Below are 109,736 nucleotides of genomic sequence, written 5' to 3' on the forward strand. Positions count from 1 at the left end.
CATTTCGACGATTCCGCTTGTCGGATTGACACCTATGCGCTCGTCCTTCGGCAACGGCCGTCGCGCGGAGGATCGCCAGCATGAAATACATGATGTTCGTTGCGACCGATGCGGAGCCCGATGCGACCGGTGAAAAGCCCGGCGATATCGAACGATGGCTGGCGGAGACAGAGAAGCAACGGATCACAGGCGACCGGCTGCGCCCCTCCCGAGACGCCAGAACCGTGCGTGTGCGCAACGGCAAAGTTCACATCATTGATGGACCGTTCACTGCATCCAAAGATGTGATTGTCGGGTTCGACATCCTCGAATGCGAGAGCATGGAAGATGCTATCGCGATTGCGGCCAAGCATCCGATGGCACGCGCGGGACGCCTTGAACTCAGGCCATTCTGGCCTTTCGAATAGGCGGGATAAGAAGCGGCGACCCGGGTTTCCGGGCCGCCTCATCTTGATCAGGTATTCATCGACTGGAAGAACTCGCCATTGGTTTTGGTCGAGCGAAGCTTGTCGATGAGGAACTCGATGCCGTCCATCGTACCCATCGGATTGAGGATGCGGCGGAGGACGTAGACCTTCTTGAGCTGGTCCTTCGGAACCAGCAGGTCTTCCTTGCGGGTGCCCGAGCGGGACACGTCGATTGCCGGGAAGACGCGCTTGTCGGAGACCTTGCGGTCGAGGATGATTTCCGAGTTGCCGGTACCCTTGAACTCTTCGAAGATGACCTCGTCCATGCGGGAGCCGGTGTCGATGAGCGCCGTCGCGATGATGGTCAGTGAGCCGCCTTCCTCGATGTTGCGCGCCGCACCGAAGAAGCGCTTCGGCCGCTGCAACGCATTCGAGTCGACGCCGCCGGTCAGAACCTTGCCGGATGACGGAACAACCGTGTTGTAGGCACGACCCAAGCGCGTGATCGAGTCGAGGAGGATGACGACATCCCTCTTATGCTCAACAAGACGCTTAGCCTTTTCGATGACCATCTCGGAAACCTGGACATGCCGCGACGGCGGTTCGTCGAAGGTCGAGGAGATCACCTCGCCTTTGACGTTGCGCTGCATGTCCGTCACTTCTTCCGGGCGCTCATCAATCAGCAGAACGATCAGGTAGCACTCAGGATGATTGGCGGTGATCGAGTGGGCGATATTCTGGAGCAGGACGGTCTTGCCGGTCCGCGGCGGCGCGACGATCAGAGCGCGCTGGCCTTTGCCTAGGGGAGCGACGATATCGATGACGCGCGAGGAAAAATCCTTGATCGTCGGGTCTTCGATTTCGAGCTTCAGCCACTGGGTCGGGTATAGCGGCGTCAGGTTGTCGAAGTGGCTCTTATGCTTGGTCATCTCCGGGTCTTCGAAGTTGATGTTCGAGACCTTGAGGAGAGCGAAGTAACGCTCGCCGTCTTTCGGGGAGCGGATCTGGCCTTCGACGGTGTCGCCGGTGCGAAGTGCAAAGCGCCGGATCTGCGAGGGCGAGACATAAATATCGTCGGGGCCGGGAAGATAGTTCGCTTCCGGCGACCTGAGGAAGCCGAAGCCGTCCTGCAGGACTTCGACGACGCCTGTCGCCGTAATTTCTGTCTCTTGGGTCGCGAGCTGCTTGAGCGTCGCGAACATCAATTCCTGCTTGCGCAGGGTCGAGGCGTTCTCGACACCCGCCTCTTCGGCGAAGGTGACGAGTTCAGCGGGAGATTTCCGCTTCAAATCCTCGAGCTTCATTTGCTTCATTGAAAAAGAACTCCACGGAGCGCCGCATCGCGGCGGTATCGGGTGGTGGGGTGGGGTGAATGGGCTTGGCACGACAGCGACGAGGCGGGCGCCTCGTCATAAACCAGCGAACGTTGACGCATCAAAACGTCGAAACGTGCCGTCTGCCAAAATCCTATGAGGACGTTACTGGTATAGCAGATCGGCGACGGCCTGCAAAGTGGTCAAAACGGCTTTACAATCACAAGGATGACGATGCCGATCATCAGCACCGTCGGTATTTCATTGATCATGCGCCAGTGCCGCGCCGATTTCGTATTGCGATCTTCCCTGAAGGCACGCGTTGCAGCTGAGAGGTAGCCATGCAACCCGGAAAGCGCAAGGACAAGCGCGAATTTCGCGTGCAGCCAGGGCGCCGACCAGAAACCGCTCTGCCATGCCAGCCATAGCCCTAGCACCCACGCCACGGCCATCGCGGGCGTCGTGATGATGTTGAGGAGGCGTCCCTCCATGACTTTGAAAGTCTCGGATTGAGGCGAACCGACCGGCGTATCGGCGTGATAGACGAAGAGGCGCGGCAGATACAGCATGCCCGACATCCAGGCGATCACGGCGATGACGTGAAACGCTTTGACCCAAGGATACGCCGCCGAACCGAAAACCACGATCAACGCCGCGGCGGCAAATGCCGTAATGCCAAGGGCGATCCCAGCGCGTTTCGCGGCCAAACTTTTTTGAGCGGTTTCCGGCATGATCTCACTTCCCGGCTAAGCGAACGCGCGCGACGAGTCGCGCAACGTTATCTGGCGGCGTTTCAGGAACGATGCCATGTCCGAGATTGAAAACGAAGGGTAGACCGGTCATGGCGCGGCAGATGGTGTCTACGCGATCGTCGAGAGCATCGCCGCCGGTGACGAGCAGCAACGGATCGAGATTTCCCTGCACGGCGGTGCCTGTTCGGCCGATCGTCTGCATCACGCTCAATGGGCAGGAGGTATCGCAGCTGACGCCGTCGACGCCGGTTCCTGCGATGTAGGTTTGCAATGACGCCGCGGCGCCGCGTGGAAAGCCTATGACAGGGACGTCCGGGTGGCGCTTGCGGATTTCGCTGACAATGCGAGCGGTTGGCTCGACGACCCAGCGAGTAAATTCATTTTCGGCGAGACTTCCAGCCCAGCTGTCGAAGATCTGGATGGCGTCGACACCAGCTTCAATCTGCCCAGAGAGATAAACGATCGACGCTTCGGTCAGAATGTCGATGAGGGCGGCGAAGCCTGCAGGATCGCGATACGCCCAGCTGCGCGCGGCCGCCTGATCGGACGAGCCCTTGCCTTCGGCCATGTATGTCGCGACGGTCCACGGTGCCCCACAAAATCCGATCAAAGCTGTTTCGCGCGGCAGTTCGTTCGAGAGCCGCGCGACCGTTTCGCAAACGAGCGCAAACTTGTCGTGGGTGTTCGATAGGGCGAGTCGGGAGAGGCCTGCAATGGATTTGATCGGATCGAGACGGGGGCCTTCGCCTTCCGCAAAACGAACGCTTTGGCCGAGTGCATCGGGCACGACGAGGATGTCGGAAAACAGGATCGCGGCGTCGAAACCGTAACGGCGGATCGGCTGCAGCGTCACTTCGGCGGCAAGTTTCGGGGAATAGCACAAATCGAGGAAGCTGCCGGCCTCGGCGCGGAGTTTGCGGTATTCCGGAAGATAGCGGCCAGCTTGGCGCATCAGCCAGACGGGAGGTGGCGCCACAGCTTTGCCCGAAAACGGTTGCAGGAAGCGCTTGTCGAGCCGTTCGGGTTTCAGATCGCGCACCGTCGTTCTTCCCTTCACTTCAAATCAGATAAGTTTTCTTGAATCTTATTTTTAAGACTCTTACCCCTGGGGGGAGTGGGGATCCGCCGATCATCCACGCTCAATCCACAGGGTGTCCGGCTGCCGGACCGTGTAGCACGAGGCGTAGCGCTTGTGGCGCGTGGCGCGCAATAGGGGCTTAACGCTCTCGTTAATCAATGAGTTGCGAGCGATGTGCTACTCCAACTCGGTTGGGCGTCTTGTTGAGAAGGGTTCGACAACGGCGGGAGAGGCGGGTTGTTCCTCGGGACAGGCATTCGTCGAACAACATCTTTCCCTTTTGCCCGGATGTGGGTATCGCGGTGGGTAGGTCGATGGTTGTTCTCTCAACTCATGGCCGGTCCACGGCGTCGGGTGATAACTATAGAGTTTTGAACATGCCGCCGCGCGTCCTTCTCAAGAGATGATCGCCATGACGTTGCCTAGTCTCTTTCACATGCACCTCGTGTCCGATGCCACGGGCGAAACGTTGGCGGCGATCGCGAAAGCCGCGATCGTGCAATATCAAAATATCCGCGCAATCGAGCACGTGCATCCGCTCGTGCGGACGCAGCGGCAGTTGAAGCGCGTGCTTGCCGATATCGAGAATGAGCCCGGTATCGTTCTATATACCGTCGTCAATACCACCCTGGTGGCGGAGCTTGAGGCGCACTGTCAGCGACTCAAAATTCCGTGCCTCGCGGTGTTGCGGCCGATCATGCAGGTTTTCGAAAGCTATCTTGGCGCGCCGCAGACGCCGACTGTTGCTGGCCAACATGTGCTCGACGCCGATTACTTCCGGCGAATCGACGCGATGAATTTCACGATGGCGCACGATGACGGACGGCTGCCCGATAATCTCAGCGACGCCGATATCATTCTGCTTGGCATCTCGCGGACGTCGAAAACGCCGACAAGTCTTTATCTCGCCCAGCGCGGATACAAGACGACCAATCTTCCGCTTGTGCCGCAGGTGCCCCTGCCGGAACAATTGTTCGAACCGCATACGGCGTTTGTCGTTTGTCTCATTGCGAATGTCGATCGCATCGCGGACGTGCGCCGCAACCGCGCGATCCTGATGGCCGACCGCGATCTTGAAACGTATGTCGACCGCGATACGATCTCGGCGGAAATCGCCTATACCCGGAAGATTGCCGCACAGCACGGCTGGCCGATCATCGACGTGACGCGGCGCTCAATCGAAGAATCCGCGACGATGATTCTGAAACTTCTGCAAGACCGCAAGTCGGGAACACGCTCGGAGGCGGAACCGACCAATGCCTGAAACAACGCGTCTGGTGCTCGCTTCGGGAAGTGCGGCGCGCAGAACTTTGCTCAAAGCTGCGGGACTGTCGTTCGACGTCATACCGGCCGATATCGATGAAGTGGCTATACGGACCCACATCCTCGAAAACACATACGGTTCGGAAGCCAGCGACATTGCGAGCGTGCTTGCGGCCGAAAAAGCGCGGGTCGTTTCGGTATTGCATCCGGATGCTCTCGTCATCGGCGCCGATCAGGTGCTGGTGCTCGGTGGCAAAATTTTCTCGAAGGCCGCGAGCCTCGCTGAAGCACGCGAGCATCTCGTGATGCTGCGGGGGCGTACGCACGATCTCGTTTCGGCGGTCGCGCTGGCGCGGAACGGCAATGTTCATTGGCAAATGACCGCGACAGCGGGCATGTCGGTGCGCGACTTCTCCGACGAGTTTCTCGGTTCCTACCTGGAGCGTGTGGGCGAGCGCGCTTTGATGAGCGTCGGATGTTATGAACTTGAAGGTGCGGGCGTGCAGCTTTTCGAGCGGATCGACGGCGATTATTTCACGATCCTTGGGATACCGCTTTTGCCGCTGCTTGCGCGCCTTCGCGAGGAAGAGATGATCACGGCATGAAACGCGCTTGTGTCGTCGGCTGGCCGATCGCGCATTCGCGATCGCCGCTCATTCATGGATATTGGCTTCGAAAATACGGCATCGACGGTTCGTATACCAAGGAACCGGTGCAGCCCGGCGAGCTTGCGCAATGTCTTGCGACGCTGAAAGCGCGCGGCTTTGTCGGATGCAACGTGACGGTTCCCCATAAGGAAGCGGCTTTCGCTACCGCCAAGATCCGTGAACCTTCGGCCGTCGCGGTTGGCGCGGCGAATACGCTCTGGTTCGAGGGCGACGCGCTCGCGTGCGCGAATACCGACACCTACGGGTTCATGGCTAATCTCGATCAGGCGGGGCCGAATTGGCGGAGCATTCCGGGGCCGGTCATGGTGCTTGGCGCCGGGGGATCGGCGCGCGCGGTCGTCTACGGACTGTTGGAGAGCGGGCGGCGCGATATTCGCGTCTTCAACCGGACGGTCGAGCGGGCCGACGAGATTGCGCGGCACTTCGGCGCAGCGGTGTCGGCGTGGCCGTGGAATACGCGCAACGATCACGTCAAAGACGCCTCTCTTATCGTTAATACGACGACGCTTGGCATGAATGGCGCCGGAAATCCGGACATCAATTTCCAAGCTGCGAAAAAGGACGTCGTCGTCGCAGATCTTGTTTACGTCCCGTTGGAGACTTCGCTCCTAAGGTCTGCGCGCAAGCATGGATTGGTGGGGGTCGGCGGTCTCGGCATGCTGCTACATCAGGCTGTTCCCGGATTCGAAAAGTGGTTCGGTGTCCGGCCTGAGGTTTCTTCCGAGCTTTATGCCCTCGTTGCTGAGAACATTCGCGAGGCATGATGCTTGTCGTTGGATTGACCGGGTCGATCGGTATGGGAAAATCGACCGCAGCGGCGCGGTTTCGCGCGCGCGGCATCAGCGTTTTTGACGCCGATGCCGAAGTTCACCGCCTTTATGCCGGTCCGCTGGCAGAAGAAATCGAGCGGGCGTTTCCGGGATCGCTGACGGACGGAACGGTCGATCGCGCCAAGCTCACGGAGCATCTCATCGTCGCGCCGCACCGGTTCAGAGAGCTTGAAGCGATCGTGCACCCGCGCGTGCACGAGGCAGAGCGGAAATTCCTGCAGGCCGAGCACAGCGACGGTGCGGCGCTCGCGGTTCTCGAAGTTCCGTTGTTTCTTGAAGCCAGCCGCGACGAGCATGTCGATGCCATCGTCGTGGTTACGGCATCGGACGACGTTCAGCGGCAGCGCGTTCTTGCGCGTGCCGGCATGACGGATGCAAAATTCGAGGCCATCGTCGGGCGCCAACTTCCCGAAGCGGAAAAGCAGGCGCGTGCGGATTTCGTTGTGGACACGAGCGGATCCGTCGAAAACTGCAACAGCCAAATCGACATTATCATCACTAAACTACCCGCACTTAGCGCCACGGCCTATGAGCAGTTCTGGCGCGACTGACGCCAGACCTTAAGGACTGCAATGCGCGAAATCGTTCTCGATACCGAAACAACGGGCCTCGATCCGAAGAAGGGTCATCGGCTGATTGAAGTCGGCGCTATCGAAATGATCAACCGCATTCCGACCGGCCGCGAGTTCCATCGCTTCATCAATCCGCTGCGCGATGTGCCGAAGGAAGCGCAAGAGATCCACGGTATCGCGACGGAATTTCTGTTCGATAAGCCGGTCTTCAAGGACGTGGCGAAAGAGCTGTTGGCATTCGTGGGTAATGACGTTCTTGTCATTCACAACGCGCAGTTTGACATCACGTTTCTCAATCATGAGCTGGGGCTCGTCGGCGAGAAACCCTTAAGCTTCGATCGCGTCGTCGATACGCTGGCGATCGCACGGCGGCGGCATCCTGCGGGACCGAATAACCTCGATGCGCTCTGCAAACGCTATTCGATCGATAACTCCCAGCGCACGAAGCATGGCGCTCTGGTCGATAGTTTGCTTCTCGCGGAAGTTTACGTCGAACTGCTCGGGGAGCGGCAGGCAACCTTCGGCTTGCAAACGGTAGGCGGAAATTCCGCCGCTGGCCGGCGGAACGGCGCGCGCGGCGTCGCTGCTGTGCCGCGTCCGGAGCCCTTGGCGCCGCGCGTCTCCGAGGCGGACATCGAAGCGCATCGAAGCTTCGTCGAAAAAATGAAGACCACGACGTTGTGGCTTCGATTTTGGGGTGAGACGCCGGCTTGAGCTTGTCTTAAGCGAGCTGTGTGTTCGCGGTTTGGCTTCGTTGCCGCTGGCGCTGAACGTAAAGGCCGCCGAAATCGATCGGATCGAGCAGAAGCGGCGGAAAACCTCCTTCGCGCGTGATGTCGGCCACCAGGCGGCGCAGGAATGGGAAAATCATCGCGGGGCCGGAGACGAGCAGGAACGGCTCAAGGGCTGCTTCCGGAATGCTCTCGATCTTCAACAGGCCCGCATAGACGATTTCGAGCACATAGATGGTGCCGAGATTGTTGGTTGCGGTCGACTTGAATTCGATCGACGTTTCAAACAAGTCACCCTCGATGCGCTGGGCACCAACGTTGACTTCAACCTGAATGTTCGGCTGGTCGCCCGCACCTGAAATCAGCTTTTGGATGTTCGGATTCTCGAACGATAGATCCTTGATGTACTGGTTGACCATCTTGGCCTGGATCGGAACCTGGCCCTCGGAACGCGGGCCTACCGCCGCGCCGTTTCCATTGCTTCCCTGCTCGGCCATGACTTCCTCTTTAGGTATTTCAAAGTTTGGGGCTTTTGACGCGGCTCGCTAGCACGTCGATCCGGCTGGTGCAATGGAGAGGGCTTCGGCGCCGCTCGTAGGGTCGCGGATTTATGAGCGCCAGCGGCGCGGTTGGACTGCCTTGCCCGGGCGCAACGGGCGTTCGCTGACGCGCTCGTATTCGCCCTCGATGACAATGCCGTCACCGTCGCTGGGCGGGACGTCGTCCTTGGCACGGAACGTCTCGCGGCTGACTTCGGCCTGATAATGAAACAGCGTCACAAGCTTCAATAGGCCTGTGCGAATGACGACGTTGCGGACCTGGGGCACGAGGAGCACAAGTCCGAACATATCGGAAATGACGCCGGGAAAGATCAGAAGCAGTCCGGCCAAGACTTGCAAAAATCCGTCGAAGAGGGGGGAGAAGCCTTCCCGGTCGGAGCCGAGGCGCGAGAGCGCCTTCTCGAAGACGGACAGCCCGACTTGGCGGATAACGTAAGTGCCGAGAATGGCCGTTCCGATGATAATCGTCGCGAGCCACCAGATGCCGATCAACTGGCCGAGGCGGATTAGCAACCCGATTTCCAGCAATGGGAGGGCCGAGAACGCGAGGATGAGGGCAATTTTCAAGGGTTGAGACATAAGCTCTTGCCAAACTGTCGCGCTACCTTAGCGCGGTTGCGTGTCAGCGACCACTGACCTTGTCGACACTGGGTCAGGCGTTTCAACACTATCCACATTGCGCTCGGGCAACTTCCGGGCTCAATAGGCTGGAAGATGGGCGGCAGACGCGGCAACCTTAAGGTGCTATAAGTTCCACCTTCAAATCGTCGGTCCGCAGCCCTAGATACGATGTTAGTATGGCTGCTATCGACGCGGATGCCCATTCGGCATCGTGTCCCCACCAGAGGCGCTGACCTTTAGAATGAACGGCCAATTCGATCTCATAACACTGATTGCCCTTGTCGTCGCTGTTGCCGCGATCATCAAGCTGAGAAGCGTGCTTGGCCATCGCACCGACGACGATGAGCAGCGCGTCGAGCGGCTTAAGACGCGAGAGCGGGAAGCCGCGCAGCGCGCCGCCGCGGATTCCACATCGGGGGATGTTATTCAGATGCCGCGGCGCGATCGCGAGCCGATGCCTTCGGCGCCAGCGCCGGAAGTTACGGGTCCGAGCACGGAAACGCGGATCAGGGCGTATCCAGTTCAGGATCCGGCCGTTACCGCAGGTTTGCTCGACATCGCGCATCTCGATCCGTCTCTCGATCCGGACTCGTTCCTGGCTGGCGCCGGCCGTGCCTATGAGACGATCGTTTCGGCCTTCGCCGAAGGCAATCGCCGCGGCTTGAAAGATCTGCTGGGCAAAGAAGTCTATGACGGATTTACCACCGCCATCGCCGATCGGGAGGCTCGCGGCGAGACCATCGAACAGCAGTTCGTGGGCATCAAGAAAGCCGAGATCGTCGAGGCGGAAGTCAAGAATGGCGTCGCGTCTGTGGCGGTTCGCTTCGTAAGCGAGCTCATCTCGTCAACGATCGATAAGGCCGGTCAGGTTATCGCGGGTGACGCTCAAAAGATCAAAGACGTGACGGATATTTGGACGTTCAGCCGCGATATCTCGACGGAGAGAGCGCGCAGCGACCCGAATTGGCGTCTGGTCGCGACGCAGGCGCCGAATTAAGTTACGATTAAGCGGCGCGTGGTCTTCTGAGGGGCGGTGAACGCCGCGAAAAGATCGACGGACCGTCGAGTATAGTGTGGGTCGGGCACCGGGGGGCGCCTTTTGACCAAGTATGCGTATCACCCGAGATATTGGAGAGTCAGCCGTATTTTGGTGCTGGCCCTGCCGCTGCTTCTGTCGCAAAATTTCCTGCTTGAGTGCGGAGGCGCTCTCGCCGCGACAACCTCCAAGACGTCAACCTCCAAGGTTTCTCAGAGCAAAGCTCCGCCCGCCATGACGCCGAGCGCACCGACATTCGAGCCGATGGCGTTCAGCGATCTTCCGGGCTGGGGCGAAGACGATCATCTGGCCGCGTGGAAGGCGTTTCTGGCGTCGTGCAAGCCGGTGCTGAAATCCGGCGCGCGCGCGAGCAATCCTGGCAATGCGGGGTCGCCTCAAGCACTTCTCGATATCTGCGCGCGCGCGACCGCTCTATCGAAATCGAAGTCGGTTCGGACGCGAAGCGAAGCCCGGCAGTTCTTTGAAACGAATTTTCGTCCGCACCGGATTTCCGGCGGCGACCCGCAAGGCTTGCTAACGGGCTATTACGAGCCGCTGATCAAAGGTTCGCGAACGCCAGACGCGATTTATAAAGTTCCGGTCTATCGGCGGCCGTCCGATCTGGTGAATGTCGTCGCGGAAAGTGAACGCGGAGCTAAGTCGGGGTCGTTCACGCATCAGCGCAAGACTGAGAAAGGGCTTGAGCCCTACTTGACGCGGGCCGAGATCGAGGGCGGCGGTCTTGCGGGTCACGGTCTCGAGCTTTTGTATCTCAAGGACCAAGTCGACGTCTTCTTCATGCAAGTGCAAGGCTCCGGTCGCATCCAGCTACCGAGCGGCGAAAAAGTGCGCGTGACCTACGACGGCAAGAACGGTTATCCTTACACCTCGATCGGCAGGGTCCTCATCGACGACGGACAATTGACCGCCCAAGAGATGTCGCTCAAGTCGTTGAAGGGTTGGCTCAAGGCGGACAAAGAGCGCGCGAAACCCGTGATGTGGAAGAACCAGTCGTACGTCTTCTTCAAGGAGCTTTCGGGAGAGGAAGCGAAGTCGCCGATGGGTGTCATGGGCATTCCTCTTCAAACCGGGCGGAGCCTTGCGGTCGATACGACGTACTATGCAATCGGGACGCCGATCTACGTCGATGCGCCGGAAATCAAACATGCGACGAAGGCTGGCGTTTTTCGCCGCTTGATGGTGGCGCACGACGTCGGTTCAGCGATCAAAGGGACCGAGCGCGGCGATATTTATTTCGGCTCCGGCGACGAGGCCGGGCGGCTTGCTGGTGTCACAAAGCAGCCGGGGCATCTTTATGCGCTACTGCCGGTCGAAGATGAGCGCGCTTCAGTTCCCGATCCGAAAACGGCGAGCAACGGACCGTGAAAAAGCCGCAAGGCCGGGGTGGCGCCAAAAAAGGCGGAGCGGCCGGGGAAGATGATCATGACATTTGGCAATATACAGCGGCGACCATCGAACCGCTGAAGCGCGCCAAGGGGCGGTTCCATCCGGCAAGCGATGCCGTGAAGTCAGGGCTTCCAAAGCCGAAACCGGCGACGGCAGCCGAGCGAGCGGTTGTGAAACCTCGTGTGGCGTCGGCGCATCCAGACGTTCCGGCTGTAAAGCCGCCGCGCGCTACCGCACCCGATCTTGCGTTGTTCGACCGCAACAGCGTCCGGAAAATTCGCGGAGGCCGTCTCGAGATCGATGCGCGGGTCGACCTTCACGGCATGCGCCAGGATGAAGCCCATGCGGAACTCAGGCGGTTTCTAATGAGCTGCCAGAGTCGCGGTTTGCGTTATGTTCTGATCATCACCGGCAAGGGCAAGGCGACGGGAGCGCAAGCGTCTCATATCGGCGAAGGCGATCGCGAGCGCGGGGTGTTGAAGCGCAACGTGCCGCGTTGGCTCGAAGAACCGGACCTGCGGGCCGTGGTCGTCAGCTTCGCGACGGCGGCCGCTCAACACGGTGGCGAGGGCGCCATCTATGTGCATCTTCGCTCAAAGAGCCGGGTCTAAGCTCAGAAACACGTTTCCTGGAGCTTTTGAAGCGCCTGCCGGAGGCCGTTCAACGAATAGGTATCGGTGACGGTCGCGCCGCTATCCGGGGTGGCTGCGACCGTCATCGCACTGCCCTTGCGCATGGCCTCGACGAGCTTTAGTTCGCGCGTCGAATCCGATACGTAGGCGCGGTCGCCGGAGCCAAAGAGCCTGAAACCCGACGGGCTGATCGTCGCGAGCCCCGGCGTGTTTTTCTTGATCCGGAAGCCCATGCGGAAACTGATTTCAGCGCGAATGCCGTCCTTGGGCCACGCGGAGATATAAGCCCGTGGCGGCTGACGCTCGGCGTCGGCCGATTGGCTCGACTTCGGCTCGCTGGTCACAAAACAAAAGAGGTGCGGGTTGTTGCTGTCGGTCATCAGCGCCCAATCGCCGTAGGTGCTGGCGCGCGTCATCTGCTCGGCGTCCGCCGCCTTAGCGGGCGTGGCGGCCCCGGCCATGAACAACAGAATGGCCAAGATCTTTCGCGAAATCTGCATTCAAGGCCCCCCTTCCCCGATCGGCCGATCGGCGAACCGCGCCAGCGACTTGATGCGGTCATACATCACGATGGCGCCAGCCATCGCGACATTGACGCAAAAGGCTGTCGGGATCTTGACGACATAGTCGCAGCGTTCCAGCAACGGCTCGGAAAGCGAGCCTAGCTCGGGCCCAAGAACGTAGGCTGCCCGGAGCGGATGGCGGAAGCTCGGTAGGTCGATCGCGTCGTCGATAAGCTCGATGCCGACCAGTTTACAACCGCCGGGCAGGTCCATGTCGTCGAGCATCGCCCAATTGTAATGCGGCAAATGCAATTGGCTTTTCGAGGTGTCGGCGTGGGCTTCGATGGCTTTATAGGTCGCGCCGACGGTAAACGTGAAGCTCGCGCCGAAGGCGTGCGCGGACCGCATCAGATTGCCAAGGTTGAGCGACTTCGACATGCGTTCGGCGCCGATGGCGAAATAGCCTTTCGGATGCGGCGGCCACGTGGTCGCTTTTCTTGACATTGGGTTCCGCTCGTGTGTGTCAAAGGGATATGCAGCGAGTGGGACGTCACATATGAAGGCAGCTCTTTGCAAGAGCCTTGACGGGCCGAAGGGCTTGGTTATCGAAACGCGACCAGAGCCGATCGCGAGGGCGGGCGAGGCGATCGTACGGGTCGCGGCGGTTGGTCTCAACTTCGCCGATACGCTGATTACGCGCGGAAAGTATCAGTTCAAGCCGGATTTACCGTTTTCGCCAGGGGCGGAAATTGCGGGCGTGGTCGAATCCGTGGCCGCGAACGAGCTCGGGATTCACGTGGAACAGCCGGTCATGGCCTATGTGAATTGGGGCGGGGCGGCTGAGAAGGTCGCGGTCGATGTCGGCAAGCTTGTTCCTATTCCGGATGGTGTCGCGATGCCGGTCGCGGCTGGTCTCTCAGTGACCTACGGGACGGCGTTCCATGGTCTTGCCGACCGCGGCAAACTCAAAGCTGGTGAGACGGTTGTCGTCACTGGCGCAGCGGGGGGCGCCGGGCAGGCGGCCGTCGAAATCTCCAAGCTGATGGGGGGGCGCGTCATCGCGGTCGTGTCGTCGGAAGAAAAGGCCGCTATCGCGAGGGCGGCTGGGGCGCATGAGGTGATCCTTTTTCCCGGCTCGGATCTTAAATCCGAGGTTCGTAACCTCACCGGCGGGTCCGGCGCGGACGTCGTCTATGATTGCGTGGGCGGGGACGCGTCGGAGCTTTTGGTTCGCGCACTTGCCTGGCAAGGGCGCTTTCTCGTCGTCGGATTTGCGGCGGGTGAGATACCGAAAATTCCGCTCAATTTACTTTTGCTGAAAGGCGCCGAGATCGTCGGCGTGTTCTGGGGGGAGGCGGTGAAACGCGATCCGGCCGGGCATCGCGCCAACATGCAACGCGTCTTGGACTGGGTGCGCGACGGGCTGATCGTGCCGCGCGTTCATGCAACCTATCCGCTCGAAGATATCGTCGAAGCCCTAGGCGTTCTCGACCGCCGTGAGGCGACGGGTAAGATCGTGGTGACGATGCGTTGAGGCGCTGCGAGCGACGCTGCGTGCTACCAGTTCGCGTCGCCCTCGCCTTCATCAGTGAGGAAGCCCATGCCGCGCATCGGGAAGCGGTCCTCGATGCCATAGGGTCCGCCGCCGACGCCCGGCCTCGACGACATCAGCAGAGTCTGCGCGACAAAGAACGGTTCCGAACGGTAGCCGCCGTTGCGCGACAAGAAACGGGCGATGGCATCGACATTTGCGTGCCGCAACCGCGCGAGGGTGACGTGCGGTTTGAATGCGCGCGTGTCGGGAGCAAGTCCGGCATTGCGCGCGGCTTTCTCGTGCGCCCGTGCGAGTTCCTCCAGTTCGGGTTTCGGTTCGACGGCGGCCCAAATCGAATGCGGGTCATCGCCGCCGAATACGCCGAGGCCTGACAGTTTCAGTTCAAAGCCGTCGGGCTCGATGCGTGCAAGATTGGCGATGAACTCGCGGGCTTCGACGTTGCCGATATCGCCCGCGAACCGCAGCGTGATGTGGTAGTTCTCGGGCCTGATCCAGCGGGCGCCGGGCAATGGCAGGCGCAACCGGTAAAGTTCGTCGCAAATTTCGTCGGGGAGCTCGATGGCCGTAAACAAGCGGGGCATGTTCGATGTCCTTGCTCGTGGGCGACGCTACGGAGTGGCTTCTTTTGCGGTCGCCTGATTTTGCTCGACGCGAGCGACGAGGGCTTCGACGGCGGGCATGATGCGTTTCACGATCTCAGCGACGCCCTTGCCGGTCGGATGCAGTCCGTCGGGCTGCGTAAACGAGGGATCGAGTGCGACGCCGTCAAGAAAGAACGGATACAGCGGAACGGCGTATTTTGCGGCCAGTTCCGGGAAAATGGCGTCAAAATTTTTGACGTATTCGTCGCCCCAATTGCTCGGCGATTTCATGCCGGTCAGAAGTACGGGGATGCCTTTTGCTCGCAAGTCGGCGAGCATTTTGTCGAGATTGGCGCGTGGCACCTTCGGATCGATGCCTCGGAGGGCGTCGTTGGCGCCGAGTTCGAGGATGACTGCATCGGGCTTGGGGTCGAGCGCCCAATCGAGGCGTTCCAATCCACCGGACGTCGTATCGCCGGAAACACCGGCATTGATGATGGTGACCTTGTGTCCCTTGGCTTCAAGCGCCATCTGAAGCTGCACTGGAAACGATTCACTGGTTTTGACGCCGTATCCGGCGGTCAGGCTATCCCCGAAGGCGACAATCGTCGTCGGACGCAACGAAGCTGCGGACGCGGAGGTTACGAGTGCTGAAGTTACGAGCGAAGCCATCATCCCGGCGTAGATCATAAGGTGAAGTGCGACCTTCGCAATCCAGCCTGGGGCAAGGGAAACTGTTACGTTCATCTTTCGGCCCCACACATCACACAATTCATGAGCTGACGTAGAGGCTCAATGTGGACGGCACAAGTCCGATACGACAACGCGGGGCATCTAAGCTTGAGCGAACCAATCATCAAACTCGACAATGTGCGACTGACCTTGACGAGCCGAGCCGGGCCGGTGGACATCCTGCGCGGTGTGTCGCTCGCTATTCCGCGCGGGCAATCGGCGGCGATCGTCGGGCCGTCCGGGTCCGGCAAGACCTCGCTGCTGATGACGATGGCAGGCCTGGAGCGGATAACGAGCGGCCGGATCACGGTTTCCGGCCGGGAACTTGGGCCGCTGTCGGAAGACGAACTCGCGGTTTTGCGCGGCGCCGAGATGGGCATCGTTTTTCAGTCCTTTCACCTCGTTCCGACGATGACAGCGCTGGAAAACGTCGCGTTGCCGATGGAGCTCGCGGGCGACGCGGCGGCATTCGAGACGGCGCGAGGCCTTTTGGCGGAAGTGGGACTGGCGGCGCGGGTCGATCATTTTCCGGCTGAGCTTTCGGGCGGCGAGCAGCAGCGCGTCGCCATCGCGCGGGCCTTGAGTCGTTCGCCAAACATTCTGTTTGCCGATGAACCAACCGGCAATCTCGACGGCCGGACCGGCAAGCAAATCATCGATCTGCTGTTCGGCCTTCGCGCCCGGCGCAACGCCACGCTCGTGATCGTTACGCACGACAATAAGCTCGCGGCGATGACCGATCGTGTGATCCGCATGTCCGATGGCGTGATCGCGGCCGACGAAGGTACGAGTTCGGTCAAGCAGGCGGTCTCGTCGTGACGGCGTTGGCGGGTTTGGATCCGGCCTTTCCGCCGCGTCGCGCAGGTGCGTTGACAATCGCGCGGCTGGGCTTGCGCGAGTTGCGTAATGGATTCGACGGTTTTCGGATTTTCATCGCCTGCCTGGCGCTGGGCGTAATGGTGATCGCTGCCGTCGGGGCGCTTGCTGATGCCCTGCGGGGTGGCCTTGAGAAACAGGGCGAGACGCTTCTCAGCGGTGACGTCGTGTTCGCCCGGTCGCATGTGCGCGGTACGTCTCAGGATCTGGAGGTTTTTCGCGGCCTCGGACAGGTCAGTGAAACGGCGACGATGCGGACCATGGCGCGTCGCGTCGATGGATCGGATCAGGCACTTGCTGAGCTTAAGGGTGTCGACGATGCTTATCCGCTCGCTGGTGCTGCAACACTTCAGGGCGGAGGTTCGTTTGCCGACGCTCTTTCGGGCGACGGCGCCATCGCCGACGCAATGTTGCTCGATCGTCTTGGGCTCAAAGTCGGCGATACAATGCGTATCGGCGCGGCGGATGTGGTGATCAGGGGCATCCTCGACACCGAACCCGACGCCATCGTCGATCGCATGACCTATGGCCCTCGCGTTTTCCTGTCCCTGGCGACGCTCGATAAGACCGATCTCGTCAAGCCGGGAACGCTGATCCGCTGGCGCTATGCGATCAAGCTTCCAAGGAGTGCCGCCGACGACCGGCAGGCGCTCGCGGATTTGCGCAAGAGCGTCAGCGAAAAGCTTCCGGCAGGCGGCTATACGAGCGCCGACCGCTATGATCCGTCGCCGCAAATCAGCCGTGCGCTCGACCGGTTGCGGCAGTTCCTGATTCTCATCGGGCTGGCGTCGCTTCTCGTCGGCGGTGTCGGCATCGCGAACGCGGTCTCGACGTTCATCGACAAGCGCATGAAGGTGATCGCGACGCTCAGAAGCGTCGGCGCTTCGGGCTCTCAGATCATGGGGATTTTTCTCGTCCAGCTCGTGGTGATGACCGCGATCGGCATTGCCATTGGGCTGGCGCTGGGCGTTGCGGTGCCGTCGATCATCGATCGGTTTTACGGCGATCTCTTGCCGGTGCGCATCAACGTCGAAGTGTCGCCGCAGAGCCTTGGGCTGGCGGCGCTTTACGGTGCGCTCGTCGCTTTGCTGTTTGCGCTTTGGCCGTTGGGGCGAGCGGAAAATGTTCCGGCGACCGTGCTCTTTCGCGACAGCATCAACGCGCCGGGCGGGGCGGCTGGCGGGCGGCCACGTAAGGCGCTTATCGCGCTCATGGCCGTTCTCGGCGCCGCGCTGGTCGCGATTGCCGTGCTGACATCCGAACCGCGTTCCATCGCGCTTTATGTGCTGGCGGGACTCGTCGTCATGCTGGCGGTGTTCGGCTGGCTTGGCGGCTTTCTTTCCCGGCTGGCGCGACGTCTGCCGCGACCGTCACGGCCCGAACTCGGGTTAGCGTTGCGAAACATCGCTTCGCCCGATGGTCTAACAAGATCTGTCGTTCTGTCGCTTGGAACGGGGCTGTCGCTGCTGGTCGTGGTCGCGCTCGCGAACGCGTCGCTCGTCGCCGATCTTCAGGACCATCTACCGGCGGAAGCTCCCGATTATTTTCTTCTCGATATTCCGCCGGGTGATCTCGACGGTTTGAAAACCCGCATTTCCCAGGATGCGCCGGGCACGACGCTGGTCGATGCGCCAATGCTACGCGGCCGAATCGTGGCGATAAAGGGCACGCCGGTTGAAGATCTGAAGTTTCCGGCGGATACGCAGTGGGTGCTCAACGGCGATCGCGGCTTAAGCTACGCCGACACGGTGCCTGAGGGTTCGACGGTCACCGGCGGGTCGTGGTGGGCCAAGGATTACGCGGGGCCGCCGCTCGTTTCGTTCGAGGGCGAGATCGCGAAGAAGCTCGGTCTCAAGCTTGGCGACGACGTAACCGTCAACGTGCTCGGGCGGAATATCGATGCCAAGGTCGCGAGCCTGCGTGACGTCAAGTGGGAGAGCATCGCGCTCAACTTCATTATGGTGTTCTCGCCAAATACGCTGCGAGGTGCGCCGCATAATCTGCTCGCAACCGTCCGGTTGCCGAAAGGAGTTGCTGCCGCCGTTGAAACCAAGATGGTTCGCGATATCGGGCGGTCTTACCCATCGGTGAGCGCAATTCGCGTCCGCGATGCCATCGACCAGTTCAGCAAGATTTTCGCAAAGGTGATGGTGGCGGTGCAAGTCGCGGGGAGCGTCACGCTGACGGCGGGCGCGCTGGTTCTGGCGGGCGCTCTGGTGACGGCGCAGCGCCGCCGCATCCTGGAAGCGGTGATCCTGAAGACGATCGGCGCGCGGCGGCGGCAGATCCTCAAGGCGCACGCGTGGGAATACGCCTTGCTCGCGACTATCGCGGCGCTCGTTGCGATCGTGCTCGGGAGCGCTATTGCTTGGGTGGCCGTTACCCGCGTCATGGAACTGGACTTTGTTTTCTCTCTGAACGCCGTTTTTGTGACGCTTGTCGTCGCGGCGGCGATGATCGCGGTGTTCGGCGGTTTGGGAACGTGGAGCATCCTGAGAGCGCCCGCGGTATCTGTCCTGCGTTCAGAATAAAAGCATTCCGCTTTGTGTTTCCGGACCTTGAAAGCTATTGAAGTCGGGATCATATCTTACGCAGAACCGGCGGTTTGCCGGGTAACACGAGGATTCGAGGACCATGGCTGAAGTTTTTACGCGACCGAATAGCCCGTACGGCGGCGCACGGACATCTGGCGCGATCGACCAGGGGCTGCGCTCGTTCATGCTCGGCACCTACAACTACATGGCTCTCGGCGTCGCCGGTACGGCAGTCGTGGTCATGCTTCTTTTGGCCAATCCGCAGGTGTTGGCAGCGATCGCTCTCGGCCCGATGAAGTGGGTCGTGTTCGCAGCCGTCCTCGGACTCGGCTGGTTCGCGCAGCGTCTTATCATGGGCGGCAGCGCGGTCGTAGCGCATGGCGCTTACTGGCTATACTGCGCGCTCTGGGGCGCTTTGATCGCGCCGATGATTTCGCTTTACGTCTCGACCGGCATGGCCGGTTTGGTCGGACAGGCTTTCTTCATCGCCGCCGCGATGTTCGCGGTTACGAGCCTGATCGGCTACACGACGAAGAAGGACATGACGGGCTGGAGCGGTTTTCTGTCCATGGCGTCGATCGGTCTGATCGTTGTCATGCTGGGCAGCTTCTTCTTCGTCACGGATCCGGGCACGAGCAAGGTCGTGAGCATGGGTATCTCGGCTGTCGTCGTGGTGCTGTTCTCGATCGTCACGGCTTATGAGACGCAGGCGATCAAGTCGATGTACATCGAGAACGTCCAGTACGGCGGCGAAGCTCAGCTGAAGCGTTCTTCGATCTTCGGCGCCTTTATGCTCTATGGCTCGTTCATCACGCTCTTCATCCACATCCTGAACTTGCTGGGATTGGCTAACTCGAACAGCAACTAAGGTCGATGGACCGATCGTTCAGAAAGGCCCCGGTTTTCGGGGCCTTTTTTGTTTGCCGCTTACGACACACGTTCCGTCGCCCCGTCGTCGTAGGAGGCCGGAAAGTGTTCAGAAGCTGACGACGCCAGGGCGGTCTTCGAGGACGCTCAACACGCGTTTTAAGTCATGGCCGCGCTTCATGATCAGGCCCCCGGCGGCAATGACGCTGTACGCGCCCTGCTTGCGCGCCAAGCGCAGATCTTTCTCGATGCGGTAGAGAGCGTATTCACTGGCTTTGCGATAAACCGAGAACACGGCCTTGTCGCGTAGCAAGTCGATAGCGTAGTCGCGCCAAGCGCCGGAGGCGACCTTGCGGCCGTAAAGATCAAGAATGGCTGTGAGTTCGTAGCGATCGAAAGTGGTTCGACGGCTTGGCTCCGAGCTGAGATCGGCAGATCCAAGTGTGCCCGCTGGGCGCGGGCGCAGAACTATCGGGTCGGTTGTCTCGCTCAAATGGCGCCGTCCAATCTTTATGCTTAAAGATTGCGCCAACGACTGAGGAAAGCAAGAGAGCTTGCGAAAATCTTCTGGCCGTCGGCCGGATGAACGACCGGTGCAACGAAGCACGGAAATACCTCGGCCCTGACAAATTCAGGACTCCGCTGCGGCCCCAATCTGCCGCATTAAACCGCGATAGAGATAACCGTTGCCTTTGGATCTGACTTCAAAGGACCGGCTCTGGATACATAGCCCCCCAGCCCCCCGGGGCCATAGTTTCGAGGCCGGGTTCTCAGGCAACGCCCCGATTTCGTTTTGGTCCCCATCCAAGACGACCCTCCTCCCTGGACGTATGTTGTCCCGGCAGGGCCGGCTCCGCAAAGCCGGTCCTGCCGGCATTTGCGCATTGCGAGGGTTTCATTTGAGCCGAGACCGCATTCTGTGCGTATATAATGTTACAGTGCGGGGAATTCGGATATTGATCTCAAAATGATAGCAAAGCGCAAGGCGGTCTCGAAGCCGCGTCCAAAACCGACGACCAATCCGCTGATGGCGAAGTGGAATGGCGAGTTCGCCATGGCGCCCTTCGAAAAGATCGAAGCGCGCCATTTCAAGCCTGCACTCGAAGCGGCATTTCGCGAGCACAAAGCCGAAATCGAAAAGATCGCGCGCAATCCGGCGAGGCCGACATTCGCGAATACCATCTTGCCGCTGGAAAAGAGCGGCTGGCAGCTCTCTCGAGTCGCATCGATTTTCTGGAATCTCGAAGGCTCGGACTCGACGCCCGAGCAGCAGGAAATCGCGCGGGATATGGCGCCTCGTTTTGCGGCGCACGAAACTCAGATCCTGCTCGACAAGCGCCTGTTCAAGCGCGTTGACGATCTTTATGAGCGGCGCGAGGCGCTGAAGCTCGACGAGGAAAGTCTTCGCGTGCTCGAACGCCATCATCTCGAATTCGTTCGGGCCGGTGCGAGGCTGTCATCAGCCGAGAAATCACGTGTCAGGGAAATCAACGCGCGGCTTGCGACGCTCGTCACGCAGTTCATGCAGAACGTGCTGAAGGACGAGCAGTCGTGGCGGCTGGTGCTCGACGGCGAAAACGATCTCGCGGGCCTTCCAGATACGTTCAGGGAAAGCGCCGAACGTGCGGCCGCCGATGCCGGACTTCCCGGTAAGGCGCTGGTGACGCTCGCGCGATCGAGCGTTGAAGGCTTTCTTACGTATTCGGCTCGCCGCGATCTGCGCGAGCAGGCGTTCAATGCTTGGATCAGCCGCGGCGCGCACGATGGCGAGACGGATAACCGGCAGATCGTTTCGGAAGCGGTGGCGCTGCGTGGGGAATACGCCCGTTTGATGGGCTTTAAATCGTTCGCGGAATTCAGTCTGCAAGACACGATGGCGAAGACACCGGCCGCAGTCGATGACTTGCTTCGCGCGGTCTGGGAAAAAGCCGTCGATCGGGCGCGTGACGAACGCGATCAGCTCGGGGCGGAAGCGCAACGCACGGGCGACAATTCCGAAATCATGCCGTGGGATTGGCGCTACTACTCGGAGAAGGTGCGCAAGGCGAAGTACGATTTCGACGAGTCGAAGCTTCAGCCATACCTCGAACTCGATCACATGATCCGCGCGGCGTTCGATTGCGCGACGCGCCTATTCGGGTTGAAGTTCAAGGAACGCAAGGATCTGCCGCGCTACCACGCGGACGTGCGCGTTTGGGAAGTGCTCGACAAGAAGGGTCAGCACGTCGGCCTCTTCATGGGCGATTACTTCGCGCGTTCGACGAAGCGGTCCGGCGCGTGGATGTCGTCGTTCCGGTCGCAGCACAAGCTCGGCAAGGGACAGACGCCGATCATCGTCAACGTCTTGAACTTCACGAAGGGCGGCGACGGCGAGCCGCCTCTGCTGTCGTTCGATGACGCGCGCACGCTGTTCCACGAATTCGGGCACGGGCTGCACGGGCTGTTGTCGAACGTTACGTATCCGTCGATTTCGGGAACGTCGGTGACGCGTGATTTCGTCGAGCTGCCGTCGCAGCTTTACGAGCACTGGCTGTCGACGCCGGAAGTGCTCGAAAAGCACGCGCTGCATTACAAGACCGGAAAGCCGATGCCGAAGGTTTTACGGCAACGGTTGGCGGCTGCGCGGAATTTCAATCAGGGCTTCGCGACCATTGAATATACGTCGTCGGCGCTTGTCGATATTGCGCTCTATTCCGCCGATTTATCGGAGATCGGCGACGTAGAGCGGTTCGAGCGCGAGGCTCTCGCCAGCATCGACATGCCGAAAGAAATCGTCATGCGCCACCGGCTGCCGCACTTCATGCACATCATGTCGGGATATGCGTCCGGCTATTACAGCTATCTCTGGTCGGAAGTGATGGACGCAGATGCGTTTGCCGCGTTCGAGGAAACCGGCAACGTGTTTCATCCGGCGACGGCGAAGAAGCTGCACGAGTTCATCTATTCCGCCGGCAACAGGCGCGATCCACATGCCGCGTACGTAGCGTTCCGCGGGCGGCCGCCGAAGATCAACGGCTTGCTCAAAAAGCGCGGGTTGGCGGCCTGATCGTTTGCCCCGGCGACTCCCCTGTGGGGAGCCGGCCGCCGGGGGCTATTACCAAAGGCCTGCCATCGTCGCGCCGATGATAGGACCGCTGCGTCCCTCCTGCATGAGCACAACGACCTTCTGGACGTCGGCCTGCATCATCGCGGCGCGAGGCAATTGCACCCGCATCGCTTGGCCCTTCCAAATGCCGACCGGTGTCAACTCGCGCACGATGTTCGTATAGGTGACGTTCTGGCCTGCGTTTTCGCCGGCCTTGATTTGCACCTCGCCGGACATTTGTACGACGCCAAGCCAGATCGTTGCTTCACGCGGCGCGTGTTCCGGCAGCTCCTGGCCCAACGCGAAGTTCAAGGTATTGCGCTCTTGCCAGAAGCGAACGGAAATCTGTTGGGGGCCAACGGTTTTCGACGTCTCAGCGATTGCGTGCTCGATTTCGCTTTTCGAAGCGCCGTTGACGGGAATGAGGCCGTTGACGACCACCTGGGGCGTGTAGATCGCGCCGTCGCCCCGGGCGCGAGCATAATTTCTCTGACGATCCGAGTTGCGCGGCGACGCGAAGGTGTCTTTCCAGCCGAGGTAATTCCAATAATCGACGGGCAGCGAAAGCGCGATAATCGAGGGGTCCTCGGACAGGGTTTTCAAGACTGCGTCCGCCGGCGGGCAAGACGAGCATCCCTGACTGGTGAAGAGTTCGATTACGGCTTTGAAAGGCTGGTCCGCCGGTTCGCCGACGGAGACCTCCTGGGCCGAAGCGGAGAACGAGCAGGCAACGATGGCAAGACATGTCAGCAGGGGTTTACGAAAACGCATCGAAAATTCAGCCTCGCAGCCAATGTGGCGATTGCCACGACATCCTTTTAGCGCCCTGGCGCAAAAGCCTAAAGTGAAAGGCGCGAAAGCCTTGTCACGAACGGGTGAGCCACTCGGTCATTCGCTGGAATAAGGTAAATCGTTACACGGCGTTCCTTCTCCCCTTGGGAGAAGAGCCTACCTCGGATTCGATCCGGAGTGGTCGGGAGTTGGATGAGGGGTGAACCATTTCCCTCACCCTGACCCTCTCCCCAAAGGGGAGAGGGAAAAGCGGGTTAAGCCGCCAAGTTTCTCAGAACGTAATGCAGGATGCCGCCGTTCTTGAAGTACTCGATCTCGTCGAGGGTATCGATGCGGCAGAGGACGGGCACCGGAAGTGTCGAGCCGTCGGCGCGGGTGATGGTGATGGTCATGACCTCGCGCGGTTTGACGCTGGCTAGTCCGGGGATCGTGACGCGTTCGTCGCCTTTGAGGCCCAGCGATTGCCAGGAGGCGCCTTCGGTGAAGACGAACGGGACCACACCCATGCCAACGAGGTTCGAGCGGTGAATGCGTTCGAACGATTGCGCAATGACGGCGCGGACGCCGAGTAGAGTGGTGCCCTTGGCCGCCCAGTCGCGTGACGAGCCGTTGCCGTACTCGATGCCCGCGAAGACGACCAGCGGCACGCCTTCGGCTTCATACTGCATCGCGGCGTCGTAGATCGGCGTTTCCTTGCCCGACGGGTAATGGATCGTCAGGCCGCCTTCTTTCACGTTGCCGTTTTCGTCTTTCACCATGTGGTTCTTGATGCGGATGTTGGCGAACGTGCCGCGCATCATGACTTCATGGTTGCCGCGACGCGTGCCGTATTGGTTGAAGTCAACCGGCTGCACACCGTGGTCGAGCAAATATTTGCCGGCCGGGCTCGCGGTCTTGATCGAGCCCGCAGGCGAGATGTGGTCGGTCGTGATCTTGTCGCCGAACAGGCCGAGGACGCGGGCGTTGACGATGTCGGTGATCGGCTTCGCGTCGCGGGCGATGGTCTGGAAGTAGGGCGGGTTCTGAACGTAGGTCGAGGAGCCGTTCCAGCCGTAGGTTAGGCCGCCGCTCGTCGCGATGCCCTGCCAATTGCCGTCGCCCTTGAAGACGTCGGCGTAGCGCGACATGTACATATCGCGCGTTACGTTCTCGGCGATGAACTTCTGGATTTCCTGCGTCGTCGGCCAGATGTCTTTCAGGAAGACGGGCTTGCCGTCGCTGCCTTCGCCTAAGGGTTCTGTCGTCAGATCCTTTTGCACAGAGCCGGCGAGCGCATAGGCGACGACGAGCGGGGGCGAAGCCAGATAGTTCGCCTGCACGTCGGGGCTGACGCGGCCTTCGAAGTTTCGGTTGCCGGAAAGAACGGCGGCGGCGACGATGCCGTTACCGTTGATGGCTTTCGAAATCTCCGGTGCCAGGGGCCCGGAGTTTCCGATGCAGGTGGTGCAGCCGAAGCCAACCAGATTGAAGCCGATCTGATCGAGATAGGGCTGCAGGCCCGCCTCCGCGAGATAAGCGGCAACGACCTGAGATCCAGGCGCGAGAGAGGTTTTGACCCACGGCTTGCTTGTCAGCCCAAGTTTCGCCGCGTTGCGCGCGAGGAGGCCTGCCGCGATCAGAACGCTCGGGTTTGACGTGTTGGTGCAGCTCGTGATTGCCGCAATGACGACGTCGCCGTGGCCGATGTCGAACGGCTTACCTTCGACGGGCGCGCGCTTCGAAAGTTCGTCGGGCTTCTTGTACTCGCCTGCAAGCGCCGTTTCGAAACCGCTTTTGATGTCGGTCAGCGCGATGCGGCCTTCGGGACGCTTCGGACCGGCCATCGACGGAACGACGTCGCCCATATCGAGAGACAGCGTGTCGGTGAAGACGGGGTCGACGGAACTTGCATCGCGATAGAGGCCCTGGGCTTTGCAATAGGCTTCCACAAGGGCGATGCGGTGTGAATCCCGGCCCGACATCGTCAGATAGTTGACGGTTTCCTTGTCGACCGGGAAGAAGCCGCAGGTCGCGCCGTATTCAGGCGCCATGTTGGCGATCGTCGCGCGGTCGGCGAGCGTCATGGAGTCGAGGCCGGGACCGTAGAATTCGACGAATTTTCCGACCACGCCCTTTTTGCGCAGCATCTGCGTGACCGTCAGCACAAGGTCGGTTGCCGTCACGCCTTCGGTCAGCTTGCCGGTCAGGCGGAAGCCGATGACTTCCGGGATGAGCATCGATTGCGGCTGGCCGAGCATGGCAGCTTCGGCTTCGATGCCGCCAACTCCCCAGCCGAGAACGGCGAGGCCGTTGACCATCGTCGTGTGGCTGTCGGTGCCGACGAGTGTATCGGGGTAGGCGACCGTCGATCCGTCGGCCATCTCGTTGGTCCAGACGGTCTGGGAAAGATATTCGAGGTTGACCTGATGGCAGATGCCGGTGCCGGGCGGCACGACGCGGAAATTCTGAAAGGCGCCTTGGCCCCATTTCAGGAAATTATAGCGCTCGCCGTTGCGGGCGTATTCGAGCGCGACGTTATCGGCCAAGGCTTTCGGCGTGCCAAACTCATCGACGATGACGGAATGGTCGATGACGAGATCGACGGGCACGAGCGGGTTGATCTTCGTCGGATCTCCGCCGAGCCTTGTCATGCCGTCGCGCATAGCTGCGAGATCGACGACGGCCGGAACGCCGGTGAAGTCCTGCATCAGGACGCGCGCGGGGCGAAAGCCGATTTCCTTCTCGGTCTTGCCCTTGTTATCGAGCCATTCGGCCATGGCCACGATGTCGGCCTTGGTGACGGAGCGGTTATCTTCGTGGCGCAAAAGGTTTTCGAGGAGAACGCGCATCGAGTAAGGAAGACGCGAGATGCCTTTGAGGCCGTTGGCCTCGGCGTCGGGCAACGAATAATAAACGTAAGGCTTGCCCTCGACGGTGAGGGTTTTCTTACAGTTGAAGCTGTCGACGGAAACGGGTGTGAGTGCGCTCAAGGTCAGGCCTCCGAAAAATTAAGACGAAGGGCTGCGCCGCCGGAGTGCCGGCGGATCGAGGACGCCCCGCGACACAAATGGATTGGGCCGCGCGACCCCCTCGCTTTTGCGCTAGCGAAGGATACAACGTGCCTTTTATATAATCACTCAAAGAAAGAAACACCAATGCTAATGGCGGTGAAATTGCGCGCAATTGCCACCGCCATTGCTTAATCCGAAGTCACGGAATCCGATCGCTGTGCAGCTCATTGCCGAAGACTTGGTCATAGATCGCGGATCGCGCCGGGTCATCGAGGGGCTGTCGTTCGCCGTGAGGCAGGGCGAGGCGCTGGTGCTGACGGGTGCAAACGGCATCGGCAAGACGACATTGCTGCGAGCGCTCGCCGGATTCATCCGTCCGTTTCGCGGCACGATCCGGCTCGATGGCGGCGACCCGGAACTGTCGGTCGGCGAGCAGGCGCACGCCGTCGGCCATACGAATGCAGTGAAGTCGAGTTTGACGGTGATCGAGAATGCGACGTTCTGGAACGCTTATCTGGAAACCGGCGATCATGCGGTGAACAGAGTCGACGCCGCGCTTCGCCATTTCGGATTGGATGAGCTGGGAGAATTTCCTGCGGCTTATCTCTCGGCGGGGCAGAAACGCCGGCTCGGATTATCCCGGCTTCTCGTCGCGCATCGGCCGCTCTGGCTGCTGGACGAGCCGACGGCCTCTCTCGATACGGCGTCGTCGGAGAGATTGGTGGCAGCCGTGAATACCCATACCAGGACCGGAGGCCTCGCCGTCATCGCGACGCATTTGCCGTTGGCCCTCGAACGGGCGCGGACTCTTGATCTGGCGGCGCAAAGGATAATGGCGTGACGAGCTTCTGGGCTCTCCTTCACCGCGACTTGCGGCTCGCGGTTCGCGAAGGCGGCGCGATCGGGACGGCGCTCGGATTTTTTCTCGTCGTCGTGTCGATGATGCCGCTCGGGCTTGGTCCCGATCTCAATCTTTTGGCGCGGATCGCGGCGGGTGTTTTGTGGATCGCGCTGCTGCTCGCGGCGCTCCTGTCGCTCAATAGGATTTTTGAAGCCGATTACGAAGACGGCACGCTCGACGTGCTGGCGACGGGGCCGTTGCCGCTCGAACTCGTCAGCGCCGCTAAAGCGCTCGCGCATTGGATCACAACGGGCATACCGCTCGCCATCATGGCGCCGGTGCTCGGCATTTTGTTGAACCTCGACCTGAGCGCCTATCCGGTTCTGGTGGCGACAACCTTGATCGGTACGCCCGCGGTTAGTTTTCTCGGCGCCATCGGGGCGGCGTTGACCATGAAAACGCGGCGCGGCGGCCTGCTATTGGCCGTCATCGTGCTGCCATTCTACGTTCCCACGCTGATCTTCGGCATATCGGCTGTGAGCGCCGGCGCGGGACCCGGGGGCGTCGGGGCGTCGTTTCTCATCCTGGCGGCGATTTCGCTCGTTACGATTGTGCTCGGTCCCGTGGCTGCCGCCGCTGCACTCCGGGTTCAGCTTCAATAAATGTTAACCCGAAGCTTCATTGCGCCGTTTGGTTTAAAGGCTTAAATCCCGCCCATGCAGACGATTATGCAACGCCTCGCCAACCCAACGCGCTTCATGGAGCTCTCCGCCCGGCTGCTGCCGTGGATGACGGCTGTATCGGCTATCCTATTGGTTTGGGGGCTTTATTTGGTCTTCTTTGATTCTCCAGCAGACTATCAGCAGGGGGAGACGGTGCGGATCATGTACATCCATGTGCCGTGCGCATGGCTGTCGATGATGATTTACGGTCTTATCGCGCTGTCGAGCTTTGGGTTGCTCGTGTTCCGACATCCGCTGGCGGACGTTTCGGCCAAAGCCGCAGCCCCGCTGGGAGCGGCATTCACGTTCCTCGCCCTCGTGACCGGGTCGCTCTGGGGCAAGCCGATGTGGGGCACATACTGGGTTTGGGATGCGCGGCTGACGTCGGTGCTGCTTCTTTTCTTCCTTTACCTCGGACTGATCGCGCTCAGATCGGCGCTTGAGGAAGAAGGCGCGGCCGCGAAGCTGACCGCGGTGCTGGCGCTTGTCGGGGTCACGCTGCTGCCCATCATCAAGTTCTCGGTCAATTGGTGGAACACGCTGCATCAGCCTTCCACGGATTTCACGTCGACCATCGATCCGAGCATGCGGCTGCCGCTGCTCGTCATGGCAGTGGCATTCACGCTCATGTTCTTTGCGATGCATCTCAAGGCCATGCGGAACGAGATATTGCGCAGACGGGTGAAGGCGCTCCGGACGCAGGCGGTTGCCGGCCGCGACAGGTTCGCAACAGACGGCGCGACCCAAGGCGCGGCGGAGTAACAGCCATGGATCTTGGGCCGCACGCCGCCTTCATTTGGATTTCCTACGCTGCCGTGACTGTGACGGTGATCGGGCTCATCCTTTGGCTTCTGGCCGACGGCTGGAAGCAGCGGGCCGATCTCGCGGCGCTCGAGCGCCAGGGCATCAAGCGCCGAGCCTCGAACTCATAGAGAGAGATGACCGTGGCCCAAGGTCGACCCAATTATCTGCGCCTTCTCCCGGTGGTGGTTTTTGCTGTGGTTGCCGGATTTTTCGCAATGGCGCTTCGGTCTGGCGACCCGTCGCTGTTGCCGTCGACGCTTGTCGGCCGGCCGGTGCCGACGACGACGTTTCCGCCGGTCGAGGGTCTCGAAACACAGGGCAAGCCGGAGCCGGGGTTCACGTCCGCCGATCTGGCAAAGGGCAAGATTTCAGTCGTCAACTATTGGGCGTCCTGGTGCGTACCGTGCATCGACGAGCATCCGATGCTCGAACGGCTCAAAGATGAGTCGGGCGTTGATATCTACGGCATCAATTATAAAGACCAGGCTTCCGCAGCCCGCCGCTTTCTCGGACGGTTCGGCAATCCGTTTACGGCGGTCGGGACCGACGCGAGCGGGCGTGCTGCGATCGACTGGGGCGTCTACGGCACGCCGGAAACATTCGTCGTCAACGGCAAGGGCGACGTGATCTACAAGCACGTCGGGCCGATCACGGAAGAGTCGCTCGCGACGAAGCTTCTGCCGATCGTCGCGAAAGCGAAGGCCGAGGCGGCGGCAGGTCCATCGTCCTAGAGAGGACGTCCTGGAGCCGGTGTCTTAAATCAGCGGTACGAACTGTCCGCGCGAGTGATTGAGGACGGTCAGCGTTCCGGTCTTGATGTCGAAGTGCGCGCCGTGAAGCGCCAAGCGGCCTTTGTCTTCCTGCTCCTTGACGAACGGGAACGTGCGCAGATTGGCGATCGATTGCTTGATCGCTTCCTTTTCGAGAGCTTCCTGACGCACGGGGCTGCTGCTCATCTGATGGGAGGAGAGGACGTTGAGCCGGGCATCGTCAAGCATCGACATCCACTTCGAAATGAAGTGTGCGTCGGTCTGAATCGCGGCACCCTGATCGAGAGCGGCTTTGATACCGCCGCAGCCCGAATGACCCATGACGATCATGTTTTTCACGCGCAGGTTCAGCACCGCGAACTCCATGGCAGCGCTGACGCCGTGATATTTGCCGCTGACTTCGTAAGGCGGCACGAGGTTGGCGACGTTGCGGACGATGAAAAGCTCGCCCGGCATGGCGCTGAAGATCGTTTCCGGATCCACGCGGCTATCCGAGCATGAAACGATCATCGTCTCGGGATTTTGGCCGTAGGTCGCCAGCTCTTCATAGTGGTCGGCGTTGGGCACAAAATGGCGATGCCGGAAGCGGCGATAGCGGTCGGTCAAAGACTCAGGAAAGCTGCTCATTGATGTTTTCCACTTTCGGCCGTAGGGGCTCCCCGGCTCTTGACTAAAACGATGTAGCCGACAACCGCAGACAGTAGCGAGCCGACCATCACGCCAAGACGAACCTCGGCGCTCGTATCGGGATCCGGGAACGCCAGCAGGCCGATGAACAAGCTCATCGTGAAGCCGATGCCTCCCAGAACGGCGGTGCCGAAGAGTTGCGTTTGAGAAGCTCCGTGCGGCATCTCCCCAAGGCCGGTGGCAAGTACGACCCTTACTGCGGCGTATATGCCGAGAGCCTTGCCGAGGAAAAGGCCTAAGGCGATTCCGATGGGGATTTGCGACAGCATGTCGTTCGTCGATAGGCCGCCAAGCGATAGGCCGGCGTTGGCAAACGCAAAAATCGGCATGATCAGGAAACTGACCCACGGGCTCAGCGCGTGCTCAAGAGCGGTCAACGGCCCGTCGACCCCCTTTTTCGGGCTGGAGAGGGGGATCGTCAGCGCGGTCACGACACCGGCGATGGTCGCGTGGACGCCGGATTTCAGAACGCAAACCCAGACGAAAGCTCCAATAATGAGATACGGCCAGACGCGCATCACGCCCATACGGTTGAAAAGAATTAGGATCGCGACGCCAACCGCCGCGAGCGAGAGAGCCGCCATCGAAAGTTCGGACGTATAGAAGAAGGCGATGATTAGAATGGCTCCGAGGTCGTCCATGATGGCGAGAGCGAGTAGAAAGACCTTCAATGTTGGCGGCACGCGCTTTCCAAGGAGAGCCATGACGCCAACCGCAAACGCGATGTCGGTCGCCGCCGGAATGGCCCAGCCGCGAAGCGCTTCGGCGTTATCCCAATTGATGCTGGCGTAGATCACCGCCGGGGCGACCATGCCGCCCAAGGCTCCGGCGATCGGAAGCATCGCGGCTTTAGGATTGGAAAGCGCACCACGGATGGCTTCGCGTTTGATCTCGAGGCCTACGACTAGGAAGAAGATGACCATCAGGCCATCGTTGATCCAGTGGAGCACTTCCTTCGACAGTGCGAACGGCGCCACGCCAAGCTGGACGTGGGTGGCAAGGAGGCGCGCGTAAAAGCCTTGAAGCGGTGAATTTGCGAAGATCAGCGCCAGAATTGCGGCCGCGAGCAAGACCAAGCTTGCCGCAACTTCTCTGCTGATGCCTTCGGCACTCGATTCGGGCTTCATCTCCGAGCATTCCCCCCGTCAAAAAATCCTGCCGGAGCAGGGTATGCCGTCTTGTGGGATTTGTCGCAAGCTCAGACGGGATCGTGCGGATTTGGCTCAAGAATTTGCGTCTGTTACGGCTTCGATGGCGACGGGCGATATGCCGTTCGCCCAGTCGACGAGGTAGGGCCGCAAGTGATCGGCGCCTCGGCTGACTTCGATGGCGCGGCGAACCCCTCCGAGCGCGTATCCAAGGGCTTGCTCGGGTTTTTGGCCAAGCATCAGCTTCGCGGTCAAACAACCTGCGAAGACGTCGCCTGTGCCGTGGGGCACGTCGTTCCATTTTTCGACCCGGCCGACGAACGTGCGACCTTCAACAACAAGTACGGTCGCGAGCGAAGACGGTCCGTCGGGAATCGAGGTGCCCGCGACAATGGGACGGCCAAGGCTTGAGATCGCCGCGACGGCGTCGGATGGCGATTTGACGTCGCGGCCGGAGAGCCACGACAACTCGAACCGGTTGGGGGTCAGGACGTCGGCGAGCGGCAGCAGCCGATCGCGAATGCCATGGGCGGCGCGTTCGTCGATGTAAAGGCCGGCTGGGTCATCGCCGAAAATCGGATCGCATACGAACGTGATAGCGGGTTTCAAAGCGCGAAGGCGCGTCACGGCCTCGGCGACAACTTCAACGTGTTGGCTGGACGGCAGATATCCGGAAAAGATCGCGTCGAACGTTCCGAGCCAACCGTTGTCGGCAAGCGCCCCGACCATATCGTTCAGCAGCCGGGGGTCGAGCGTGATTCCGGCGATGTGGGCGCGGATCGGATGGTTCGAAAGCACGACTGTCGGCAGTCCGACGACTTCGATGCCGGCGCCGAGCAGGGGCGGGGCGGCTGCCGTCAGGCCGACGGGGTCGTGCGCGACGTAGGACGAAATCATCAAAATACGGGGCATGAGATCGATGTTCTGACGGTGAGACGACTGCCAAACGATTTCGACCTCCGTCAGACTTTACGATTTATTCGAAAGTTTAGTCGCGGTCGATATTGCAAACATGCATGGTGCGATGCACAATCCAACTGATCTGCATGGGAGTCGATGCGATGGCCATGAGACCCAGACGCAGCGTGCTCTATTTGCCGGGCGACAACGACCGTGCGCTCGAAAAGGCGAAAACGCTGCCCGCGGATTCGATTATCATCGATCTTGAGGATTCCGTCGCGCCGACCAACAAGGAAAAGGCGCGATCGCAGGCGACGGCTGCCATTCATGAGCGGGGCTTCGGCTCACGCGAGGTCATATTGCGCGTCAATCCGATCGAGACGCCGTGGGGTATGGCCGACCTTCATGCCGCGATGGCGGCCGTGCCGGATGCCATTCTTATTCCAAAGGTTTCGAATTCGGGCGACATCACCGGCACCGCAAAGGTCATCAAAGCGGCGGACGCCGATCCGCGAATCCGGCTCTGGGCGATGATTGAGACGCCGATGGGCATCATCAACGCTAAGGAAATAGCGGCATGCGGCCCGGACCCCGACAACCGGCTGGTCTGCTTCGTTCTCGGCACGAACGATCTCCTGAAAGAGAGCCGGGCGCTCGCGAGCCGCAACCGATTCGCCGTCGTGCCGTGGCTCTCCATGACCCTGGTCGCGGCGCGCGCCTATGGAATTGACGTCATCGATGGCGTCTACAACGATTTCAAGGACGAATCGGGATTTCGCGCCGAGTGCGAACATGGCCGGACGCTCGGCATGGACGGCAAGACGCTCATCCATCCGTCGCAGGTCATTCCTTGCAACGAGGTCTTCTCGCCGACGGTCGAGGAAATTGCCTGGGCGCTTAAAATCATCAAGACCTTCGAAGAGCCGGAAAACGCGCGCAAGGGCGTCATCACGGTCGAAGGCCGCATGGTCGAGCGGCTGCACCTCGTCATGGCGCGGCGCGTGGCGGCGATCGCGGAAGCCATCAACGCGCGCTCAAAGGTCGAAGAGCCCTGGTTTTAGCAAACGCGCGCTCGGGGCCTGGTTTGGGGCCTCGTGCGGCCCTTGATCGCGTCCCGGTCTTTTCGAAAACTATTGCGGTCGGGTGCCGACATCCCGAAAAGAACAAGAAAAGCTGAAGCTCGGCTATATGGGCTTCTCGAAACATAAGGCGGGGATAATGGCCGGAACAAAGACGAACGCTGGTAATTTCTTCGAAGATTTCACCTACGGCCAGATCCTTCATCACGCGACGCCCCGTACCGTAACCGATGGCGACGTCGCGATTTATACCGCGCTCTACGGTTCGCGGTTCGCGGTTCAGTCGGCTGACACGTTTGCAACGGCCATCGGCTATCCGAAAGCGCCGCTCGACGACCTTTTGACGTTTCACGTCGTCTTCGGAAAGACGACGCCGGAAATCTCGCTGAATGCCATCGCCAACCTCGGCTACGCCGATTGCCGCTTTCTGAAGGCGGTCTATCCGGGCGATACGTTGACGGCCACGTCGGAGGTTATCGGGCTCAAGGAAAATTCGAACGGCGAGACCGGCACGGTCTATGTGCGTTCGACGGGACGCAATCAGGACGGCGACATCGTGCTGGAGTATTGCCGCTGGGTGATGGTCCGCAAGCGTTCGAAGGGGTCTCCTGCGCCGGAGGCCGTCGTGCCGAAACTTCCCGAGCGCGTCGATCCGGCTGATCTGGCGGTGGCGGTGCCGCCGCTCGACATCAGCAAGTACGATTTCGATCTTTCCGGCTCGCCGCATCGTTGGGGCGATTATGAGCCCGGAGAGAAAATCGACCATGTCGACGGCATGACGCTGGAAGAAGCCGAACATCAGATCGCGACGCGACTTTATCAGAACACCGCGAAGGTCCACTTCAACCTGCACACGGAATCGAAGGGCCGCTTCGGCAAGCGGATCGTTTATGGCGGTGTCGTCATTTCGCTCGTGCGGGGTCTCTCCTACAACGGACTTGGAAACGCTTTTCATCTCGCGGCCATCAATGGCGGGCGGCATGTGGCGCCGACGTTCGCGGGCGACACGATCTACGCTTGGTCGGAAGTGCTGGAAAAGGCCGAGATCCCGAACCGGAAGGATGTCGGAGCGCTCCGCGTTCGCCTCGTCGGCGTTAAAAACCAGGATTGCTCGTCCCTGCCGCTCAAGACCCCGACGGGCGAATACGCGGAAGGGGTTGTCCTGGACCTCGATACGTGGCTTGTGCTCCCCCGCTGAGATCGTATGGGCCCCGCCGGGCCGGTAAGCAGGGGAGCGCGTAGCATGAACGTCGGGGTGATCGGAAGCGCGGCGCTTGGACTGCTTGTTCTCGTGGCGGCCGATACGGCTGGAGCTGCCGGTGAGGCAGCGGTCGCCGAGATCAAGCTCGCGGATGGGGCCAGTGCCGGAACCGTCACGCTGACGGAAGTGGCGGCCGGCGTCCTTCTGACGTTCGATCTCAAGGGCTTGCCGCCCGGCGCGCACGGCTTTCACGTCCATGAAGCCGGGAAATGCGACGGCGATTTCTCGTCGGCGGGCGCCATCTACAATCCGCTCGGAGCCAAGCACGGTTTCCTCAATGAGGAAGGTCCTATGGCGGGGGATCTTCCGAATATCGTCGCCGGTCCCGACGGCGCCGCGCGGGCCGAAATGGTCAGCCCTTATCTGCATTTGAACAGGGATACCGACGATACCCTCTTTGGCACGGACGGGACGGCGCTCGTTGTCTACGAAAAAGCCGACGATTATCAGACCGATCCCGAGGGCGGCGGTGAGAAGCGAATCGCCTGCGGCGTGATCAAGGCGAAGTGACGCCAGCCGCTCCGGCAATCTTGTACGGTGACCAAAGACGTTTCGCGCTCTTTCCGGACGCGCCGAATCCCCGATTCCTGTAAACCTTTTTGCAGTATCGATTCGATTGTATGTATGCGTCGTAATCGATGCACTTGGGACGTCCGAAGCGAGATCCGGTGACACATAGGGTCGCGATCATTGGCGCCGGTTTGGCGGGTCTGTCGTGCGCGCGCGCGCTGCGGCGCGTGGGTATTTCCGTCAACGTGTTCGAGGAGGATCACAACGTCGGAGGGCGCATCGCAACGACGTGCGTCGGGAGCGACCGGTTCGATCACGGGGCGCAGTATCTGTGTGCGCAATCGGGCGAGTTTCAAAGCTATTTGACGGAAACCGCTAGCCTTGGCTACGCGGAGCGATGGGTTCCGCGCGTCGCGTCGGGCACTGGCGTGGGGGCGGCGTCCCGCGATCCGTGGATCGTCGGATGGCCCGGAATGTCAGCGATCGTTCGACCGCTTGCCGACGGCGTGCATGTTACGCTCGGCCGGCGCGTTCAATCGCTGGAGCGACGTGAGAAGGGATGGCACCTGTGGCTCGATAACGAGACGTTGGTGGGGCCGTTCGAAGCGGTCGCCATCGCCGTCCCGGCGGCACAGGCGCTTCGGCTTCTGAGCCGGGTCGGCACGTTCGCTGCGCCGTTGCAACAGGTCCGGATATTGCCATGCTGGGCGCTGATGGTCCGCATCGACGAGAAAAATTTCCCGGAGCAGGACGTCTTTACGAATGTTTCGGAGATCGTGCGCTGGATCGCGCGCGACAACACAAAACCCGGACGCATTCCCGACGGCGAGACGCTGGTTGTCCATGCGTCCCCGATCTGGAGCCTTGCGGCGGAGCAGGCCGATGCCGAAGACGTGGCGGAGGAGCTTTGGGGGGAGGTTGGCGAGGTTCTCGATCTGCCGCCGATCAGACCGTCGCGAATGACGGCGTATCTCTGGCGTGAGGGGATTGTCGATCGGGCGCTGGGCCAGACGCACCTTTACTGTCCGGACTCCCACGTCGGAGTCGCGGGCGACTGGTGCCTGGGCGGATTCGCCGAGCACGCCTTCGAAAGCGGCGGCCGCCTTGGGCAGGCCATCGCCGTCTCGCTCGGCTAACGGGACCAGCGCCAATCTAATGTGGCATTTGGCGAATTGCCGCGCTCGCTTCGAGACGCTACACATTCGCTTCAAACAAAAAGAAGGATGTCAGATGGCAGTAACATCCGGCCGGCCCGAACGGCCGCTTTCGCCACACCTTCAAATCTATACTCCGCTCGTCAACATGGTGATGTCGATCGTGCATCGCATCACGGGGGCGGCGCTTTATGCCGGTTCGCTGCTGCTGGCCTGGTGGCTGGTCGCGGCCGCGACCGGACCGGACTCCTACAACTATTTCCTGAGCTGGTGCGATACGTGGCTCGGAAAGCTCGTGCTGCTCGGATACACGTGGGCTCTGATGCATCACATGATTGGCGGCCTCCGGCATTTCATCTGGGATAGCGGCTACGGCTACGACCTTAAGACGGTCGATATTCTGTCGTGGGGATCGCTTGCTGCCTCGCTCGTTCTAACGGCCGCTATTTGGATCTGCGTCGCGATGGGAGTGGCCTGATGACGTCGATGCGAACACCGCTGAAGAACGTCCGCTATCTCGGCTCGGCGAAAGAGGGCGCGGATCACTTCTGGAAGCAACGCGTGACGGCGGTCGCCAACGTCTTCCTCGGAATTTTCCTGGTTTGGCTGATCGTTTCGCTGCTCGGAGCCGACTATGCGACCGTAAAGCAGAAGCTCGCGCATCCGTTGATCGCGTTGCCTTTGCTCGGGCTCGTGCTCTCCGGCACGATCCATATGCGGCTCGGAATGCAAACGATCGTCGAAGATTACGTGCATAGCGAAGGGATCAAGATCGTGGTGCTGATGCTCAACACGTTCTTCGCTATCGCCGTCGCGCTTGCGAGCGTGTTCTCGATTTTGAAACTGAGCTTTGGAGCCTGAGCCAGATGTCGGCAGTGAATGGCAAGGCCAACGGCGCGAGCGCCGCGCCGTCGCAAATCGGCAAGGCGTATCCGTTGCACGATCACGTCTATGACGTCGTCGTCGTAGGGGCGGGCGGCGCCGGTCTGCGGGCAACGCTCGGATGCGCGGAAGCCGGTCTTAAGACGGCGTGCGTCAGCAAGGTTTTTCCGACGCGTTCGCATACGGTCGCGGCGCAGGGCGGAGTTGCGGCGGCGCTGGGCAATATGGGTCGCGACGACTGGCGCTGGCATATGTACGACACCGTCAAGGGCTCCGACTGGCTCGGAGATCAAGACGCTATCGAGTATCTGTGCCGGAACGCACCCGCAGCGGTCTATGAGCTTGAGCATTACGGCGTGCCGTTTTCGCGCACGGACGACGGCAAGATCTATCAGCGGCCGTTCGGCGGCATGACGACCGATTACGGCGAAGGCCCCCCAGCGCAGCGTACTTGCGCCGCCGCCGACCGCACCGGCCATGCGATGCTGCACACGCTTTACGGCCAGTCGTTGCGCCACTCGGCGGAATTCTTCATCGAATATTTCGCGCTCGATCTCATCATGGATCAGGACGGCGCGTGCAGAGGCGTCATCGCGCTCAATCTCGATGACGGCACGCTGCACCGGTTCCGCGCGAAAAAGACCATTCTCGCGACAGGCGGATACGGGCGCGCGTATTTCTCATGTACGTCGGCGCATACCTGCACGGGTGACGGCAATGCCATGGTGCTTCGCGCCGGATTGCCGCTTCAAGACATGGAATTCGTGCAGTTCCATCCGACGGGAATCTACGGCGCGGGCGTGCTCATCACGGAAGGTGCGCGCGGCGAAGGCGGATATCTGACGAATGCCAAAGGTGAGCGCTTCATGGAGCGCTATGCCCCGCATGCCAAGGACCTGGCGTCGCGCGATGTCGTCTCGCGTTCGATGACCATTGAAATTCGCGAAGGCCGAGGCGTCGGTCCGGATGCCGACCATATCTATCTGCATCTCGATCATCTCGACCCGAAAATTCTCGCCGAGCGTCTTCCGGGCATTACGGAAAGCGCGAAAGTGTTCGCGGGTGTCGACCTTCGGCGCCAGCCAATTCCGGTGCTGCCGACGGTTCACTACAACATGGGCGGCATTCCGACGAATTATCACGGCGAGGTGCTGACGAAGAAGAACGGCGATCCGGATCACATCGTGCCGGGCCTGCTGGCGATCGGCGAGGCGGCGTGTGTTTCGGTGCATGGGGCCAATCGTTTGGGTTCGAATTCGCTTGTCGATCTTGTTGTCTTCGGGCGCGCGGCCGGTCTTCGCTGCGCCGAGACGATCGAGCAGGGCGTCATGCAGCCGGATCTGCCGAAGGACGCGCACGAACCGGCGCTCAATCGCCTCGATCGTTTCCGCAACGCCAAGGGCTCAACGCCAACGGCCGCTTTGCGTCTGCGGATGCAGAAGATCATGCAATCGAATTGCGCCGTTTTCCGCGACGGGCCGGTGCTGAAGGAAGGTGTCGAAAAGATCGCGACCGTCTGGCGCGATGCGGCGGATATTTCCGTGACGGATCGTTCGATGGTGTGGAATTCGGATCTCGTCGAGACGCTGGAATTCGACAATCTGATTGCGCAAGCGGCGGTGACCGTCGTCGGCGCGGAGAATCGCCAGGAGAGCCGTGGTGCGCATGCGCGCGAGGACTTCCCCAAGCGCGACGACGTCAACTGGATGAAGCACACGCTCGCCTGGGTGGACTATGCGACGCACTCCGTGAAGCTCGACGACCGGCCGGTGCACACCAAGACCATGACCAACGAAGTCAAGTACATCGAGCCCAAAGCGCGCGTTTATTGAGCCGTTCTGGCTTTTTGTTTGGTCGCGTTTTTTATCGGAAAACCGGGGCCAACTTTTCCGGAAGCGCTCCGGGCGAGTAGAAATAGCACTGTCACCGGAAGTCGCTTATGGTGCGGCCGCTATCGACGAGGGCGCACCAGCACGTGACCAAGAACAACACCGAAGACGGCGACGATACCGATACGCGGATGCCGCCCGACCCGTTCGCGGCGGTGTTGCCGGCGTTGGCGGCGCTCGGGGCCATCACGTCGATCGCAGCCGTCAACTGGGCGGGCCAGGAAAAGGTGGCGTCGCGCACGCGGACCAAGCGCAAGACCAGCGCATCGCTTCGCGATCTCGAAACCTGTTGCATGGGGCTTGCCGAGATTTTCCGGCGTTTCCAGAAGCACCCGCGCGTGTTTGCTGGTGGTGGCGGCCAGGCGTCGGCGCCGCTCAAATTCGGAGTGCATGGCCAGCGCATTCGCGCCGACGCGCAACGGCTTTATCTGCAACTGATGAACGATATCGCATCCATGCTGGTGTTGGCGACGCAGAACGCCTTCGATGTCATGACGGCCGTCGAGGACAGAGATATCGATGCTCCGGAGGAAATCTTCATCGGGTTCGGAGAGCAGCAGGAGCGGCTCAACGAGATCATTCAGTCGCGCGTGCCGCTTGGGGTCGCGGTTGAGACGGGGGGTGACGTCGCCGACAACCTCGTTACGCTCGTCCGGGAGCTGAAGAAGCACCAGAAGGCCGGTTAAGGCCAAAGAACCGCAGATGCCCGGCCGTCATGCCGTTGACAGGGGGGCACGTTCAAGCTTCTGTCATCGGCATTGGAATTTCATGCTGGGGACACCTGTAGTCTCATGGTTCAACTTACACTTCCGAAGAACTCGAAAATCTCCGAAGGCAAGACCTGGAACCGGCCGGATCGCGAGGGAGATTGGAAAGAATTCCGCGTTTATCGCTGGAATCCGGACGACGCTCGGAACCCGCACGTCGACACCTATCATATCGATCAGAAGCAGTGCGGGCCGATGGTGCTCGACGCTCTGATCAAGATCAAAAACGAAATCGACCCGACGCTGACGTTCCGGCGTTCGTGCCGCGAAGGCATCTGTGGTTCGTGTGCGATGAACATCGATGGGACGAACACGCTCGCGTGCTTGAAGGGCATCGAGGACGTCAAGGGCACGGTGAAGATTTACCCGCTGCCCCATATGGAGGTCGTGAAGGACCTCGTGCCAGATCTCACGAACTTTTATGCGCAACATCGTTCGATCGAGCCGTGGCTTAAAACGGATACGCCGACGCCGCCGAAGGAATGGAAGCAGTCGCGCGAGGACCGCGAAAAGCTCGACGGTCTTTACGAATGCATTCTGTGCGCGTGCTGCTCATCGTCGTGCCCGAGCTATTGGTGGAATTCGGATCGCTATCTCGGTCCGGCGATTTTGCTGCAGGCCTACCGTTGGATCAACGACAGCCGCGATGAAGCGACCGGCGACCGGCTCGATAACCTTGAGGATCCGTTCCGCCTCTATCGCTGCCACACGATTATGAACTGCGCCAAGGCCTGCCCGAAAGGCTTGTCGCCCGCGAAAGCCATCGCTGAACTGAAGAAACTGATGGTCGAGCGCCGCGTCTAGGCGGCCGGTTCGATCGCGTCACTACAAAAGGAGCGACTGTGCTGGACATCCTCGATCACATTGGCTTTCCGGTGACGGATTACGGCCGGTCACTCACATTCTATACCAAGGCACTGGCGCCGCTCGGCATCGCTTTGCTTAAGGAAATGAAGTTTTCCGAAGACGATAACGACGGTTATGCAGGGTTCGGGCGCGAGCGGCCGCAGTTCTGGATCGGGACGGGCTCGTCGCTGAAAGGCCGGCTGCACGTCGCTTTCGCGGCGCAGAACCGGCAGGAAGTTCAAGCGTTTTACGACGCTGCGATTGCGGCAGGCGGCAAGGACAACGGACCGCCGGGACTTCGACCGCATTATCACGCCAACTATTATGGCGGCTTCGTTATCGATCCCGATGGTCACAATATCGAGGCGGTGACGCATCTTCCGGAATAGCGCCTGAAGATTTGGTCATAGGTTCAGCTGGTAGGAATGTGCGAGCCAGTGATAGCTCGCAGGCGTGGTTCTTTCGACGTATCCGATCGAAGGAAAGGGCATATGATAGCCGATGATGGGCAGGCGGTCCGTCGCCGCCATGTCGTAGATGCGGCGGCGCGTGGCGACCCCCTGCGGCTTGTCGATATCGAAGACGCAATGCCACTCGGGATGCGCGAGCGAGGCCACTTGATGGTGCGCACAGTCACCCCAAAACAGCAGCGACTTGCCGCCGCTTTCAATCATAAAGGCGAGATGTCCCGGCGTGTGGCCGTACGCTTCGATGGCGCGGATACCGGTCACGACGTCGTCGCCGGGCTTGATGAATGTGAACTTGTCGGCGACGGGATGCGCATTGGCACGGAAGACGCTTGCGAGCTTTTCGAGGTCGTCGGAGAATTTGCCTTCGGGCGCCCAAAAGTCATACTCGATTCCGCTGATGACGTAGCGCGCGTTTGGAAATAGTGGTTTGCCGCTCTCGATGATGCCTGCGACATGGTCGGGGTGGCCGTGACTCAATAGGACAACGTCGATGTCTTCCGATCTGAAGCCTGCGGGACCGAGCTGAGCAGAAAGCCAACCGCCGTTGGGACGCGGGATGAAGCCGTTCGAGCCATTCCCGGTGTCGATCAGGATGATTTCCTTGCCGGTGTTGACAAGGGTTGGAGAAAATCCCGGCTGATATTTTTTCTCGGGTAAGAGGTTGTCGCGCATCAAGTTCTGGACGTCGGCTTCGTTCGCGTTCGCGCCGATGATCGGGAAAGGTCCGTCGATGAAGGCTTCGGAATCGGAAATGGTTGTGATCTCGAACGCGCCGAATTTGAAGCGGTAGAATTTCGGTTGCCAGCCGCCGAGCATTGCGGCCGATGCCGCGGCTGGCGAGGTCGCCGCAAAGTTCAGAGCAGGCATGGCTGCAAGGCCGAGACCCGCCGAAAGCAGCTTGCGGCGATCGACGTTGAGCGGCGATTTTTCGATCGGTGTTGTCTTTGTCATGGCGGCGCCCTAGTCAGGATGTTCGGATTCGAAACGAGGTTAAGCGTGAGAAAAAGCGCGCGCTTGTACGAACCTGCTACGTTGCAACGCCCCGACCTCAAGCCCCTTTGGCATGTCGGCAGGGGACGGATGTTGTTCGCCGGTTGCCTGCAGCGTAACGCCCTTCACAGCCACAGCGCGCCGGTGCTCATCGCTGGGCTCTATGAAAACTTCCGCTTTCGGACTGGCGGTAGCGATTGGGCGTCGTGCCGTGCGGCGGTCGTGCGCGCGGGGACGGCATATGAATTCGATGCCGGCGGCCGGCCGTTGGCGGTTCTTTACGTCGAGCCCAACGTCGCTTCGGCGGAGGCACTTGCGACGCTCGTTGGGCAATCCCGGGAGGAGGGGGGCGCGCTCGTTGCAAAGAGTTGCGATATCGCGACGATCCGAGCCCTCTACGAAGATCCGGATAGTCCTCGGTGGGCAGATGACGCGACGGCCGATCTCGTCAAATTTTCGAATGCAAGGGCCTGCGGGGTCGTCGACGCGCGGGTCAGGAGAGCGCTCGATGTCATCGTAATTGACGAAGGCCGCGAGGAGCGAACCGTAGACCAACGACCGATGCCGGTTACGTTTGCTGCGCGGGCCGCCGGGCTTTCGACCTCGCGTTTTCAGCATCTTTTCAAGCAAGAGGTCGGCGTTTCGTACAGTCGCTATGCAGCGTGGGTGAGAATGCGAGCCGCCGTTTCCGAGGTCGTGGACGGCGGTAACCTCACGAGCGCGGCACACGCGGCCGGCTTTTACGATCAGCCGCACTTCGCGCGAGAATTTCGCCGGATCTTCGGGGCGCCCGCGTCGAGAAGCCTCGCGAACGTCCGGTGAGGCGTCAGCGCTGCAAATGCTTTCCAGAATATTCCCGGCATGTCATAGCGGCGTAGATGTAGAACCGATTGCTCAGGCATGACTCACTTGCTTTCCTCTCTCACGTCCGGCGCGATTTCGTCGCCCTTCACCCAACTTCGCAAGCTTCTTGCGGGGATCGCGCCGGGGCATGAGAGGCCCATCGAGCTGACGATCGGCGAGCCGCGCGAAGCCATGCCGGATTTCATCGCGGCGAAGCTCGACGAGGCGACGGCGCTCTACGGCAAGTATCCGCCGATCCGCGGCGCCGACGAAGCCCGTAAGGCCATCTCGGAATGGCTGTCACGACGCTATTCGCTACCCGGTGGCGTCGATCCGGAGCGGGACGTGCTGATGCTCAGCGGCTCGCGGGAAGGCTTGTTCTTCGCCTGTCTTCCGGCTGTCGGGCGCAAGGCCGTCACGGGACAGCCCGCCATCCTGATGTGCAACCCGTATTATTCTGCTTACGTCGCGGGCGCGATCGCGGTCGGCGCGGAACCCGTCTATCTCAATGCGACGAGGGCGACCGGCTTTCTGCCGGATCTCGATGCAATTGCGGGGGATGAAGCCTTGCTCGCCCGGACGGTCGCGCTCTTCATCAATTCGCCGTCCAATCCGCAGGGGACCGTCGCGGATCGTAGCTACATCCTGAAGGCGCTCGAACTCGCACGCGCTTACGATTTTATGCTGTTCCTCGACGAGTGCTATTCGGAGATTTACACGGAGGCCGCGCCAATCGGCGGTCTCGAAGTGGCGGCGGAGACGCCCGAGCGGTTTCGCAATCTCGTCGTCTTCAATTCGCTATCCAAGCGGTCGAACCTGCCCGGTCTAAGGTCTGGCTTCTGCGCGGGCGATCCGCAGTTCATCGAAATCTACGGCGAAGTCCGGAACATGTGTGCGCCGACGGTGCCGTTGCCGCTTCAACATGCGTCGGCTGCGATCTGGCGCGACGAAGCCCATGTTGAGCGTTCGCGAGACGCCTATCGCGAAAAATTTCTCATTGCGGACAATGTGTTAGAGGGGCGGTACGGCTACAAGCGACCGGCCGGCGGGTTCTGCCTCTGGCTCGATATGAGTCGGTTCGGCGGCGGCGCTGACGCGGCGGTAACCTTATGGCAACGCGCAGGCGTCAAAGTCATTCCCGGTAGCTTTCTGGCTCAGACGGCAAGGGACGGGACCAACCCCGGCGCGGACTATGTGCGCGTCGCGATGGTGCAGGACTCCGAGACGATCCGGGAAGCGCTCGAACGCACGAGTTCCGTGCTGCGTTAAAGAGTACGTTCGCCGAGATGTCGCTGGATACGCGAGGAATCGATCCTCAGCGGCTGTTGCCGCAATCAGTAGAGGACCGGCTGTTAAGCTGGCTAGGCCGTTTTGGCGGAGTGGTTCTGCTCGGCCTGACGCTGCTTATCTGGGCGAGCCTCGTCTCCTGGTCGGTGCTCGATCCCAGCCTGACCCACACGACGACAGCGCCCGCGAATAATTTCGCAGGGCCGGTCGGAGCGGTCATTTCAGATCTTCTGTTCCAGATGCTCGGTTTCGGCGCGGTGCTCGCGCTGGTCGCGCCGGTCGTTTGGGGCATCGAAATGCTTAGATCCGAGCGTGTCACCGATGGCCGCATCAAGCTTACGTTCTATCCGCTTTCCATCCTGGCGCTGACGGGTGCGATTTCAGCCCTGCCCGTCTTCGGCGGCTGGCCCTTGCGTCATGGCTACGGCGGCCTTTTGGGCGACGGCGTCTACCATCTCGCGCTCAAACTCTTTTCAATGCTGAACGACGAGCGGGCGCCTGTTGCGGCTGGCCTTGTGCTGCTGGCGGCTGCTGTTCAGACGTGCGGAAAGGCGGTCGGCTTCGAGGCTGAGGCGGTGATGAAGGCTTTGCTGCGGTCCCTGGGATCCGGTCTTCGCTACGCATCGAGCAAGCGACGACTCGACGACGCGGTGGCGGTTGGCTCGACACTGGTGGGTGGGGCGGAGCGCGTACGAAATAGCTGGTTCAAAAAGCGCGCGCCCGCTGGCGCTGCCGACGCTCAAACGACGTATCGGTCACTCGACGCGTTCGCCGGAGAGTCGACGCCGACCCTCGATCTCAATCCTGAGCGCACCGCGCGTCCGCGACATGCGGAACCTGATCAGTCTCCGGAGCCGCGGCACAGAACGCGCGAAGTCCGGCATGCTGCTTCGGAATTCGATCCCCACGTGGCGCACGATTTTCCGGACGAAGATGGACCTGAGACTTCCGCCACCGACTACATCGGTCACGGATTGGATTTCGATGAGTCGACCGAAGATTCGAGTCGCGCGATCGCCGCGCGTTTTGCCCCGGCCTCCGTGACCGCAGCCTTAGCGCGTGAGGCCGGTCCCGATCTCAAGATGCCGCCACCACCACCACTTCCGGCGCCGCCAAGAGTCGACGTCACCAAGACCTCTATTCCGAAATCAACCGTCGCGAATGCCTTGCTCTCCGGCATTGCTCGAACGCGCGCGCAGCCCGTTTGGAAGCGGCCGTCGCTCAATATGCTGAAGCGGCCGGGCGCGCAGAAGCCACACCCCGAGCTGTCGCAGACTGTCATGCGCGGCAACGCGCGGTTGCTCGAAGACGTGCTCGCGGATTTCGGCATCAAAGGCGAAGTAAAAGATATCCGGCCGGGTCCGGTCGTCACTCTCTATGAGTTGGAACCGTCGCGGGGGACCAAATCTTCGCGGGTCATCGGGCTCGCGGAAGACATCGCGCGCTCCATGAGCGTCGCGAGCGTGCGTGCCGCCATCGTCCCCGGACGTAACGCCATCGGTCTCGAATTGCCGAACGTGCGGCGCGAAACCGTGCTTCTCCGCGAAATTCTCGAAGCCGACGCTTTCAAATCGGACGCGACCGGTCTGCCTCTTGGGCTCGGTAAGTCGATCAGCGGCGATCCGGTTGTCGCCGACCTCGCGCGGATGCCGCATCTTCTTGTTGCGGGCACCACGGGCTCGGGCAAGTCGGTCGGCATCAATGCGATGGTGCTGTCGCTGCTTTACCGGCATTCGCCGGAAGATTGCCGCATGATCATGATTGATCCGAAGATGCTGGAGCTGTCGGTCTACAACGACATTCCGCATTTGCTGACACCAGTCGTCACCGATCCGCATAAAGCAGTCGCTGCGCTCAATTGGGCCGTGCGCGAAATGGAAGAGCGCTATAAGCGCATGGCCGCGCTATCGGTTCGCAACATCGACGTCTTCAACAATCGGGTACGCAACGCCAAGAAGCGTGGCGAGATGCTGTCGCGCACCGTGCAAACGGGTTTCGATAAGACTGGCGCGGCGCGGTTTGAAACGCAGAGTATGGATCTTGAGCCGCTGCCGCGGATCGTCATCATCGTCGATGAGTTCGCCGACCTTATGATCGTCGCGGGGCGCGAGGTGGAAGCTTCGGTGCAGCGTTTGGCACAGATGGCGCGAGCCGCCGGCATTCATCTCATCATGGCGACGCAGCGGCCTTCGGTTGACATCATCACGGGCACGATCAAGGCGAACTTCCCGACACGCATCTCGTTCAAGGTGACGTCGAAGATCGATAGCCGCACCATTCTCAACGAACAGGGCGCGGAGCAGCTGCTTGGTCAGGGCGACATGCTCTATTCGACGGGTGCGGGACAATTGGTCCGCGTTCATGGCGCGTACGTGTCGGACGAAGAGGTCGTGGCGTTTGCCGACGCTCTGAGGCGCGAAGCATCGCCGAAATATGTCGATGGTATTACGGACACCCCGCAGCCATCCGACGTCGCCACGGGCATTCGTGAAGCAAGTGACGACGATCTCTACGATCGCGCCGTTGCCATCGTTCTGAGGGATGGCAAAGCATCGACGAGCTACATCCAGCGCCGTCTTTCGATCGGCTACAACCGCGCGGCGGATCTGATCGAGCGGATGGAGCGCGAAGGGTTGATCTCAGCCGCAAACTCCGTCGGAAAGCGTGACATTCTGATCGCGCGCGGCGGCAATGCGGATGCTGCAGCCTGATCGCCACAGGTGGCCGTGAAGCTGAGGATAACCGCAGGTGAAATCCCTCCGGTTGCTTGCCTGTGACAAGCGATTGGCTTTACGCAACACAGAGCAACGACGTTCTGCCTAGTTCTGGACGCAATCTTTGTTGAAACGGTACTCAGCGTGAAAGGCCCCTTTCTCGGGCTTCGGGGCTGTGGGGGCCACGAATGGGACAAATCATGAGGCAATTTTTGCGTGGAGCCGCCATCGCGACGGCCTTTACGGTCGCGTTTTCAGGCGTCGCCACGGCTCAAGATCCTGACGGTCCGACGAACACCATCGTCAATCCGCCGGCGACCAAGCCTGCCGTCAACGGCTGGGCTGGACAAGTTGCTCCGGCAAACACTGATCAAGGCATTACGCTCGATCAGCATCAGACGCAGCTCGTAGATCAAGTCAGCGCGTATTTCGAATCTCTGCAGAATCTGAAGGGTTCGTTCGTTCAGACGGACGCCGAGAACAAGCGGATGAAGGGGAAGTTTTTCGTCAAGCGTCCCGGCCGGTTCCGCTTCGATTACGCTTTGCCATCGAAGCAGGTGATCGTTTCAGATGGCCAGAATCTTGCGATCCAAGATCTCGATCTCAACAACGAGGACCGCGTCTCGCTCGATCAGACGCCTTTCCGGCTTCTCCTTCGCAACGACGTCAATCTTATACGCGATGCGAAGATCTTGGAAGTTCAGCAATCGTCGGATCTCATCGTGCTGACGCTTGAGGACAAGGACCCGAATTCGCCGGGTCGCATCAAACTGTTCCTGGCGACCAAGCCGAACATCGAATTGAAAGAATGGGTGACGACGGACGCCCAGGGGCAGGACACCCGAATCCAGCTCTCGCAGCTCGTCAAAGCCGACGAACTCGATGGAAATTTGTTTAAAATTCAACCACTTTGGCCGAAGGGCGCCACACCTTAGGGAGTTTTTGCCGCCAAATCAGTCTGTTGCGCATTTGACGCGATGCAATACCCAACCTGTGGATAAGTTTGGTTAACTCTTCACGTTTTCGTGAGGAGGCTGCGCGGGGTCTATTGAATTTTCCCGGCTTGCGCTTAACTCATACACATGCAGGCGGCGTCACCCTGTATTCGGTAGTGCCCCCCGTCTAGCCGAAGACGCCGCCTCTGGTACCGGCTTCCCTCCCGGTGCCGAGCGCGACAAGCGCATAGCGCCCAGTTCCTCCCCCCGGAACTGGGCGCCCTCGTTTCTGGCCCCCAAAATCCGAAAAGATGATTCAGCTCTGCTTTGTCTTGCGACTCTCGTCAGCTTGCTTGCGCTGCGGCAGCCTGATCGGCGCGCGTCGGCGGAAGTTGCGGCGCAATCGTAGCGTCATCCACGCGCGTATCAATAGCTTTCAAATCTTTCGCCAACAGTTTTAAGCGCGAGATGATGCAGGCGCTAAAGTGTTGCGCCAATGCGGGATCGGATTCCATCAACTCGAGGATTCTTTGTCGCGTGAGACGCAAAGCTTTTACAGGTCCCTGGGCGATAATCGTCGTGGTGTGAATAAGCTCGATGAGCATCGCCAACTCAGCAATGAGCGCGCCTTCGGGAACAACCTCGCCGCGCGATTTCTGTGAGGTGTCGCCGTTATCATCGATGCGAACACAGTTGCCGGAGATGATGATGATCGCGGCGTCGCTCCGCTGATTTTCCGTGATGAGGGCATCGCCTGGCCGGTAGATGATGCGTTCCGCGCGGCGGACGATCTCCGTCAATTGCAGCGGAGTGAGGCCGCGAAAAAGCGGGAGTGCTAAAAGAGGTTTGACGAGGGCATCAATAGCCATCGTTTCGGACTCCAGATGACGGACGGCGTAAGAGTGCAGCCATTTATCGGCGATCTCGCGCAGCGCGTATGCGACTGCAAATTAGGTATCTGAATCGGTGCGTTCGTTGATACACGCGCGAAGACGCACGACAAAACGCGCTGTGGATGCTTTTTGAACAACTCTCAGAGTCGAAAGATTCACGTGAAAACGCGGACGATCCGTCGTGATCAGGGAGCGAGCTTGTAGCCGCCACTTTCGGTTATGAGGAGTTCGGCGTTGGAGGGGTCTTTCTCGATCTTCTGGCGCAAACGATAGATGTGGGTTTCGAGCGTGTGTGTCGTCACGCCGGCATTGTAACCCCAGACCTCATGCAACAGGACATCGCGCGAGACGACCTTGTCGCCGGAGCGATAGAGGTACTTGAGGATCGAGGTTTCCTTTTCCGTGAGCCGGATCTTGCTGCCGCTGTCATCGATCAAAAGTTTCGAGGCTGGCTTGAAGGTGTAATTGCCGATGGCGAAGACGGCGTCCTCGCTTTGCTCATGTTGTCGCAATTGCGCGCGAATGCGAGCGAGAAGGACTGCAAACTTGAAAGGCTTCAAGACGTAATCGTTGGCGCCGGCGTCAAGACCCAGAATCTGGTCGGCATCCGACGTATTACCGGTCAACATGACGATCGGAGTCTTGAACCCCGACTTTCGCAACATTTTCACCGCTTCGCGGCCGTCCATGTCGGGAAGGCCGACATCGAAGACGACCAAGTCGAAACGACCCGTCTTTGCGGCTTCCATGCCCTTGCTTGCAGTACCGGCTTCGGAAACTTCAAATTCATCGTGCAGGACGAGTTGATCTTTCAACGACGTACGCAGATCTTCATCGTCGTCGACGAGGAGGACCTTTCGGGCCGTGCTCATGGACGGGGACTCCAGTTTATTGCTCTTTTATCGTCGGACACTAGCATCGCCTGCGGCGGCAACATAGGGTTTCGAGCAAACGGACAAAAGGGAATGGCGGTTCGTTGGATGATGCGTCGATGAACCGACCCCGAAAGCCGGTGCTGATATTTGTCAGGGCGCTTTCTCAGGCGGCGCGGCGTGGCCGTTTGCAGGTTGGGGCATGGTCGGTGCCCTGTGCCCTCGGGCGCTCCGGAACCAAGGCTTTGAAGCGCGAAGGCGATGGCGCGACGCCGCGTGGCCGGTTTCCGGTGCGCTATGTCCTCTATCGGCCGGAGGCGGCGCGGCCGCGGTCGGTTTTGCCGGTGCGTCCCATACGCCGCGACGACGGGTGGTGCGATAGCTCACCGGACCGCAATTACAATCGTCCGGTTAAGCTGGCCTATCCGGCGAGCGCGGAGCACTTATGGCGCGCCGATGGGCTTTACGACGTCGTCGTCGTGCTCGGTTATAACGACGTGCCGCGCGTGCGGGGTCGAGGCAGCGCGATTTTTCTGCATATTGCGCGGAGAAATTTCGAACCAACAGAAGGATGCGTGGCGCTCCGTGCACGCGACCTGCGGCGGCTCGTTACGCATTTGCGGCCCCACAGCGAAATCATCATTCAAATTTGAGAAATAAAAAGGGCCCGAACGCTTTAAGCGCCGGGCCCAAGTGGAGCACGTCTAGGTGGAGACGCGTGCTCGGGAGATGAAAGTTGATCCCGCGGCCCTTGATCGAGCCGCGGGAAATTCGTGTCCTAGTAGTGGTAGGCGCTCTCGCCGTGATCGGTGATGTCGAGGCCTTCCCGCTCTTTCTCTTCCGACGGACGAAGACCGATGACGATATCGACCAGCTTGAAGAGGATTGCCGAGCCGATGCCGCTCCAGAGCAGCGTCGTGCCGACCATCTTGGCCTGTGCCGTCATCTGAGCGACCATGTCGTAAGTACCGGCAACCATCTCGCCCGGCTTCGAGGTGTAGTCGGCGATGCCCGCGCCACCCCATTCCGGGTTGACGAGGAGACCGGTGCCGAGCGCGCCGACGATGCCGCCGACGCAGTGGACGCCGAAGACGTCGAGGCTGTCGTCGTAGCCGAGAGCGCCCTTGATCGCCGAGCAGAAGAAGAAGCAGATCGGGCTGACGACGAGACCAAGGACGATAGAGCCCATGACACCGGCGAAGCCGCAAGCCGGCGTGATGGCAACGAGGCCAGCAACGACGCCTGAAGCAAGACCGAGAGCCGACGGCTTACCCTTGATGATCCACTCAACGATCATCCACGACAGAGCCGCAGCGCAGGTCGCGATGAAGGTGTTGATGAAGACCTGACCAGAGAACTGGTTGGCTTCGAGGCCCGAACCGACGTTGAAGCCGAACCAGCCCACCCACAGAAGGGCCGCGCCGATCATGCAGTTCACGAGCGAGTGCGGAGGCATCGCCTCTTTGCCATAGCCGAGGCGCGGTCCGAGGATCAGCGCGCCGACGAGGCCAGCGATACCAGCGTTGATGTGAACGACGGTGCCGCCTGCGAAGTCGAGAGCGCCCCATTTGAAGCCCATCCCGGCATCGGCCATGACGGCGTCGTATGCGGCCTGAGCGGCAGCCTTGCCATCGCCCGTTGCCGCAGCAAGCGCCTTAGCAGCGTTGCCGAAAGCGTCCGGACCACCCCAGTACCAAACCATGTGGGCGATCGGGAAGTAGATCAACGTAACCCAGAGGGCCATGAACACCAGCATCGCAGAAAACTTCAAACGCTCGGCGACGGCGCCGAGGATGAGGCCTGGCGTGATGCAAGCGAACGTCATCTGGAAGACGATGTACACGTATTCAGGAATGTACACGCCGTTCGAGAAGGTTGCCGCAAGGGTTGTCGAGTCGACGCCCTTCAGGAATACCTTCGAGAAGCCGCCGACGTAATCGTTCAGCGCGCCGCCGTTGGTGAACGCCATCGAGTAGCCGTAGAGTACCCAGATGATGCCGACGAGGCAGAGTGTTGCGAAAACCTGCATGAACATCGACAGCATGTTCTTGGTGCGGACGAGGCCGCCGTAGAACAGTGCAAGGCCCGGAACGGTCATCAGAAGAACCAGGACCGAAGCGATGTACATGAATGTGGTGTCGGCTTTATTGGGTACCGGCGGCGGCGGTGCCGCCGTTTGGGCGAGCGCCGGATCAACAATAAGCGCAACGGCGCCGAGGGCCCCCACGACCCCTGCGTACTGCGCTATCTTTCGAAACTCCATTTGGACTGCTCCCTGATTGACTTACGAAAAGCGAAACGTGTGTGCTTAGAGCGCGTCGTCGTCCGACTCGCCGGTGCGGATGCGGACGGTGTGCTCGATCGAGGAAACGAAAATCTTGCCGTCGCCGATCTGGCCGGTTTTCGCGGCGCGCTGAATGGCGGCGAGTGCCTTATCGACCTGGGCTCCAGGAACGACGACTTCGATCTTGATCTTGGGCAGAAAGCTCACGGCGTATTCAGCGCCACGGTAGATTTCCGTGTGGCCCTTCTGACGGCCGTAGCCTTTGACTTCCGTGACGGTCATGCCTTGAAGGCCGAGGTCGGTCAGCGCTGAGCGAACCTCCTCGAGCTTGAAAGGCTTGATTACCGCGGTAATGAGCTTCATGGGGCCCCCTTTTCTCTTTTGACCGGTTGTGACCGGGTGCTCGACAAAACAGTCTCCACCCCCAACGCCGGGACGCAGACTTCGCGTATCAGGAGTCAAGACGCGTGCCAGTTTGGAATCGCGTGCTCAACACCTTGATTAGACAACGGAAAGTTTACACCTGACCGATATTTATGCGGTTCCAGCCTACAAAATAAGCACGAAAATTGTGCATTTTGGAAATTTTGACCGCTATTTGAGCAGGAATGCGGTTTCTCTGGGGCGCATGAGGCCTTCCTGCACCGTCGAGGCCACAAGGCGTCCCTGGCGATCGAACACCGCTCCACGGCAGTAGGCGCGCGCTGCCGACGCGCTGGGGCTGTCCTGGGTGTAGAGCAGCCAGTCGTCAGCCCGGAATGGACGGTGGAACCACATGGCGTGGTCCAGGCTCGCAAGCTGGACATCGGCGTCGAACAGCAGCTTGCCGTGGGCGATGAGCGCGGTATCGAGAAGGGTGAAGTCCGAGGCATAAGCCAGGACGGCTTGGTGGATATACGGCTGGTCGCCCAGGGGGCCATTCGACTTGAGCCAAATCGACTGCTTCGGCGCCCTCGGCTCCCGGCTCATGTAGCGGGATGCGTCGACAATACGGACGTCGATCGGCCGCTCCCGGCGCCAGTACGCGCGCATGCTCTCCGGAAGATCGGTCGTGGCGGCGCTCAGGAGGTCGCTGACGCCCGGAAGCGCTTCGGGCGGCGGGACGTCAGGCATCTCCGATTGGTGCTCGTAGCCCGCCTCCTGCTTTTGAAACGAGGCGCTCATTGCGAAGATGGGGCGCCCGTGCTGGACGGCTCGGACGCGACGGGTCGTGAAGCTGCCGCCGTCACGAAGGCGTTCGACGTCGTAGACGATCTCGTGCTCAGGATCGCCCGCGAGCAGGAAGTAAGCGTGCAGCGAATGGATCGGACGACTCTCGTCGACGGTTAACGCCGCCGCGACCACCGCCTGTCCAAGTACAAGGCCGCCGTAAACACGTTGCCAGCCTTCGCTTGCCCGAGGGCCGCGGAACAGGTTGTCTTCGAGCCGCTCCAAAGTCAGGGTCTGGAGAAGCTTTTCGAGGGCTGCATGCGGCTGGGGCGAAGCTGTCATGGGCAAACTTTCAGGCTATAAGGGGATGGAAAGCCCGACCTTTTTAGGCTGTCGCGATGGGCGGGCAAAGCAAATCAGAGCAGCGGCGGGTAGCAGTCGATCGATGCCGAAAATGAACTTCGATGTGGCGATTGTCGGCGGAAGCTTTGCGGGGCTTGCGGTGGCGCGCGGGCTGACGCAGGCGCTTGGTCCTGATATTCGGCTCGCGGTGATCGACCGCGCCGTGCCGGCGATCGAGCACGGCCAGGACAGCCGCGCCTTTGCGATCTGGGCCGGGACCCAGAAAATTCTCGACGGTCTCGGGGCGTGGGACGCGATCCGCGACGACGCCGAGACCGTCACGGCGATTGAAATTTCGGATTCGAGGCTCGACGATGCCTTCCGGCCCGCGCTCGTCACCTATGACGCGCGGACGGATGACGGCTCTCCGGCTGCTTACATCGTGCCGGCGGCGTCGCTCGCGGCTGCGCTTTACCGGTCGGTCGCGGACGATCCGGCGGTGACGTGGTTCGCTCCGGCGGAGATCGAAAGCCCGCGTTGGGACGAAACCGCAAGCGAGCTGACGCTGCGTGACGGCAGGACAGTCACAGCGGCACTGACGATCGCCGCCGACGGGCGACAGTCGAAATTGAGGGACGCCGTTGGCATCAAGACTGTCGGTTGGTCCTATCCGCAGACGGGCATCGTCGCGCGGGTGAAATTCGATCAGCCGCACGGGGGCGTCGCGATCCAGCATTTCCTGCCAGGCGGGCCGTTCGCGATCCTGCCGCTCGCGCATGATCGCGCCTGCATCACTTGGAGCGCCGACAACGAAGAAGCGGCGCGCATGATTGCGCTCGATGATGAAAGCTTTCTCGGTGAACTCGATCGCCGGATCGGCGGCCGCTTCGGGGCGATCACGCTCGACGGGCCTCGGCAATCGTGGCCGCTCGATTTGCGTTTGCCGCGCCGGTTGATCGCGCCGAGGTTCGCGTTGGTCGGGGACGCGGCGCATGGCGTGCACCCGATCGCGGGACAGGGCGTCAATCTGGCGCTTCGCGACGCGGCCGCGATGATCGAGATTTTGGCGGATGCCGGACGCATCGGGCTCGACTTCGGCAACGGTACGCATCTTGAGAACTATCAGCGGTGGCGCCGGTTCGACTCGATGATGTCTGCAACGCTGTACGACGGCCTCAATCGCACCTTCGCCGTCGATAGCATGGTTATGCGTGCGGGCCGGGGCGTTGCGCTCGGCATGCTCGACCGTCTCCCGAGCCTAAAGGAAATGATCATCGCCGAAGCGGCGGGCGTCACTGGCGATTTGCCGAAGCTCGCGCGTGGCCTCCCGGTCTAACTAGCTTTCGGCCCCATCTTCATCCTCTTCCGGTGGTGCGTCGTCATCACCGTCGACGGTTACGATCGGCCGGTTGATGACGAGCAAGCCAGCTTCGACATCGACGCTCGGCACGAAGCGGTCTTCGAAGGGAATGAATTCCGTCTCGCCTTCGAGCGGCTTCAGTTCGAGAAGATCTCCGGCGCCGAAGTTGCGCACGGCGATGATCTTTCCCAAGGCGCTGCCGTCGCCCGCCACCGCGCGAAGACCGATAAGATCGGCGTGGTAGAATTCGGCTTCGCCGGTCGCGGGAAGTTTGGCGCGGTCGATGTAAAGCCTCGTACCGCGCATCGGTTCGGCGCCGTTGCGGTCTTCGATGCCGGCGACACGCGCGACGACGCCTTTGCTGGTTACGCGCACGATCCGAAGCCGGAAGCTTTTTTGGCCGCTCGCATCGGTCAGCGGTCCGTAAGCGGCGATGGCCTCGGGCGTTTCGGTGTAAGTGCGAACAAGCAGATCCCCGCGGATGCCGTGAGCGCCGGTTATTTCGCCGACGAGGATACGGTGCGGCTTTTCAGGAGATGGGTTTTCATTTGACATGGACGACTTGATGGCTCGCATCGGTCACGGGGGCAAGGGGCCTAGATAGGTAATTGCTATGTCGATCGGCCTGCCGCCGACGCAAACCGTCACGTTTTGAGATCGCGCCAGGGGGTCGACCTCGCCGGTGATGGGAACGCGGATGCTTGGATCTCTTATCGTGGCGCAGCGCCACGAAAGGTGTTTGAGCGGGATTTCGTAAGTGCCTTTCAGGACAGACATGAGAACTGTGCGCTTCCGCTGCGTCCAAAGCCGGCCGGTGTAGACGCGCCCCTCGGGGTCGGCGCCGAACAGACGGCCGCCGCGGCATACCAAAATGAGTCGGTTGGTTGCAGTTGCAGGTCGCCTCGATTTGACCCGTGTGATCTCAAAAAGGCCGTCGACGGTCACTTTCTCGTACAATTTCGCACCCTCGATCCAATCCACGCTTAAGGGTCGAAAGCGCTCCAAGACTTGGGCCAGTCGGATCTGCAACAAAAAAACCTCTCAGGGCGGCTGCGCCCTGAGAGGTTTTGTTTTCGTGCGGTCGCGATGAAGCTTACGCCTGCTCGCCCTGGGCGGCGGCTTCGGCAGCCTTGGCAGCCTTCTCGGCAGCGGCGGCGGTGCGCTCCTGAGCCTTTTTCTTCGGCTTCGCCTTTTCCGGATTGTTGCCGGGCGTGCGCTTCGCAAGGCCCGTGATGTCAAGCAAGCGGAGGACGCGGTCGGTTGGCTGGGCGCCGACGCCGAGCCAGTGCTTCACGCGATCCTCGCTGAGCTTCACGCGGTTCGGATCGTCCTTCTTGAGCATCGGATCGAAGGTGCCGATCTGCTCGATGTAGCGGCCGTCGCGGGGGCTCGTGCCGTGGGCAACGACGACGTAGTAATACGGACGCTTCTTCGCGCCACCGCGCGACAAACGAATTTTTACCGACATGTTCTTTTTCTCCTGTTCAAATCGAATGGTGTGTTGAGGGGGGTTATCTTTTCTTTCCTGGGAGTCCGGGGAATTTCGGCATTCCGCCTCCGAGACCCGGCAAGCCTTTTGGAGGTCCACCGCCGAGTCCGGGAAGACCGCGGGTAAATCCCGGCGGCAATGAAGGTGTGCCGCCAGCAGGTGCGGACGCACCTTTGATGAGTTGTTCCTTGAGATCGTCGGGAAGTTGTTCGAGGGCTTTTGGATCGAGTTTCGCAAGCTCGGCCTGCATCGACTGAATTTCGGCTTCGGAAGGGCCCGCGCCGGTGCGGCCGAGGAATTTGTTCAACATGCCACCGTTGCGGCCCATCGACTTCATCATGTCCGCCATCTGGCGGTGCATCTTGAGAAGCTTGTTGATCTCCTCGACCTTGGCGCCGGCGCCGGATGCGATACGGCGCTTTCGTCTGGCGTCCAGGATCTTCGGGTTGCGTCGCTCTTTCGGTGTCATCGACGAGATGATTGCACGCTGATGCACGAGACTCTTGTCGAGACCGGCTTCGTTGATCTGGCCTTTGATTTTGGCGACGCCCGGAAGCATGCCAAGCACTCCGCCCATGCCACCGAGCTTCTGCATCTGCTGAAGCTGATCGGACAAGTCTTCGAGGTCGAACGACCCCTTCTTCATCTTCTCGGCGATCTTCGTCGCTTTTTCGACGTCGATCGTCTGCGCGGCCTTCTCGACGAGTGAGACGACGTCGCCCATGCCGAGAATGCGGGACGCAATCCGTTGAGGATGGAAATCTTCGAGGGCGTCCCACTTTTCGCCGACGCCGATGAGCTTGATCGGTTTGCCGGTTACGGCGCGCATCGAGAGCGCGGCGCCGCCACGGCCGTCGCCGTCGGCGCGGGTCAGCACGATGCCCGTGACGCCGATGTGGCCGTCAAAAGCTTTCGCGGTGTTGACCGCGTCCTGGCCGGTCAGCGCGTCGGCGACGAGCAAAACTTCATGGGGATGGATCGCGGCTTTGACGTCGCGGACTTCATCCATCAATTCTTCGTCGATCGTGACGCGGCCGGCGGTATCGTAGATGACGACGTCGTAGCCGCCGAGCTTGCCGGCATCTTCCGCGCGGCGCGCGATCTGTAGCGGCGTCTGTCCGGCGATGATCGGCAGCGTTGCGACACCGGTCTGTTCGCCGAGGACGCGAAGCTGCTCTTGCGCGGCTGGGCGGCGGGTGTCGAGCGACGCCATCAGCACTTTTTTGCGGTCGCGGTTCGTCAGGCGGTAGGCGATCTTGGCCGTCGTCGTCGTCTTGCCCGAACCTTGGAGGCCGACCATCAGGATGCCGACGGGCGGGGCGGCGTGCAGGTCGATCGGCTGGGCGTCGGATCCCAGCATCGCGGTGAGTTCGTCGTTGACGATCTTGACGACCATCTGGCCGGGCGTGACGGAGCGGAGGACCTCGGCGCCGACGGCCTTGGCTTTGACCTTCTCGGTGAAGTCTTTGACGACATCGAGCGCGACGTCGGCTTCGAGCAGCGCGCGGCGAACTTCGCGCATCGCCTCGACGACGTCGCTTTCGGTCAGCGCGCCGCGACGGGTGAGCTTGTCGAGGACGCCGGAGAGGCGTTCTGTGAGACTTTGAAACATCCCGACCGTTCGTTTGCCGGATCACCGGCGCCAATCCTAAATTCCTTCACCCCGGCGCAGGCCGGGGCCCAGTCAAACTTGCGTCGGGTTTGCTTTGTCTGGATCCCGGCCTTCGCCGGGATGACGAAGACATGGGGTCGGCAGCGCAAAGCACAAACGCACCCGGGAGCGCCACGCGCTGCCGGATGTTAACCCCCCTGCCTCCCGGTCTTTTCGCGAAAAGAGGCCATGTGCAGGGCGGCGGCTCTGAGGTCAGGGCCGTCGGAATGGCGTGGGTATGGGGGAAAGGGGCGGGAAAGTCAACTTTGATGGCTGCGGCTACTCCGCTGCGCGGAGTCGGGCGCATGCGCTTGAGGACGACGGAAATGGTTTGCTAAAACCGGTAGCCGTAGCGGACGCCGATGCGGTCCATGCCTTCGTTGTATTTCTGGGTGTAGGCGTTCGACATGTGCTCGAAGTAGACGGAGACGTCGTTGTGCTCGTCGAGGTGGTATCCGACTTCCATCGGGATATGAAAGAGCACTCTGGAACCCAGCCATTTCCTGTCGGGATCGGAGCCTTCGCCGCCGATTTCGCCGTCATGGATGGCCGCGCCCAGGCCTAGGCCGAAAAACAGTCCGGACGGGCAATCGCCCTGCCAGCGGGCGTCGATATAGCCGTCGCTCGTTTGTCCGCGGGTGTTGATCGAGCCGCCGATAACGGGGCGGATAACTCCCCAGGGGAGCGCCCAGGCAGCCTTGAACTGGGCTTCGATGTTGATGTCGACGGCGTTGTGCTCGACCTGGAAGCCGCTCCAGAGATCGGGAACGTCGTGAGCCAGGGCGCCGATTTTCAGGGCGTACAGCATATCGTCGGCGGACGCGCCGGAACTCGCGGCACCAAGCGCAATGAGGGCGGCAAAGCCAGCCACAGCAACGGCGCGCGCGAAACTCGTCATTCGGAAAGCTGCCCCCGGGCCTGGAAGCGCAAGCTGTGCGCCGATTTTCGACCTACGGCAAGGCAGGGCAACGGAATTTCCGGCGGGCTTGCGCGCTCGTCACACCGGCCGATCAGCCTAGTTGGCGGTCTCGTTAACGAAAGGGCGGCTTTATCGGGCGCCGGAGTTTTTCGTTTGCCGGCCCCAGGCGCGGGCCATTCGGAACACACGGCGCTCGTAAGCTCGTTCGTCCGGGGTCAAGCAGATGCAACCATAGCAGTAACAGGGGCGGGCGCGGGCGAAGGCAAGGCGGAAAAGCAAAGGAGTCGACGGACTTTGCGCCATTGAAATCTCTTCGGGATGGGAACGATGCCTGCCAAAAAATGCGAGACGAAGCCAATCGCCGATCTTAACGGCCGATCAAGGACGTTTGTTCCGTATAGAGGACAAGTTGAGGACATGGATTGAGCGCTGTCAAAGGCGTCTTACGGGCGTCATAGGGAAGCTCGGACGCGTTCGGAATTGTCATTTTTCCCGGTTCTCGCCATATAGCGATCATGGATACGGCGACCTCTCTCCCATTTCTGAAGATGAACGGCCTCGGCAACGAGATCGTCGTTGTTGATTTGCGGAACAGTTCCAAGACGTTCACGCCGGAAGAGGTAACGGCCATCGCGGCCGATCGGATGTCCCGGTTCGATCAGATGATGGTCTTGCATGCGCCACGGACCGGCGGCACGGAGTCTTATGTCCGGATTTATAACGCCGATGGCTCGGAAGCTGGGGCCTGCGGCAACGGTATGCGCTGTGTCGGCTGGTTTTTGTCGGAGGGCGGCGCCCGCACCCGCTTCCTGGTCGAGACGCGGGCCGGCGTGCTCGATACGGTTGTTCGCGATCAGACGTCGATCACGGTCGATATGGGGGAACCCAAGTTCGGCTGGCAGGATATCCCGCTCTCGGAGGAGTTTCGCGATACGCGGGCCATCGAATTGCAGGTCGGCCCGATCGATGAGCCGGTTCTGCATTCGCCGTCGGTCGTCAATGTCGGCAATCCGCATGCGGTGTTCTGGGTCGATGACATCGAGGCCTATGATCTCGGCCGGTTCGGGCCGCTGCTTGAAAATCATCCGATTTTTCCCGAGCGCGCGAACATCTCGCTGGCGCAGGTGACGTCGGATGCTTCGATCCTTCTGCGAACCTGGGAACGCGGAGCGGGCTTGACGCTCGCCTGCGGATCGGCGGCATGCGCTGCGGCTGTCTGCGCGGCGCGCAAGAAGCTGACGGGGCGCAAGGTTGAAGTGACGCTGCCGGGTGGTGTCCTCGGGATCGAGTGGGCCGAGAACAATCACATTCTCATGACAGGCCCCGTCGAGTTCGAATACGAGGGTGCCATCGATTTTTCCAAGCTAGCGACAGTGTCTGTCTAGTGCGGTCGGCCAAAGGCGGCTAAGTGGACGCTTTTCGAGAAAAGAAGACGATCGCGTTCATGTCCGAACCTCAGGTGATCACGCTTGGTTGCAGGCTCAATACGTATGAGTCCGAGGTTATGCGCCGTCATGCGCGCGAAGCGGGACTCGACGATGCGATCATCGTCAATACGTGCGCGGTTACGGGCGAAGCTGTTCGCCAGGCGGCGCAGATGGTTCGCCGGCTTCGGCGCGAGAGGCCCGATGCGCGCATCATCGTGACAGGATGCGCGGCGCAGATCGAGCCCGAGCGCTTCGCCGACATGCCCGAGGTCGATCATGTCATCGGCAATGCCGAGAAGATGAAGGCCGAGACGTTCGCCGGGCTATCGATCGCGGACGTCGAGCGCGTGCAAGTCAATGACATCATGAGCGTTCGCGAAACCGCGTCGCATATGCTCGACGGATTTGAATCGCATACGCGCGCGTATCTGCAGATTCAAAATGGTTGCGATCACCGCTGCACGTTTTGCGTCATTCCCTATGGACGCGGTCCGTCGCGGTCGGTCGCGGCGGGTGAGATCGTCACGCAGGTTCGGACGCTCGTCGAGAAAGGCTATGCAGAGGCCGTGCTGACGGGCGTCGACATCACGTCGTACGGCCGCGATCTACCCGGCGGGGCGACGCTTGGAAAGCTCGTGCGGCAAGTGCTGAAGCATGTCCCTGAGCTCAAGCGCTTGCGGCTGTCGTCGATCGATCAGGTCGAGGCCGATGAAGATTTGATGATCGCGCTGCGGGACGAGGAACGTCTGATGCCGCATTTGCATTTGTCGTTGCAGGCGGGAGACGATCTGACGTTGAAGCGTATGAAGCGGCGGCATTTGCGTTCTGACGCCATCGCGTTTTGCGAGACGGCGCGCGCGCTTCGGCCGGATGTGGTGTTCGGCGCCGATTTGATCGCGGGATTTCCGACCGAAACCGACGACATGTTCGAGAGTTCCTATCGTATCGTCGATGAGTGCGGTCTCACGTATCTCCATGTTTTTCCATTTTCAGCGCGGCGCGGGACGCCGGCTGCGCGCATGCCGCAAGTCGGCGGGACGATCATCAAGGAACGCGCTGCAAGATTGCGCGAAAAAGGAACCACAGTGCTCGCTTCGTATCTCGAGTCTCAATGCGGCAGGGCCGTCGACGTTCTGGTCGAGAACGGCGGTAAGGGACGAACGCCGCAGTTTGCCGAAGTCGTGTTTCAGGGGATGATCTCGCACGTCAGGGGTGACGTGGTGCGGACGCACATCACGAGCGCGGATTCGCAGCGTCTCGTCGGCGAGGCTTGCGCGTGAGCGAGCCCAAGGAAAAAAGCAAAGGGTTGTTCGGCCGCTTGTTCAAGGGCGGCGCTGCAACGCCCGCCGCAGCAGAAGAACCGCAGGCCGAGACGAGCGTTCCTGATTCAGCGCACGTTCCTATGCCGGTCGAAGCGGCGAAAGCCGAGCCCGTCAAGCTGAGCTGGTTTCAGCGGCTGAAGTCGGGACTCGGCAAGACCTCGTCGAAGCTGACGTCGGGAATCAGCGATCTCTTTTCGAAGCGCAAGCTCGATGCCGATACGATCGATGATCTTGAAGATCTTTTGATCCAGTCCGATCTTGGTTTGGAAACCACCGGCCGCATTACGGCCGCCATCGGGAAGGGGCGATTTGAAAAAGGCATTTCCGCCGATGAGGTTCGCACGATCTTGGCCACCGAGGTCGAACGCGTGTTGGCGCCGGTCGCGAAGCCACTCGTCATCGATCCGTCGCACAAGCCGCACGTCATCATGATGGTGGGCGTTAACGGTACTGGCAAGACGACGACGATCGGTAAACTTGCGACCAAATTCAAAGCCGAAGGCAAATCGGTTTTGCTTGCGGCGGGCGATACGTTTCGCGCCGCAGCGATCGATCAATTGAAGGTTTGGGGCGAACGCGCGGGGTGTCCGGTTGTCGCGCGCGAAATTGGCGGCGATTCATCAGGGTTGGCGTTCGACGCCTTAAAAGAGGCGCAAGCATCAGGCGCGGATGTCCTTTTGCTCGATACCGCCGGACGCTTGCAAAATAAGCAGGTGTTGATGGAAGAACTCGAAAAAGTTACACGCGTTCTAAAGAAACTGGACCCGAGCGCTCCGCATGACGTCGTGCTTGTGCTCGATGCGACAACCGGCCAGAACGCCTTGCAGCAAGTCGAGGTTTTTCGTGATCGCGCCGGAGTGACAGGATTGGTCATGACGAAACTCGACGGGACGGCGCGGGGCGGTATCCTCGTCGCGATTGCAGCCAAGTTCGGGTTGCCCGTCCACGCCATCGGCATTGGGGAAGGTGCTGACGATCTGCAGCCGTTTTCCGCTGCGGATTTCGCCCACGCCATTGCCGGAATATAAAGCCGCGGAGACGGATCACGAAATGACGCAAGACATAAACATTCGCAATGCTTCGGCGACGCCAGCGCGCAAGAGCTGGTTTCCGTTCAACGCCGAGCAGGTCATCAATATTATGAGCGAGTTCGGGCCGCTGGTGACGATGTTCGTCGTCAATGCGGCTCTTGGCATCGAGGCCGGAACCTGGGCTCTGATCATCACGACGCTGATGGCGATTGGCGTGATGTTCTACATGTTTCATCGCCCTCCCATCTTTCCGTTGATCGCGTCGAGCGTGACCGTGGTTTTTGGAGTGCTGACGCTGATCACCGGCGATCCGATGTGGGTTCAGATCAAAGTCACGATCTTCAATGCGCTGTTCGCGCTGTTCCTGATCGGCGGCCTGTATGTGAAACATAATTTCTTCCAGTACGTCTTTGAGAAAACATTCCGTTATACGGATGAAGGCTGGAACAAATTCACGTGGAGCTTTGCGCTCTTCTTTATACTCACCGCCGTTGCCAACGAATACGTGCGCAGGGTCTACGTGGAAGATCATCTCTACGCGATCTTGGGCCACGAAATGAGCGGCGTGAACGTCTGGATCCTATTCAAGGTTGCCATTGTGCTGCCGGTGTCAGGCATCTACGCTTGGATACTCACGCGGTTCATGCAGAAGTATCGCCTGCCTGATCCGGTTCACGAATAAGGACCGAGACAATGTCGGAGCCGGATAAAATTACCGATGCGAGCGCGGGTCCGCAGCTCGACCGCAAGCAGATCATCAAGCTCGTCGTCGAGCTTGGGCCGCTTTTGATCTTCTTCTTCGCGAACAGCCACTATGGCATTTTCGCGGGCACGGCGGCGTTCATGGTGGCGACGGTCATCGCGCTCGTGGCGTCGCAGATCTTTCTTGGCCGCATCGCCACCATGCCGCTCGTCACCAGCGTTTTCGTTCTGATATTCGGCAGTTTGACGCTTTATCTGCAGGATGACCATTTCATCAAAATGAAGCCGACGATCGTGAACGGATTGTTCGCGGCCATTCTGCTGGGCGGACTGTACTTCGGGCGGCTGTTCCTCAAGACCGTGTTCGGCGACGTAATGCATCTGACGAGAGAAGGGTGGCGCATCCTGACGGTCCGCTGGGCAGTCTTCTTCATCGTACTCGCGGTTTTGAATGAAGTGATGTGGCGGTTATTCACCACCGACACCTGGGTGACGTTCAAAGTGTTCGGTATCATGCCGCTCACGTTCGTGTTCGCGATGGCGCAGATTGGTGTCTTGAAGAAGTACGAAGATACGACTTCCGGTAGCGCTTCGGACGTGACCGACGACATCTGAGTGCGCTGGATCGCACGCGTCATTTCACCATCCGAGATTTTGCTCGATTTCTTGAATCGCTCGGGGAATTTTCGCTGGACGCGCTGACCGCTGTCGTGTTCCTTTCGGGAACAACAATCAAACGGTTGGATTTTGCCGGCTGGTCCGAGGCCAAAGTGTTGGACGGGTCCGGCAAGATCTTTGGGGCATGGAATGGCACGAGACTCCGCAAGCAGCCGCCTCGAGCGGTCGCCTTTGCATTTGCTACACAGAGCCGGACAGTGCGCGTCCGAAATGTTTCAGACAGAACTCGGCAATGATGAGCTTACCCCTCGTCAATACGCGATCCTGCTGACGGTCGCGCAGAACGAAGGGCTCAGTCAGACGCAGCTCGTCGATCTGACCGGCATCGATCGTTCGACGCTTGCCGACGTCGTTCGCCGAATGCTCAAGAAGGGTCTGCTGCAGCGCCGCCGCACACGCGATGACGCCAGGGCTTATGCCGTCAAGCTGACGGACGAGGGCTCTCGCGTTCTAAAGACCCACGATCCGATGGCGCGCAGGGTCGACGAGCGCATTCTCTCTTCCCTTCCGGCGCAGCAGCGCGATCGTTTCCTGCAGGATCTCAATGCCATCGTGCTGGCGCTCAACAAGCTGAGAGAAAAGGAAAACGCCGGCAAGTAAGCCGCCGGCGTTCCTATTATCATCAAGCTCGAAGTGCTGAACCTCAGGCTGCTTTCTTCGGCAGCAGGCGCTGATTGACGATCGTCTCGGCGATCTGGACGGCGTTGAGAGCCGCGCCCTTCAGAAGATTGTCGGCAACGATCCACATCGCGAGACCGTTCTCGACGGTCGCGTCTTCGCGAATGCGCGATACGAAGGTCGAATATTCGCCCGCAGCCTCGACCGGTGTGATGTAACCGCCCGGCTCGCGCTTATCGATGACCATGATGCCGGGTGAAGCTCGCAGGATTTCGCGTGCTTCCTCGGGGCTGATCGGCCGCTCGAACTCGATGTTGACCGATTCCGAGTGGCTGACGAATACGGGGACGCGGACGCAGGTCGCGGTCAGCTTGATCTTGGGGTCCAAGATCTTCTTCGTCTCGGCCAACATCTTCCATTCCTCTTTCGTGTAGCCGTCTTCCATGAAGACGTCGATGTGAGGAATGCAGTTGAAAGCGATCTGCTTCGGGAACTTCTTGGCTTCGACTTCCTGGCCGGGCACGAACTTGCCCTTGGTCTGCGCCCACAGTTCGTCCATGGCATCCTTGCCGGCGCCGGAGACAGATTGATAGGTCGAGACGACGACGCGCGTGATCTTGGCCGCGTCGTGCAGCGGCTTCAGCGCGACCACGAGCTGGGCCGTCGAGCAGTTCGGATTGGCGATGATGTTTTTTTTCGTGAAGCCGCGAATCGCGTCGCCGTTCACTTCGGGCACGATCAGCGGGACGTCCTGGTCGTAGCGCCAGTATGACGAGTTATCGATGACGATAGCGCCCTTGGCACCGATGCGCGGCGACCAATCCTTCGAAACCGCCGAGCCGGCCGACATCAGGCAGAAGTCGATGTCCGAGAAATCGAACGTCTCGAGGTCACGACACTTGATGACGGAATCGCCGAAAGATACCTCGGTCCCGATCGAGCGGCGCGAGGCCAAGGCGTGCAGCTCACTGACCGGAAACTTCCGATCTGCGAGCACGTTCAGCATCTCGCGGCCTACGTTGCCGGTGGCGCCGACGATGGCGACCTTATAGCCCATGGCGGTTATGTCCTTGAAATTTCGATGGTTTGCGTCGAGTCAGAGTCTGGACGCGGCGCGTGTTCTTTGGTGGTTCACATACGCGGCTCGGGCTCGATTTTCAAGGACCGTCAAGGCCGTTGCCGCCGGACCCGCCGACCGCGTTTGTTCCATGCGATGTTAATCTCATTTTGGTAACAGAATTTGACGCCGACACCGGCGCTCGACGCGGCTCGACGGCCGCGAAGGCGACATCTTATTTCGCGACAAGCGGCGAGTATTCCGCCGCAGACGCAGGACAGACGAGGCCACCGTGCATCTCTCTCGAACATTGATGGCTGTTGCAGCCGGAGCGCTGATGCTTTCCGCACCGGGACTCGCGTCGCGCTCGTCCGCCATTTCGGCGTGGCTGAACGATTCTGAGCTGCAACGGTTTTCCAACGCAACGATCGACGGGCGCTACGCCAACAGCAAGCCGTTTACCGAAAGCTACGGCAGCGACGGCCGCCTCCACTACGTCGAGCGAGGCATGACGCTCGGCGGGCACTGGTCGATCACGCAGGGCACGCTCTGCACGATCTACGATCTCGACGAGACGGGCGGATGTTATCGCGTCATGCGCGTCGATACGAACTGCTACGAGTTTTATTTCGTGTCGCGCACGGAAGAAGCCGCTCCCGGTCCGAATGACGGCAAGCCGCGCTGGACCGCACGCGGCGCAATCCAAGGACAGGCGAGCGCTTGCAAGGACTCGCCGAGCGTTTAATTGCGCTTGGCGACTCTCCTTCGTCGAGCCGGCCGCCAAGCGCGACTATAATTAAGCCGTAAGAGCCTTGAACTCGGCTTCGATGGCCTTGCCCATTTCGCTGGTGCCGACCTTGGTCATGCCGGGCTGCATGATGTCGCCGGTGCGCAGGCCCTTATCGAGAACGTTGGCGATGGCTTTTTCGACGAGATCGGCTTCCTTGCCGAGGTCGAAGGAATAGCGCAGTGCCATCGCGAACGAGGCGATCGTCGCGATCGGATTGGCGAGGCCCTGGCCGGCGATGTCGGGGGCTGAGCCGTGGACTGGCTCATAAAGCGCCTTACGCAGGCCGGTCTTCGCATCGGGTGCGCCGAGGGATGCCGACGGCAACATGCCGAGCGATCCCGTCGCCATTGAGGCTTCGTCGGACAGCACGTCGCCGAAGAGATTGTCGGTGACGATGACGTCGAACTGCTTCGGATTGCGGATCAGCTGCATCGCGCAATTGTCGGCCAGGATGTGTTCGAGCTTTACGTCGGGTGCGTAGGACTTATGAACTTCGGTCGTCACCTGCTTCCAGAGCACGCCCGACCGCATGACGTTGTGTTTCTCGGCCGAGTGGACGAGATTCCGGCGTTTGCGGGCGAGATCGAATGCGACCTTGGTGATGCGCTCGATTTCGCTTGTTGTGTAAACCTGCGTATCGACTGCGCGGCGCTCTCCGTTTTCGAGCGTCACGATTTCCTTTGGCTCGCCGAAGTAGACGCCGCCCGTCAGCTCGCGCACGATCATGATGTCGAGGCCTTCGACCAGCTCACGCTTCAGGCTCGAAGCATCGGCGAGGGCCGGATAGCAGATGGCGGGGCGCAGGTTGGCGAAAAGATCTAGGTCTTTGCGCAGGCGCAGCAGCCCGGCTTCCGGCCGGTGCTGATAGGGAACGTCCGCCCATTTCGGGCCGCCAACGGCGCCAAAAATTATGGCGTCGGCTTTCCGCGCCTTGGCCATTGCTTCGTCGGTGATTGCGACGCCGTGGGCGTCATAGGCGGCGCCGCCGACAAGATCGTGTTCGACGACAAAGTTGACGGCCTTGCTCTTGGCGTTGAAGAACGCGATGAGCCGTTCAACCTCCGCCATCGTTTCGACGCCGATACCGTCGCCGGGAAGGAGCAGGAGGGTGTGCGTCGTCATCGGTTAACAATCCTTGGCCAACTCAAAATGGAATTCGGTCGGGGAGTGCTAGCGTTTGAGCAGGCGCCGGGCAAGCACTCGGCTGTTAAAAACGGCACTTTGGCGCAGAGGGTTCTATGCAACCGAGACGGCGTTGGTCCGTGTTTCTGTCTTTGGCGGCCATTCTCGGGCCTTTCTTGGCCTCAGTCGCGCCTGCGGACGACCGTCCGCAGCTATCGCTGCCGATTGCCTGCCAGCCGCACAAGACCTGCTTCATCCAGACCTATGTCGACGTCGATCCGGGTAAGGGTGTTAAGGATTACATGTGCGGGGGCGCGACTTACGACCAGCACAGCGGCGTCGATTTCCGGCTGCTGTCCGCGGCGGCGGCCACGAAGACACCGTTCCCCGTGCTGGCGTCGGCCGATGGCGCGGTGAAGGCTGCGCGCGACGGCGTGGAGGATGTTTTCTTTAAGGCCGCCAAGCGCCAGGACGTTGCGGGGCGCGAGTGCGGTAATGGCGTCATCCTGGACCACGGCAACGGCTGGGAGACCCAATACTGCCATCTGCGCAAGGGCAGCGTTCGGGTGCAGAAAGGCCAATCGGTCAAGCGCGGCGAGCAACTTGGCGAAGCCGGGTTCTCGGGCATGGCGGGCTTCGCGCAGGTGCATTTGAGTGTTCGCCACAACGGCAAGCTCATCGATCCGTTTCTGCCGGATGCCATCGATGGCGCGTGCGATCCGAATGCGCGGGGGCCAGGGATGTGGGAACCGGCGGCAGCCGCAGCCTTTCCCTACAAGAACGGTGAGACGATCGCCGCCGCGTTCGCCGGCGACGCTCCGAACGCCGACGCGCTGGAGCTCGACGACGGAAATTTCGTACCGCTCAGCCCAACGTCGCCAGGGTTCGTTCTCTTTGGGCGCTTCATCAATCTCAAGAAGGGCGACCGCGTCAACTTTACGGCGCTCGGACCTTCGGGGGAGCTGTTCGATGAAAGCACGGCGGCCCTCGAACGTGACAAGGCGACGTTCGTGGCGTTCATCGGCAAGCGGCGGGGAAAAGACCCCTGGCCCAAAGGCCGCTACGACGGGCGTGTCGCGCTTATTCGCGACGGCGGTATCATCGCGACGAATGTCGTTTCGTTCGAGATCAAGTGAGGACTACGAGAGAAAGCCCGGGAGCGGAAACGCGAGCGTGAAGCCGCCGAACGTCAGGATGACGCCGAGGCCGCCGAGCATGAAGCTGACGTAGAGAAGCATGTTGCCGCCGGAAATGAGAGCTACCGACGCCAGCACGATCGCGATCTGCAGAAGCGCCTGGCCGTAGTCGAAATAGGGGTTTTGCTTCAAAGCTTCGTCTCTGGTCGCTTCGAGCGCCTTGCCCTTGGTGAAAAGTTCGTCGAGACCTTCGCCGCTTTTCGGATCGCTGGTCAGCAGTTTGTCCTGGACTTTGTAGTCGGCGATTTTCGCTTCGATGATCGTCTTTGCGTCGTCCGGCATGGTCGGCGACATCTTGAGCATGATTTCGAATTCTTCGGCGTGCAGGCGCAAAGCCTGGCGGCGCGCGTTCTTGGCCTGGAAAAACGACCAGACGTTGGACGCCGCGATATTTTCCTGAAGGGCATTCTGTTGCGCGTTGCTGCCGCCGAGGCTGCATATAGCCAGAATGACGGCGAGAATGCCGATATAAATGCCGATCAGCTTATCGCGCGGTTTCGTGTGTTCGCCTTCGAGGCCGAGTTCTTCAAGAGCCATCAGACACCCCCCCCGGGCTGATCAGTCCGCGATCAGACGATACGATCCTCGGGCGGCGCCGCGAGTGATCGCGCTGGAAGCAGGTCCTTGCGGTCGATGGCGCGCCCATCCGCTCCGAGCCGGTACAGAATGGGAGCGCCGGTGGCAAGCTCTCGTTCGAGGATCTCGTCGGCGGTGAGGTTTTCGAGGATCATCACGAGAGAGCGCAGCGAGTTGCCGTGCGCGACGATGATGACGTTTTTGCTCGCCGTAATCTGCGGCCAGATCGCCTTGTCGTAATAGGGGCGTACGCGCGCGAGCGTATCTTTCAGGCTTTCGCCATCGGGCGGGGCAATGTCGTAGGACCGGCGCCAGGTCTGCACCTGGGCTTCGCCCCATTTCTTGCGGGCTTCATCTTTGTTGAGGCCTGACAGCGCGCCGTAGTTGCGCTCATTCAAAGCGGCATCGCGGATGATCGGCACGTCGGGCTCGTTGATCTCGGCCAGGATGATGTCGAGCGTGTGCTGCGCGCGCTTCAGAGCGCTCGTGAACGCGATGTCGAACTTGACGCGATGGTCGCGGATCATTCGGCCCGCGACACGCGCTTCGATAACGCCTTTCTCGGTCAGGTCGGGATTGCGCCAGCCGGTGAAGAGATTGAGCCTGTTCCACTCACTCTCGCCGTGCCGCACGAGCACCAGGATGTTATCCGTCAGGGCGTCTGTCATATCTTCGTCTAGGAGACTCCGGCTGCGGTTTCGGCAATCTTCTTAGTGCGAAATACCTAATACGTTGGTCATATCGTAAAGACCTGGGACACGGTCTTTTGTCCAAAGCGCGGCTTTGACCGCGCCGCGCGCAAAAATTCCCCGGTCGGTCGCGGTGTGGGTTAACTCGATCCGTTCCCCCTCGCCCGCGAAAATTACGGTGTGCTCGCCGACGACGGAGCCGCCGCGCAGCGTTGCGAAACCGATATCGCCCCGGCGGCGTGGCCCGGTAACGCCGTCGCGAACACGCACGGAATGCGCGTCGAGATCAAGACCGCGGCCCGAAGCGGCCGCCTCGCCGAGCATCAAGGCCGTGCCTGAAGGGGCGTCGACCTTCATGCGGTGATGCATTTCAACAATTTCGATATCGAAGTCGTTCCCGAGGGCGGCCGCAGCCTGACGCGTCAGCGCCATCAAGAGGTTGACGCCGAGGCTCATGTTGCCGGCCTTGACGATCGCCGTCTTTTTGGCGGCTTCCACGATCGCGGCGTCGGAGGCGGGATCGAAACCGGTGGTGCCGATGATGGCGGCCGTTCGCGAATTGGCCGCGAGGCGTGCGAATTCGACGCTTGCCTTCGGGACAGTGAAATCAACGATCGCGTCGGCGGCGGCAATGACGTCGGCGGCGTCACTGCTGACGACGATGCCGATGGGCTCGAGGCCAGCAAGAACGCCAATATCTTTTCCCACAACGGGGGAGCCAACCATTTCGGTCGCGCCGCTAATCGTGCAATCGGGCTCAGCCACGATCGCGCGTATCAGTTCGCGGCCCATTCGGCCGGCCGCGCCCATAACGGCGATCTTCATGCTATCTCCGGTCGGCTCGATGGTTGCCATTCGGCGGGCCGATATAGCAACGCCGTTACGCGAGCGTAAAGAGGAGCCGCACGAATTTCGCGGTCAGGGCGGGCTAAACGTCGTGTTTGTTGACGATCGTTAAAGATCACGCCGGCGTCTTGGCGCGCGCCAGCGCCTTGACGATCAGATCACGGGCTTCGTCGACGTGGCCCCAGTGGTCGATCTTGACCCATTTGCCCGGCTCAAGATCTTTATAGTGCGCGAAGAAGTGCTCGATCTGCTCGACCGAGATCTTCGGGAGATCGGTATAGGTCTTGACCGCTTCATAGCGCTTGGTGAGCTTGTTCGACGGCACCGCAATGATCTTTTCATCACCGCCGCCATCGTCTTCCATCACCAAGACGCCGACGGGGCGGCAGTTGATGACGGCGCCGGGAATGATCGCGCGCGTATTGCAGACGAGCACGTCGATGGGGTCGCCATCGGATGAGAGTGTATGGGGAACAAAGCCGTAGTTTCCGGGATAGCGCATCGGCGTGTAGAGGAAACGGTCGACGAAAAGGGCGCCGGAGGCCTTATCCATTTCGTATTTGATCGGCTCACCACCGACCGGGACTTCGATCACGACGTTGATATCGTCGGGCGGGTTTTTACCGGGCAGAATCGCGTCGAGACGCATCGGAATTGACCTCAAGATTAAGCGGTTCTTTTGGGCGTCACACTTGCCGGGAAAGCGCCAGTCGCACAACCGTTCATACGTCGCACGTCGACGCAAAAAATAGGAAACAGCGTAATCAGAGGAATGTCAGGGAAATCTCGAATTTACCACTCGAAGGCGATGCGCGTGTTCATACCTTTACCAAAGCGGACGCAGGACCGGCGCGTCGGGCGGCCGCCGCAGCGCATATAAAAGGTGTGCGCCTTATCGTTGCCTTCGAGGGCCCAAACGATCAAGCGTTCGAGGTCCAGGGCATCTAGGGTGGCGCGGCAGGCTTCGAATAGATGCTCTCCCATGCCGAGACCTTGGTAAACGGGGGTGAGATAAAGCTCGTAGATTTCGCCGACGTCGCGGCCGCCGCCTCGGGCTCTGCCGCACGTGGCGTAACCGGCGATCGTCTCGCCGTGTTGGACGACCAAAAGATTTCGTTCGGCAGCGATGGCGCGGCGCCACCATGTGGCGTCCCGGCGCAAAATTTCGCGTTCGAGATGAAGAGCCGGAAGAATGCCCGTATAGGCGAGCCGCCAGGAATCACGGAAAATCTCGGCGAGCGCGGTGGCGTCGGGAGGACGGGCGTTGCGGACAGAAAGCTCAAGGCTCTTGTTCAGCATGGACACACTCTAACCCCAAGCCGGGGAAAAGGCATCAAGACTCAACTGCCATCATGAAAATAAAAAGGACGCGGAGACCATGCTCCGCGCCCGATATTTAAAAGGTAGTGCCCCACTCGACGATTGCTCAGCGCAATGCATCGCAAAACGCATCGGAGTTAGCCGACGTTCTTGAACTGCTCGAACGATTTTGTCGTTGCGGAGCCGACCGTCTCGAGCGCCTGCTTCGTGACCTTGCTCGAAAGTTCGAAGAGTTCCTTCGACTGAGAGCCAGCGATGGCAAACTGCTGCTGGAAGTAGTTGGCCTGGAGGCGGGCGATTTCCGGGAAGGTGCGGGCGCGTGCCATTGCCTGGGCGGCTTCGAAAGCTGCTTCGGTGTTGGCGAGCGTGTTGGCGACGATCTTCTCGCCGATCGACTTAGCGCCGGCCTGCGTCGTCAGCATCACTTCCTCAGCGACCTTGGCGTTGTCTTTCGCGTAGGCGGCGAGCTTGTGGTAGGCGTCGCGTGATTTTGCGATGGCGTCTTCGGCGAACGCCGAGATGTTCTCCGGAACCTTCGCGTCTTTGCCGGCCGTGAACATTTCCTGAGCTTGCTTGGTGAAATCCTGGACTTGACGTGTGAAAGCGTCGGTCATTGGGGTCACTCCTAAATGAGCAATATCGCTAAATGGGGTCTTCTAAATGCTATGTCTGGCGCCCGACGGCGAAACCATTGGTGAATATATATGCAGACTTATTGTGCGTTGCAACAAGATTTTGCGGCGCGCCTCGAAAATCGGGATGTCAGACTCTCAAATCGCGTCCTTATGCCCTAAATATGTCAGTACACTGACCCATGCGGGCAGGTATTTCCTATCCATTTGTTCGCACTTGCGAAATGAAATTTTTCTCTGCCAGTTTACTAATCAAAGTTTCGAGAAAACATCGCGATAGCCGATCGCGCTAGGATCGAACATTATGTCGCGGCGGGTGAGGGGGCGAGCGAGCGCCAGGCCCTCGAGCGTGCGGCAGCGCGAAAGTGCGACGTAGGTTTGGCCGTGTGCGAACGTGCCGGACCCAAGGTCGATATACACCTTGTCGAGGGTTAAGCCCTGGGCCTTGTGGATCGTCAGCGCCCAGGCGAGCCGCAGCGGAAATTGCTTGAACGTACCGGCGACGGTCTCGACAATTTTGTCTTGCGACTGATCGAAAGCGTAGCGGCGGTGCTCCCAGGCGACCTGCTCGACCTCATATTCCTTGCCCGAGACTTCGACGAAGACCTGCTTCTCGGTCAGCCGGGACACCCGGGCGATGGTGCCGTTGACCCACCGCCTGTCGGGATCGTTCCGCAGCATCATGACTTTGGCGCCGGGCTTCAAGTCGAGCGCGGTTTCAGCAGGCTGTACGTTGGCCGCGAAATCTCCGGTGATGTTGGCATCGAAGCGATTGCCCCGCCCGGGAAGCGCTTCGAGATAAGCGGTGTTGATGCGTTTCGCGGCGGCATTCGTCGTCGTCAGGATAACGAACGACTCGCCCTCGGACAGCGTGCGGATCGGGCTGACGCGCTTGTTGATGAAGTGCAGGTCGTCGTCGCTGACGTTACCCTCGCGGACGGCGTTGAGCACGCGAATGAGGGCGTCGTCGGTCTGGCGGAAAATCTGGTCGAGTTCGAGAAGTGCGGTGCCGCTGCCTTCGCGAAGTGCGGGAATCGAGAAGAAGAACGGGCTGCCGTGCTCGTCCGTGAGATGGGCCAGGACTTCGCGTTCCTGGATCACCGGCGGCAACTGATGCAAATCCGCAAACAGCAGAAGACGCGCGCCGCCGAAGGGTTCGCGGGGGCGGCCACGATTGACGCGGAGCGATCTATCGATCGCCCACATCATATCGGATCGCACCATCGAGGCTTCGTCGATGACGACGAACTCAAGTTGCCTCATCACGCGGCCGTTGCGGCTGCGGCGGATATCGTTCTCTTGGATGAGGCGCGGCGGAAAGCCGAAGAACGAATGGATGGTCTGGCCGCCGATGTTGATCGCGGCGAGGCCGGTCGGGGCCAAGACGACCATGCGATCTTCGTAGGCGTCACGCAGGGCTTTGAGCAGCGTCGACTTGCCGGTTCCGGCGCGGCCGGTGACGAAGAGATTGCCGGTTTCTTCCGCCATGAAGGCCGCGGCGCGCTCGAATGCGGGCGTCGGCCTTATACCGTCCGGCCAAGTGATCACGAGCATCCCCGCGCGCCGAGGAGGACATCAACCAATATTAAAGCTTGGAGCATTCTCAGCGTGTTCCGCCCGGGGCCTTGATGCACGATGAGACGAGGCCTTTAGCAAGAGAAACCAAAGGCTGATTGGGAAGTCAAATTGTTGGGACGCTTTAAAACGAGGACGGGCAATAAAATGCGGACGGCTCCTTGAAGCCGCCCGCGAAATGGAATTTGCCGGGGAGATCAGTCGGCGCTCATGTTGATCAACTTGAAGTCCTTGTCGAACTTCAGGTCGTAGGCGCCGTTTTTGCACTTGGCGTCGTCGAGCTCGAAGACGCCGGTGCCTTCGGTTTCCTTTTCCCACTTGCCGCCTTCGCAGCCCAATGCGGTTGCTGCGGCCGTTGCGCCCTTCATTTCTTCTTCGCTAAGCGGGGTATCAGCGAACGCCGGCATGGACATCGCGAACACGGCACCAACTGCGATGGCGAAACGTTTCATCAGGTCTCTCTCCTATGATTTGGTCTATCACCCATGCGTTATTTGGGCGGCAGACTCCCCAGAACAACCCGGGAATTTTTCCCAGGAGCCTGGAATCACAGGGAAATGAACTCCCGTTACCTCAAGCGGCGCCGCTCGCGCGGTCTGCATCGCTCCGGCGGCTCTGGCGCTTGCGCTCGTTCGGATCGAGCCAACGCTTGCGCAGGCGGATGTTCTTCGGCGTCACTTCCACCAGCTCTTCGTCAGTGATGTAGCTCATCGCCTTTTCGAGCGTGAGGCGCATCGGCGGCGTCAGAAGCACGGCTTCGTCCTTGCCGGAGGCGCGGACGTTCGTCAGCTTCTTGCCCTTGACGACGTTCACTTCGAGGTCGTTCTCGCGCGAGTGCTCGCCGACGATCATGCCCTCGTAGACGCGGTCTTGCGGATTGACCATGAAAGGTCCGCGATCCTGCAAGTTGAAGATGGCGTAGGCCACGGCTTCGCCCGGGCTGTTGGAGATCAGAACGCCGGTGCGGCGTCCGGTGATCTCGCCCTTGAAGGGCTTATAGTCATGAAACAGCTTGTTCATGATGCCGGTGCCGCGAGTGTCGGACAGCAGCTCCGCCTGATAGCCGAGCAAGCCGCGCGTCGGGACGTGAAATACCATGCGCGTGCGTCCGCCGCCCGATGGGCGCATTTCGAGCAGATCGCCCTTGCGCTCGGAGAGCTTCTGGACGACGACGCCGGTGTAGTTGTCGTCGACGTCAACGATGACTTCTTCGATCGGCTCCAATCGCTCGCCGGTTTCGGGATCGGTCTTGATCACGACTTTCGGGCGAGAGACGGTCAGCTCGAAGCCTTCGCGGCGCATGTTTTCGATCAGGATCGCGAGCTGAAGCTCGCCGCGGCCCGAGACTGTGAAGCTGTCCTTATCTTCATTTTCTTCGATACGGATCGCGATGTTGCGCTCGGCTTCCTTGAGAAGACGGTCGCGGATGACGCGGCTTTGGACCTTGTCGCCTTCCTGACCCGCAAACGGACCGTCGTTGATGCGGAACGTCATCGACAGCGTCGGCGGATCGACGGGCTGGGCCGGAAGCGGCTCCGTCACGGAGGGGTCGGCCAGCGTATCGGCGACGTTGGCTTCGCTCATGCCTGCAAGGGCGATGATGTCGCCAGCGCCGGCGGACTCGACCGGTGTGCGCTCAAGGCCGTGAAACGCGAGAACTTTCTGGACACGGAAGTTCTCGATGACTTTGCCTTCGCGATCGAGCGCCCTGAGCGCCTGGTTCGGCTTGACCGTACCGGACGTGACGCGGCCCGTCAGGATGCGGCCGAGGAACGGATCGGCGTCGAGCGTCGTCGCGAGCATGCGGAACGGACCGTCGTCGACGGCCGGCGGCGGCACATGCTCAAGGATCAGGTCGAACATCGGCGCCAGGTTTTCAGCGGGACCCGACGGATCGCGCGCCATCCAGCCGTTGCGGCCGGAGCCGTAAAGCACGGGAAAGTCGAGCTGCTCGTCGGTTGCGTCGAGGTTGGCAAAGAGGTCGAAGACTTCGTTCAGGACGTCGAGATGACGCTCGTCCGGGCGATCGATCTTGTTGATCGCGACGATGGGGCGGAGGCCGCGCTTCAGCGCCTTCGAGACGACGAATTTCGTCTGCGGCAGCGGGCCTTCCGAAGCGTCGACCAGAACGACGACGCCATCGACCATGTTCAGGATGCGCTCAACCTCGCCGCCGAAGTCGGCGTGGCCTGGCGTATCGACGATATTGATGTGCGTGCCCTTCCACTCGACGCTGGTGCACTTCGCGAGAATTGTGATGCCGCGCTCACGTTCAAGGTCGTTGGAATCCATGGCGCGCTCCGCAACCTTCTGGTTTTCGCGGAAGGAGCCGGATTGCTTCAGAAGCTCGTCGACCAGTGTCGTTTTGCCATGGTCGACGTGCGCGATGATCGCGATGTTGCGAAGGGCCATTTGAAACCTGAAGTTATGGGAAGCGCCACGGGCATTGCCACAGCGGCGCAATATCGGCTCGCACCTAGCATGACGGCATGGCAGAGGGCTAGGGCGGCTCGCATTATGTAGGGTGCGGCTTAACAGTCAAACAGGGGTGCAGCATCATAATTTGGCACGGAATTTGTTCTGTGGGGCAATTTCGGGGCCAACCTGCAAGATCTTGTCTCGTCAGGCGCATCGCCAACTTGCGTAGGGTTTTCGCGATCAGCGGCTCGGCATTTCGGTCGCCGGGACTTTGTTCTCTTCGTCATCGCGGAGCTTTGTCAAAAAGGCGTCAATATCGGGACGGGGCGAGGGGGCACGATCCAGCCTTTTGCGTTGATGCTCTTCCGTCACGCGGGCCGAGACGGCGGCGCCAGGAGTCTTGAGGCGGCGGCCTCCCGCGATCAGCAGGGGATGCTGCGGCTCCTCAAGGTCGAGTTCCTCCAAGAAGGTCTCGCGAAGCGCGTTGAACGCCTGAAGGATCGCGTCGCGCGCGAGGGCCTTCTTCTCGCTCGTGATTTCAGTCTCGACGCGCGGGTCGAGCGTTTGCAAGGCGCGGCGCATGTCATGGATCGGCGCGTAAGGGTAAAGACCGACAAGGCCCTCGGTTTCACCGGCGTTGCGGTAGACGATGCGCATCGTGTCGATGGTTTCGCTCACCTTGTAATAAGCGGCGAGGTAGTCGTCGGTCGCGAGGTAGGGTTTTTCGCAGGTCGAGAGCAGCACGGATTTGGTGCGCACGATATTGCGCCATTCTTCTTCCAGGCTTTCAACGAAGTTCGAGCGCTTCTGATAAATATTGGAAATATACGCGACGCCGCCGGTCGCGATCAGCAGGGACATGTCGCGCATGAATTCATAGACGTTATTGGCGGCCGAGATCACGAACGGCGGCATGCCCGGAACGTCATTGGCGAATTTCGACGCGAGCAGCAGAAGCAAGACGATTCCCAGCAGCCAATAGAGCCGCGAGAGTGTGCGATCGACGGAGGCGCGGGTCATTACGGTTTCCAGCGAAGGCGTTTGTGTGTCCGCCAGATATGCATTGAGAAACGCCGGATTTGCAATTGCCGCGCTCGTTTTTGATTCGTCGCATTCTCTAAGACGAACCGGTGCTCACTTCAGGGGAAAATGCTCTAGCGGTCTTCCGCAGCAACGGGCTGTTTCAGGATCGCCCAGTTCATGATGGCGATCTGCGCGCCGATCAAAAGCAGTACGACGCTCGACTTGAAGCCGGCGAAGGCGCTCCAGAGGCCGACGATAACGCCGAGCGCGGCAATGGCGCGGATGGCGATCGCGCGGGGCATCGCAGCGCTCAGCATGTCGCGATAGATCCGGCCGCCGTCGAGCGGAAATGCCGGAAGCAGATTGAAGACCAGCATCGCCAGATTGATGCGCGCCAGCATGAACGTGGCGTAGATGGCCCACGGGTTGTTCGTGAGCCAGGGCTCGGGGTCGATCGGCCCGAAGTTTCCTGTGATGCCGACCTCGGGTTGGCCGAGGGCGTACCAGCACGCGAGAAAGATAAGACCATTGGTCAGCGGTCCGGCGAACAGGATCAGGATGTTCGCCATCGTCGATGGCGCTGCCTGGAGCATCCGAGCGTAGCCGTAAAAGCCGCCGACCAGGATTTCGCCGACCGGCACCTCGAAGAGGCGAGCGATCGTCGCGTGCCCGAGTTCGTGCAGCAGCACGGACAGGAAAACGCCCGCGATCAGGATCGCGAACGTGCCCGGCGATCGCTGCAACACGGAAAACAGAAAGATCGGCACCAGAATGAACGTGATGTCGACCTTGATCGGAATGCCGCCGAGACGGAAGAGTTCGAGCCGCGGTGTGTCTGCGAGGAAATTCATGATGGGCGCCAAATGCCGGATCCGACGATCTTCAGATGCTCATCGGCCGGACTTAAGTCAACACGATCTAGTCGGCTTGGCGGATCGCGAACTTGATCGCGTCTTTCTTGATGTTGCTGAACTCGACGGTGAAAGGCCCGGGATCCAGGTTGAAGCGAATGGTCTTGCGGACCCCATCGCAATCGGATTTGCCGCTGTGGGCCGTCGACTTCAACGCTTTGCCGTCTTGAATGACGTCAACCCAGCCGGCGGTTTCCATCGTTACCTGATAAGAACCGGGGGCGCTGCTCGGGCCCTCGAATTCGACGACGCCGCCGTAGACGTCGCCCGCCGGTTTCAGTTTGCCGGTCGGCGGAACGGGAAACGTCACAGCGCTCATCGGTTCAAGCGACAGAGCCATGGCTTTCGCGGGCGGTGACGGAAGCTTCGCACCGGATTTGACCGCTTGGATATCGGCCGCCTTGATCCATTGCAGCTCGGTCGCGATCGACCAGGCGAAGCTTTTGCAACCGCCGGTCTCGGCAGCGAATGCGGGGAGAGTGAAGGCCAGCGCCGCTGCGGCAGCCAGCATCGGAAGAGCATGCGATTGTTTCATGTCAGTCGACCGCAACCATCACGTCAGAAGCCTTGATCACTGCCGAGGCCGACATGCCCTTTACGAGTCCCAGGTCATCGACTGCTTCGTTGGTGATTGAAGCCGTGACGATCGTGCCGCCGACATCCAGACGCACGTGCGCGGTCGTTGCGCCTTTGATGACTTCGACGATCTTGCCCTTGAGCACGTTTCTCGCGCTAATTTTCATGATGGCCCTTTCTAGAAGCGGGCCCTCAGGTTAGCAAAGAATTGTCGGCCTGGCTCGAAAAAGCCTTCGGCGACGGCATAATTTTCGTCGAGCAGGTTCGTGCCGCCGATCGCGAATGTCGTATTGCTATTGAACGCATATTTGGCCTGGAAATTCACAAGTGCGTAAGCGCCGATGTCGACGTAATTGGGCAGTATCGTAAGGATTCGAATTCGCATTCGGCTCTGAAGCAACAAAACGCACATCTTCGCTTGCGGCTCGTTATGGAGCGCACTGCTTTCGGCAACGATTTGCGTCGATGCTAGACGATACTTTTGGCGTAGAGGTCGGTGCGGCGATCGCGGAAAAATCCCCAATCGGCGCGATAGCTCCCGATCAAATCGAGATCGAAGGTATGGACCAGCACGCCTTCATCCTCGGCGTTGAACTTTTGTACAAGCTCGCCACGATGATCGCTGATGAAGGAGTGACCGTAGAATTGCTGCTTCACGCCATCGTTGTCTTCGAGGCCGATGCGATTGGCGGAAACGATCGGCACGGCGTTCGCGACCGCGTGGCCCTGCATGACGCGCTGCCACTGCAAGTGCGTGTCAAGGCTCGCGTCGTAAGGTTCCGAGCCGATTGCGGTCGGATAGAACAGGACCTCGGCGCCTTGGAGCATCATGGCTCGCGCGGTTTCCGGATACCACTGATCCCAGCAGATGCCGACGCCGATGCGGCCGTGCTTCGTGCTCCAGGTCTTGAAGCCGGTATCGCCGGGGCGGAAGTAATACTTCTCCTGATAGCCCGGCCCGTCAGGGATGTGGCTCTTGCGGTAGACACCAAGGATTTCACCGTCGGCGTCGGCAATGGCAACGCTATTGTAATAGCGCGGGCCATCCTTTTCGAAGAAGGAGATCGGGATCACGACGTTCAGAGACTTCGCGAGCTTGCGCAGCGCGATCACGCACGGATGCTCCATCACGGGATGCGCGGTCTCGAACCACTTCGGATCCTGACGCGTGCAGAAGTAGATGCCTTCGAACAGCTCGGATGGCAGGATGATTTCAGCGCCGCGTCCGGCAGCCTCGCGCACGAACATTTCGGTCTTCGCGATATTGGTTTCGATATCGCTGCCATACGAGGTCTGAATGGTGCCGACCGTGATCGAGCGTCGCGGCATCTAGAGAGGCTCCTGTTGCGTGATGCAGTGGAAGGATCCGCCGCCGGCTTCGCCGCAGCCAAGAAGGCCGCGCGAGGATACGCCGACGACTGCACGAGTTGGAAAAACGGCCTGCAGCGCTTGCAGCGCGTCGGCCTCGGTAGCAGTTCCATAAATCGGCACGACGACAACGTCGTTCGCGATCAGGAAATTCATATGGGAAGCGGGTGAGATTTCCCCAAGGGCATTGCGATAGAGACCGACACCGGGAATGCGGACGACGTCGAGCGCGCGGCCTTTCGCGTCGGTCGCCTTTTCGAGCGTTGCCGCAATGGCGTTCAGCGTCCCGGCGTTGGGATCGTCCGGACCTGCCGGTGCCTGGCAGACAACGCGTCCCGGCGCGACAAAGCGGGCGATGTTATCGACGTGGCCATCGGTGTGATCGTTCTTCAGGCCTTCGTCGATCCAGATGACCTTCTTCGTGCCGAAGGCTTCGGCGAGCGATTTCTCGGCGGCTTCTTTAGTCCAGCCGTTGCGGTTGGGGTTGAGCAGTGTCTGCTGCGTGGCGAGGATCGTGCCTTCGCCATCGTGATCGACCGCGCCGCCTTCGAGCACGAAATCGAAGCGGCGCACGGCCGTGCGCGAAATGCGTGCGACGTCATCGCCGACGGTCGCGTCGTCGGGCAGATCGTATTTGCCGCCCCAGCTGTTGGTCTTGAAGCGGAGGGCGACGTTGCCGTTTCCGGCATGCGCGTAAATGGGGCCGGTGTCGCGCAGCCAGATGTCACCGTATTTCGCCGGGATGAGTTCGGCGATGTCGCGGAGCGCGGCGGTGGCAGAGGCTTTGGCTTCGTCGCCGTTAACGAGAAGACGGACGTGATTGCCGGCGATGGTCAATGCCCGGATGAGCGCGGCCACGTCGCGGCGCGGCGTTTCGAGATCGCCGTTCCATTCGTCCGGATCGGCGGGCCACGCAGTCCAGATGGCTTTCTGAGGCGCCCATTCAGCGGGCGTCACTACCGGCAGGCCGTCCGCCACGACTGTCATAATTTCGTTCCTCGTCGATTCTTGCTTGGAATGCACGGGCTCTTGGAGCACGCGATGTCGTGGATAGCGCTCCCGGCGTCAAGACCCGAGACGCGGCGGACGCGAAAATCCTATTTCGGAAGAGCGTCTATTTACCAACGGCTCTGGCAATCGGCGCTTAGATGCGGCGGCCGAAAATCGTTCCAAGCAGTCCGACGATGAGTACCGCCGGGATGACAACGAGGGCAATCGCGCCGACTGTGAGGGCGAGGCCGAACATCACGAACGCGATGACGCCGAACAACAAAATCGCCGCCATGAAGACGACGATCTTGAAAAGCCATTCGCGCCAGCCGGTGAGGACGGTCGTCTCGCCGTTTCGCGTGATGACGATCATATTTGCCTCCACCTCTGAAGTGGTACCGCTCAGGACGTGGTCTTGTTCCGCTTTCCGAGCGTGCGCAAGCGCAGCGCGTTGAGCTTGATGAAGCCTTCCGCGTCCTTCTGGTCGTAAGCGCCCTTGTCGTCTTCGAAGGTGACGAGCGTCGGCGAATAGAGCGACTTGGCGCTTTCGCGGCCGACGACGACGACGTTGCCCTTGTAGAGTTCGAGCGTCACTTCGCCTTCGACGTTCTCTTGGCTCTTGTCGATCAGCGCCTGCAGCATCTCTCGCTCCGGCGCGAACCAGAAGCCGTTATAGATCAACTCGGCGTAGCGCGGCATGATCTCATCTTTGAGATGCGCGGCACCGCGATCGAGGGTCAGGCTTTCGATGGCGCGGTGTGCGGTCAGCAGGATGGTGCCGCCGGGCGTTTCATAGACACCACGCGACTTCATGCCGACGAAGCGGTTTTCGACGAGGTCGAGGCGGCCAATGCCGTTGTCGCGACCCAAGTCGTTCAATGCCTTCAGAAGCGTCGCGGGCGACAACTTCTCGCCGTTGATGGAGACAGGGTCGCCCTTCTCGAAGCCGATTTTGATGGTGGTGACCTTATCGGGCGCGGCCATCGGCGAAATCGTACGCTGGTAGACGACCTCGGGCGGCTTCTTGGCCGGATCCTCCAGAACTTTGCCTTCCGACGACGAGTGCAGAAGGTTGGCGTCGACGGAGAACGGCGATTCCCCTTCCTTGTCCTTCGCGACGGGGATCTGGTTCTTGCGCGCGAAGTCGAGGAGATCCTCGCGGCCTTTGAAGCTCCACTCCCGCCAAGGGGCGATGATTTTGATTCCCGGCTCCAAAGCGTAGTAGCCAAGCTCGAAGCGCACTTGATCGTTGCCCTTGCCGGTGGCGCCGTGGCAGACGGCGTCAGCGCCGACCTTGCGCGCGATCTCGATCTGCTTTTTTGCGATCAGCGGCCGGGCAATCGACGTGCCGAGAAGGTAGACGCCCTCGTAAACGGTATTGGCGCGGAACATCGGGAAGACGAAGTCGCGGACGAATTCCTCGCGCAGGTCTTCGATAAAGATGTTTTCTTCCTTGATACCGAGCATCAGCGCTTTCTTGCGCGCCGGCTCCAGCTCTTCGCCCTGTCCAAGATCGGCCGTGAACGTCACGACTTCGGCGCCGTACGTCTCCTGCAGCCATTTCAGGATGATGGAGGTGTCGAGGCCGCCCGAATAGGCGAGGACGACTTTCTTCACGGACTTGGGCGCGGCGCTCATGGGCGATTTGGCTCTTCTGACTCTTGGGATTGCGGATTGGGTTGGAAACGCGCGGCACTATAGGGGCGGTGGCGCTACCCGCAAGTGTAGTAGACGCAGGAACACGACTTGTCGCAACGAGAGTAAGCGTTTGATGAAAGCGGGGCGCGGCATGAAACCGACCATCGTCTTCTGGTACGAGTTCGCTTCGACCTATTCCTACCTTAGCGCCATGCGCATCACGGAGGAGGCAGCGCGTGCCCACGTCGAGGTCGACTGGAGGCCTTTTCTGCTCGGTCCGGTCTTCAAATCTCAGGGATGGGCGACGTCGCCGTTCAATCTCTATCCGGCGAAGGGCCGCTACATGGCGCGCGATATCGCGCGCACGGCTGCGGCGCGCGGGCTTCCCTTCCGGATGCCGTCGCCGTTTCCATCCAATGGACTGAAGGCCGCGCGTCTCGCTATCGCCGCGAAGGCGAAAGGGCGGATCGCGGATTTCAGCCGGGCGGTTTACGCGGCGGCGTTCGGTAAAGGTTTGGACATCTTCGATGACGCTGTTTTGACGGATTGTCTCGTGGCGGCAGGTCTCGAACCGGATGCGACACGCAAAGATGCTGCCGACCTGAGCGTCAAAGCGGTGTTGCGGACATCGACCGATGAAGCGCTGGCGCTCGGTATTTTCGGTGCACCGAGCTTCACGACGAGCGACGGAGAGCTGTTCTGGGGCGATGATCGGCTGGATCAGGCGCTGGCCTGGGAAAGGGATTCGATGCGGGCGAAATCGTGAGGCATTTTACGTCGTGTTACAGCAGCGCGATGAAGACCTTACGAGATTGTATTGCTGCGCGTTCGCTTCTTCCGCATTGCACTCGATTCGTGAACATAAAAATGGCCTATCGGGGGTGTTTGCGGTGTTTCTGCTCCGCGGAAGCTGTTAGAAGCGCGGGAACTTGTCTCAGGGGGAGAGCGGTCGTGGCCACATCGATTCGCATCGTCGGGAAGCTCTTTTGGCTTGGGCTCTTGAGTGGGGCGCTCGCCCTTCCGCTCGGGGCCGAAGAGGTCACTGTGACGGTTCCGCCGGACGATCCGCCGGCCCAATCCCAGCCTGTCGCCGATAGCAGCGATCCGACCGCGCATTCGACGGACGCCGCTGCGCCGCCGAGTTCGGAACAGGCAGAGCCTCCGGCCGCTGCGCAAGCCGCGCCACCCGAATCCGAGCCGGCGCCTGCCGCCACCGCCGAGGCAGCGCCTACTCCGCCCGTCGTCAAGCACAAGAAAGCAAAGAAGACTGCGGCCGTGCCTGTTTCGGCTGAGGGATCGGCGAACGCCTCGGCAACGGCCGGTCAGCCCGCGGGGGCCGTCAAGAAGCCCAAGACGGCGAAGGCTTCGTGCCTCAACCTCGCGGAAGACGTTTGCGGAACGAACACGGCCTGCATCTGGGTCGCGGCCGGGACGAATGACGCCGGTAAGGCGACCAAAGCCCGTTGCCGGTCGTTGGCGATCCTGAAAAAAGAATCCGAAAAGGCGGCGAAAGCGGCCAAAGTCGACAAACCAGAAGTTTTGCCGTGGTCGACGAATTCATCGACGGCCGCGGTTTCGACGACTGCGACGGTGGACGCCAAGCCTGCAAAGAAAGCCAAGACGGCGGCGGTCAAGAAGGCCAAGCCGAAGCCGGTCGCGCCCGTCGCGGAGCAGCCCGCTGCAGAACCTGCCGCAGCTCCTGCAGAAGCCCCCGCCGGGGATAATGCGGGTGCGGCTCCGGACGCCGGAGGCGCTGACTAACGCGCCGCTGGCCGCCGACCGTCTCGTTTGGCGTTCGGATAAAGCGGCCTCGGGGCCTTAGTGCAGATATGATGGCCAGCGTGCGGGAGCGGTATTTCGCCGGAGGCTCGTCTGGCCCTCGGCGCTGCCGAAGACCAATCGCCATTGCTCACAAGCGGCATCGGCCGCATCCATAGCAGACGTGCTTGCGCGGGCGGTTGGCGCTGCGACGGCATATGGAACGCCGTACGAGAGCATCATCGCCATCATCGGGGCCTGGTAGAACGTCCAGGGCGTGGCGGCCCAGAACGCCTGAACGGCAGGTGGGACCCCGGCATTCGTCATCGCGAAGGTCCGAGTTGGCGATGCCGGAACGGTCTGGGCTCCGGTCCAATAGGAGGAGCAGGCGTTTGCCATCGCCATCCAAGATTGCATGAGATCAGCTTGGGGAATCGGTGCTGGTGCCGGCGGTGTTGGCGACCAAGTTCCGAACCAGCCTGTCCACGCCGGAGATTCGACCGGCCGGAGCTTTTCCGGAGTCATCTCGTCATAGAGACGTTTCTGACATGCAAGGGAGGCTGCCACAGAGGCTTGGCCCATCTCGAACATGGCTTCGGTCGCTTTCTGAAGAAAGCGAAAATGCAACGCGCAATCGAACAATGCCGCATGCCTCCCGGTTGTGCGACAATATATCATGCCTGCTGCACTGCAGCAACAGAGAAGCACCCGGGCCGCAGCTTTGGTTAATCACGTGTTCGAGAGGTGGCGGACAGCAGCGGTACGCTAATCGCGGGAGTCCGGCTTTGTGTCGCCGGGGCAGCCGATACAGTGATCTCGTCGCTTGGGCCGGCTTGCTCGCCGCGCTTCGCAAACTTCAACCGTTCGAGTTTCGGCATGCGCCAGCGTGGCTGTGGCGCGCCTGCGGATGGGTGCGTGATGACGACCCGGGCTTCGTCGGCGTCGTTGGTATCGGGCGGCGTGGTTTCGGAAACGGGCGCCGGGTTGAGCGTCGGCGATATTTCCGGACGGCGGCCTGCGAACTGGCCTGCCGCGAGCCAATAGACGAAGCCGCCGAAGAAGCCGACCGTCAGGAAAGCTTTCACTGCGTAATTGTTCAGTATCGTCGGCTGCCCCGCGACCTCGCTCGCGTATTGAGCGCTGAAGCCTAGGAAAGCGATCATCACGCCGACGAGCAGATAGAACGGCAAGGCGCGGATCGAGAAACATTCGCCGATCGCGGCTGTGATCAACACGAAGACCGATGCGAAGATCGCGATATGGGTCGCGGCAAGAAGCGCCAAGTCGATGGTCTCGCCCACGGTTTTCGGCAGGCGATCGAGCGGACCCGAAAGAACGTCGATATCGACGAAGAGGGTGGTGACGAGCCCGGCGGCCAAGCTCGCGAGCGTCAACCCGAATACAATTCGCGCCAAGGTGCCGACAAACCTACGCACAAGGAAACCGCCCCAAAGCTCCACCTGGCGCGAAGTCTATATAGGCCTGGGGTAGGGGCTCAACAGGAATAACGGCGAAGGCTGCCGGGAACCACGGGCTAGAGGTTTGCGGGTGTCGCCCGGCGCTCGCTTGCGGAAAGGCGCTGGCTTTCCGACCTAAGTTGTCCGCAGGCCGCGAGAATATCACGACCGCGCGGGGTGCGGACGGGGCTGGCATAGCCTGCCCGGTTCACGACTTCGGCGAAGCGCTCGATCGTTTCCCAGTCAGAGCATTCGTACTGGGTGCCCGGCCATGGATTGAACGGGATCAGATTGATTTTCGCGGGAATTCCAGCGAGCAGCCGCACGAGCGCACGGGCCTCCGCAAGGCTGTCGTTGACGCCTTTGAGCATCACGTATTCGAAGGTGATACGGCGCGAGTTCGAAAGACCGGGATAGTTGCGGCAGGCTTCCATCAGCTCGGCGATGGGATATTTTTTGTTGATCGGCACGAGTTCGTCGCGCAGCGCGTCGTTCGTTGCGTGCAGCGAGATCGCCAGCATCGTGTCGGCTTCCTCGCCCCAGCGGGGAATTTCGGGAACGATGCCGGAGGTCGAAAGCGTGATGCGCCGCTTCGAGAGAGACAGGCCTTCGCCGTCGGACGCCACATCCATCGCGGCTTTGACGTTGTCGAAATTGTAGAGCGGTTCGCCCATGCCCATCAGCACGACGTTCGTGATCTTGCGCTCGGCGTTCGGAAGCAGGCGGCCGTCGTCAGGTCCCTTGGCGCCGGGCCAGTCACCGATGCGGTCACGCGCGAGCATGATCTGGGTGATGATCTCCTCGGCTTCGAGGTTGCGCACGAGGCGCTGGGTGCCGGTGTGGCAGAACGAGCAATTCAGCGTGCAGCCAACCTGACTCGAAATGCAAAGCGTGCCGCGGTCGCTTTCCGGAATGTAGACGGTTTCGATTTCGGGCGGGCGGGCTTCGTGGCCGCGCTTGGGAAGGCGCAAGAGCCATTTGCGCGTGCCATCGACCGAGATCTGCTCGGAGACGATTTCGGGACGGTCGAGGGTGTAGAGTTCGGCAAGCTGACCGCGAAGGTCTTTCGAGACGTCCGTCATGTCTTCGAAGCTCGTGACGCCGCGAACGTAGATCCAACTCCAAAGCTGGCCGACGCGCATGCGGAGTTGCTTCTCCGGGACGCCAGCGGCGGCAAGTGCGAGCTTCAGCCGGTCGCGCGTCAGACCCGCGAGCGAAAGCTTGGGGGTGAGCGCATCTTGGTCGATCTTAACGAATGGGGCGGCGGTCATAACTAAAAAACAGCTTTGAGTTGCGGGAATGCGCACTTCTACAGGCGTTTGGCCGGAAAGAATAGCGGGCCTAATTGTCATCCCGGACAGCGCGTCAGCGCTGAGCCGGGACCCAGAGAGCTCGAAATGTCGACTATGGGTCCCGGCTCTCGCCGCAAAGGCGGCTCGGCCGGGATGACACCGTTGATGAGGTTACAAAATAAACCGGCTGAGATCGGCGTTCTTCGCGAGCTGGCCGACACGGTCGGTGACGTAGGGGCCGTCGACGACGACGGTCGCGCCGCTGCGGTCGGAGGCTTCGAACGAGACTTCGTCGAGGACACGTTCAAGCACGGTCTGAAGGCGGCGGGCGCCGATATTCTCGACGGTCGAATTCACTTCGACGGCGGCATCGGCCAAGGCATCGATGGCGTCGGGTTGGAATTCGAGCGTCAGGCCTTCGGTCTGCATCAACGCGATGTACTGCTTGATGAGGCTTGCCTGCGGCTCGGTCAGGATGCGCCGCATATCTTCGCGCGTCAGAGCGCTGAGTTCGACGCGAATGGGGAGACGGCCTTGCAGTTCGGGAAGAAGGTCTGATGGCTTCGAGACATGAAAGGCGCCCGACGCGATGAAGAGAATATGGTCGGTTTTCACGGGGCCATATTTCGTCGCGACGGTGGTGCCTTCAATCAACGGCAGGAGATCGCGCTGCACGCCTTCGCGAGAGACGTCGGCGCCGCCGCGGGCGCCCTCGCCGCGAGATGAAATTTTATCGATCTCGTCGAGGAAGACGATGCCGTTGTTTTCGACCGCCGCGATCGCTTCGCCGGAAATCTGATCGCTGTCGATCAGCTTGTCGCTTTCTTCCGCGGTCAGGATGTCGAAGCTGTCCTTGACGGTAACGCGGCGCGATTTGGTGCGCTGACCGAGCGCCTTGCCGAGCATCTCGCCGATGTTGATCGCCGCCATCGAGCCGCCCGGCATATCGAAGCTCGGAATGGGCGATGCCGTGTCGGAGACGAGGATGTCGATTTCCTTGTCGTTCAGTTCGTTGTTGCGCAACTTCTTGCGGAAACTGTCACGTGTCGACGGCGATGCGTTAGAGCCGACGAGCGCATCGAGCACGCGTTCCTCGGCGGCTTTCTCGGCTTTGGCGCGCACACCCTGGCGTTTGGTTTCCTTGACGAGCGCTAGGCCGACTTCGACGAGATCGCGGATGATGCTTTCGACATCGCGGCCGACGTACCCGACCTCGGTGAATTTGGTGGCTTCGACCTTGAGGAACGGCGCACCCGCGAGCTTTGCGAGGCGGCGCGAGATTTCGGTCTTGCCGACGCCGGTCGGGCCGATCATCAAAATGTTTTTCGGCAAGACTTCGTCGCGAAGTTCGCCCGTCAGTTGCTGGCGGCGCCAACGGTTGCGCAGTGCGATGGCGACGGCGCGCTTGGCGTCACCCTGGCCGACGATATAACGGTCGAGTTCGGATACGATTTCACGCGGAGAAAAGTTGGTCATTGTCTCGCTTGGGGAAGGTAGGGACCGAAGGGAGTCGCTTGCAAAACCGGCAGTAGACGGTTGCGCAACGAATGCCAGAAAACGCCGAGGATCAGGACAAAGCCGCCGACGAGGGCGAGTGTCAGCGTGAATGTTGACGGGATGCCGCCGCTGTCATGCATGCCTGCGCCGCTGCTGAGCAATTGGTAAACCGCAGCCGTGAAGTAGGCGAGCGACGAGACGAGGAGCGCGCGCCTGTCGATGGCGAGCGCGAAGAGACCGAGCAGCAAAACCGTCAACACCACGACGGCCGACGTCGCCATGCCGCCGGTCGATCTCGTGATCATGCCGATGAGCGGCGAAACGATGAGACAGGCCGCCACGAGATGCAGCCAGAAAGCGCAATCGGAAAAGCGCGTGACACGCCTCGGATCGCGGGCGTCGTAGGCGAGTGCTGCGATCAACACGACGAGACCGTAACCGAAGGCCGAGAATGAGGGACCGATGCCGATTTGAAAAAGGCCGGTGCTCACGACCGCGTAGCCAAAGAACGCGATCAAAGCGAGGGCGAAGGGCAAGCGAAAGCGGATGTAGTAGACGAACGATGCGATGAGCGCGGGCAATCCGAAGATCATCGTCGGATTTCGCCAAAAGACGAGCTCGGAAGCGACATCCCAGTTCGAAGCCTTGAAGTTGTCCCAGTGAAGCTGAACCACGACGGCAGAGGCCGCGAACGCGACGAACAGCAGCGACAACACCATCCCCGGCAAAACGGCGCGCAGACGCTTCACCAGAATTTCGCTCAAGATCCAGAACGTCGCGGCTGCCACAGCAAACGTCGCGGTCCAACTGATGCCGAACAGGCTCGTCGACATGGCTGCAAAGAACGCGGCGGCGACAAGGAGCACGCCAATCGTCAGGAAGACGTCGTTGAAGCCGTTCAGGAAGCGAAAGTGTTCTTCGTCCGCAAGCACCGCTTCGCCATCGGGTCCGATGGGGGCGGCCGACGCTTGGCCTTGGCGCATGGCCCGCAGCTTCTCGGCCTGCGCGGCGTCGATGACGCCTGCGTCGACGGCGGCCGTCAGATCGTCAGAGGGTAAGCCGTTGGCCATGATTTGCTCTCGGGAGCGCTACGATGTTTTGGCGTCGAGGGTTTCGACGACGATGTTTGAATTGGTATAGACGCAAATTTCGGCGGCAATGGACATGGCCTTACGGGCAATGGCTTCGGCGTCAAGCGGTTGGTCGAGAAGCGCGCGGGCGGCCGCGAGGGCATAATTTCCGCCCGAGCCGATCCCGGCGACGGCGTTTTCGGGCTCCAGAACGTCACCCGTGCCGGTGAGGACCAACGTCGTCGTTGCGTCGGCAACGATCATCATGGCTTCGAGGCGGCGCAGATAGCGGTCGGTGCGCCAATCCTTCGCTAGTTCGACGGCGGCCCGTGTCAGCTGCCCCGGGTATTGCTCGAGCTTGGCTTCGAGACGCTCGAAAAGCGTGAAGGCGTCGGCGGTGGCACCAGCGAAACCGCCGATCACGTCGCCCTTGCCGAGGCGGCGGACCTTCCGGGCGTTCGATTTGATGATCGTTTGGCCGAGGCTGACCTGGCCGTCGCCGGCAACTACAACTTTGCCGCCCTTGCGGACCGTCAGGATCGTCGTGGCGTGCCAGCTCGAATCGCCGGTATTTGGGTTCTGGTGGGTCATTTGTATCGCGTCAGTTAAGCTTTTGGCGTCAGGATGCAAGAGTTGTTGGTTTGCCCGGCGACTCTCGTTCCGAGAGCCGGCCGCCAAGGACGGGCGTCGTTCGACCGGCAGGGCCTTGGCCTTGAAGGCACCTAGCTGATAAACGCTCGGGCGGAAATATGGACGGAGAACGATTCACGTGAAGCGGCAGGCGACGATTACGCGCAAGACCAAGGAGACCGAGATCTCCGCGACCGTCGACCTCGACGGCAAGGGCTCTTACGACATTTCGACCGGGATCGGCTTTCTCGATCACATGCTGGAGCAGCTTGCGCGGCATTCGCTGATCGACATTACGCTGCGAGCCAAGGGCGATCTGCATATCGACTTCCACCACACGACCGAAGATTCGGGCATCGTCATTGGGCAGGCGATCGCGAAGGCGCTCGGCGACAAGGCCGGGATCGTGCGCTACGCGGATGTGCATCTGCCGATGGACGAGACGCTGACACGCGTTGCGGTCGATGTCTCTGGGCGGCCATTCCTGGTCTGGAAGGCGGAGTTCTCCCAGCCGAAGCTCGGCGAGATGGACACCGAGCTTTTCCGCGAGTGGTTCCAGGCGTTTGCGCAGAATGCGGGCATCACGCTGCACGTTGAAAACCTTTACGGCGAGAACAATCACCATATTGCCGAGACCTGTTATAAGGGCCTGGCGCGGGCGCTCAAGGCGGCGATTGCCGTCGATCCGCGGCAGGCAGGGCGCATTCCCTCGACGAAGGGCACGCTTTAAGATCGGACGCCGGAAGTTTGGCGACCGGGCGGCGCCGCGGCGTTGGAATGGAGCAAGGAGCTTGAGTTCAGTGTCGACCTATACCGTGCATGAGTCGCCTCAATCCGATGCCGATCGCGTCGACCGTGGCGTCGAGCTTGAGTTCGTGAAGGACGGCTTTTCCTGGCTGACTGCGATCTGCCCGCCGCTCGGGTTTCTCGCCAACAGCCTGTGGCTCATGGCGATCGCTTATCTCGCCGGGTCGGCTTTGCTCGGATACCTTTTGCAGACGCTGAAGGTCGATCCGAGCGTGATGGGGCTCATTTTCCTGACAATCAACGTCTACCTCGGCTTCGAGGTCTCAACCTTGAAGCGCTGGATGCTCGATCAGAAGGGGTGGCAGACGATCGGCGTCGTCAACGGCAAGTCGATGGCGGAATGCGAGCGGCGTTTCTTCGAGAGTTGGCTGCCGGAGCAGCCGGTTATCACGAGCGATGCCACGAACGGCATGTCGTCGGGGAGCGGTTCGCGCTTCTGGCCGTTCGGTGCGGGGGCTTAAGCCGGGTTTCTAATGCAAAGCGTCGTCATCATCGATTACGGGTCGGGCAATCTCCACTCGGCGGCGAAAGCGTTCGAAAGCGCCGCGCGGGACATAGATCCACCGGCAAAGATCATCGTCAGCCCGCGGACGGAGGACGTGCTCGCCGCGGATCGGATCGTGTTGCCGGGCGTCGGGGCTTACGGCGATTGCAAACACGGGCTCGAACGCGTTCCGGGGCTCATTCCGGCTTTAGAAGAGACCGTGCGGCGGAAAGGGCGGCCGTTTCTCGGCATCTGCGTCGGCATGCAGCTTTTGAGCGAGCGGGGGTTGGAGTTTGTCGAGACACCGGGGCTCGGGTGGCTGAAGGGTGAAGTGCGCGCGATCGAGCCGAAAGATCCCGCACTGAAGATCCCGCACATGGGGTGGAATACGCTCGATGTCGTCAACCCTCACGCGCTGCTTGACGGTATTCCGACGGGGCCCGACGGCTGGCACGCGTATTTCGTGCACTCGTTCGCGATGGTGCCGAAGGAGCGCCGCGTCGTCGTCGCGGAGACGAATTACGGCGGTCCGATCACGGCGTTCGTCGCCGACGGCAATATCGCGGGCACGCAGTTTCATCCCGAAAAGAGCCAGAAGCTCGGCCTAAAGCTGATCGCGAATTTCTTGAACTGGAAGCCGTAAAAGTCGCTTTCCCCGCGCGCCATTGACAACTTGTCATGCCGGGCAAGCCAACTTGCGGGACCCAGTCCTAGGTCCCGGCTCTTCCCCCGGCTCGTGGCCGGGGTCCGGCCGGGATGACAAATTTCGTGAGTAACCTCAGTCAGCGGGCCAGCGTGCCGACGGCGGATTGAAGCACGCTCCAGACGCCACGCGGCACGTGCCACGACCCATCCATATCGTCGTTTTCGAGGCGGCCTTCGAGCCAGGTCAGACGGTTCGTCGCGGCGGTGTCGGCGCGGCCAAGCTCGTGGACGATCAGTTCATCGGGGTGATCAAAGAGGATCGCGAGCCGGCGTTTGATCTGGTCGGCACCAAGCCAGGTTCGGACGTACCAGACGCCGTTGCCGGCGGGGGCGTATTCGGTCGCGATGTAGGGAAGCGAAAACGTCACCGTCCAGGTGTCCTGGTTGGCGGATTTGGGGGTGTGATGGAGAAGGAAGGTCTTCATGGCGCTGATCCGGTGCGGGGGCTGGGGGAGCGGAAACACGGGGTTACGCAGGAACGCTTCGTGGGGCAGGTAGAAAGTTCAGTGTTCGGCAACTCAAAAAAAGGAGGCCGGGGATCATGTGCTTTGGGGGGCATGATCCCCGGAGCTCCAGCATCGGACTTTGGACGGGACGGACCCGCGGGAGGCTAAGGGGGAGAAGGCCCACCCCGCCCAAAGTCCGGAATTCGTTTGGTCTGCTGCTCAGCCAGCTCGCGCGAACGGCAGCTCGGGCTCCATCGGCTCGGTGGCTTGCATCGCCGGCAGCGGGAAAGCGATGACGTTGCCATCGGGTGCCAGATCGAGACCCGGACGGCGCTGACGGAACCAGCGGAGCGACGTGTTGGTCATCGTGGCTTCGCGCTTCGTCGCTTGGATCAAAAGGCCGTCGTCTTCGGCGAGCAGTTCCCTGAGCTCAGTCTCAAGCTCGACCTCTTCGCGCTCGGACATCACGTACCAAGTGTTCGAAAGCGGCCGCGCCCACTTCTCACCAAGACCCATGATGATCTGAGCGAGGACGTGCTGATTGCGGGTCGGGTGGGCGAGATCGTACGAGATGAGATAGGTGCGCATGGGGGGCTCTCCTAGTGTTGCAGGGAGGGTCTAACACGCTACTTTGACCCGGGGTGACGCCTCATTTAGGGCGCCGTGAACATAGGAAGAACATGCCACGACTCATCCGACTTGTCCAGTGTTTGTTCTGAAAATGTTCTTGTTAAATGCTTAACGTCGTGGCATCAGCAATACGTTGAGACCTCCAACAAATACGGGCTTTCGTGCTCTGGCGCAGAGGTGTCGTTGGCCGTTCATGTGGCGGCGCTAGAGAACGTCTCGCGGAACTGAAGCGGGAGGTTAGACATGGACGACAATGTTTCCGAACTCGACCAGATGCAGAGCGCTTACACGGTGGCCGTCGAAGAGTGGATCGCGGCGATCAAGCGCGAGGAAGCGCTGGCATCAGTCAATCACTCGCTCGCCGAGGTCGACAAGTGGGAAGCCGCTCACTTCGCCGAAGACGAAATGCGTACCAAGGTGAAAGCCGCCAAGAAGGCCTACGAAGACGCGCTGCGGCGGAAATTCTTCGACTTCTGATTGGTTTTGGGGGCGTCCGGCGTCTTTAGGCCTCTGAGAACAAACTCAATTGATCCGGGTGCGGGGCCGTCGGGATACGCCGGTGCGGCCCCGGATCGAAGCGGGGTTCGAGGTCCGGAAAACGGCTTTGGAACTCGGCCCAAGCCCGTGCGCGGCTTCCGGGAAAGCGCGTCTCCTCCCAAATTTCATAGAGACGTCGGGGATCGCAGGCGTAGCGGCGCTGCAGGTCTACGGGACGGATTCTGAGCCAGCGCGCGATCCAGATGTCGACCGCGTCGTCCTCGGTCAGGGGACGACGGGCGATGGCGGGCGGGGGTTCGACGAGAAACGCTGTTGCCATGGAACTCAACTCTTAGCGCGCTGCGGCTTTTGGTTTGCACGCTGCGACTCCCCTTCGGGGGAGCCGGCCGCAGCGTGCGGGCTTGACGCAGAGCGCGATCCGCGATTGATCGCACGGGAAACATAGAAACCCAAGATAGCAATCTGATGGCCGGAGCATCGCGCGGTATCGCGTGGGTTCTCCCCTCCCTCGGGAGGGGATTGGGGCGAAGGGCAGAGTAGCACTCCTTCTCCCTCAGCCGGCCTTCGGCCACCTTCTCCCCAAGGGGAGAAAGAGAATTCACCCGAGAGAAGACCATTGATCCTATTTCCTGCCATTGATTTGAAGGACGGCCAGTGCGTCCGGCTGAAGCTCGGCGAGATGGACGCCGTGACGGTGTTCAACGACGATCCGGCGGCGCAGGCGGCGAGCTTCGAGCGCCAGGGCTTCAAATATCTGCACATTGTCGATTTGAACGGCGCCTTCGCGGGCAAGCCCGTCAACGGCGCGGCGGTAGAAGCCATTTTGAAGGCAATTTCGATCCCGGCGCAACTTGGCGGCGGCATCCGCGATCTGGCGACGATCGAAGCATGGCTAGAGAAGGGCATCCGGCGCGTCATTCTCGGGACGGTCGCTGTGCGGGATCCCGCATTGGTGAGAGAAGCGGCGAAACGCTTTCCGGGGCGCGTCGCGGTCGGCATCGACGCCAAGGGCGGTAAAGTTGCCGTCGAAGGCTGGGCGGAAACGTCGGAGTTGACGGCGGCCGATCTTGCGAAACGGTTCGAGGATGCGGGCGTCGCCGCCATCATCTATACGGACATCGAGCGTGACGGGGTTTTGAAGGGCCTCAACTTGCCGGCGACCGCGGCGCTGGCGCAGGCAACCCGCATTCCAGTGATCGCGTCTGGCGGCCTTGCGTCCATCGCCGACGTGCGGGATCTGAAGAAGCCCGAATATCGAATGCTCGAAGGCGCAATCACCGGCCGTGCGCTCTACGACGGGCGTCTCGACGCCAAGGAAGCCCTCGAACTTCTGGAGACGGCATGAACATCGGTGACAAAGTCCGTGTCATGGGCACCCCGGACGGGGTCCCCAAAGACAACAAGCAGCTCATGACGCTGTTTCGCGGGTGCGTCGGCAAGACATTTCCGATCGTCAAATTCGACGATGGCCTGATCGAGCTGCATGTGGGCGAGGTTTTTGGTAAACCCGCCGAGTATCATCAGATCTGGCTCGATCCGGGCCAGGTGCAAGTCGTTGAGGCCTGAATTTTGAACGTCATGACGCAAGGCGCGTCGGCAGACGAAGCGTTGCCGCCCGAGATCGCGCGGCGGCGCACGTTCGCGATCATCTCGCATCCCGACGCCGGTAAAACCACCCTGACGGAAAAGCTGCTGCTGTTCGGCGGAGCGATCCAGATGGCGGGTGCCGTAAAAGCGCGCGGCGAACGGCGGCGCACGCGGTCCGACTGGATGCAGATCGAGCAGCAGCGCGGCATCTCGGTGACGTCCTCGGTGATGACGTTCGAGCGCAACGGCATCGTCTACAACTTGCTCGATACGCCGGGCCACTCGGATTTCAGCGAAGATACCTATCGCACGCTTTCGGCGGTCGACGCCGCCGTTATGGTGATGGACGCGGCGAAGGGCATCGAAGCGCAGACGCGCAAGCTGTTCGAGGTTTGCCGCCTGCGCGACATTCCGATCATCACGTTCATCAACAAGATCGATCGCGAGGCGGAAGATCCGCTGACGCTTTTGGATCAGATCGCGGCCGATCTGGCGCTCGATCTCGTGCCGATGGGGTGGCCCGTCGGCATGGGCAGCGATTTTCGCGGCGTGCTCGATCTCGTCGGCAATAAAATCTTGCTGCCCGAGAGTGCGGAGCGTGGCGCGCCCTATGGGCGTTCCGAACCGCTCGATACGTTCGAAGGCCTGCGGCGGATCGCAGGGATCGACGAGCGTATCGCGGACCGAACGATCGAGGCCGTCGAGCTGGCGCAAGGGGCGCTGCCGCAGTTCGACCTTCAGGCTTTCCGCGAAGGGCATTTGTCGCCGGTTTTCTTCGGCAGCGCGCTGAAGAACTTCGGCGTCGAGCAGCTTCTCGATGCGCTCGGGCAATGGGCGCCGGGGCCATTGCCGCGCGCGGCGACGCAGCGGACGGTGCAGCCCGGCGAGGACCAAGTCACGGGCTTCATCTTCAAGGTGCAGGCCAACATGGACCCGAACCATCGCGACCGTATCGCCTTTATGCGGCTCTGCTCGGGGAAGTTCAAACGCGGCATGAAGATGCTGCATGTCCGCGACAACAAGCCGATGACCATCTCGTCGCCGACGTTCTTCTTCGGACAAGGCCGCGAGACGGCGGACGAAGCGTGGGCTGGCGACATCATCGGCGTGCCGAACCACGGGACGCTGCGCGTCGGCGATACGCTGACGGAAAAAGAGAGCCTCAAGTTCACGGGCATTCCGAACTTCGCGCCGGAGCTTCTGCGCCGCGTCGTCATTCAGGACGCCATGAAGGCGAAGCAGCTTAACCGCGCGCTCGACGATCTCGCGGAAGAAGGCATCGTGCAGGTGTTCACCCCGATCGCGGGGGGGCGCCAAATTCTAGGCGTCGTCGGCCAGTTGCAGTTCGAGGTTTTGCAATCGCGCGTCGCCGTCGAATACAGCGTGCCGGTGACACTGGAGCAATCTCCGTTCGAGCTGGCGCGGTGGATTTCAGCGGACACTCCGGCGGAGTTGCAGAAGTTCGTCAACGGCCATCGCGGCGAGATCGCGACCGACCGTGACGGCGCATTGGTGTTCCTCGCGGAAAGCTCGTGGATGCTGAAGTACAAAGCTGAGAAGTTTCCGGAAATAAAATTCGCCGCGCTCAGGGAACGCGGCGAATCCTCGGACATCAAATAGCGCGACACCGCTGCAGGAACGATCGACGTCGCGCCGGGCGTGACGGTGGCTGACCTCAGACCGAGATGTTCGGGCGTTGAGGCGTCGGATGTTTGAATGCGCTTTCGATGCCCTGCAGCCAGGTGTGAAGCGCGCTTTCGAGGGCATCTGTTTGGGCAGATGCTTTGGAGTGCTGAAGCTCGGTAATCGTTCCTTCGGTGTCCAGCGAGCCGCTGATGGCGTTGTGCTGCTCCTCGAAGCCGGACAGGGCGTTGGTCTGGTCGCCAACGATGCCATGGGCTTCGAGCTTGGATTTGGCCTGCACGATGCGATCCTGCACCGCCGCCAGCCGGGCGCGAAGATTCGTCGGAGCAAATTCGTCGACCATGGATCTCAAGTTCCCTTACAAGTTTTGCGCGGACCACCGCGAGAGAGCATAACTTCGATGGCGAACGAGAGTTCCCTCACCGGAGAGTTAATATACTCGACGCTGAAGGATTCACCGTGATAAGTGGGCTCCCGAGTTCTGAGGAAGCCGCGTTTATAAATATGCTGAAAGTTCGCATCATTCCCTGCCTCGACGTCAAGGACGGGCGCGTGGTCAAGGGCGTCAATTTCGTCGATCTCATCGATGCCGGGGACCCGGTCGAAGCGGCCGCTGCCTATGACGCGGCAGGCGCCGATGAGCTTTGCTTTCTCGATATCACGGCGAGCCACGAAAACCGCGACACGATCTTCGATGTCGTGGAGCGGACGGCCAATCGCTGCTTCATGCCGCTGACGGTTGGCGGCGGGGTTCGCACGGTCGAGGATATCCGCAAGCTGCTGGAAGCTGGCGCCGACAAGGTTTCGATCAACACCGCGGCCGTCAATAATCGGGCGTTCGTCAAAGAAGCGAGCGAGAAGTTCGGGGCGCAGTGTATCGTTGTCGCGATCGACGCCAAGCGTGTCTCAGCGGAGGGTGAAACGCCGAGCTGGGAGATTTTCACGCACGGCGGCCGCAATCCCACGGGGCTCGACGCGGTCGACTATGCGCGTGAGGTCGCGGCGCTGGGAGCTGGTGAGATTTTGTTGACGTCGATGGATCGCGACGGGACGAAGGCGGGCTTCGATGTCGAGTTGACGCGGGCGGTTTCGGACGCCGTGACGATCCCGGTGATCGCGTCGGGCGGCGTCGGCACGTTGCAGCATCTCGTCGATGGCGTCGAGGGTGGGCACGCGAGCGCGGTGCTGGCGGCGTCGATCTTCCATTTCGGGACGTATTCGATCCCGGAGGCGAAAGACTACATGGCGAAAGCCGGTCTCGCGATGCGGATGGACCCGTAAGGTATTTCCCTCTCCCTTGGGAGAAGGAAAATTGCTAGGGCGCAGGCGTTTTATCGGGGAAGCGGCAGATGTCGCTGATGAGGCAGCGCCAGCATTCGGGTTTGCGCGCCTTGCATACATAGCGGCCATGCAGGATCAGCCAATGATGCGCGTGCATCGCGTAGTCTTTCGGGACGACGCGTATCAGGTCTTCCTCAACCGCCAGCGGCGTCGTCCCGCGTGACAGCCCGATGCGATTGGCGACGCGGAAAACATGGGTATCGACCGCCATCGTCGGCTGATGGAAAGCGATGTTCATGACGACGTTCGCGGTCTTGCGGCCGACGCCGGGGAGACTTTCAAGCGCGTCGCGATCGGATGGGACTTTACTGCCGTAGTCGTCGATTAGTCGTTTCGACAGCCCGATGACGTTCTTCGCCTTGGCGCGAAAGAGGCCGATCGTTTTCACATAATCCCGCAGCTCGTCCTCGCCGAGCGCCAGCATTTTCTCGGGCGTGTCGGCGACCTTGAAAAGAGAGCGAGTCGCCTTGTTGACGCCGGCGTCGGTTGCCTGCGCTGAAAGGACGACTGCGACCAGCAGCGTGAACGGATTGGTATGCTCAAGTTCGCCCTTCGGCTCCGGATTGGCGGCATGAAAGCGCCGGAAAACCTCGCGAATTTCCGGTTCGGTTAAGATCGCCGATTTGCGGGCCTTGATTGCGGCAATTGCTGCAGGCTTTCCGGCCTTGCGTTTTGGGTCGGAACTGCCGATGCTTGTGGGACGTACATCCGGGGATGCTTTGGCCATCAGAACTCCGGTTCGTGGGCAGTGTTCGCGCTTGAGGCGGTGTGGTGAGACGGGACGTCGGCCCACGAGAAATGATCGATAATCGACCCGAAATGCAATCCTCGAAAGACGCACAGTTCGTGCTTCACCCGCACCGTTCGCTATCGCCGCGCGGGTTTCTGATCATGATGGGTCTGATCAGCGCGGTGAGTTTCATCGTCGGGATGGTGTTCTTCCTCATGGGCGCATGGCCGGTGTTCGGATTTTTCGGCCTCGACGTCGCACTGATCTATTGGGCTTTCAAGCTCAACTACAGGGCCGGCCGAATTTACGAAACCCTGCACCTGACGCCAGAGCTTCTGAAGCTCACACGCGTACATCCGTCGGGGCAGCGCGAGGAGTTCGAATTCAATCCCTATTGGGCGCGGGTTAGCTGTCGAGTCGACCGTCCGGATGGGCGGACGTCACTGTGGCTCGCCGCGCAAGGAAAAGCCGTCCGATTCGGAAAATTTCTGACGGATGACGAACGCCGCGATTTCGCCGACGCGTTGACGGGCGCGCTGGTGGCGTCACGCGGGTCGAAGTTTTAGGCTTGGATTTGGTGCCGATCCATTGGCTCCGTCATGCCGACGAAGTTCGGCACCCAGACAAGGTCCATCATCCCAGGTGCGGATGGTCGACTGGATCCCGGCCTTCGCCGGGATGACGGAAAATTTCAGTCATTCAGCATCGTCAGAGCGGCGCGGCGGTCGCCGGGCTTTAGCTTCAGGAATTGGGTGCGCGCGGCTTTGATATCTTTTTCCGTGCCGGTTTCGGCCGCCGCCTTGAGAGCTTTGGTCGCTGCGTGATCGGCGCCGACGACGAACGAGAGAGCGCCTGCGAGGCGTCCCATCATGGCCGCGTCGAACTTGAAATCGTCGTCGGCCATCGTGCCACCTCGATCGTTATTGGAACCGACCGCCGCGTTGCAGAACTTCGATCTTGTAGCCGTCGGGGTCGTCGATGAAGAAAAACGTGCCGAACGGTTTGCCGTCGAAGGTCATGGTTTTGATGTCTTTCGGCTGATAGCCGGCAGCGACGATTTTCGCGCGCGTCGCTTCGAGATCATCGACCGCGAAAGCGATATGGCCGTAGCCGTTGCCGAGATCGTAGGGTTCGGTGCGACCCTTGTTGACCGTCAGCTCGACCTCGAAATCGTTCTCGGCATTTTTCAGGTACGTGAGGGAGAAGTCGGGCCATTCCTTGCGGTCGGCGATTTTCAGGTCGAAGCAACTCTCATAAAACTTCACCGAGCGCGCTTCGTCGAGCACGCGCACCATCATGTGGATCGCTTTGGCCATTTCTTGTTTCCCTAAATCAAAGCCACGGGCGCGTCGAAGCGGCCGAGGTCTCAAACGATGAGATCTCTTTGCCCTTCTCAAGCGTCAGGCCGATGTTGTCGAGGCCGTTCAAGAGGCAGTGTTTGCGGAACGGATCGATGTCAAACTTGATCGTGCCGCCGTCAGGACCGCTGATCTCCTGCTTTTCGAGATCGACCGTGATCTTAGCGTTGGCGCCGCGGTTGGCGTCGTCCATCAGCTTGTCGACTTCGCTTTGCGGCAGCTTGATCGGCAGGATGCCGTTCTGGAAACAGTTGTTGTAGAAGATATCGGCGAAGTCCGGCGCAACGACACAACGGATGCCGTAATCCAACAGAGCCCACGGCGCGTGTTCGCGCGAGGAGCCGCAGCCGAAATTGTCGCCGGTCACGAGGATCGTCGCCGTGCGGTACTGCGGCTTGTTCAAGACGAAATCGGGGATCTCCTTGCCGGTCGCCGGGTCGTAGCGCATTTCGTAGAACAGCGCTTCGCCGAGGCCCGTCCGCTTGATCGTCTTCAGAAACTGCTTCGGGATGATCATGTCGGTATCGACATTGCGGATCGGCAGCGGGGCTGCGACGCCGGTCAGAACCGTGAATTTGTCCAAGCTTTTGTCTCCTAGTCAGGCGCGCAACGTATCCGCGAGCGCCCGGAAATAGCCCTCGGCCGAGGCAAGTCGCCGGGCGTGCCGGAAAGCGCCGAACTCCCGGATGGCGGCTTCGAGATCGAAGGGCTGCAGATGTTCCAGCCGCCGTTTAACGCCTGCTCGCTTGCGCCCGTCAAGATGGTGTTCGAGGGTCGCGACAATCGTTTCGACGTAACCGGCGATGCGGCCAAGCTCGCGGGTGGCGGAAAGAAGCGCCGGGCGGTCGTCCGGGATCCTTTCGAGGAGGGCGAGATCGGCGGCGGCGCGGGCCAAAGTCGCTGCAACTTCCTCGGCATAGAGAGCGACCTTCTCACGGCGAAGGCCGTCGAGTTTGGCGGCGAGCGCGAGCCAACGGTTAACGGTCCGGGCAAGGTCGGAGAGGCGCTGGGCGTAGTCGGCGAACCGCATGGCAGATCCTTGGGTCGAACGGATCTGTAATTTTAAGCCCGCGCCGGAGGGCGGGGATAAGTTTTAGGGCTTTTTGATGGGCCGCGGCGACTCCCCTCCGGGGGGGAGTCGGCCGCCGCGGCCAAGGATAGTCGTCAGCGGATGTTGGGATCGGCGAAGCACTTGCGCATGTATTCGCAGCGATACGATCCCGAGAAGTGCATGCTGTCGCCTTTGGCGGGCGTGATGAATGCGCAGATCTCGTCGAGGCCTTCCTGCTTCAACCATCCCTGGCGGCGGCCACGCTGAACGGCGAAGCAGTCGGCGGTTTCCTCGTCGGGGCCGCGAAACTGATGGCCGCACTCGTGGGCGTAGATCCACTGCTTGACCGGGGTCGAGACCTTATCGAGCAGGCGCGGGTTCATGATCAGGAAGCCCGGATAAGCGGCGCCATAGTCGTCGAGCTTGTTGTCGACGACCGTCGGACGCTGGCCGCAATATTGCGTATTGCCGTCGAGCTTGAACTTGCCGGCCGGGACGAGATAGCTCTCGCCGCCGACCGTCGAGATGTATTGCTCGGGCGTGGGAATGCCGTCGCGCAGAGGAGCCGAGGTATCCTGGGCTTCGGCCAACGGCGCCAACCCGACCATCATGCTCATGCATCCGCTCAAGACGAATCCGGAAATGAATCGCCGCACGCTCATCCGATCATACTTTCAGACATTCCCCGCACTCACCCGGTCTGCCGGTACAACATGGCCTGAAACGCCGTTAGGCTCAAGCTGTGCAGTCTTGTGGCATAAACGGAGTTAAGCCGATGTGACCTGCGGCCACGGTTCAGCCGCTTACGCGCGATTCAATGGCATCCATGTCATCATCGGAAAAGCCGAAGTGGTGGCCGATTTCGTGGACCAGGACGTGAGCCACGAGATCGCCCAATTCTTCTTCACCGTCGGACCATTCATCGAGAATGGCACGGCGATAGAGGAAGACCATGTCGGGTTCGCGCGTGGTGTCGGTGAGACTTTTTCGGTCGAGGCTCACGCCTTGATAGAGGCCCGTCAACTCGTACGGATCTTCGATGTCCAATTCATCGAGGATGTCGTCGGCGGCGAAGTCCTCGACGCGGATGACGACATCACCCGCGAGCGCACGAAAATCTGCCGGGAGTTTGTTCCAAGCGGTTTGTGCGAGAGTTTCGAAGACAGCAAGGCTCGGGGCTGTTGCGTTGCTCCAATCGGTCGGCATCGGTCGCACTCCTCATGGTTGAGACGAGGAGATAGGTCCGATCGGACCAAATGGAAAGGCTGTTTCGATCAACCGTGCTTTTCGGCAACGAGGAGTAGTTCCTGCAATGTGAAATGCAGCGCGCCGCTTTCGTCGTGACGCGGCTTCAGGAACGCCCTGAGAGGTTTTGGGCCAACGGTCAAAATTCCTTCAAGTTCGGCAATAACGCCCTGCGTGCAGCGCATGCGGGCGACCCAGGGGGCAAATTCGAGTTCTTTCTCGATCTGCTCATTAGCCGCGATCGTGAAACCGTTGGACTTTAGTAGCTCGATCCAGAGTTCGGGGGGCGGCGCGAAGTTGTGACTCGGGTCGCGCAGTTTTTCGAAGCTGTTGTAGCTGGCAACGGTGGCCGCGATGTCAGCGTCATTGACGTCGGGCAAGTGCGCGCTATCGGGCGCTACGTTATCGACGAGCGCGAATCGTCCGCCATTTTTTAAAACGCGGCGAACCTCGCGCACGAAAGATTCCAAGCTTGGGAAGTGGTGCGCGGCCAAGCGGCAGCAAACGAGGTCGAAGCTTTCGTCAGGGAAGGGCAACGCGTCGGCGGCGGCGGGCACCGTCAGCATATTCGAAATGCGCCGCGCGTTGGCGAGCTTGGCGGCTTCTTGTAACATCTCGTCTGTGATGTCGCTTGCGATCATACTGGCGACATGGGGCGCGAAGATCGCCGCGGTATGTCCAGCTCCGGTCGCAACGTCGAGAGCGTCCCAAGTTTTTTTGGGTGCTGTGAGTTCGACGATGCGCGCGAGGCTTTCGCCTTGCGCGTGCACGGGCGATGCAGCGTAATCTGCTGCCGCAGGCCCAAACTGGGATTTCACGGCGGCGGTCAAATCTTCGGCCACGTTGCACCTCGCGTTCAGATTGGCTTCGCTTGCCATCCCGGCCGGAACGCAAGCGAAGAGCCGGGACCCATTATGCGGGCGGCAGAGACTTGTTCTGGGTCCCGGGCCTCGCTGCAAGAACGGCTCTCCCGGGATAACAGACAGGCGTGAGTCGGGACGCGGCTTACGCCTGCCACTCCCTGACGTCGACGAAATGACCTTCGAGCGCGGCTGCGGCGGCCATGATCGGCGACACCAGATGCGTGCGGCCCTTGTAGCCCTGACGGCCTTCGAAGTTGCGGTTCGAGGTCGAGGCGCACCGCTGACCCGGCTTCAGCTGATCCGGGTTCATGCCTAGGCACATCGAGCAGCCAGGTTCGCGCCATTCAAAGCCGGCTTCCTGGAAGATCTTGTCGAGGCCTTCGGCTTCCGCCTGTTCCTTGACGAGGCCGGAGCCCGGGACGATCATCGCGTACGCAAGGCGCGAGGAAATTTTCTTGCCGTCGACGATCTTGGCGACGGCGCGCAGATCTTCGATTCGGCCGTTCGTGCAGCTGCCGATCCAAACGACATCGAGCGGGATGTCGATCATCTTGGTGCCCGGCGCCAAGCCCATATATTCGAGCGCGCGCTGCATCGAGGCGCGCTTGTTCTCGTCATGCACGTCGGCCGGATTGGGAACTGTGCTGGCGATCGACGTCACGTCCTCGGGGCTTGTGCCCCAGGAGACAATCGGCGGCAGTTTCGCGGCGTCGAGGCGGACCTCGCGGTCGAAGTGAGCGCCGTCATCCGTGCGCAGCGTCTCCCAGTATTTCATCGCCAAGTCCCAAGCGCTGCCTTTCGGCGCTTTGGGACGATCCTTGAGGAACGCGAACGTCTTTTCGTCGGGCGCGATCATGCCGGCGCGAGCGCCGCCTTCGATCGACATGTTGCAGACCGTCATGCGGCCTTCCATCGACAGCGAGCGGATGGCTTCGCCCGCGTATTCGATGACGGAGCCGGTGCCGCCTGCCGTGCCGATCTCTCCGATGATTGCCAAGGTGATGTCTTTAGCGCCGACGCCCTTTGGGGCGACGCCATCGACCGTCACCAGCATGTTCTTGGCTTTCTTCTGGATGAGCGTCTGCGTCGCGAGGACGTGCTCAACCTCGGATGTGCCGATGCCGTGCGCGAGCGCGCCGAACGCGCCGTGCGTCGAGGTGTGGCTGTCGCCGCAAACGATCGTCGTGCCGGGCAGCGTGAAGCCCTGCTCGGGGCCGACGACGTGGACGATGCCTTGGCGCTTGTCGCGCTCGTTGAAATATTCGATGCCGAAGTCGCGGGCATTCATTGCCAGCGTTTCGACCTGGACGCGGCTTTGTTCGTCGGCGATGCCCTTCGTGCGATCGGTCGTTGGGACGTTATGATCGACGACGGCGAGCGTCTTTTCCGGCGCGCGGACCTTGCGGCCAGCCATGCGGAGGCCTTCGAAAGCTTGCGGGCTCGTGACCTCGTGGATGAGGTGGCGATCGATATAAAGGAGGCTCGTTCCGTCCGGCGATTTCTCAACCACGTGATCGTCGAAGATTTTATCGTAAAGCGTCTTTGCCATGACTTTTCGCGAGCCTTTTGGAACGGCGGATAGGAACGAACGGGTTAGATAGCCCCAGACGATCATTTCCGCAAATCAGCGCTCGTCGCAGCCGCTATCAGCAAAAAGCCGGGCTGCGAACAGCCCGGCTAAGTTAGGGAGCTTGGCATTCCACGCGAAACGTCAGGCCGGTGGTGGCAGATAACCAACCCGCCGCTCCGCTCACGTGGTTTCCAGGTGGTGTGTACACGCCATTCCGGCAAGGCCGGCAGGGCGTTCAGCCGCCTCTATTTTTGGTAATCTTCGAGAGCAGGAAATCGCGCAGAAGCTGGACTTTCTTCGACGATTTCAGCTCTTCGGGGTAGGCGTAGACCATGTTGAGCGACGGTTGCTCGATCTCCGTCAGCACCGGGACGAGCTCGCTCGGATCCTCGGTCAGGTAGTCGGGGATCATGCCGACGCCGATACCGGCGCGGATCGCATATTTGATGGCGACGACACTGTTCACGCGGAGGGCTGCTTCTCTCGGCTCGCCATTGCTCCGTCCGGCCGTTTCGATCCAGGACATGGCATCGAGATGCTGCGCGGACGGGCCGGTGTAGCCGATGATGCGGTGCTGATCGAGATCGGCGAGGCTCTTCGGCGCCCCATATTTCCGGATGTATTGTGCGGACGCGAAGGCGCGGACATGGCTTTCGAAAAGCGGCCGGCGGATGAGATCGGCCTGCTCCGGCTCGCGTGTCCAGATTGCGGCGTCGGCGGCTCGCATCCCGATGTCGACCTGATCGTCGTTGAGGATCAGCTCGACGCGAATATCGGGATAAAGCTCGCCGAATTCGCGCAGGCGCGGGGTCAGCCAGATCGTGCCGAAGCCGATCGGCGCCGTGATTCGGAGGTCGCCCGACGGTTTCGACGTCGAGTCCGACAGCAACGTCTCGGCGGTTTGGAGCTTGGCGAAAACCTCGGTGACCGTCCGGTTCAGTAGTTCGCCCTGCTCGGTCAGGACCAGCCCTCGGGCATGGCGATGAAAGAGGGTTACCCGGAGATTGGCCTCAAGGGCCGAAATCTGCCGGCTGACGGCGGATTGGCTCATGTGCAGTTGCTCGCCGGCATGCGTGAAGCTGCCCGCGTCGGCGGCGGCGTGAAAGATACGGAGCTTGTCCCAGTCCATTTTTGTAGGCCTGCCAGTGGGGGGTTACTGGATGCATTCATCTAGCTATGCGCTGGAAGCAATGCAACCTAGGTATGGCAGGTCTACAAGTATACACAGGTAGGGGCGCCGGTTTGTCACGCGGAGCCGACAGATCAAACGCATCGGATTTTCGGATCAATCTCCAGCCGATGCGCTATTCGGCGGCGTCGGCTTGGTCTTCCTCCATGCGCGCCAGATAGCGTTCGGCTTCGAGCGCCGCCATGCAGCCCATGCCGGCCGCAGTTACCGCCTGACGGAAGACTTCGTCCTTGACGTCGCCCGCCGCGAAGACGCCGGGAATGGCCGTCGCGGTCGAATCCGGTGCCGTGATGAGGTAGCCGGACGGCGTCGTTTCGAGCTGGCCTTTGAAAAGTTCGGTCGACGGCGCGTGGCCGATGGCGACGAAGAAGCCGTCGGTCGCGAGTTCGGATGTCATGCCGGTCTTGATGTTTTTCAGAACAACGCCGGTCACCGATTTCGGCGCATGCGCACCGATGACTTCCTCGACGACGCTATCCCAGATGACGTCGATCTTCGGGTTCTTGAACAGGCGCTCCTGCAGGATCTTTTCGGCGCGCAGGAAATCGCGGCGGTGAACGAGCGTCACCTTGTTGGCGAAGTTCGTCAGGAACAGAGCTTCCTCAACGGCGGTGTTGCCACCACCGACGACGACGACGTCCTTGCCCTTGTAGAAAAAACCGTCGCAAGTCGCGCAGGCGGAGACGCCATGGCCTTTGAAGTGTTGCTCGGACGGCAGGCCGATCCAACGCGCCTGGGCGCCCGTCGCGATGATGAGCGCGTCTGCGGTGTAGGTGTCGCCGCTGTCGCCTTCGAGCCGGAACGGGCGGACGCGAAGATCGACCTTGTTGATGTGGTCCATCACGATGTGCGTGCCGACGTGTTCGGCCTGGGCCTGCATCTGCTCCATGAGCCAGGGGCCTTGGATCGGATCGGCGAAACCGGGATAGTTCTCGACGTCGGTTGTGATCGTCAGCTGGCCGCCGGGCTGCGTGCCCTGAATGAGGGTCGGCGAAAGCATGGCGCGGGCGGCGTAAACCGCTGCCGTGTATCCGGCCGGGCCGGAGCCCAGAATGATAACCTTCGCGTGATGGGGCTTTTGGATCATGGCTCTCAATCTCCGACCGCAGCTGGCGGGTCAGGGTCTGCTTATTAGGGGTGACCTCCGCCAATCGTCAATGTCGTCGGCCGAGGTGCGTTCGTTTCGTCGTTGACGTGCGGCAGAGCGGCACGGGTCGTGCTAGGCTCCTCAAAAAGCAGGGGGAACGCCAGCGTGAACGATGCCCAAGGGCCGGCGGGGTTGAGCCTCGGACAACGCATCAGAGCCATCCTGATCGGCTCATCGGGCAATCTGGTCGAGTGGTACGACTTTTACGTTTACGCGGCTTTTTCGCTTTATTTCGCCAAAGCGTTCTTTCCGGACGGCAACCAGACGGCGCAACTTCTGAATACCGCGGCGATCTTCGCGGTCGGCTTTCTCATGCGCCCGATCGGAGCGTGGTTCTTCGGGCGGATGGCGGACAGGCATGGTCGCCGTGTTTCGCTGACGGCGTCGGTGCTGCTGATGTGTTTCGGCTCGGCGATGATCGCGGTGACGCCCGTCTATGCAACGATCGGGGTTGCGGCGCCGGTCATGTTGCTCGCCGCGCGGATGATCCAAGGTTTGAGCCTTGGCGGGGAATACGGAACGAGCGCGACGTATCTCTCGGAGATGGCGACGCGGCGGCATCGAGGCTTCTATTCGAGCTTTCAATACGTGACGCTGATCGGCGGGCAATTGACGGCGATGCTCGTGCTGATCGTTTTGCAAAAGTTCGTGCTGACGGCGGGCGAGCTTGAGGCTTGGGGCTGGCGAATTCCGTTCGCGATCGGAGCGCTGCTTGCGCTGATCGCGTTCGTTATGCGACGGGATCTGATCGAGACGGATTCCTTCAAGCGCGCGACGCGGCGTGAGGGTTCGATTTCAGCCTTGCTGAAACATCCGCGCGAAGTCGCGATTGTCATCGGGCTGACGATGGGTGGCACCCTCGCGTTCTATACGTACACGACATACATGCAGAAGTTTCTCGTTAACACGGCAGGATTTCCGAAAGACACGGCGACGCTCATTTCAGCGTCGGCGCTTTGCGTCTATATGCTGCTGCAGCCGATCGTCGGCGCGCTGTCGGATAAGGTCGGGCGCCGCCCGGTGCTCATGGCGTTCGGTATCCTGGGAACGCTCTGCACCGTGCCGATTTTGACGGCGCTGGCGAACGTGCGCGATCCCCGGGAAGCGTTTCTGCTCGTCGTTGCGGGTCTTGCGATCGTCTCCTGCTACACGGCGATCAACGCCGTCGTGAAGGCCGAACTTTTTCCAACGTCGATCCGGGCGCTGGGGGTGGGGTTGCCGTATGCGCTCACGGTCGCGCTCTTTGGCGGCACGGCGGAATGGATCGCGCTCTGGCTCAAGCAGGCCGGGCATGAAACGTATTTCTACTGGTACGTTTCGGGAGCCATCGCATTGTCGCTGATCGTCTACGCCACGATGCGCGATACGCGAGATAATAGCGCAATCGAC

General features: G+C 60.7%; 121 protein-coding genes (1 of these 121 running past the window's edge). 55 read left to right on the forward strand and 66 right to left on the reverse strand.

What is annotated here, in order from left to right:
• Positions 1-80: 80 nt before the first annotated feature.
• Complete coding sequence (locus tag WC811_RS12345) at positions 81-407, forward strand: YciI family protein (protein ID WP_372644904.1); 327 nt, start codon at positions 81-83, stop codon at positions 405-407.
• 47 nt (positions 408-454) lie between these two features.
• On the opposite strand, the gene rho is transcribed toward WC811_RS12345, so the two are convergent.
• From rho to hemE, 3 genes are all read right to left on the reverse strand, one after another.
• Complete coding sequence (rho, locus tag WC811_RS12350) at positions 455-1,720, reverse strand: transcription termination factor Rho (protein ID WP_372644906.1); 1,266 nt, start codon at positions 1,718-1,720, stop codon at positions 455-457.
• 203 nt (positions 1,721-1,923) lie between these two features.
• Positions 1,924-2,451: a protoporphyrinogen oxidase HemJ gene (gene hemJ, locus WC811_RS12355; protein ID WP_372644909.1), complete on the reverse strand. Its 528-nt coding sequence runs from the start codon at positions 2,449-2,451 to the stop codon at positions 1,924-1,926.
• Between the two features lie 4 nt (positions 2,452-2,455).
• The gene (gene hemE, locus WC811_RS12360) at positions 2,456-3,511 is read right to left on the reverse strand and encodes a uroporphyrinogen decarboxylase (RefSeq protein ID WP_372644911.1); all 1,056 of its coding nucleotides are present in this window, start codon (positions 3,509-3,511) and stop codon (positions 2,456-2,458) included.
• Positions 3,512-3,962: 451 nt separating this feature from the next.
• Between hemE and WC811_RS12365 the strand changes: the two genes are divergently transcribed.
• The 5 genes from WC811_RS12365 to dnaQ are packed head-to-tail and all read left to right on the forward strand — an operon-like array spanning position 3,963 to position 7,597.
• Entirely contained in the window at positions 3,963-4,814 is an 852-nt protein-coding gene (locus tag WC811_RS12365; RefSeq protein WP_372644913.1) for a pyruvate, water dikinase regulatory protein, read from the forward strand.
• Positions 4,807-5,418, forward strand: coding sequence for a Maf family nucleotide pyrophosphatase (locus tag WC811_RS12370; RefSeq protein WP_372644915.1), 612 nt, complete (start codon positions 4,807-4,809; stop codon positions 5,416-5,418). Before WC811_RS12365 ends, WC811_RS12370 begins: the two co-directional genes overlap by 8 nt.
• A complete protein-coding gene (locus WC811_RS12375; protein WP_372644917.1) occupies positions 5,415-6,245 on the forward strand; it encodes a shikimate dehydrogenase in 831 nt (276 codons plus the stop codon). Before WC811_RS12370 ends, WC811_RS12375 begins: the two co-directional genes overlap by 4 nt.
• The gene (coaE, locus tag WC811_RS12380; RefSeq protein WP_372644919.1) at positions 6,242-6,862 is read left to right on the forward strand and encodes a dephospho-CoA kinase; all 621 of its coding nucleotides are present in this window, start codon (positions 6,242-6,244) and stop codon (positions 6,860-6,862) included. Before WC811_RS12375 ends, coaE begins: the two co-directional genes overlap by 4 nt.
• Before the next feature lie 21 nt (positions 6,863-6,883).
• Positions 6,884-7,597, forward strand: coding sequence for a DNA polymerase III subunit epsilon (gene dnaQ, locus WC811_RS12385; RefSeq protein WP_372644921.1), 714 nt, complete (start codon positions 6,884-6,886; stop codon positions 7,595-7,597).
• Between the two features lie 7 nt (positions 7,598-7,604).
• Here dnaQ and secB read toward each other — a convergent pair whose 3' ends face one another.
• Entirely contained in the window at positions 7,605-8,111 is a 507-nt protein-coding gene (secB, locus tag WC811_RS12390; protein WP_372644923.1) for a protein-export chaperone SecB, read from the reverse strand.
• Positions 8,112-8,222: 111 nt separating this feature from the next.
• A complete protein-coding gene (locus tag WC811_RS12395) occupies positions 8,223-8,753 on the reverse strand; it encodes an FxsA family protein (RefSeq protein ID WP_372644925.1) in 531 nt (176 codons plus the stop codon).
• Positions 8,754-9,036: 283 nt separating this feature from the next.
• Here WC811_RS12395 and WC811_RS12400 point away from each other — a divergent pair, with 283 nt between their 5' ends.
• The 3 genes from WC811_RS12400 to WC811_RS12410 all read left to right on the forward strand — a co-directional run bounded on the left by WC811_RS12400 (position 9,037) and on the right by WC811_RS12410 (position 11,849).
• Complete coding sequence (locus tag WC811_RS12400; protein WP_372644927.1) at positions 9,037-9,792, forward strand: Tim44/TimA family putative adaptor protein; 756 nt, start codon at positions 9,037-9,039, stop codon at positions 9,790-9,792.
• 102 nt (positions 9,793-9,894) lie between these two features.
• On the forward strand, positions 9,895-11,217 hold the full coding sequence (locus tag WC811_RS12405; RefSeq protein WP_372644929.1) for a murein transglycosylase A: 1,323 nt from the start codon (positions 9,895-9,897) through the stop codon (positions 11,215-11,217).
• Entirely contained in the window at positions 11,214-11,849 is a 636-nt protein-coding gene (locus WC811_RS12410; protein ID WP_372644931.1) for a Smr/MutS family protein, read from the forward strand. Before WC811_RS12405 ends, WC811_RS12410 begins: the two co-directional genes overlap by 4 nt.
• Before the next feature lie 2 nt (positions 11,850-11,851).
• Here the strand turns inward: WC811_RS12410 and WC811_RS12415 are convergent, their stop codons facing one another.
• Together WC811_RS12415 and WC811_RS12420 are read right to left on the reverse strand one after the other, a co-directional pair.
• Positions 11,852-12,370 carry an invasion associated locus B family protein gene (locus WC811_RS12415; protein WP_372644933.1) on the reverse strand — a complete coding sequence of 173 codons (519 nt, stop codon included), beginning with the start codon at positions 12,368-12,370 and terminating at the stop codon, positions 11,852-11,854.
• The gene (locus tag WC811_RS12420) at positions 12,371-12,877 is read right to left on the reverse strand and encodes an RNA methyltransferase (protein WP_372644935.1); all 507 of its coding nucleotides are present in this window, start codon (positions 12,875-12,877) and stop codon (positions 12,371-12,373) included.
• A 52-nt stretch (positions 12,878-12,929) separates the two neighbouring features.
• On the opposite strand from WC811_RS12420, the gene WC811_RS12425 reads away from it, so the two are divergent.
• Positions 12,930-13,907: an NADPH:quinone oxidoreductase family protein gene (locus WC811_RS12425; protein ID WP_372644937.1), complete on the forward strand. Its 978-nt coding sequence runs from the start codon at positions 12,930-12,932 to the stop codon at positions 13,905-13,907.
• A gap of 23 nt (positions 13,908-13,930) precedes the next feature.
• Here the strand turns inward: WC811_RS12425 and thpR are convergent, their stop codons facing one another.
• Both thpR and WC811_RS12435 read right to left on the reverse strand, forming a co-directional pair.
• On the reverse strand, positions 13,931-14,509 hold the full coding sequence (thpR, locus tag WC811_RS12430; RefSeq protein ID WP_372644939.1) for an RNA 2',3'-cyclic phosphodiesterase: 579 nt from the start codon (positions 14,507-14,509) through the stop codon (positions 13,931-13,933).
• Positions 14,510-14,536: 27 nt separating this feature from the next.
• Complete coding sequence (locus WC811_RS12435) at positions 14,537-15,256, reverse strand: arylesterase (RefSeq protein ID WP_372644941.1); 720 nt, start codon at positions 15,254-15,256, stop codon at positions 14,537-14,539.
• 48 nt (positions 15,257-15,304) lie between these two features.
• Between WC811_RS12435 and WC811_RS12440 the strand changes: the two genes are divergently transcribed.
• The 3 genes from WC811_RS12440 (at position 15,305) to WC811_RS12450 (ending at position 19,519) form a co-directional block, all read left to right on the forward strand.
• Positions 15,305-16,060, forward strand: a complete 756-nt coding sequence (locus WC811_RS12440) for an ABC transporter ATP-binding protein (protein WP_372644943.1) — start codon at positions 15,305-15,307, stop codon at positions 16,058-16,060.
• Entirely contained in the window at positions 16,057-18,648 is a 2,592-nt protein-coding gene (locus WC811_RS12445; protein ID WP_372644947.1) for an ABC transporter permease, read from the forward strand. Before WC811_RS12440 ends, WC811_RS12445 begins: the two co-directional genes overlap by 4 nt.
• 103 nt (positions 18,649-18,751) lie before the next feature.
• Entirely contained in the window at positions 18,752-19,519 is a 768-nt protein-coding gene (locus WC811_RS12450; RefSeq protein WP_372644950.1) for a Bax inhibitor-1 family protein, read from the forward strand.
• A 108-nt stretch (positions 19,520-19,627) separates the two neighbouring features.
• Here the strand turns inward: WC811_RS12450 and WC811_RS12455 are convergent, their stop codons facing one another.
• The gene (locus WC811_RS12455; RefSeq protein WP_372644953.1) at positions 19,628-20,011 is read right to left on the reverse strand and encodes a DUF2794 domain-containing protein; all 384 of its coding nucleotides are present in this window, start codon (positions 20,009-20,011) and stop codon (positions 19,628-19,630) included.
• A gap of 474 nt (positions 20,012-20,485) precedes the next feature.
• Here WC811_RS12455 and WC811_RS12460 point away from each other — a divergent pair, with 474 nt between their 5' ends.
• A complete protein-coding gene (locus tag WC811_RS12460; RefSeq protein ID WP_372644955.1) occupies positions 20,486-22,564 on the forward strand; it encodes a M3 family metallopeptidase in 2,079 nt (692 codons plus the stop codon).
• 48 nt (positions 22,565-22,612) lie between these two features.
• Here WC811_RS12460 and WC811_RS12465 read toward each other — a convergent pair whose 3' ends face one another.
• Positions 22,613-23,374, reverse strand: a complete 762-nt coding sequence (locus tag WC811_RS12465; RefSeq protein WP_372644957.1) for a DUF1223 domain-containing protein — start codon at positions 23,372-23,374, stop codon at positions 22,613-22,615.
• Between the two features lie 275 nt (positions 23,375-23,649).
• Complete coding sequence (acnA, locus tag WC811_RS12470; protein ID WP_372644959.1) at positions 23,650-26,364, reverse strand: aconitate hydratase AcnA; 2,715 nt, start codon at positions 26,362-26,364, stop codon at positions 23,650-23,652.
• Positions 26,365-26,602: 238 nt separating this feature from the next.
• Here acnA and ccmA point away from each other — a divergent pair, with 238 nt between their 5' ends.
• The 5 genes from ccmA to WC811_RS12495 are packed head-to-tail and all read left to right on the forward strand — an operon-like array spanning position 26,603 to position 29,483.
• A complete protein-coding gene (ccmA, locus tag WC811_RS12475; protein ID WP_372644961.1) occupies positions 26,603-27,226 on the forward strand; it encodes a heme ABC exporter ATP-binding protein CcmA in 624 nt (207 codons plus the stop codon).
• Positions 27,223-27,888, forward strand: coding sequence for a heme exporter protein CcmB (gene ccmB / locus WC811_RS12480; protein ID WP_372644963.1), 666 nt, complete (start codon positions 27,223-27,225; stop codon positions 27,886-27,888). The genes ccmA and ccmB overlap by 4 nt, the downstream gene beginning before the upstream one ends.
• Before the next feature lie 54 nt (positions 27,889-27,942).
• A complete protein-coding gene (locus WC811_RS12485) occupies positions 27,943-28,710 on the forward strand; it encodes a heme ABC transporter permease (RefSeq protein ID WP_372644966.1) in 768 nt (255 codons plus the stop codon).
• A 5-nt stretch (positions 28,711-28,715) separates the two neighbouring features.
• Positions 28,716-28,880 carry a heme exporter protein CcmD gene (ccmD, locus tag WC811_RS12490; RefSeq protein WP_372644968.1) on the forward strand — a complete coding sequence of 55 codons (165 nt, stop codon included), beginning with the start codon at positions 28,716-28,718 and terminating at the stop codon, positions 28,878-28,880.
• Between the two features lie 6 nt (positions 28,881-28,886).
• Entirely contained in the window at positions 28,887-29,483 is a 597-nt protein-coding gene (locus WC811_RS12495; RefSeq protein WP_372644970.1) for a DsbE family thiol:disulfide interchange protein, read from the forward strand.
• A 24-nt stretch (positions 29,484-29,507) separates the two neighbouring features.
• Here the strand turns inward: WC811_RS12495 and WC811_RS12500 are convergent, their stop codons facing one another.
• From WC811_RS12500 to WC811_RS12510, 3 genes are all read right to left on the reverse strand, one after another.
• A complete protein-coding gene (locus WC811_RS12500; RefSeq protein WP_372644972.1) occupies positions 29,508-30,149 on the reverse strand; it encodes a carbonic anhydrase in 642 nt (213 codons plus the stop codon).
• On the reverse strand, positions 30,146-31,336 hold the full coding sequence (nhaA, locus tag WC811_RS12505) for a Na+/H+ antiporter NhaA (protein ID WP_372644974.1): 1,191 nt from the start codon (positions 31,334-31,336) through the stop codon (positions 30,146-30,148). Before nhaA ends, WC811_RS12500 begins: the two co-directional genes overlap by 4 nt.
• Positions 31,337-31,432: 96 nt before the next feature.
• Positions 31,433-32,269, reverse strand: a complete 837-nt coding sequence (locus tag WC811_RS12510) for a PfkB family carbohydrate kinase (RefSeq protein ID WP_372644976.1) — start codon at positions 32,267-32,269, stop codon at positions 31,433-31,435.
• Between the two features lie 149 nt (positions 32,270-32,418).
• On the opposite strand from WC811_RS12510, the gene WC811_RS12515 reads away from it, so the two are divergent.
• From WC811_RS12515 to WC811_RS12560, 10 genes are all read left to right on the forward strand, one after another.
• Complete coding sequence (locus WC811_RS12515; protein WP_372644978.1) at positions 32,419-33,318, forward strand: CoA ester lyase; 900 nt, start codon at positions 32,419-32,421, stop codon at positions 33,316-33,318.
• A gap of 157 nt (positions 33,319-33,475) precedes the next feature.
• The gene (locus tag WC811_RS12520) at positions 33,476-34,534 is read left to right on the forward strand and encodes a MaoC family dehydratase (protein ID WP_372644980.1); all 1,059 of its coding nucleotides are present in this window, start codon (positions 33,476-33,478) and stop codon (positions 34,532-34,534) included.
• A 45-nt stretch (positions 34,535-34,579) separates the two neighbouring features.
• A complete protein-coding gene (locus WC811_RS12525) occupies positions 34,580-35,107 on the forward strand; it encodes a superoxide dismutase family protein (protein WP_372644982.1) in 528 nt (175 codons plus the stop codon).
• Between the two features lie 158 nt (positions 35,108-35,265).
• Positions 35,266-36,243 (forward strand): NAD(P)/FAD-dependent oxidoreductase, encoded by a 978-nt coding sequence (locus WC811_RS12530; RefSeq protein WP_372644985.1) that lies wholly within the window; start codon positions 35,266-35,268, stop codon positions 36,241-36,243.
• 94 nt (positions 36,244-36,337) lie between these two features.
• A complete protein-coding gene (sdhC, locus tag WC811_RS12535; RefSeq protein WP_372644987.1) occupies positions 36,338-36,739 on the forward strand; it encodes a succinate dehydrogenase, cytochrome b556 subunit in 402 nt (133 codons plus the stop codon).
• Positions 36,739-37,122: a succinate dehydrogenase, hydrophobic membrane anchor protein gene (gene sdhD, locus WC811_RS12540; protein WP_372644991.1), complete on the forward strand. Its 384-nt coding sequence runs from the start codon at positions 36,739-36,741 to the stop codon at positions 37,120-37,122. The genes sdhC and sdhD overlap by 1 nt, the downstream gene beginning before the upstream one ends.
• A gap of 5 nt (positions 37,123-37,127) precedes the next feature.
• Positions 37,128-38,975, forward strand: a complete 1,848-nt coding sequence (sdhA, locus tag WC811_RS12545; RefSeq protein WP_372644993.1) for a succinate dehydrogenase flavoprotein subunit — start codon at positions 37,128-37,130, stop codon at positions 38,973-38,975.
• 143 nt (positions 38,976-39,118) lie between these two features.
• Positions 39,119-39,718 (forward strand): hypothetical protein, encoded by a 600-nt coding sequence (locus WC811_RS12550; RefSeq protein WP_372644996.1) that lies wholly within the window; start codon positions 39,119-39,121, stop codon positions 39,716-39,718.
• Between the two features lie 105 nt (positions 39,719-39,823).
• Entirely contained in the window at positions 39,824-40,603 is a 780-nt protein-coding gene (locus tag WC811_RS12555) for a succinate dehydrogenase iron-sulfur subunit (protein WP_372644998.1), read from the forward strand.
• A 38-nt stretch (positions 40,604-40,641) separates the two neighbouring features.
• A complete protein-coding gene (locus WC811_RS12560; protein WP_372645000.1) occupies positions 40,642-41,034 on the forward strand; it encodes a VOC family protein in 393 nt (130 codons plus the stop codon).
• A 15-nt stretch (positions 41,035-41,049) separates the two neighbouring features.
• Here the strand turns inward: WC811_RS12560 and WC811_RS12565 are convergent, their stop codons facing one another.
• Complete coding sequence (locus WC811_RS12565) at positions 41,050-42,066, reverse strand: MBL fold metallo-hydrolase (protein ID WP_372645002.1); 1,017 nt, start codon at positions 42,064-42,066, stop codon at positions 41,050-41,052.
• 63 nt (positions 42,067-42,129) lie between these two features.
• Here WC811_RS12565 and WC811_RS12570 point away from each other — a divergent pair, with 63 nt between their 5' ends.
• The 4 genes from WC811_RS12570 (at position 42,130) to WC811_RS12585 (ending at position 47,884) form a co-directional block, all read left to right on the forward strand.
• Entirely contained in the window at positions 42,130-42,927 is a 798-nt protein-coding gene (locus tag WC811_RS12570) for a helix-turn-helix transcriptional regulator (protein WP_372645004.1), read from the forward strand.
• A gap of 78 nt (positions 42,928-43,005) precedes the next feature.
• A complete protein-coding gene (locus tag WC811_RS12575; RefSeq protein WP_372645006.1) occupies positions 43,006-44,217 on the forward strand; it encodes an aminotransferase class I/II-fold pyridoxal phosphate-dependent enzyme in 1,212 nt (403 codons plus the stop codon).
• A gap of 17 nt (positions 44,218-44,234) precedes the next feature.
• Positions 44,235-46,946, forward strand: a complete 2,712-nt coding sequence (locus tag WC811_RS12580) for a DNA translocase FtsK 4TM domain-containing protein (protein ID WP_372645008.1) — start codon at positions 44,235-44,237, stop codon at positions 46,944-46,946.
• Between the two features lie 203 nt (positions 46,947-47,149).
• Positions 47,150-47,884, forward strand: a complete 735-nt coding sequence (locus tag WC811_RS12585) for an outer membrane lipoprotein carrier protein LolA (RefSeq protein ID WP_372645010.1) — start codon at positions 47,150-47,152, stop codon at positions 47,882-47,884.
• 344 nt (positions 47,885-48,228) lie between these two features.
• Here WC811_RS12585 and WC811_RS12590 read toward each other — a convergent pair whose 3' ends face one another.
• Both WC811_RS12590 and WC811_RS12595 read right to left on the reverse strand, forming a co-directional pair.
• Positions 48,229-48,753 (reverse strand): cyclic nucleotide-binding domain-containing protein, encoded by a 525-nt coding sequence (locus WC811_RS12590; protein WP_372645012.1) that lies wholly within the window; start codon positions 48,751-48,753, stop codon positions 48,229-48,231.
• A gap of 209 nt (positions 48,754-48,962) precedes the next feature.
• Positions 48,963-49,649, reverse strand: coding sequence for a response regulator transcription factor (locus WC811_RS12595; RefSeq protein ID WP_372645014.1), 687 nt, complete (start codon positions 49,647-49,649; stop codon positions 48,963-48,965).
• 119 nt (positions 49,650-49,768) lie between these two features.
• Between WC811_RS12595 and WC811_RS12600 the strand changes: the two genes are divergently transcribed.
• Positions 49,769-50,302: a L,D-transpeptidase gene (locus WC811_RS12600; RefSeq protein WP_372645017.1), complete on the forward strand. Its 534-nt coding sequence runs from the start codon at positions 49,769-49,771 to the stop codon at positions 50,300-50,302.
• Positions 50,303-50,427: 125 nt separating this feature from the next.
• On the opposite strand, the gene WC811_RS12605 is transcribed toward WC811_RS12600, so the two are convergent.
• From WC811_RS12605 to tesB, 3 genes are all read right to left on the reverse strand, one after another.
• Complete coding sequence (locus tag WC811_RS12605; protein ID WP_372645019.1) at positions 50,428-51,912, reverse strand: ammonium transporter; 1,485 nt, start codon at positions 51,910-51,912, stop codon at positions 50,428-50,430.
• Positions 51,913-51,957: 45 nt separating this feature from the next.
• On the reverse strand, positions 51,958-52,296 hold the full coding sequence (locus WC811_RS12610) for a P-II family nitrogen regulator (protein WP_372645021.1): 339 nt from the start codon (positions 52,294-52,296) through the stop codon (positions 51,958-51,960).
• A gap of 231 nt (positions 52,297-52,527) precedes the next feature.
• Positions 52,528-53,424: an acyl-CoA thioesterase II gene (gene tesB, locus WC811_RS12615; RefSeq protein ID WP_372645024.1), complete on the reverse strand. Its 897-nt coding sequence runs from the start codon at positions 53,422-53,424 to the stop codon at positions 52,528-52,530.
• Between the two features lie 112 nt (positions 53,425-53,536).
• On the opposite strand from tesB, the gene WC811_RS12620 reads away from it, so the two are divergent.
• Positions 53,537-54,760: an FAD-dependent monooxygenase gene (locus WC811_RS12620; RefSeq protein WP_372645026.1), complete on the forward strand. Its 1,224-nt coding sequence runs from the start codon at positions 53,537-53,539 to the stop codon at positions 54,758-54,760.
• Here WC811_RS12620 and rimM read toward each other — a convergent pair whose 3' ends face one another.
• The 4 genes from rimM to WC811_RS12640 all read right to left on the reverse strand — a co-directional run bounded on the left by rimM (position 54,761) and on the right by WC811_RS12640 (position 58,822).
• Complete coding sequence (gene rimM, locus WC811_RS12625; RefSeq protein ID WP_372645028.1) at positions 54,761-55,339, reverse strand: ribosome maturation factor RimM; 579 nt, start codon at positions 55,337-55,339, stop codon at positions 54,761-54,763. It lies immediately after the preceding gene.
• A gap of 538 nt (positions 55,340-55,877) precedes the next feature.
• Positions 55,878-56,252: a 30S ribosomal protein S16 gene (gene rpsP, locus WC811_RS12630; protein WP_372645030.1), complete on the reverse strand. Its 375-nt coding sequence runs from the start codon at positions 56,250-56,252 to the stop codon at positions 55,878-55,880.
• A gap of 43 nt (positions 56,253-56,295) precedes the next feature.
• The gene (gene ffh / locus WC811_RS12635) at positions 56,296-57,885 is read right to left on the reverse strand and encodes a signal recognition particle protein (protein ID WP_372645032.1); all 1,590 of its coding nucleotides are present in this window, start codon (positions 57,883-57,885) and stop codon (positions 56,296-56,298) included.
• A gap of 373 nt (positions 57,886-58,258) precedes the next feature.
• Positions 58,259-58,822, reverse strand: a complete 564-nt coding sequence (locus WC811_RS12640; protein ID WP_372645035.1) for an acyloxyacyl hydrolase — start codon at positions 58,820-58,822, stop codon at positions 58,259-58,261.
• 536 nt (positions 58,823-59,358) lie between these two features.
• On the opposite strand from WC811_RS12640, the gene dapF reads away from it, so the two are divergent.
• From dapF to WC811_RS12670, 6 genes are all read left to right on the forward strand, one after another.
• Entirely contained in the window at positions 59,359-60,228 is an 870-nt protein-coding gene (gene dapF / locus WC811_RS12645; RefSeq protein WP_372645037.1) for a diaminopimelate epimerase, read from the forward strand.
• 59 nt (positions 60,229-60,287) lie between these two features.
• Positions 60,288-61,550, forward strand: coding sequence for a tRNA (N(6)-L-threonylcarbamoyladenosine(37)-C(2))-methylthiotransferase MtaB (mtaB, locus tag WC811_RS12650; protein ID WP_372645039.1), 1,263 nt, complete (start codon positions 60,288-60,290; stop codon positions 61,548-61,550).
• Positions 61,551-61,576: 26 nt separating this feature from the next.
• Positions 61,577-62,620, forward strand: coding sequence for a signal recognition particle-docking protein FtsY (gene ftsY, locus WC811_RS12655; protein ID WP_372645776.1), 1,044 nt, complete (start codon positions 61,577-61,579; stop codon positions 62,618-62,620).
• 22 nt (positions 62,621-62,642) lie between these two features.
• The gene (locus tag WC811_RS12660; protein ID WP_372645041.1) at positions 62,643-63,305 is read left to right on the forward strand and encodes an inner membrane-spanning protein YciB; all 663 of its coding nucleotides are present in this window, start codon (positions 62,643-62,645) and stop codon (positions 63,303-63,305) included.
• Positions 63,306-63,316: 11 nt separating this feature from the next.
• Positions 63,317-63,940 (forward strand): septation protein A, encoded by a 624-nt coding sequence (locus WC811_RS12665; protein ID WP_372645043.1) that lies wholly within the window; start codon positions 63,317-63,319, stop codon positions 63,938-63,940.
• Positions 63,941-64,213: 273 nt separating this feature from the next.
• Positions 64,214-64,603 (forward strand): MarR family winged helix-turn-helix transcriptional regulator, encoded by a 390-nt coding sequence (locus tag WC811_RS12670; protein WP_372645045.1) that lies wholly within the window; start codon positions 64,214-64,216, stop codon positions 64,601-64,603.
• A 43-nt stretch (positions 64,604-64,646) separates the two neighbouring features.
• Here the strand turns inward: WC811_RS12670 and WC811_RS12675 are convergent, their stop codons facing one another.
• Positions 64,647-65,678, reverse strand: a complete 1,032-nt coding sequence (locus WC811_RS12675; protein WP_372645047.1) for an aspartate-semialdehyde dehydrogenase — start codon at positions 65,676-65,678, stop codon at positions 64,647-64,649.
• Positions 65,679-65,970: 292 nt separating this feature from the next.
• Here WC811_RS12675 and WC811_RS12680 point away from each other — a divergent pair, with 292 nt between their 5' ends.
• Positions 65,971-66,423: a hypothetical protein gene (locus tag WC811_RS12680; protein WP_372645049.1), complete on the forward strand. Its 453-nt coding sequence runs from the start codon at positions 65,971-65,973 to the stop codon at positions 66,421-66,423.
• Positions 66,424-66,474: 51 nt separating this feature from the next.
• Here the strand turns inward: WC811_RS12680 and leuB are convergent, their stop codons facing one another.
• A complete protein-coding gene (leuB, locus tag WC811_RS12685) occupies positions 66,475-67,590 on the reverse strand; it encodes a 3-isopropylmalate dehydrogenase (protein WP_372645051.1) in 1,116 nt (371 codons plus the stop codon).
• Between the two features lie 140 nt (positions 67,591-67,730).
• Here leuB and WC811_RS12690 point away from each other — a divergent pair, with 140 nt between their 5' ends.
• Positions 67,731-68,726, forward strand: a complete 996-nt coding sequence (locus tag WC811_RS12690; RefSeq protein ID WP_372645053.1) for a M23 family metallopeptidase — start codon at positions 67,731-67,733, stop codon at positions 68,724-68,726.
• A gap of 3 nt (positions 68,727-68,729) precedes the next feature.
• On the opposite strand, the gene WC811_RS12695 is transcribed toward WC811_RS12690, so the two are convergent.
• From WC811_RS12695 to WC811_RS12780, 18 genes are all read right to left on the reverse strand, one after another.
• Positions 68,730-69,323 (reverse strand): DUF4337 domain-containing protein, encoded by a 594-nt coding sequence (locus WC811_RS12695; RefSeq protein WP_372645055.1) that lies wholly within the window; start codon positions 69,321-69,323, stop codon positions 68,730-68,732.
• Positions 69,324-69,355: 32 nt separating this feature from the next.
• Complete coding sequence (locus tag WC811_RS12700; RefSeq protein ID WP_372645057.1) at positions 69,356-70,030, reverse strand: 2,3-bisphosphoglycerate-dependent phosphoglycerate mutase; 675 nt, start codon at positions 70,028-70,030, stop codon at positions 69,356-69,358.
• Between the two features lie 42 nt (positions 70,031-70,072).
• The gene (dapB, locus tag WC811_RS12705) at positions 70,073-70,876 is read right to left on the reverse strand and encodes a 4-hydroxy-tetrahydrodipicolinate reductase (protein WP_372645059.1); all 804 of its coding nucleotides are present in this window, start codon (positions 70,874-70,876) and stop codon (positions 70,073-70,075) included.
• A gap of 136 nt (positions 70,877-71,012) precedes the next feature.
• The gene (gene ppa, locus WC811_RS12710; protein ID WP_372645061.1) at positions 71,013-71,546 is read right to left on the reverse strand and encodes an inorganic diphosphatase; all 534 of its coding nucleotides are present in this window, start codon (positions 71,544-71,546) and stop codon (positions 71,013-71,015) included.
• Positions 71,547-71,689: 143 nt separating this feature from the next.
• The gene (locus WC811_RS12715) at positions 71,690-72,196 is read right to left on the reverse strand and encodes an N-acetyltransferase family protein (RefSeq protein ID WP_372645063.1); all 507 of its coding nucleotides are present in this window, start codon (positions 72,194-72,196) and stop codon (positions 71,690-71,692) included.
• A 158-nt stretch (positions 72,197-72,354) separates the two neighbouring features.
• Positions 72,355-72,831: a phasin family protein gene (locus WC811_RS12720; protein ID WP_372645066.1), complete on the reverse strand. Its 477-nt coding sequence runs from the start codon at positions 72,829-72,831 to the stop codon at positions 72,355-72,357.
• Between the two features lie 270 nt (positions 72,832-73,101).
• Complete coding sequence (locus WC811_RS12725; RefSeq protein ID WP_372645068.1) at positions 73,102-74,397, reverse strand: ATP-dependent RecD-like DNA helicase; 1,296 nt, start codon at positions 74,395-74,397, stop codon at positions 73,102-73,104.
• A 224-nt stretch (positions 74,398-74,621) separates the two neighbouring features.
• Positions 74,622-74,876 (reverse strand): hypothetical protein, encoded by a 255-nt coding sequence (locus WC811_RS12730; RefSeq protein WP_372645070.1) that lies wholly within the window; start codon positions 74,874-74,876, stop codon positions 74,622-74,624.
• A 121-nt stretch (positions 74,877-74,997) separates the two neighbouring features.
• Positions 74,998-76,836, reverse strand: a complete 1,839-nt coding sequence (gene typA / locus WC811_RS12735; protein WP_372645072.1) for a translational GTPase TypA — start codon at positions 76,834-76,836, stop codon at positions 74,998-75,000.
• A 246-nt stretch (positions 76,837-77,082) separates the two neighbouring features.
• Entirely contained in the window at positions 77,083-77,862 is a 780-nt protein-coding gene (locus WC811_RS12740; RefSeq protein ID WP_372645075.1) for a hypothetical protein, read from the reverse strand.
• Positions 77,863-77,996: 134 nt separating this feature from the next.
• On the reverse strand, positions 77,997-78,716 hold the full coding sequence (locus WC811_RS12745; RefSeq protein ID WP_372645077.1) for a site-2 protease family protein: 720 nt from the start codon (positions 78,714-78,716) through the stop codon (positions 77,997-77,999).
• A 67-nt stretch (positions 78,717-78,783) separates the two neighbouring features.
• A complete protein-coding gene (locus tag WC811_RS12750; protein WP_372645079.1) occupies positions 78,784-79,311 on the reverse strand; it encodes a hypothetical protein in 528 nt (175 codons plus the stop codon).
• Position 79,312: 1 nt separating this feature from the next.
• The gene (locus WC811_RS12755; protein WP_372645081.1) at positions 79,313-79,519 is read right to left on the reverse strand and encodes a molybdopterin-binding protein; all 207 of its coding nucleotides are present in this window, start codon (positions 79,517-79,519) and stop codon (positions 79,313-79,315) included.
• An 11-nt stretch (positions 79,520-79,530) separates the two neighbouring features.
• The gene (locus WC811_RS12760) at positions 79,531-79,737 is read right to left on the reverse strand and encodes a hypothetical protein (RefSeq protein WP_372645083.1); all 207 of its coding nucleotides are present in this window, start codon (positions 79,735-79,737) and stop codon (positions 79,531-79,533) included.
• A gap of 83 nt (positions 79,738-79,820) precedes the next feature.
• The gene (gene aguB, locus WC811_RS12765) at positions 79,821-80,681 is read right to left on the reverse strand and encodes an N-carbamoylputrescine amidase (protein WP_372645086.1); all 861 of its coding nucleotides are present in this window, start codon (positions 80,679-80,681) and stop codon (positions 79,821-79,823) included.
• Positions 80,682-81,707, reverse strand: a complete 1,026-nt coding sequence (locus WC811_RS12770; protein ID WP_372645088.1) for an agmatine deiminase family protein — start codon at positions 81,705-81,707, stop codon at positions 80,682-80,684.
• A gap of 157 nt (positions 81,708-81,864) precedes the next feature.
• The gene (locus WC811_RS12775; protein WP_372645090.1) at positions 81,865-82,083 is read right to left on the reverse strand and encodes a hypothetical protein; all 219 of its coding nucleotides are present in this window, start codon (positions 82,081-82,083) and stop codon (positions 81,865-81,867) included.
• A gap of 29 nt (positions 82,084-82,112) precedes the next feature.
• On the reverse strand, positions 82,113-83,348 hold the full coding sequence (locus tag WC811_RS12780) for an argininosuccinate synthase (protein WP_372645093.1): 1,236 nt from the start codon (positions 83,346-83,348) through the stop codon (positions 82,113-82,115).
• Between the two features lie 151 nt (positions 83,349-83,499).
• On the opposite strand from WC811_RS12780, the gene WC811_RS12785 reads away from it, so the two are divergent.
• Entirely contained in the window at positions 83,500-84,114 is a 615-nt protein-coding gene (locus tag WC811_RS12785; RefSeq protein WP_372645095.1) for a 2-hydroxychromene-2-carboxylate isomerase, read from the forward strand.
• 185 nt (positions 84,115-84,299) lie between these two features.
• On the forward strand, positions 84,300-85,109 hold the full coding sequence (locus WC811_RS12790; protein WP_372645097.1) for a hypothetical protein: 810 nt from the start codon (positions 84,300-84,302) through the stop codon (positions 85,107-85,109).
• 57 nt (positions 85,110-85,166) lie between these two features.
• Here the strand turns inward: WC811_RS12790 and WC811_RS12795 are convergent, their stop codons facing one another.
• The 6 genes from WC811_RS12795 to hslV form a co-directional block, all read right to left on the reverse strand.
• Positions 85,167-85,748 carry a hypothetical protein gene (locus WC811_RS12795; RefSeq protein WP_372645099.1) on the reverse strand — a complete coding sequence of 194 codons (582 nt, stop codon included), beginning with the start codon at positions 85,746-85,748 and terminating at the stop codon, positions 85,167-85,169.
• A gap of 83 nt (positions 85,749-85,831) precedes the next feature.
• Positions 85,832-86,542, reverse strand: a complete 711-nt coding sequence (locus WC811_RS12800; RefSeq protein WP_372645101.1) for a hypothetical protein — start codon at positions 86,540-86,542, stop codon at positions 85,832-85,834.
• Between the two features lie 98 nt (positions 86,543-86,640).
• Positions 86,641-87,834: a 23S rRNA (adenine(2503)-C(2))-methyltransferase RlmN gene (rlmN, locus tag WC811_RS12805; RefSeq protein ID WP_372645103.1), complete on the reverse strand. Its 1,194-nt coding sequence runs from the start codon at positions 87,832-87,834 to the stop codon at positions 86,641-86,643.
• 192 nt (positions 87,835-88,026) lie between these two features.
• Positions 88,027-89,331 carry an ATP-dependent protease ATPase subunit HslU gene (gene hslU / locus WC811_RS12810; protein ID WP_372645105.1) on the reverse strand — a complete coding sequence of 435 codons (1,305 nt, stop codon included), beginning with the start codon at positions 89,329-89,331 and terminating at the stop codon, positions 88,027-88,029.
• Complete coding sequence (locus WC811_RS12815) at positions 89,328-90,422, reverse strand: hypothetical protein (protein WP_372645107.1); 1,095 nt, start codon at positions 90,420-90,422, stop codon at positions 89,328-89,330. Before WC811_RS12815 ends, hslU begins: the two co-directional genes overlap by 4 nt.
• A gap of 18 nt (positions 90,423-90,440) precedes the next feature.
• Positions 90,441-91,013, reverse strand: a complete 573-nt coding sequence (hslV, locus tag WC811_RS12820; RefSeq protein ID WP_372645110.1) for an ATP-dependent protease subunit HslV — start codon at positions 91,011-91,013, stop codon at positions 90,441-90,443.
• A 178-nt stretch (positions 91,014-91,191) separates the two neighbouring features.
• Here hslV and hisB point away from each other — a divergent pair, with 178 nt between their 5' ends.
• From hisB to hisH, 3 genes are all read left to right on the forward strand, one after another.
• Positions 91,192-91,782 (forward strand): imidazoleglycerol-phosphate dehydratase HisB, encoded by a 591-nt coding sequence (gene hisB, locus WC811_RS12825; protein WP_372645112.1) that lies wholly within the window; start codon positions 91,192-91,194, stop codon positions 91,780-91,782.
• A 70-nt stretch (positions 91,783-91,852) separates the two neighbouring features.
• Positions 91,853-92,320: a DUF2628 domain-containing protein gene (locus WC811_RS12830; protein ID WP_372645114.1), complete on the forward strand. Its 468-nt coding sequence runs from the start codon at positions 91,853-91,855 to the stop codon at positions 92,318-92,320.
• 12 nt (positions 92,321-92,332) lie between these two features.
• Complete coding sequence (hisH, locus tag WC811_RS12835; RefSeq protein WP_372645117.1) at positions 92,333-92,986, forward strand: imidazole glycerol phosphate synthase subunit HisH; 654 nt, start codon at positions 92,333-92,335, stop codon at positions 92,984-92,986.
• Positions 92,987-93,125: 139 nt separating this feature from the next.
• Here the strand turns inward: hisH and WC811_RS12840 are convergent, their stop codons facing one another.
• Both WC811_RS12840 and WC811_RS12845 read right to left on the reverse strand, forming a co-directional pair.
• On the reverse strand, positions 93,126-93,473 hold the full coding sequence (locus WC811_RS12840; RefSeq protein ID WP_372645119.1) for a hypothetical protein: 348 nt from the start codon (positions 93,471-93,473) through the stop codon (positions 93,126-93,128).
• A 240-nt stretch (positions 93,474-93,713) separates the two neighbouring features.
• Positions 93,714-94,082, reverse strand: coding sequence for a hypothetical protein (locus WC811_RS12845; RefSeq protein ID WP_372645121.1), 369 nt, complete (start codon positions 94,080-94,082; stop codon positions 93,714-93,716).
• Positions 94,083-94,367: 285 nt separating this feature from the next.
• Here WC811_RS12845 and WC811_RS12850 point away from each other — a divergent pair, with 285 nt between their 5' ends.
• Entirely contained in the window at positions 94,368-94,601 is a 234-nt protein-coding gene (locus WC811_RS12850) for a hypothetical protein (RefSeq protein ID WP_372645123.1), read from the forward strand.
• Positions 94,602-94,626: 25 nt separating this feature from the next.
• Here the strand turns inward: WC811_RS12850 and WC811_RS12855 are convergent, their stop codons facing one another.
• Positions 94,627-94,941, reverse strand: a complete 315-nt coding sequence (locus WC811_RS12855; RefSeq protein WP_372645125.1) for a hypothetical protein — start codon at positions 94,939-94,941, stop codon at positions 94,627-94,629.
• 297 nt (positions 94,942-95,238) lie between these two features.
• Between WC811_RS12855 and hisA the strand changes: the two genes are divergently transcribed.
• From hisA to WC811_RS12870, 3 genes are read left to right on the forward strand one after another with little or no spacing between them, the layout of a single operon-like run.
• A complete protein-coding gene (gene hisA, locus WC811_RS12860; RefSeq protein ID WP_372645127.1) occupies positions 95,239-95,967 on the forward strand; it encodes a 1-(5-phosphoribosyl)-5-[(5-phosphoribosylamino)methylideneamino]imidazole-4-carboxamide isomerase in 729 nt (242 codons plus the stop codon).
• Complete coding sequence (locus tag WC811_RS12865; RefSeq protein ID WP_372645129.1) at positions 95,964-96,188, forward strand: hypothetical protein; 225 nt, start codon at positions 95,964-95,966, stop codon at positions 96,186-96,188. Before hisA ends, WC811_RS12865 begins: the two co-directional genes overlap by 4 nt.
• Positions 96,189-96,200: 12 nt before the next feature.
• On the forward strand, positions 96,201-97,829 hold the full coding sequence (locus WC811_RS12870) for a peptide chain release factor 3 (RefSeq protein ID WP_372645131.1): 1,629 nt from the start codon (positions 96,201-96,203) through the stop codon (positions 97,827-97,829).
• Positions 97,830-97,884: 55 nt separating this feature from the next.
• Here WC811_RS12870 and WC811_RS12875 read toward each other — a convergent pair whose 3' ends face one another.
• Positions 97,885-98,196, reverse strand: a complete 312-nt coding sequence (locus WC811_RS12875; protein ID WP_372645133.1) for a hypothetical protein — start codon at positions 98,194-98,196, stop codon at positions 97,885-97,887.
• A gap of 161 nt (positions 98,197-98,357) precedes the next feature.
• Between WC811_RS12875 and hisF the strand changes: the two genes are divergently transcribed.
• The gene (gene hisF / locus WC811_RS12880; RefSeq protein WP_372645135.1) at positions 98,358-99,134 is read left to right on the forward strand and encodes an imidazole glycerol phosphate synthase subunit HisF; all 777 of its coding nucleotides are present in this window, start codon (positions 98,358-98,360) and stop codon (positions 99,132-99,134) included.
• Positions 99,135-99,168: 34 nt separating this feature from the next.
• On the opposite strand, the gene nth is transcribed toward hisF, so the two are convergent.
• A complete protein-coding gene (gene nth / locus WC811_RS12885) occupies positions 99,169-99,921 on the reverse strand; it encodes an endonuclease III (RefSeq protein ID WP_372645137.1) in 753 nt (250 codons plus the stop codon).
• A 71-nt stretch (positions 99,922-99,992) separates the two neighbouring features.
• Here nth and WC811_RS12890 point away from each other — a divergent pair, with 71 nt between their 5' ends.
• The gene (locus WC811_RS12890) at positions 99,993-100,490 is read left to right on the forward strand and encodes a DUF2244 domain-containing protein (RefSeq protein WP_372645139.1); all 498 of its coding nucleotides are present in this window, start codon (positions 99,993-99,995) and stop codon (positions 100,488-100,490) included.
• 125 nt (positions 100,491-100,615) lie between these two features.
• On the opposite strand, the gene WC811_RS12895 is transcribed toward WC811_RS12890, so the two are convergent.
• From WC811_RS12895 to trxB, 10 genes are all read right to left on the reverse strand, one after another.
• A complete protein-coding gene (locus tag WC811_RS12895) occupies positions 100,616-100,828 on the reverse strand; it encodes a hypothetical protein (RefSeq protein ID WP_372645141.1) in 213 nt (70 codons plus the stop codon).
• 16 nt (positions 100,829-100,844) lie between these two features.
• Positions 100,845-101,240 (reverse strand): VOC family protein, encoded by a 396-nt coding sequence (locus WC811_RS12900; RefSeq protein ID WP_372645143.1) that lies wholly within the window; start codon positions 101,238-101,240, stop codon positions 100,845-100,847.
• 16 nt (positions 101,241-101,256) lie between these two features.
• Positions 101,257-101,865 carry a 3-isopropylmalate dehydratase small subunit gene (gene leuD, locus WC811_RS12905; RefSeq protein ID WP_372645145.1) on the reverse strand — a complete coding sequence of 203 codons (609 nt, stop codon included), beginning with the start codon at positions 101,863-101,865 and terminating at the stop codon, positions 101,257-101,259.
• 15 nt (positions 101,866-101,880) lie between these two features.
• Positions 101,881-102,312, reverse strand: a complete 432-nt coding sequence (locus WC811_RS12910; RefSeq protein ID WP_372645147.1) for a hypothetical protein — start codon at positions 102,310-102,312, stop codon at positions 101,881-101,883.
• Between the two features lie 134 nt (positions 102,313-102,446).
• On the reverse strand, positions 102,447-102,950 hold the full coding sequence (locus WC811_RS12915; RefSeq protein ID WP_372645150.1) for a hypothetical protein: 504 nt from the start codon (positions 102,948-102,950) through the stop codon (positions 102,447-102,449).
• 178 nt (positions 102,951-103,128) lie between these two features.
• A complete protein-coding gene (locus WC811_RS12920) occupies positions 103,129-103,539 on the reverse strand; it encodes a metallopeptidase family protein (protein ID WP_372645152.1) in 411 nt (136 codons plus the stop codon).
• Positions 103,540-103,607: 68 nt separating this feature from the next.
• Entirely contained in the window at positions 103,608-104,420 is an 813-nt protein-coding gene (locus tag WC811_RS12925) for a class I SAM-dependent methyltransferase (RefSeq protein ID WP_372645154.1), read from the reverse strand.
• A 163-nt stretch (positions 104,421-104,583) separates the two neighbouring features.
• On the reverse strand, positions 104,584-105,990 hold the full coding sequence (gene leuC, locus WC811_RS12930) for a 3-isopropylmalate dehydratase large subunit (RefSeq protein ID WP_372645156.1): 1,407 nt from the start codon (positions 105,988-105,990) through the stop codon (positions 104,584-104,586).
• A 256-nt stretch (positions 105,991-106,246) separates the two neighbouring features.
• The gene (locus WC811_RS12935) at positions 106,247-107,140 is read right to left on the reverse strand and encodes a LysR family transcriptional regulator (RefSeq protein ID WP_372645158.1); all 894 of its coding nucleotides are present in this window, start codon (positions 107,138-107,140) and stop codon (positions 106,247-106,249) included.
• A 175-nt stretch (positions 107,141-107,315) separates the two neighbouring features.
• On the reverse strand, positions 107,316-108,287 hold the full coding sequence (gene trxB, locus WC811_RS12940) for a thioredoxin-disulfide reductase (RefSeq protein WP_372645161.1): 972 nt from the start codon (positions 108,285-108,287) through the stop codon (positions 107,316-107,318).
• Between the two features lie 165 nt (positions 108,288-108,452).
• Between trxB and WC811_RS12945 the strand changes: the two genes are divergently transcribed.
• Positions 108,453-109,736, forward strand: partial view of an MFS transporter gene (locus tag WC811_RS12945; protein WP_372645163.1) — the 5' portion only. Its footprint extends 18 nt past the window's final position; 1,284 of the gene's 1,302 nt are visible here — the first part of the coding sequence; its start codon is at positions 108,453-108,455; its stop codon lies beyond the right edge, outside the window.

The sequence above is a fragment of the Hyphomicrobium sp. genome (assembly GCF_041659645.1).
In the GTDB taxonomy this organism is placed as follows: Bacteria; Pseudomonadota; Alphaproteobacteria; order Rhizobiales; family Hyphomicrobiaceae; genus Hyphomicrobium_B.

What these genes read in the sequence shown, in the direction of transcription:
- WC811_RS12345 (WP_372644904.1), top strand. Translation starts at nt 81, where the DNA reads ATGAAATACATGATGTTCGTTGCGACCGATGCGGAGCCCGATGCGACC.
- rho (WP_372644906.1), bottom strand. Translation starts at nt 1,720, where the DNA reads ATGAAGCAAATGAAGCTCGAGGATTTGAAGCGGAAATCTCCCGCTGAA.
- hemJ (WP_372644909.1), bottom strand. Translation starts at nt 2,451, where the DNA reads ATGCCGGAAACCGCTCAAAAAAGTTTGGCCGCGAAACGCGCTGGGATC.
- WC811_RS12365 (WP_372644913.1), top strand. Translation starts at nt 3,963, where the DNA reads ATGACGTTGCCTAGTCTCTTTCACATGCACCTCGTGTCCGATGCCACG.
- WC811_RS12370 (WP_372644915.1), top strand. Translation starts at nt 4,807, where the DNA reads ATGCCTGAAACAACGCGTCTGGTGCTCGCTTCGGGAAGTGCGGCGCGC.
- WC811_RS12375 (WP_372644917.1), top strand. Translation starts at nt 5,415, where the DNA reads ATGAAACGCGCTTGTGTCGTCGGCTGGCCGATCGCGCATTCGCGATCG.
- coaE (WP_372644919.1), top strand. Translation starts at nt 6,242, where the DNA reads ATGATGCTTGTCGTTGGATTGACCGGGTCGATCGGTATGGGAAAATCG.
- dnaQ (WP_372644921.1), top strand. Translation starts at nt 6,884, where the DNA reads ATGCGCGAAATCGTTCTCGATACCGAAACAACGGGCCTCGATCCGAAG.
- secB (WP_372644923.1), bottom strand. Translation starts at nt 8,111, where the DNA reads ATGGCCGAGCAGGGAAGCAATGGAAACGGCGCGGCGGTAGGCCCGCGT.
- WC811_RS12395 (WP_372644925.1), bottom strand. Translation starts at nt 8,753, where the DNA reads ATGTCTCAACCCTTGAAAATTGCCCTCATCCTCGCGTTCTCGGCCCTC.
- WC811_RS12400 (WP_372644927.1), top strand. Translation starts at nt 9,037, where the DNA reads ATGAACGGCCAATTCGATCTCATAACACTGATTGCCCTTGTCGTCGCT.
- WC811_RS12415 (WP_372644933.1), bottom strand. Translation starts at nt 12,370, where the DNA reads ATGCAGATTTCGCGAAAGATCTTGGCCATTCTGTTGTTCATGGCCGGG.
- WC811_RS12420 (WP_372644935.1), bottom strand. Translation starts at nt 12,877, where the DNA reads ATGTCAAGAAAAGCGACCACGTGGCCGCCGCATCCGAAAGGCTATTTC.
- WC811_RS12425 (WP_372644937.1), top strand. Translation starts at nt 12,930, where the DNA reads ATGAAGGCAGCTCTTTGCAAGAGCCTTGACGGGCCGAAGGGCTTGGTT.
- thpR (WP_372644939.1), bottom strand. Translation starts at nt 14,509, where the DNA reads ATGCCCCGCTTGTTTACGGCCATCGAGCTCCCCGACGAAATTTGCGAC.
- WC811_RS12435 (WP_372644941.1), bottom strand. Translation starts at nt 15,256, where the DNA reads ATGAACGTAACAGTTTCCCTTGCCCCAGGCTGGATTGCGAAGGTCGCA.
- WC811_RS12440 (WP_372644943.1), top strand. Translation starts at nt 15,305, where the DNA reads ATGTGGACGGCACAAGTCCGATACGACAACGCGGGGCATCTAAGCTTG.
- WC811_RS12450 (WP_372644950.1), top strand. Translation starts at nt 18,752, where the DNA reads ATGGCTGAAGTTTTTACGCGACCGAATAGCCCGTACGGCGGCGCACGG.
- WC811_RS12460 (WP_372644955.1), top strand. Translation starts at nt 20,486, where the DNA reads ATGATAGCAAAGCGCAAGGCGGTCTCGAAGCCGCGTCCAAAACCGACG.
- WC811_RS12465 (WP_372644957.1), bottom strand. Translation starts at nt 23,374, where the DNA reads ATGCGTTTTCGTAAACCCCTGCTGACATGTCTTGCCATCGTTGCCTGC.
- WC811_RS12485 (WP_372644966.1), top strand. Translation starts at nt 27,943, where the DNA reads ATGCAGACGATTATGCAACGCCTCGCCAACCCAACGCGCTTCATGGAG.
- ccmD (WP_372644968.1), top strand. Translation starts at nt 28,716, where the DNA reads ATGGATCTTGGGCCGCACGCCGCCTTCATTTGGATTTCCTACGCTGCC.
- WC811_RS12495 (WP_372644970.1), top strand. Translation starts at nt 28,887, where the DNA reads ATGACCGTGGCCCAAGGTCGACCCAATTATCTGCGCCTTCTCCCGGTG.
- WC811_RS12500 (WP_372644972.1), bottom strand. Translation starts at nt 30,149, where the DNA reads ATGAGCAGCTTTCCTGAGTCTTTGACCGACCGCTATCGCCGCTTCCGG.
- nhaA (WP_372644974.1), bottom strand. Translation starts at nt 31,336, where the DNA reads ATGAAGCCCGAATCGAGTGCCGAAGGCATCAGCAGAGAAGTTGCGGCA.
- WC811_RS12510 (WP_372644976.1), bottom strand. Translation starts at nt 32,269, where the DNA reads ATGCCCCGTATTTTGATGATTTCGTCCTACGTCGCGCACGACCCCGTC.
- WC811_RS12515 (WP_372644978.1), top strand. Translation starts at nt 32,419, where the DNA reads ATGGCCATGAGACCCAGACGCAGCGTGCTCTATTTGCCGGGCGACAAC.
- WC811_RS12520 (WP_372644980.1), top strand. Translation starts at nt 33,476, where the DNA reads ATGGCCGGAACAAAGACGAACGCTGGTAATTTCTTCGAAGATTTCACC.
- WC811_RS12525 (WP_372644982.1), top strand. Translation starts at nt 34,580, where the DNA reads ATGAACGTCGGGGTGATCGGAAGCGCGGCGCTTGGACTGCTTGTTCTC.
- sdhC (WP_372644987.1), top strand. Translation starts at nt 36,338, where the DNA reads ATGGCAGTAACATCCGGCCGGCCCGAACGGCCGCTTTCGCCACACCTT.
- sdhD (WP_372644991.1), top strand. Translation starts at nt 36,739, where the DNA reads ATGACGTCGATGCGAACACCGCTGAAGAACGTCCGCTATCTCGGCTCG.
- sdhA (WP_372644993.1), top strand. Translation starts at nt 37,128, where the DNA reads ATGTCGGCAGTGAATGGCAAGGCCAACGGCGCGAGCGCCGCGCCGTCG.
- WC811_RS12555 (WP_372644998.1), top strand. Translation starts at nt 39,824, where the DNA reads ATGGTTCAACTTACACTTCCGAAGAACTCGAAAATCTCCGAAGGCAAG.
- WC811_RS12565 (WP_372645002.1), bottom strand. Translation starts at nt 42,066, where the DNA reads ATGACAAAGACAACACCGATCGAAAAATCGCCGCTCAACGTCGATCGC.
- WC811_RS12575 (WP_372645006.1), top strand. Translation starts at nt 43,006, where the DNA reads ATGACTCACTTGCTTTCCTCTCTCACGTCCGGCGCGATTTCGTCGCCC.
- WC811_RS12580 (WP_372645008.1), top strand. Translation starts at nt 44,235, where the DNA reads ATGTCGCTGGATACGCGAGGAATCGATCCTCAGCGGCTGTTGCCGCAA.
- WC811_RS12585 (WP_372645010.1), top strand. Translation starts at nt 47,150, where the DNA reads ATGAGGCAATTTTTGCGTGGAGCCGCCATCGCGACGGCCTTTACGGTC.
- WC811_RS12590 (WP_372645012.1), bottom strand. Translation starts at nt 48,753, where the DNA reads ATGGCTATTGATGCCCTCGTCAAACCTCTTTTAGCACTCCCGCTTTTT.
- WC811_RS12595 (WP_372645014.1), bottom strand. Translation starts at nt 49,649, where the DNA reads ATGAGCACGGCCCGAAAGGTCCTCCTCGTCGACGACGATGAAGATCTG.
- WC811_RS12600 (WP_372645017.1), top strand. Translation starts at nt 49,769, where the DNA reads ATGAACCGACCCCGAAAGCCGGTGCTGATATTTGTCAGGGCGCTTTCT.
- WC811_RS12605 (WP_372645019.1), bottom strand. Translation starts at nt 51,912, where the DNA reads ATGGAGTTTCGAAAGATAGCGCAGTACGCAGGGGTCGTGGGGGCCCTC.
- WC811_RS12610 (WP_372645021.1), bottom strand. Translation starts at nt 52,296, where the DNA reads ATGAAGCTCATTACCGCGGTAATCAAGCCTTTCAAGCTCGAGGAGGTT.
- tesB (WP_372645024.1), bottom strand. Translation starts at nt 53,424, where the DNA reads ATGACAGCTTCGCCCCAGCCGCATGCAGCCCTCGAAAAGCTTCTCCAG.
- WC811_RS12620 (WP_372645026.1), top strand. Translation starts at nt 53,537, where the DNA reads ATGAACTTCGATGTGGCGATTGTCGGCGGAAGCTTTGCGGGGCTTGCG.
- rimM (WP_372645028.1), bottom strand. Translation starts at nt 55,339, where the DNA reads ATGTCAAATGAAAACCCATCTCCTGAAAAGCCGCACCGTATCCTCGTC.
- rpsP (WP_372645030.1), bottom strand. Translation starts at nt 56,252, where the DNA reads ATGTCGGTAAAAATTCGTTTGTCGCGCGGTGGCGCGAAGAAGCGTCCG.
- ffh (WP_372645032.1), bottom strand. Translation starts at nt 57,885, where the DNA reads ATGTTTCAAAGTCTCACAGAACGCCTCTCCGGCGTCCTCGACAAGCTC.
- WC811_RS12640 (WP_372645035.1), bottom strand. Translation starts at nt 58,822, where the DNA reads ATGACGAGTTTCGCGCGCGCCGTTGCTGTGGCTGGCTTTGCCGCCCTC.
- dapF (WP_372645037.1), top strand. Translation starts at nt 59,359, where the DNA reads ATGGATACGGCGACCTCTCTCCCATTTCTGAAGATGAACGGCCTCGGC.
- mtaB (WP_372645039.1), top strand. Translation starts at nt 60,288, where the DNA reads ATGTCCGAACCTCAGGTGATCACGCTTGGTTGCAGGCTCAATACGTAT.
- WC811_RS12660 (WP_372645041.1), top strand. Translation starts at nt 62,643, where the DNA reads ATGACGCAAGACATAAACATTCGCAATGCTTCGGCGACGCCAGCGCGC.
- WC811_RS12665 (WP_372645043.1), top strand. Translation starts at nt 63,317, where the DNA reads ATGTCGGAGCCGGATAAAATTACCGATGCGAGCGCGGGTCCGCAGCTC.
- WC811_RS12670 (WP_372645045.1), top strand. Translation starts at nt 64,214, where the DNA reads ATGTTTCAGACAGAACTCGGCAATGATGAGCTTACCCCTCGTCAATAC.
- WC811_RS12675 (WP_372645047.1), bottom strand. Translation starts at nt 65,678, where the DNA reads ATGGGCTATAAGGTCGCCATCGTCGGCGCCACCGGCAACGTAGGCCGC.
- leuB (WP_372645051.1), bottom strand. Translation starts at nt 67,590, where the DNA reads ATGACGACGCACACCCTCCTGCTCCTTCCCGGCGACGGTATCGGCGTC.
- WC811_RS12695 (WP_372645055.1), bottom strand. Translation starts at nt 69,323, where the DNA reads ATGGCTCTTGAAGAACTCGGCCTCGAAGGCGAACACACGAAACCGCGC.
- WC811_RS12700 (WP_372645057.1), bottom strand. Translation starts at nt 70,030, where the DNA reads ATGACAGACGCCCTGACGGATAACATCCTGGTGCTCGTGCGGCACGGC.
- dapB (WP_372645059.1), bottom strand. Translation starts at nt 70,876, where the DNA reads ATGAAGATCGCCGTTATGGGCGCGGCCGGCCGAATGGGCCGCGAACTG.
- ppa (WP_372645061.1), bottom strand. Translation starts at nt 71,546, where the DNA reads ATGCGTCTCGACGCGATTCTGCCCGGTAAAAACCCGCCCGACGATATC.
- WC811_RS12715 (WP_372645063.1), bottom strand. Translation starts at nt 72,196, where the DNA reads ATGCTGAACAAGAGCCTTGAGCTTTCTGTCCGCAACGCCCGTCCTCCC.
- WC811_RS12720 (WP_372645066.1), bottom strand. Translation starts at nt 72,831, where the DNA reads ATGACCGACGCTTTCACACGTCAAGTCCAGGATTTCACCAAGCAAGCT.
- WC811_RS12730 (WP_372645070.1), bottom strand. Translation starts at nt 74,876, where the DNA reads ATGAAACGTTTCGCCATCGCAGTTGGTGCCGTGTTCGCGATGTCCATG.
- typA (WP_372645072.1), bottom strand. Translation starts at nt 76,836, where the DNA reads ATGGCCCTTCGCAACATCGCGATCATCGCGCACGTCGACCATGGCAAA.
- WC811_RS12740 (WP_372645075.1), bottom strand. Translation starts at nt 77,862, where the DNA reads ATGACCCGCGCCTCCGTCGATCGCACACTCTCGCGGCTCTATTGGCTG.
- WC811_RS12745 (WP_372645077.1), bottom strand. Translation starts at nt 78,716, where the DNA reads ATGAATTTCCTCGCAGACACACCGCGGCTCGAACTCTTCCGTCTCGGC.
- WC811_RS12750 (WP_372645079.1), bottom strand. Translation starts at nt 79,311, where the DNA reads ATGAAACAATCGCATGCTCTTCCGATGCTGGCTGCCGCAGCGGCGCTG.
- WC811_RS12755 (WP_372645081.1), bottom strand. Translation starts at nt 79,519, where the DNA reads ATGAAAATTAGCGCGAGAAACGTGCTCAAGGGCAAGATCGTCGAAGTC.
- WC811_RS12760 (WP_372645083.1), bottom strand. Translation starts at nt 79,737, where the DNA reads ATGCGAATTCGAATCCTTACGATACTGCCCAATTACGTCGACATCGGC.
- aguB (WP_372645086.1), bottom strand. Translation starts at nt 80,681, where the DNA reads ATGCCGCGACGCTCGATCACGGTCGGCACCATTCAGACCTCGTATGGC.
- WC811_RS12770 (WP_372645088.1), bottom strand. Translation starts at nt 81,707, where the DNA reads ATGACAGTCGTGGCGGACGGCCTGCCGGTAGTGACGCCCGCTGAATGG.
- WC811_RS12775 (WP_372645090.1), bottom strand. Translation starts at nt 82,083, where the DNA reads ATGATCGTCATCACGCGAAACGGCGAGACGACCGTCCTCACCGGCTGG.
- WC811_RS12780 (WP_372645093.1), bottom strand. Translation starts at nt 83,348, where the DNA reads ATGAGCGCCGCGCCCAAGTCCGTGAAGAAAGTCGTCCTCGCCTATTCG.
- WC811_RS12785 (WP_372645095.1), top strand. Translation starts at nt 83,500, where the DNA reads ATGAAACCGACCATCGTCTTCTGGTACGAGTTCGCTTCGACCTATTCC.
- rlmN (WP_372645103.1), bottom strand. Translation starts at nt 87,834, where the DNA reads ATGACCGCCGCCCCATTCGTTAAGATCGACCAAGATGCGCTCACCCCC.
- hslU (WP_372645105.1), bottom strand. Translation starts at nt 89,331, where the DNA reads ATGACCAACTTTTCTCCGCGTGAAATCGTATCCGAACTCGACCGTTAT.
- WC811_RS12815 (WP_372645107.1), bottom strand. Translation starts at nt 90,422, where the DNA reads ATGGCCAACGGCTTACCCTCTGACGATCTGACGGCCGCCGTCGACGCA.
- hslV (WP_372645110.1), bottom strand. Translation starts at nt 91,013, where the DNA reads ATGACCCACCAGAACCCAAATACCGGCGATTCGAGCTGGCACGCCACG.
- hisH (WP_372645117.1), top strand. Translation starts at nt 92,333, where the DNA reads ATGCAAAGCGTCGTCATCATCGATTACGGGTCGGGCAATCTCCACTCG.
- WC811_RS12840 (WP_372645119.1), bottom strand. Translation starts at nt 93,473, where the DNA reads ATGAAGACCTTCCTTCTCCATCACACCCCCAAATCCGCCAACCAGGAC.
- WC811_RS12845 (WP_372645121.1), bottom strand. Translation starts at nt 94,082, where the DNA reads ATGCGCACCTATCTCATCTCGTACGATCTCGCCCACCCGACCCGCAAT.
- WC811_RS12850 (WP_372645123.1), top strand. Translation starts at nt 94,368, where the DNA reads ATGGACGACAATGTTTCCGAACTCGACCAGATGCAGAGCGCTTACACG.
- WC811_RS12855 (WP_372645125.1), bottom strand. Translation starts at nt 94,941, where the DNA reads ATGGCAACAGCGTTTCTCGTCGAACCCCCGCCCGCCATCGCCCGTCGT.
- WC811_RS12865 (WP_372645129.1), top strand. Translation starts at nt 95,964, where the DNA reads ATGAACATCGGTGACAAAGTCCGTGTCATGGGCACCCCGGACGGGGTC.
- WC811_RS12870 (WP_372645131.1), top strand. Translation starts at nt 96,201, where the DNA reads ATGACGCAAGGCGCGTCGGCAGACGAAGCGTTGCCGCCCGAGATCGCG.
- WC811_RS12875 (WP_372645133.1), bottom strand. Translation starts at nt 98,196, where the DNA reads ATGGTCGACGAATTTGCTCCGACGAATCTTCGCGCCCGGCTGGCGGCG.
- hisF (WP_372645135.1), top strand. Translation starts at nt 98,358, where the DNA reads ATGCTGAAAGTTCGCATCATTCCCTGCCTCGACGTCAAGGACGGGCGC.
- nth (WP_372645137.1), bottom strand. Translation starts at nt 99,921, where the DNA reads ATGGCCAAAGCATCCCCGGATGTACGTCCCACAAGCATCGGCAGTTCC.
- WC811_RS12890 (WP_372645139.1), top strand. Translation starts at nt 99,993, where the DNA reads ATGATCGATAATCGACCCGAAATGCAATCCTCGAAAGACGCACAGTTC.
- WC811_RS12895 (WP_372645141.1), bottom strand. Translation starts at nt 100,828, where the DNA reads ATGGCCGACGACGATTTCAAGTTCGACGCGGCCATGATGGGACGCCTC.
- WC811_RS12900 (WP_372645143.1), bottom strand. Translation starts at nt 101,240, where the DNA reads ATGGCCAAAGCGATCCACATGATGGTGCGCGTGCTCGACGAAGCGCGC.
- WC811_RS12910 (WP_372645147.1), bottom strand. Translation starts at nt 102,312, where the DNA reads ATGCGGTTCGCCGACTACGCCCAGCGCCTCTCCGACCTTGCCCGGACC.
- WC811_RS12915 (WP_372645150.1), bottom strand. Translation starts at nt 102,950, where the DNA reads ATGAGCATGATGGTCGGGTTGGCGCCGTTGGCCGAAGCCCAGGATACC.
- WC811_RS12920 (WP_372645152.1), bottom strand. Translation starts at nt 103,539, where the DNA reads ATGCCGACCGATTGGAGCAACGCAACAGCCCCGAGCCTTGCTGTCTTC.
- leuC (WP_372645156.1), bottom strand. Translation starts at nt 105,990, where the DNA reads ATGGCAAAGACGCTTTACGATAAAATCTTCGACGATCACGTGGTTGAG.
- WC811_RS12935 (WP_372645158.1), bottom strand. Translation starts at nt 107,140, where the DNA reads ATGGACTGGGACAAGCTCCGTATCTTTCACGCCGCCGCCGACGCGGGC.
- trxB (WP_372645161.1), bottom strand. Translation starts at nt 108,287, where the DNA reads ATGATCCAAAAGCCCCATCACGCGAAGGTTATCATTCTGGGCTCCGGC.